This is a genomic window from Streptomyces sp. NPDC051569 (assembly GCF_044454085.1).
Classification (GTDB): domain Bacteria; phylum Actinomycetota; class Actinomycetes; order Streptomycetales; family Streptomycetaceae; genus Streptomyces.
Genome location: NZ_JBITDJ010000024.1, coordinates 1 through 100,535 on the forward strand (window position 1 = coordinate 1; position 100,535 = coordinate 100,535).

The window sequence follows — 100,535 nt, forward strand, 5'->3', positions numbered from 1 at the left end:
CTGGCGGATCCAGCCCCGCAGGGCCTCCGGATGCACGCCGAGGTCGACGGCCAGCTTCTTGATCTGCGGCTTCGGATCCGAGGTGCGATACATCCACACCGCACGCTCACGCAACTCCAGCGAGTATTTCCTGGGGGCAGCCATGGTCGATGTTCCTCTCATGAGAACCATCTGACCCTCTGTCACCATCTTCCGCATCTCGAGGGAACCTCACACCGCATGCCCGCTCCGCGCCTGGCGCTCGGTCAATGGAGCGGGGCACGAAACGCCCCGCCGTAGAGTTCGTCGGGACCGATGAGCAGCACGCCGTCCTCACCTTGTGCTCCACGTGACACCTCACGTCGCAACGAGTCGCTGAAGCCGTTTGCGCTAAAGCAGGCCAACTGACATCGACTGGTGTCCATACCCCGCGCGGTGAGAACTTCTCGTGCCCGAGCCAGCCTCTCCAGGTGGCTCAGCCCCATGACGGTGCCCCACTTCGCTTCTCCCAGCAGGTGGACCGCTTGCTTACTGCCCCCGGACCCGGGTTCCACCACGGCCACGTCGATCTGCGTCTGGCGCCTTGCCACGGGGTCCGTCACCACGCCACCGCCCACCTCCCCCAAGGAGGACCGGAGCAGGGCCCGGCCCGGCCCGAGTATGTACTCACGACACACCGTTTCGAAGTGCGGTCCGGCCACCTGCGCCGCGAAGCGTTCCGCGGACTGCGCCCACACCTCTCGCGCCTGTCCGCTTTCCAGTCGCGCCCAGGCAGGCCGCATCACCGCCTCGTAGAAATTGATCAGCGGCTCGGTGATTCTGTACTGGGACTTCCCGGCTCGAAAGACGTCCGCTTCCCGTGCCAGAAGGTGACTGTCCTCCAGAACGTGGAGGGGGTGTGAGATGTCCACCGACTTACGGCCGATGTACTCGGCGATCCCTCCCCGTGTGGAGTTCCCCTGGGCCACCGCGGCAAGGACCGAGTGGTACAAGGCCGTGTCCCGGATGTCCGCTTCCTCGGCAAGCAGGTACCGGGCTTCCCGGAAAAGAGGGCTGAAGGGCGAGAGGACCGTACGGCAGATCCAGTCGTCGAACTCCTCCAGCCTGGTGGGGACGTCGTCCGCGAGGAACTGCCGGCGGTACGCAGGTGTGCCGCCAACCACGGCATGGAGACGGGCCGCGAGCGCGGGGTCGTCGGCGACCCCCCAGAATTCAGCGGCCGCCCGGTACCCGAAGGGCCTTACGACAAGTTCCAGTTGAGCGCGCCCTCGCAAGGGTGCAGTACTCGCCAACAGTCCGCCCATGACGGACATCGCTGACCCGCACAGGAGAAGCCTCATCCGGCTCTGCTCAACCTGAAACCGGTCGACCTCCCTCTGGATTACGGACGGAAGCTCCGGAGCGGTCTTCGCCAAGTACGGAAATTCATCGATGACCACAAGCAGTGGCGCCTGAGAACTTCGCGGTGAGGCCAGCCCGAACAGGTAGGAAATTGCGTCGTCCCAGGTGGCAAAAGAGAACGGCACCGGCGAACCCACGTGGTCGGCAAGAGCCGCGGAGAACTGGCGCAGGGATTCCGTCTCCGTCGCCGCCGTGGCACCGAAATAGAAGCCCCCCTGTTGCTCTACCAGGGCGCGCAGCAAGTAGGTCTTTCCCATCCGCCGCCTGCCGCTGACGATCCCGAGCATGGCGTGCGGCAGCGGTCGGCTCACGAAGGCCGCGAGAGCATCCCACTCGACGCTCCGGTCGAAGACATGGGTCGGCTTGGCCGGGCGCTTGGAACCAGACATGAAGGCACTCCCTAGGAATGAACTCCTATGGAGTGTACTCCTAAGCATTGTCTGCGCGCACAGAGAGAAACATGCACACAGCCAGACCAAGACTGCCGATCCCGAGGAAGGTCACACCCCCGGCCGCCAGTGAAGCCGCCGCCCCCTCCCCCAGCTCCCGATAGACCGCGAACGCGACGACGGCGCCGGTGGCAGCACACAGGCCGACTAACGCCAGCCAAAGCCGTCTCACGCTCGGACTTTCACCACTCATGGAAGTACCTCTCCCTCAAGGCCCGCCAGACAGGAGGGCGCGATGCGCCCGTCGACGCACCGTCCGCCCCAGGCACACCCGCCCGCTCGCCACGCATCATCCAGCCCAGCGCGGCAACCAGTCGACCACCGCACCATGAGCCTAGAAGGTTCACCTAACACTCTCAAGTATTTACGGTGCCCTCTCGCTGGTAATCTCGCCGCAACGGGTCGGCCCCCAGGGGAACCGGCCATGGGCCGACTGAACGGGAAGCTGCCAGTGATCTCCAGCGAGCTCCTCTGCCGAGACCTGCGAGGGCTGATGGTGGGCCTGAGGAGTGATCTGCGGGAGCGCGCGCAGGAGAGCGCCGCCGCTGCCGTCCTTGAGAGCGATTACGCACGTGCCAGGAAAGAACGGACGACGTCAGCGACCTGGGACTCATGGAGGGATGAGCAGATCGGCCGGGCGGCTGCCTCCTGGCTCCTGGCCCTGACGATGATCAGGTTCTGCGAGGACAACGGAATGCTCGATGCTTCCGCTCTTCTGGCCGTTGAGGAACCGAAGGACGACTCGCCCCTCTCAGATGAACGTGCCCGGGAGGCTGTGTTCGACGTGCTCGCACGGGTTCGCTCTCTGCCCGTCATGGGGCAGGTGCTCAGCCCGCGCAGCAACCCCCTGTGGAAGATCGCACCCAGCAGCCAAGCTCTTCGAACGCTCCGGTCGTTCTGGCTCCGCAGGTCCCCTGAAGGCTCCCTTGAGCACGACTTCACGGATGCCACGCGCGATACACGATTCCTGCGGGACCTTTACGTCGCCCTCGACGAGCAGGCAACGAAGTCGTACGGACTGGTCGCGACGCCGGACTTCGTGGCCGACATGATCCTTGATCTCACAGTCGAACCGGCGGTCGCGGAGTCCGGTCTGCCAGGGTTCCGGGCTGTTGACCCCGCCTGCGGATCCGGCACCTTCCTGCTGAGCCTCTTCAGCCGCCTCTTCCACCTGTGGACCGACGCCGAGCCAGGCATGAGCCCCTGGCAGCGAGCCGCCCGGGCGCTGCGATCTGTCCACGGGGTGGACATCGACCCGTGTGCGGTGAGCGTCGCGCGGTTCCGCCTCCTGGTAGCGGCCATGAATGCCACCAGTGAACGGCGTCTGAGTACAGTCCCCGACGTACCCGTGGTCGTCGCGGTGGGAGACTCCCTCCTCCAGGGACGGGGGGCTCCGCATGTGGGGGACCTCGCCCTGGAGGAACCTTCTGGGATTTCCCCGAGGGGGGAGTTCTCCGACTACTCGCGCCGGCACGACCTGCTCGGCCGCGTTTCCTATCACGCCGTGGTGTCGAATCCCTCGTACCTCACGGTCAAGGACAAGTCGCTCTCCACCCTGTACCACGATGCCTACGTGAGTTGCAGAGGTAAGTACGCCCTCACCGCACCCTTCACCGAGCGGGCCTTCGAACTCGCGGCGACAGGCAGGAACAGCGGGTATGTGGGTCTGCTGATGGCCAACTCATTCATGAAACGAGAATTCGGTCGACCCCTCATCGAGCATGTGCTGTCGAGAGTCGAAGTCTCCCGGATCATCGACACCTCTGGCGCCTACCTCCCCGGGCACGGCACACCGACCGTCGTGCTCAGCGGCCGCAATCATGAACCGGATCCGCAGGTACCTGTGTACCTGGTGGTCAGCAAAGAGGGAGAGCCCGCACTTCCGGAAGTGCCGAGCGACGGCCTCGTGTGGCAGTCTCTGCGCGCCATGTCAGGAAGGTCCGTTGCCACCGAAGATCGCTGGGCCCGGTCCTTCTTCCAGTACCGAAGCGAGCTGGCCCACTTCCCCTGGAGCCTGACGGACCCGACCAGCAGAGATGTGCTAAGCCGGATGGAGCAGGGGGAACGGCTCGGTGAACGCGTTGCCCGGATTGGCTATCAAGCCGCTACGGGATCCGATGACATCTTCTGCGCTCCGCTCCGGTCGTTCAAACGGTCCCGGGCCGAGCAGGAAGCCTGTGTACAGGTCGTGACCGGGTCAGGCATTCGTGACTGGTCGGTACGCAGCGAATCCGCTGCGTTCTACCCCCGCGCACCCGGTGAGAACTCCATACGGCCCAAGGCCATTGATCTGTCGCGTTTCCCCGGACATCACCGACGCCTGCGACCCTACTGGTCGGTGCTGGTCGAACGTCCCGGCATCAAGAACTCCGCGCCCTGGTACGACTGGCACCAGGTTGCGTCGAACCAGAACGTACATTATTGGTCAATCGTCTTCCCCTGGGTGGCAACCCACCCTCATTTCAGTCTACTCAGAGAGCCTCTGGTCCCGCTGAACTCGGCACCCGTACTGAAGCTTTCGCCGTCAGCTTCGGAAAACGACCACCTCGAATTGCTCGGTTTGCTCAACAGCTCGGCCGCTTGTTTTTGGCTCAAGCACATGAGCCAAAGCAAGGGGGAGCCGAGAATCGGCCAGCTCCGGGGCGGCGAGGCGTGGGAAAGGATCTTTGAGTTCACCTCGACGCGGCTGCGCGACCTGCCTCTACCCGCCTGCTTCCCTCTCGAACAGGCCGCATCGCTCGATGCGATGGCGACCAGCCTTACGCAGCTGTCATCATCGATCACCGATACGCGCATTCCTCTCGATCAAGAATTCCTCGACTCCGCGGAATCCCGTTGGGCCTCGACCCGCTCCCGGATGGTGGCCGTGCAGGAGGAACTCGACTGGCGGGTGTACGAGTCCTACGGATTGCTCACCGATGACTGCGAATTGGCCTCTCCGCTGGACGAGCCACCGCCGCTCAAGGTGGGCGAGCGGGCGTTCGAGATCGTGCTGGCCCGTAAGGCCCAGGAGGGCCTGGTGTCCACGACGTGGTTCGAACGTCACGGAGCGACCCCCACGACCGAGATCCCCCTGCATTGGCCGGCCGCCTATCGAAACCTCGTACGAGGTCGCATCGAAGCCATCGAACAGCACGCCTCTCTGCGGCTGTTGGAGCAACCGGAGCACAAACGCCGTTGGTCGACCCCCGGCTGGCACCATTTCCTCCGAGTGGGCCTGCGGGACCGGATGCTCGATCGGTGCGAGAGAGCAGACCTTTGGTTCGAGACGACGGACGAAGAGCACCGCCCAGTCGCACGCACCGTGGAACAGTTGGCCAATTTCCTGGCGGCCGATGCGGAGTTCGTCATGCTCGCAGCACGTTACTCACCCGGTACGCGGGTCTTGGACGTGGTACAGAGCCTGCTCAATGACACACACGTGCCTGCGGCACCACCCCTCCGGTACAAGGAGTCCGGCCTGGCGAAGAGGAGCGACTGGGAAGCTGCGTGGGAGCGCCAATGGGCGTCGGGTCAGGGAGGGGACGGGACAACCGACCGGCAGGAGCAGACCGACCCCACCCTTTTCGTGCCGCCTCGCTACACGTCTGCAGACTTCGTCAAACCCTCCTACTGGCAACAACGCGGCAAGCACGATGTCCCCAATGAACGTTTCGCCTCCTACCTGCCGCCCTTTTCCCCTCTGTCCTCGGCCACAGTCCTGGGGTGGGCGGGTTGGGACGCCCATGAGACCGCCCAAGTGCTGCTCGATCTGGTCGAATCCGGCGCACATGCCGACGCCGGTGGACTCGAATCGATGTTTCCGCTTCTCGCAGCCCTGCAAGACATCTTGCGCCGGGTACAGCGAACCGAAGCAGATCTCGGGCCCACCGTGCCATCAGGCTCATACCAGGTGTACGAAGAGACCTTCCGTCGTCACGTGGTACGCCTCGGAACTTCGCAAGCAGAGATCGCGGGCTGGAGGCCCCCCGCTCCGAGAAGGGGACGACCACGTAAAGAATCATGACAAGGAGGCCCCATATCAGGCGTACGGGGGGTGACCGGCAGCTCGCCCGGCCAGTCAACCTCGCCGTCGGTGAGCGCGGCGGCGTGGAGGACGACATCGCTTCGCCCTCTGCGTCTGTGACGGGGAATGGTGAACTCGTACGGCTCCGGGTCGAAGTCACCGAGGCCGGTAGAAGGAGATCTCCCAGAGTTGTCCGAGTGCCTCACTGCGCATGGCACGACAGTTGCACGGGCGGACCCCAAGAATCGGTGAGGCTTCGCAACATGATCGCGCGGCATAGCGGCACTGTGGTACGACGGATGCTCCCCCGCACCAAGTACCGGCGTCGACAATCAGCACCCGGAAGTCGCGGTCGCTCAAGGCCCGTCCGCTACTGAACTTGAACTCGTGATGTCGGTTGCATCGTGGTGAGGTCCTGATGCGAGAGAGCTGGACGCCGGCGTGCCGTGATCACGGGGGTGGCTGAGCCACCGACGCGCGGCGCCCAGGTTCACTTCGATCTCGTCGTTCGATGCGCGGAATTCCGGCCACGACGGGTAGCCGCCTTGGGCGAGGACCCGGACCTCACCAGGGCACGCGCCGGTTTCGGTGAAGAGTTGTCCATCCGCGGCCACGATGGCGCCCGGGCCGGTCGCCGCGGGCACAACCTCGCCGGCCGGTATGGGGCCTGCTCACAGGTGGGCGTCCAGGAACTCCCCCAGCGCTGCCCTGGACATCGGACCGCTCCTGTCCGCCACCGGTTCGCCCCGATCGATCAGCACGAAGGAGGGCGCGCCGGTGACGCCGTACCGCCGTACGGGGCCGGGGCACCTGGCGATGTCGGCCCGCACGACGATCAGTCGGCCCTCGTAGGCGTCGGCCACCTCCCGCACCAGGGGATCCATTTCCTTGCATGCTGCCGCGGCCTTGGGCCACACCCCGTGGAAGTACGCGAGCACCGGCACGTCCACCCTCGCCAGGATGAACTCGAACTCGGCGTCCTCATGGGGTTGCTGGACCCTGTTTGCCATCGGCACTCCTTGACGCTCCACTCGATGCGAGGCAGTGGGTGCCTCCATGTGTTTCCCGACCGCGACGGCGCGTACCGCCCGTCAGTGGGCCTTGCGCGCTCGGGCGGCCTTGCGGGCCTCCGCCATCGTGCGCGCCTCCGCGGCCTTGCGGGATTCCTTCGGCGGGCGGCCCGTGCGGGTACCCAGACCCCGGAACGCCGCGTTGCCGGTCTTCGACCCGTCCTGCACCGGCGGGCGCTTCGCGCCTGTGATGCTGGTCAGCCTCTCCTCGCCGGAGCGAACCTGAGCGACCGTGGGCCGGATCCCGGCGTCCGACATCATCCGGTTCACGTCCCGGCGCTGGCCGGGCGTGACCAGCGTGACCACGCTGCCGGACTCCCCGGCACGCGCGGTGCGCCCGCCGCGGTGGAGGTAGTCCTTGGGGTCGGAGGGCGGATCCACGTTGACGACGAGGTCCAGGTGCTCGACGTGGATGCCACGGGCAGCGACGTTGGTGGCCACCAGCACCGTGATCTCGCCGTCCTTGAACTGCGCCAGCGTGTGCGTACGCTGCGGCTGCGACTTCCCGCTGTGCAGCGCACCCGCCTGTATGCCGCTGCTCCGCAAGTGGCGGGTGAACTGGTCCACACCGTGCTTGGTGTCCAGGAACATCAGCACCCGCCCGTCCCGAGCCGCGATCTCGGTGGCTGTCGCGTACTTGTCGGCGGGATGGACGTTCAGTACGTGGTGTTCCATCGTCGCGACCGAGCTCTCCGCCCGGTCGACCGTGGCGAACACCGGCTCACTCAGATATTGCCTGACCAGTTGATCGACGTTGCGGTCGAGCGTCGCGGAGAACAGCATCCGCTGCCCGTCGGGGGGCGTCCGGTCCAGGGTCTCCGAGACCTGCGGCAGGAAACCCATGTCGCACATCTGGTCCGCCTCGTCCAGCACCGCGATCCGCACCTGGTCCAGGTGGCAGTCCCGCCGGGCGACGAGATCGGCCAGCCGTCCCGGCGTCGCCACCACGACCTCGGCACCCGCCCGGAGCGCTGCCACCTGCCGGCTGATCGCGAGCCCGCCGACCACAGTCACCGAGCGTAGTCCGAGCGCCTCCGCGTAGGGAGCCAGCGCCTCGCTCACCTGCTGCGCGAGTTCCCTTGTCGGCACCAGGACCAGTGCGAGAGGGCGCTTCGGTTCGGCGCGCCGGCCCGCCGTACGGGCGAGGAGCGCAAGCCCGAAGGCGAGGGTCTTTCCCGAGCCGGTCCGCGCGCGGCCGAGGACATCCCGGCCGGCCAGCGCGCTCGGCAGGGTGGCCGCCTGGATCGGGAATGGCTCCCGTATCCCGAGCCCCGCCAGCACGCCCATCAGCTCGACCGGCAGTTCAAGCTCCGCGAAGGAGCCGGCCGGCGGGAGGCCGGGCGCCGGTGTCCCCGGCACCGAGAGCTCGCCCCGCGGGGCCCTCCCCTGGTCGGACCTGCCGGGTCCGGAGCGGCCGGAGGCCGACTGCTTCGCCTTCATGGGGGTTCCTCGTTTCGGCGCCCTGAACGGACCGGGGCCCGTACCTTGTCCGGCACGGGCCCAGGCTCTCTGCAAGCGTGGCCCAATCTTACCAGCGCGGGCCTCGCGCCGGCCGTGGCGCGGGCCGGCCGGGCACCCGCCCCGGGGATCGTCACGCGCTGAAGGCCGGTAAGCCCCTCGACATGCGGGCTGCTCCTGCCGAGCGGTACAGGGGTTCCTGCCGTAGGTGGCCGGGCGCTGGACGCGATTGCCCCGCGGCTGGAGATCATGGCGGGCACGGTCGGGGCGCGGGCGATCGGGGAATTCGGGATCGATGTCTCGCGCTTGCACGGATGCGTGAGCAGCATGTCCGTGCACGGCGCATACTCGGCCGAAGGCCAGGACGCCGATTGACGAGTGAGAGCGTGATGGGCCTCTGCTGACGTCCCTCGACGTCGCCGCGCCCGTCCCCCACCGATGAATCCGTAGATCACTTCACTCTTCCGGGAGAACTCATGACCGTGAGCAAGAACATCAACAACCCCGTGGGCATGGGTGGCGGCCAGCGCAAGAGGCTGTCCCGCGCCGAACGGCAGAACAACGGTCCGCACCGCAACCTCGACCGCAAGGGTGCCGCCGACCAGAAGGCAGAGCTGGTGCGCAAGATGCGCGAGAAGGCAGGCTCGGCCGAGGGCGCCGAGCAGACGGGCGACGGCACCGCACAGAGCTGACGCGATGCCGCCGCAGAGCGGCAGGCATCGCATCGGTCAGGTTGCGGCCGCTCCCGCTCAGCTCCCGGCCGACCACCTGCGTCAGCCGACCACCCGAGGTGTGGCGTGCCACTACGTGCCAGTCATGACGGTGAACGGCGATCAGCGGAGGCTCGGACGAAGCCACTGCGGCACGCCCCCAGGGGCACGTCTCCCCAGCTCAGAGGCGGGCGAGCCTACGCAATGCCAGGTGATTCCCCAGCTCGGAGCACGAGTTCGATTCTCGTCACCCGCTCTTCGAAGAAGGCCCCGGTCACAGACCGGGGCCTTTCTTGTCACCTGGACCATTTCAAGGTGTCCGTACCCCTACATGTACATGCCCCATCTGGCGGGGCGGCCGGCTGTTGTGGCAGCCCCAGGGCAGGGAGGCCGAAGGCAGGGAGGCCGAAGGCAGGGAGGCCGAAGGCAGGGAGGCCGAGTGCGATTGCAGCCGCAGCGAGCGCGGCCACCGCTGGTCGAACCACTTCGAAGCGTCTTGAGGACAGCCGCACTCTGCGCCCTGTCGTCACGTCCCGCTCGTCCACCCGCTCGGCCGCCAGAGCCCCGACGACTTGATGACCGGCCGGAACTCGCAGAGGTGCCGGCGGGGGACGGGAGAGGGACAGGGTGCGGAGCCAGGACCGGAAACGTGAAGCACCCGTGAATACCCTGTGGAGTCGTTGTCAGTGGGGCCGCCTATGCTGCACCGACGATCACGCGGGTTCAGGGGAGGGCGCGGCATGTTCGACAGGCTGTTCGGTAGGGGTGGGGAGAGACCGGCCGCGGATCCGCACGCCCTTCCCGCCCCACGCAGGCAGAAGAACGGGATGTACGCACTGCGCGCGCTCGGGGACAGGCGGGTGCTCGCGCTGTTGGAGTCGGCCGACGCGGGTGACTGGCAGGCGGTCAAGGCGGCGCTGACCTCCTTCGATCTCGGCCGCGACCACCACGTCCTGAGTCAGCTCGCCGACTGGTCCGGCGTGGAGGACTGGATCGGGCGGGCCGTCGAGGAGGACAAGGAGCACCGGGCGACGGCTCTGCTGATATCCGGGGCCCGCCACATCGCATGGGGCTGGGAGGCGCGCACCGCCAAGCGTGCCAAGAACGTCACGCAGGAGCAGTGGCGGGTCTTCCACGAGCGGCTCCGCATCGCCGAGGATCAGTTGTTCGAGGCCGCCGAGTTGCGGCCGGAGTGGGTTACGCCGTGGCGCCGCCTTCTCACCTCCGGCTGCGGCATGTCGCTGGGCCTCGCCGTCAACGAGACCCGGTTCGACGCTGCGCTGCGCCGGGACCCGCTGGACCTGGAGACCCACATCGGCTGGCTGTCGCAGTTGCAGCCCCGTTGGGGCGGCGAGCCAGGCCAGGCCCTGGCGTTCGCCCGCGACGCGTTCGCCCGCGCCCCGCAGGGGCACCGGCTCGGCTGCCTGATCGCCGTGGCGCACATCGAGGACTGGGTGGAGTCGGACAGTGCGGACTGCCTCGAAAACCCGGAAGTCCAGGCCGAGTTGCGGGCTGCGGCCGACCACAGCATCCTGCACCCCGCTTTCGCGCGGTACCCGGGCTGGCAGTACGACTTCAACATGTTCGCCATGGCCCTGTCGCTGGCCGATGAGCGTCACACGGTCCGGCGCGTCTTCCAGGCGGTCGACGGCGCCTACACCGGCTGGCCCTGGACCTACTTCGGGGAGCCCGAGGAGCAGTTCGCCCGCCGCCGCGTCTGAGCACACACCGCCGCGTCTGAGCACACGCCGCTCCCGTTCTGCCGCACCCGTCGCCCCTCCCACTCCGGACTGCCCATGACTCTGCCCGACACCACCGCGAACGCGGCCGGCGCCGACCACACCTTCCAGGTGGATCTGCGCGGCCTTGTCGATCTCCTCTCCCACCACCTCTACTCCAGCCCTCGCGTCTACCTGCGTGAACTTCTGCAGAACGCGGTGGACGCGCTGACCGCCCGGCACGGCCTCGAACCGACCGCCCCCTCCGACGCCTTCGGCATCCGCCTGTACGCCGACGGTTCGGTGGTGCGGGTCGAGGACGACGGCGTCGGTCTCACCGTGGACGATGTGCACGCCTTCCTCGCCACGATCGGCCGCAGCAGCAAGCGCGCCGAACGGATCGCGGAGCAACGCGGCGACTTCATAGGCCAGTTCGGAATCGGCCTGCTCTCCTGCTTCCTGGTCGCTGACGAGATCCACGTCATGAGCCGCTCCGCCCGCACTCCCGACGCACCCGCCGTGGAGTGGCGGGGGCGCGGCGACGGCAGCTACACCGTCCGCACCCTGCCCGCCTCCGCCCGCCCCCGGCCCGGTACCACCGTCACGCTGACGCCGCGCGCCGACGCGGATGAGTGGACCCGGCCGGCGCAGGTGCACGCGCTGGCCCGGCACTTCGGCTCCCTGCTGCGCCACCCGGTGACCTTCGACGACGGCACGGGCGGCCCGGGCGCATCCGTCAACCCTGATCCCGCTCCCTGGGTGCGTACCTACCCCACGCCGGGGACGCGTTCCCGCGCGTTGGCCGCGTACGGCGAGGAGGTCTTCGGGTTCACGCCGCTGGACACCATCGATCTGGACTTGCCGGCCGTGGGCCTGAAGGGCATCGCGTGCGTGCTGCCCGAGGCGGTGCCGGCCGGGCGCCGCCACGGCCACCGCGTGCACGTCAAGGGCATGCTGCTGTCCGAGCAGGCCGGAGAGATTCTGCCTGAGTGGGCGTTCTTCGTCCGCTGCGTGGTCGACGCCGAGAGTCTGCGCCCGACGGCGTCCCGCGAGGCCTTGTACGAGGACGACACCCTCGCCGCCGTCCGCGACACCCTCGCTGAGCGGCTTCGCGCGTGGATCGCCCGGGCCGCCGCCAGCGACCCGGACCTGCTCGCCCGCTTCCTCCAGGTCCACCACCTGGCCGTGAAGTCGCTCGCGGTCCACGACGACGAGATTCTGCGGATGCTGCTGCCCTGGCTGCCGTTCGAGACCACGGACGGGCACACCACCCTCGACGAGTTCGCGCGCACCCACCGCACGGTGCTCGTGACGTCGAGCGTGGAGGAGTTCCGGCAGGTCGCGGCGATCGCCTCGGCCGCCGGGCTCGGCGTCGTCAACGGCGGCTACACCTACGACCGTGAACTGGTCCACCGGCTGCCCGAGATCAGGCCCGAGGCCGGCGTCGCCGACCTCGACCCGGCGACCCTCACCGCCCACCTCGACCCCGTCGACCGCGAGACGGAACTGGCCGCGGCGGCCTATCTCGCCCTGGCCCGCGACGCCCTCGCCGTCTTCGACTGCGATGTCGCGCTGCGCACCTTCCAGCCCGCCTCAGCCCCCGCCCTCCTCGTCGACAGCCGCGATGCCCGGCACGAGCGCACCCGCTCCCAGCTCGCCCGCGAGCAGGAGGGCGGCCTGTGGGGCGACATCCTCGGCGCGCTGCGCCAGGAGGCCCCGCGGGCCCAGCTGATCCTCAACCAGCTCAACCCGCTGGTCCGCGCCGCGATCGCCATCGATGCGCCCGAACTGGCCCGCACCAGCGCCGAAGCCCTCTACGGGCAGGCCGCGCTGCTGTCCCGGCGCCCGCTCAGGCCCGCCGAATCGAGCCTCATCAACCGCTCTTTCCTCGACCTTCTCGCCCACGCCCTCCGCAAGGACAGGTGACGATGCCGACCGCACCCCAGACCACCGACGAGCTGTACCAGGCGCTCCAGGAGAACGAGCGGCGCCCCTACGGCCGCACCCGCACCATCGCCGCCGAGGACCTCGTCGAGGCAGCTGAGCTGTTCACCGAGCCCGTCCCGCTCGTCCACGCGCTCTTCGAACTCCAGGAGGCGTACACCTACGGCTCCGAACCCCGGAAGTCGCCCGTCGTCTTCGCCCGCCTGCTCACGCTCTTCGACGAGCAGCCCGATGTCTTCGACGAGCGCCTGCGCCACATGCTGTTCTGGCGGTTCAAATGGGTGGCCAACGCCCTGCGCGCGCTGCCCGAGGTTCCGCTGGCCGGCCTGCGTCAGTGGCTCACGGAGATGGGCGACCGGTACGAGAAGGCCGGTTTCGGCCTTCAGCCCTACTACGGGCAGACGTACCAGCTCGCCGCTCACCTCGGCGATGACACCACCCTCGCCTACGAGCTGTGGGCGGGACGCACCCGCACCCCGCTCAGCGACTGCGAGGCCTGCGAGATCTGCGAGCGCGCCCTCCACCACCTCACGGCAGGCGACGACGAGCGGGCGCTGCGCACCTGGGAACCCGTCCTGGCCGGGAAGGAGTCCTGCCAGGAGGAGCCGGTCCGCTCCATCTCGCACGCGCTGCTGCCCTTGCTGCGCACCGGTCGCACCGACCGGGCCCGCGAACTGCACCTCGCCGGTTATCGCGGCTGCCGCCGCAACCCCTCCATGTCCGGGGAGGTCGGCCGGCACCTGGAGTTCTGCGCGCTGACCGGCAACGAGGCACGCGGCCTGGAACTGCTCGCCGAGAACCGGAACCTGTTCGACGAGGTGGACTCGCCGCTGGACCTGTTCGACTTCTCCACCGGCGTGGAGGTCCTCCTCCAGCGCGTCGAGCTCCTCGGCCATGGCGAACTGCCCGCCGCCGGGTACGCGGGCCGCACCTGGACGGTGTCCGGGCTGCGCGCCGAGGTGCGGGGCCGCGCCGACGACCTCGCCGCCCGCTTCGACACCCGCAACGGAACCACGGCCCACACCGACCGACGCAGGGCCCGCCTCGACCGTGCCCCGCTCCGGGACGCGCTGGAACTGACCCTGCGTACCCGCAGCCTCGACAACGTTGCCCCGGTCGCGACGGCTGCCGTGCCCGCCGCCCCCGCAGCCGCCGCCGTCCCTGAGCCGCTTCCGGAACTCCTCGTCCAGGCACGGGCGCTGGACGAACAGGGGCACCCGGACGCCCATGCCTGCTGGGCGCGGCTGCGCACGCTCGTCGCCGCCCGCGACTACACCCACCCCGACGACCCGGGCCTGGGCCCGCTCGTACAACTGCGCGCGGATCTGCTGGACGAGGAGGCGAACCGGGCCGGCGAGAAGGACGAGTTCGCCGACGCCGCCGCCCTCCATGAGGAGGCGGCGGGCCTGTACGACGACGCCGGAGCGCCGGGTCACGCGGTGCTCGCGCGCGCCGGCGCCCTGCTCGCCACCGCCGAAATCCCCGCCGAGATCCCCGCCGAGGGCGCCGACGGGGGCACCGACGAGGCCGAGGCGAAGGCCGCCGCGCTGACCACCGCCCACGCGTCCATGGTCCGCCTGCACGAGGAGACCCCCGGGCTCGCCCCGTACCAGGAGGCTCGCCTGCTGCGGCTGCGGGCGACCGCGCTCGGCCTGCGCCTACAGGCCTCGCGGAGCGAGGAGCACGTCGCGTCGGCCTTCGCCGAAGTGGACCTGCTGCACGCCTTCGCCACCCGGCACGAGATCGCCGGGCAGATCTCCGGCGCCCGGTTGCTGCGGACAAGTACGTACGCCCTCTCCGGTGACCTGCCGGCCGCGGCCACCGAGATCGACGCCCTCGTCGACCTGCTGAAGGCGCAGGGCCCCGCCTGGCATCTGCCCCGCACGCTCGGACTGCGTGGCCGGATCCGGCTCGGCCTCCAGGACGCGCAGGCGGCCCACGCGGACCTGGCCGAGAGCCTGCGACTGGCTGCCGACTGGCCGGCCGACGTGGTCGACGCCGCCCGCCTCCACGGTGATCTGGCCGAGGCATGCATGCACCTGGGCCGCCCCGACGAGGCGCTGCGGCACCTGACGCGCTCGGCCGAGCTGGACCTTCGCCGCGGCAACCGGACAGACGCGTTCTGTACCTACAGCAACGCGGCCCAGCTCAGCCTCGACCTGGGCCGCTTCGAGGACTGCATCGCTCTGCTCGACTCCCTCCTGACCGACCCTGGCGTTGCCGCCGGAGAGCTGGACGACCGGCTCGTGGCTCAGTTGCGCCTGTCCCGCGCTCGCGCGCTGCACGTGGGCGAGGACCTCAAGGCCGCCACGGCGGAGTTCGTCGCCCTCGCGGCCGAGTCGGCCGGCTGGGACGACGACCCGGGGAGCCACGCCATGATCGCCGCGGAGACGGCCGTGCTCCTCGGCGAGTCCGGCGACTTCGGCCGGGCCCGCAAGGTCGCGGACCAGGCACTCGCCGCCCACGGCCGGGCCCCGCGCTACGAGCGGCTCAGCAACTGCCTGCGCGAACTCGCCCGCCTCCAGGCCCAGCAACAGGGCCCCGACGGTCTGGCCGACGCCCTCGCTCACCTCGCCGAAGCCGGCCGGATCGCCGACGAGGCCCGCGCCGCCGGGTACGAGGCCCGCGGCCGCTCCCTGGACACCGCTCTGGCCTACGAACACGGGCGGGTCAATGCCTACGCCGGTGCGTACGAGGACGCCCTGGCAGCCCTGGAAAAGGCCCTCGCTCTGCTCGGCGAGCCGGCGGAAGGGGACCCTGCCGGCGAGTGGGCCGAGTGCGTCCGTCTCGCCGGTGCCGTGGAGGGCATCTACCTGGAACGCCCCGCCCCCGCCCTCACTCGCCTCGACGCGGCGGTCTCCCGCCTGACCGCCCTGGGTCACACTGAGGAGTCCGAGCCGCTGACCTCCTTGGCGGCCGGGCTGCGCGACGAGGAGTGACGTGACGGCTCCCGGTGCGGGGCGACCGCCCGCCCCGCACCGGGAGCGCCGCCCGCCCCGGGCGGCAAGGGCGGTCGACGTGGTGGCGACAGTGCACGACACAGAGCCGGAGGCATACCGGCCGATCACCCGCCAAGTGCCGGCCGGTCTGGCTGACAGGCGTGAACGGAGTCGCGCATGCGGTTCTCTTGCACACGAGTGCTGCCCAACGTGAGCCCGTCACGCCGGAGTTGCCGCCTCCTTCCCGCAGCGAAGCCCTCGGCCACTGATGCGGTGGCCGAAGGCTCCACACCGGGCTGACTACGGGCCGGTGGTTGGCGGTGCCGGAGGAGGCGCCGTGCCCGGAATGCTGTCGGGGGGCTGCGACTCCCAGGAGCGCCCGGTGCCCGGAGGGGGCCTGACGTGCTGTTCTTCCACCGTGGGGCGGGTCGTCCACCACATCACGGCCACAAGACCAACGGCGCACGCGCCACCGACGAGCAGCCCGGCCGGGGGGCGTCGCGGTGAGCGCGCAAGGCGCAGGCCCAGCCAGCCGACGCATGCTCCCGCGAAAACCACGATCGTCGAGGTGAGGTCGCCGTTCCGGTAAGTGATCAGCAGGGCGTCATAGTTGGTGAACAACACCAAGAGCGTCGCGTAGAGCACCGCGATGACCGCGCACACTCCTTCCAGCAGGCGCAACACGCGTCGGCCTCCGCTCATACCGGTCTCCTCTCCCCGGGCCAACCGTAGGGGAATCAGCTGGCAGGCGGTACGGACGGCGGGACCTGAATGTTCTCGGTCACCCGCCCGTCCGCGTCCGTCCGCGTCCGTCTCAATGCAACGTTTCTCCCCGGGCTCTGATGCGGACCGAGGCGCGACGGGGGCCCGGACGGCTTGAACAGGCCACGCGTCTTGGCCTTCAGCACCTCACCGTTGGCGTCCTTGGCGTCCTTGGCGTCCTTACCGTCGGCGCCGATGGGACGAACGGACCACCGTGCTGGACGAGATCAAGGCGCAAGGCATCAAAGACGCGCGCTGGACTGGGACTGCCGTTCCTGTGGGGCAAGAGCCGGCGAAGGCTGCCACACGGCCGGTGGGCGGGCTCGCGCCCCACACTTTCTCAGGGCTACCGACGCGGAATTGCCGTACCACCAGGCTTACGGCATCCGCTGAAACATCCGGGCGTTGCCCGATTCTCAGGGGATGCTGACGACACGCGCCCAGGGCGGAGGTGTGTCCGGGACGTGGTCGGGGTTCTCTTCCGCGACGCGGGAGGGACGGGGGAAGAGTCCGACAACGGCGCGACAGGGCGGCGGTGCGGCGGGCCAAGGCGTTTGACCATCCGTCAGAGCAATGATCACGTCCGGGCGGGGCCTGGAGCGCAGAGCCCGGGCGAAGCCGGATCTCAGATCCGTTCCCCCGCCGCCGACCAGTTCGATCTTCTCGGCGCGGCAGAGCGGGACGGCGACCCTGGCCGCCGCGTCGCAGCAGATCAGGGCCAGGGATATCCGCTGTCCGGCGTCCGCCCGGGTCGGCGGTGTCCGCGCCACCAGCCGCAGCGGCGTGGCGCCATAACTCCCGTAACAGGCGAGGGAGATGGTCAGGCCGGGCCGGAGCCGCCCGTCGGGGGCGATCCGGGGCATATGCCAGCGGAGCAGATCCGGCGCCAGCCGACGTAGATCCGCACGGAGGCTGGTGAGGAGATCGGTGCCGTGGCGGTCGCGCACGGCGCGCAGATCGAGATCGATGTCGACCTCATGGTCGAGGTTCCACCGCCCGCCCGCAGGACCGTCGCCGTCCATGAGCAGGTCGTGCCGCTCGCGCACCCGACGGTAGAAGCTCTCCAGCCGCAGGCCCTTTCCGCTGCCGCGGCCGGCCCACTCGGCGAAGACGTCGTGGCTCACCATGAAGCCCTTCGCCGGCAGGATCTCCACGCCCTCCAGCGCACCGACGAAGTCCAGCGCCCGGCGCGAGGTGGGGTGGCAGACCGTCAGCCGGTCACCGGCGCCGCGCTCCCGTGAGGGGACCGCGCGCTCGTCATGAGCGTCCGACCTGCGGAATGCCGGGTGTCCAACGGCCTGCTCCAGGCCCTCGGCGTACGTCTCGGCCCGGACATAGGTGACCCGGTCACCGAGTTCAGCGGCACGGTGCCGCATCGCCGAAAGCACCAGATGGGCCTTGGCGCGGTGAAAACGACGCCGGCGTAGCACCGAGCGCGCCTCGATCATGACCACCGGAGCCTGGGCGTCGGGTCCGCCGTTGCGCGGGTCCACGAAATGCGGACCGAGCTGGTCCCCGAACAGCCAGTGGGGGCGTGGCGCCATGGGATTCCGCCTCTCACAGCCGTTGCCCCGCGCGATGCCGAGATGACGGCGCGACCGGGACGGGAGCGCATCGAAAGTGCCGGCACATCTGCCGGAAAGGTGGCCGACACACCGCACGGAGCTCGCGCGGTGACCATCGGGCCTCCCGCTCGGCCCATGCTGGCAGCCTCCGCTCGCCGCCCGTCCGCCGACACTCCGTCGGACCGGTGCGCGTCCGGGGCTGCCGACCAGGAGCACATCCGCGCAGAGTTTTCCCTGGTCAGGACCGTGTCTGGCGATCACGAGCGGGGTGATTTCCCCAGCTCGGTGAGCGAGTTCGATTCTCGTCACCCGGTCCACGACGAAGGCCCATCCCCCCGCGCGGCCACGACTACCTGGACGCCGTCGCCCCGGGACCCCACACCCGCCCACGCCAAACGCTCGGCTGGGATACTCCAGCCGAGCGTTTGGCTGAGCCGCTGACAACAGCCGCTTGACCAGCGGGTTGCCGCGCCCCCTTGAATTCGCCACCGGGAGGGGGTTTTGCCGCCGGCGTGGCGTCTAGGCTGCCGTCAGGTCAGATCGTCGGCGTGTCATCGACGATCTCCTTGTGCGGTTCGACAACGAACCTCCAGCCATCGCTGGGCTCCAGGAACCGCACTCGGGTCGGGTAGATGTCCAGGGCGCGGCGGTCGCGGTTCTGGTTGTTCGTGTTCTTCCGCCCCCGGGCCGGCTCCTCGTACAGGTCGACCTTGACGTCCGGCACCGCGACGGCTTCCTCGTTCCAGCGCTGAACGACCCCCGCGCCGAAAGCGTCCCGCGCGGCGGCGTAGAGCGACTCCAGGGACTCCTTGTTCCCGTGGGGCACGAAGAGCGCGAGGTTCAGGAGGACGCCGGCACTCTGGAGAACCTCGATCTCTTCCCCCGCCTCGTCGGCGATCCAGATCCCGCCCTCTTCAGCATTGTCCGGGAGAACATGAATTTCCTCGCCGAATACCGTCCTCGCGGTGAAGGACCCACCCTCAAATTTCTTACCCGGCTCCGTAAGGAAGGCCGGGGCGTAGCAGTCGAGAGGAAGGTCATCCATCTCTGCCGAGACGAAGATGCCGTCCTGGAGACCCAACTCTGAAACCTCCTCGGCCGTAAGACGTCGAGCCGTAACCTTCTCGGTATTCACGCCATTCCCCTTTTTTTCGTGGCGTCCTGTGAATTCATTTCAGACTCTACCACGAAACGATCAGTCACTTCTCGTGGCACATATCTTCGCACTCACGACAGTACTGACCATCCTCCGAATAATTTCTTCCGCGAGATCAGAAGGCGAATCCGCCCACATCGCCGGAAAAGCGCGGCATGCGTAGAGAGATGAGGCGAGACCCAAGAGGCGACAAGCAAAGTGCGCACCATCGAATCACGTACGGATGGGCTTTTACGTTCAGTGGCATGCCGGCGACTGCGATCCCTATAAGTTCTGCGATTGCTGGGGTTGACGGTGATCTCTGCCCCTGGTGCAAGCGGGTGCGGGAAAGACCGTGACCGGGAACCCGCAACGCGTGGAGGACATCGCCACCGCCGAGCGCACCGGCCTGCGGCAGTGCGGATGACGCGTACGAGCTCCGGAAGCAGACCCGTTGTCCACGCGTCTGATCGTGACGGATCCCACCAGGGATCGGCGACACGGAATTCGCCGCGTACGGACCCGCCGAGCAAGCACTCACCAGGCTGCGGCAGCGGGCACAGACATGGGCGGACGAACCGGACGCGCTGACGACGAACCCGGGTGGGCGTACTCCAGCATGCTTGCCCTCTGTCCTCCACGACTCGCGTCACTGTCACGCTCCACAGCGACCAGGTGGCGGGGCTCCGCAAGCTCACGGACAACGTCTCCGGTTACCTGGCAGAGGCGGTGGCCCGCCAGATCAGGCACCAGCTCCTGGGCAACGACCTGCGCGGGCACGAAGAGGAACACGGGGACCGCACCGACGGGGCGTTCAGCAGCGGAGCGCGGATCGTTCCGACCGTGACCGCGACCGGCCCCGACCACCGTGTGGCGACACCGGACCCGCGGGTGCCCCCCCGCCACGGACGGACGCTCCTTCGCAGAAACACTTCCTTCCGGGCGAACCAATATCTGCGACCGCGAAAGGAGAAATCAGCGCGACGCGCGGTGAGGGTATCTCACACAACAGGCCGGGTGGAATTATTCGGCGCGCAGGGCCGATCTCACCGTGCTACTGTCCGTCTCAGTTGCAGTTGTGGTTCCCAAAACTTCGAGTGCCTCCACCGGATTCTTCATCGGCGGAAGCACTTCTGTATTTCCGGTCATTTTCCGGACGGGGCAATCATCGCGGCGACGCGGAGCCCGCACAGTGCGGATTCCGGGCACTGCCCCGAAGGAGATTTGACATGGCATCTGGCACCGTGAAGTGGTTCAACGCCGAAAAGGGTTTCGGCTTCATCGAGCAGGACGGCGGCGGCGCTGACGTCTTCGCCCACTACTCGAACATCGCCGCCCAGGGCTTCCGCGAGCTGCAGGAAGGCCAGAAGGTGAACTTCGACATCGCGCAGGGCCAGAAGGGCCCGACGGCCGAGAACATCGTTCCCGCCTGACGCTGACGCGTAGAACGAGCTGGGGCCCGCACCTTGGGGTGCGGGCCCCAGCTCGTTGCGTTTCAGGGCACAGCACTCCCCGGGCACCGTGACCGTTCCACCCACGGCATGCGTCCGGGAATGCGCGGTCTCATCGCACGGCGGACATACCCCTCGGCTCCGGATACCTGTTCCGTACGAGCCCTCCGCCGCAACTCGGCCCCCGCGCCGCGCACCCTGCCTCCCGGATTGCTCCGCTCATTCCAGCGACCGGCCCGCCGCTCATTCCGCCGGCCGGATCCGATTTCGCTTTCAGTTCGGCCCGTTCTCGCTATTCTCCGTGCTGCGCATCCGCTGCGGGAATTCCTTGATACGTGCCGCATCAAGGAAGGTTCCCTATGAACCGCACACGTACGAACGACCGTTTCTCCCGCACCCGGACGAGCAGCGGCTCCACCGGCGGCTCCACCGGCGGCTCCAGCCGGGGCAGCCGCTTCGGTTCGCCGGCCGCCGGCCGCTCCGGTGGTCCGAGCCGCTCCGGCGGGTACGGGCGTCGGCCCGCCGCGCTCCAGGGTGAGTTCGCCCTTCCCCGGACGATCACCCCCGCACTGCCCGCCGTCGAGGCTTTCGCCGACCTCGACATGCCCGGGCAGCTGCTGGCCGCGCTCACCGCTCAGGGCGTGACCGTACCGTTCCCGATCCAGGGCGCGACCCTGCCCAACACCCTCGCGGGCCGCGACGTACTCGGCCGCGGACGGACCGGCTCCGGCAAGACGCTCGCCTTCGGCCTCGCCCTGCTGGCCCGTACCGCCGGTCAGCGTGCCGAGCCCCGGCAGCCGCTCGCCCTGGTCCTCGTACCCACCCGCGAGCTGGCGCAGCAGGTCACCGACGCGCTCACCCCGTACGCCCGCTCGGTCGGCCTGCGGCTGGCCACGGTCGTCGGCGGGATGTCGATCGGGCGGCAGGCGAACGCGCTGCGCGGCGGCACCGAGGTCGTCGTCGCGACGCCCGGACGGCTCAAGGACCTGATCGACCGCGGCGACTGCCGGCTGAACCAGGTGGGCATCACCGTTCTGGACGAGGCCGACCAGATGGCCGACATGGGCTTCATGCCGCAGGTCACCGCCCTGCTCGACCAGGTGCGTCCCGAGGGGCAGCGGATGCTGTTCTCCGCCACCCTGGACCGCAATGTCGACCTGCTGGTCCGCCGCTACCTGACCGATCCCGTCGTGCACTCCGTGGACCCGTCCGCAGGCGCGGTCACGACGATGGAGCACCATGTGCTGCATGTCCAGGGAGCCGACAAGCACGCCACCACGACGGAGATCGCCGCGCGCGACGGCCGGGTGATCATGTTCCTGGACACCAAGCACGCCGTCGACCGGCTGACCCAGGACCTGCTCAACAGCGGGGTACGGGCCGCCGCGCTGCACGGCGGCAAGTCCCAGCCGCAACGCACCCGCACGCTGGCGCAGTTCAAGACCGGACACGTCACCATGCTCGTCGCCACGAACGTCGCCGCACGTGGCATCCACGTCGACCATCTCGACCTGGTCGTCAACGTCGACCCGCCGAGCGACCACAAGGACTACCTGCACCGTGGCGGCCGTACCGCCCGCGCGGGCGAATCCGGCAGCGTCGTCACCCTGGTCACGCCCAACCAGCGCCGCGACATGGTCCGCCTCATGTCGGACGCCGGTATCCGCCCGCAGATCACCCAGGTCCGCTCCGGCGAGGCCGAACTGCAGCGCATCACCGGCGCGCGCACCCCCTCGGGTGTCCCGGTCGTCATCACCGCGCCGGTCGCCGAACGCCCCCAGCGCGGCGCCGCCTCACGCGGCCGGCGCAGCCGCCCCTCCCAGGCAGCGCGCCGTACCGCCCAGCGGCAGCAGTCCGCCTTCGACGCGGCGGCCTAGATGCTCTGTCCGGCGAGCTTTTGCCCGATGGGGCGAAGCTCGCCGGGAACGGCACGAGAACCTTCGTGATCCGGCGCCTGCCCGTGGTTTTCCCCTTCTCCCTGTGAGGCCTCATGCGCTGCGTCATCGCCCGCTTCCCCTTCGACCTGACCAGGAGCGGCGTGCTGGAGTCGATGAAGGGCATCAAGCCTGAGCCGGTCACCGGCGAGTCCGTGATCATCGGCCGCCGCCAGTACCCCGTCAAGCAGGTGGGCGAGGTCATCACCCGCCAGGACCGCCGTGACTTCAGCGCCGGCGAAGTCACCCGGGCCATGACCCTCCTCGGCTTCACCTGCCGCACCCTCCACCAGGCCGCACCCGCGCGCGTCCTCAGCCCGCTCCAGCGAGCCTCCACGATGCTCGGTGCTCCCGCGTCCGTCTGACCGGCCGGGCAGTCGCAAGCCGACACCTGAACGGCGATGAGAGCTCGACGGATTTGGTCGCAGCGGTCGCTCAGTGGTCGGAGTAGCTGAAATCTCCCATGGACCACGCGCTGACGTCCTCGATCGCGACGCGGTACATCCCGCCCGTCTCCGGGATCCCCACCGTCCCCTGCAGGATCCGGGCGACGTGGAAGTGCAGATGCGTGGGAGGCCCGTCCTTCCGTGTGTCGCTGGTGAAGACGGCGGAGAACTCGCCCAGCCGGGCCGAATCCGTCAGGACCTCCGACACCCGCTGTCTCCACACGGCTTCGGGAGCGAGTCGCCCGGTGATGACAGCACCACCGGCGATCACGGTCAGGGACATCTGATTGCTGTGCCCGGACTCCACCATGGCGGCGACGTCAACGAGCAGTTCGTCGGGCTTCGACATAAGAGCCGATTCTATTTCACCGGGCGATCCGGGCTGCTTCGGCGGTGGGTCAGCTTCGGCGGTGGGGCCGGCGGGCGATCCTGGGGCGCGTTGCGATAGACCCGCCGGGCCCGCGAGCGGTGTGCGGATGTCGACGTCGTCGCCCGTACGCCTGCTTCCCCGATCTGCTCGGTCAGCGCGCCGAGGTGGTCGGGGGCGCCCCGCGATACCCAGCGCCACCACCCGCCCCTGTCGGTCGGAACCGCGGCACAGCCGGCGGCGCCGTCACGGGAAATCCCATGCGCCACGCGACCGGGGCGCCCACACCGCCGGGCCCACACCGCCCCGCCCACACCGCCCCGCACCGCGCCCGCACCCCACCGCGCCCGCACCCCAGCCGCCCCGTACCGCCCCTCGGCCGTTCGAGGTGGATTACCTCATCGTCGAACACGCAGAAATCTATGACGGCCAGAGTAGACATTGGCCGTTCGCCTGGTTATGGTTTTGCCCGTAGCCAAGGTTGAAAGGCCCGGCAGAGATGACCTGCCGGGCAGCAGTACACGCAGGTCGGTGCGGTGGTGGAGTTCCGGAGCCATGGTTGTCGCAGAACGGGTGACGGGACTGACGGCCGTACCGGGTGGCCCGCGGTGATCAGGGGCCGCCGCAGCAGTGCCGCCGTACGTAGTGCGGTGAAGCACGTGCGGTATCAGCACGTGCGGTTGGCAGTACCAGTGCGGTTGGCAGTACCAGCAGTGCGGTTGACAGTGGTTTCTCGGTGAAGGCGTCGAGCTGCGGACGCGCGTGCCGAGAGGTTCGGCAGTGGGGTTCCAAGCCAGAGAGGACGCAGGACGGGCGAGGTGCCGTCTGCCGGACGGAGTGGCGTTTTCCGAGGCCACCAGCGGTTCGCATCATCACCGGTACCGGCGGTACGCGGTACCGGTTCGGCAAGCAGTTGATCCAGAGGGAAGAACGGAGGAGTTGAACGCCATCAGGATCGCCCGGGCGGAAGGACTGAGCCCGGGTACCGCAAGACCCCGGAATGGAAGGTGGTCCCCGGTCACGCATCCGCGATCCCCGCACTCCCGCCCTTCTTCAGGGCGAGGCCGCGGAAACAGAAGGTCGGCGCAGCACTAGGGCCGGCAGATGGTGTTGAATTTCCTTCGGGGCCCTGGTGCCGTACGGCACCAGGGCCCCTCGACGCGTTCCCAAGAAGAGGTGCAAATGACAGCGGACAATGCGCTCGGCGGCCGACTGGACGACGATGACTATCCCGCCTACACGATGGGCCGGGCGGCCGAGATGCTCGGGACCAACGCCGGCTTTCTCCGTGCACTCGGGGAGGCCCGCCTGATCACGCCGCTGCGCTCCGAGGGCGGCCACCGACGCTACTCCCGCTATCAACTGCGCATCGCGGCCCGCGCCCGGGAACTCGTCGACCAGGGCACTCCGGTCGAGGCGGCCTGCCGCATCGTCATCCTCGAAGACCAGCTGGAGGAAGCCCAGCGCATCAACGCCGAATTCCGCCGCGCCGCGGCACAGCCGGACGCGAGTTCCGGCTGACGCTCGTCAGCGCCCGGACCCGCCCGAGCGGCGCTCGTGGCGCCCGACCGCGTCGACTCCGACCCCGACCGGCCCGGTCCCGAGGAGTGGGCCCTGGAGTCCGGCCCGGGGAGGGCCGACGGGTTCCCGGGCCGTATCCCGCCGTGAGAGATTTCCCCGGCTCGGCGAGCGAGATCCCTTCTCGTCGCCCACCCCACCGGAAAGCCCCAGGCCGACGACCTGGGGCTCTCTCGCTGTGACGACCGACGACGGGGACCTCGTGGCAACCGCCGAGGGCCGGTGGATCTACTTGGTGAAGTTGAGGTACATCCAGGCGCCGTGGGTCGTGGAGTTCACGTTGTCGCCGGAGGACGTGTCGATGTACGACGCGCGCATCCGGGCACGGATACCGGCCTCGCCCGGTGCCTCAAGGCGGACCGTGGACTTCCCGTTGGTGGCCAGCGCGAAGTACTGCGAGCCGGTGTCGTACCACTTGCCCTGGTAGTACACCTGGAGCTGGAGCCGCTGCTTACGGCCCTTGTAGTAGCTCATCGCCGTGGTGAAGACCGGGTCCGTCTTCTTGTGGAAGTAGTAGTACTTCGTCGAGCCGATCTTGCCCGTCTTGTAGTGCTTGGCGACGGTGGTGGAGAGCTTCACCTTGGCGTACGCGGTCGACTTGACCGTCTTCGCCTCGTACCGGGCGTCGCCCGCGAAGACGGCGGTGACGGTGGTGTCGCGGGTCATGTCCACGATGACCGAGAGGTCGCCCTTGGAGTTGACCGCGGCCTTCTTGACCAGCTTCTTCGGCTTGTCGGCACCGTACGGGTCGGACCAGATCTCCACCGTCCGGTTCTTGTACGTGGCGCCGAGGTGCGCGGTGAAGGAGACGTCCGCGCCGTACGCGTAGAGGCTGCCGTTGCGGTTCAGCTTCAGCGACGTCGCCGTGCGCGAGACCTGTACCGCGTACGAGCCGGAGGTGGGGCTGTGCGTGGCGTCACCCGCGTACGACACCTTGTACGTGACCTTGCCGCCGGTCTGCGGGGTGTCCGTGAAGGAGAACGCGCCGCCGGCCAGGGTCTTCACGGCCGGCAGCGCCTGGCCGCCCGTGGCCACGATGTCCGTACGGGTCACGGTGAGGGGCGTCCCCGCCGGGAACACCGACTTCGACGTCAGCTTTCCGGTGACGGTGAGCTTCTTGGCCCGGTCGGCCTTGGCGGGTGCCGACACCTTCAGGGTCGGCAGTTCCTTGGTCGGGTCGGTCAGGGCGCGGAGGCTGTACGTGCCGTAGCTGTTCTCCGACACCGCGAACACGCGGCTGCGGTCCGGCGCCCAGGCCAGGGCGCCGTCGACGAGGGTATCGCCGCCGCTGCTGTTGCCCGTGTTGGGGAAGTCGTACTCCCGCGTCGGCGTCGTGCTGCCGGGCCGGTGGATGTGGACGTCGGGGCTGTACCAGGAGAAGGTGCCACCCGCGACGGTGCCGTCGGGCGCGACGGCCACCGCGTTGGGGTAGGCGTCGGTCGGGTAGCGGCCCACCGTCGTCAGGTCGGTGGTGGAGTACGCGGGGAAGCCGTAGCCGTACCCGCTGCCGTCCCAGGAGGTGAGGACCTGGGTGCCGTCGGGCGTCAGGTCGAGCTGCTTCACGCCGGTGTCCATGGCGCCCTGGACACGGAGCTGGGTTCCGTCGGCACCGACGTCGAACACGGCGAGCCTGCCGCCCGCCCCCGCCACCAGGACGCCGGGCGCGGCCGGGTCGGCGCCGAGCAGCAGTCGGCCGCCCACGAAGTCGAGGCCCGCGTTCTGGTCGAGCGTCACGACGGGCTCGTCGCCGGAGAGGTCGAGAGACCCGAGGTTCGACCCGTAGCCGAACCAGACGCGGCCGTCCACGACCTCCAGGGAGGCCGGGGCATCGGCACCGGCCAGGTCGTAGCTCGCCGTCGTGGTGTACGTCCGGGTCTCCACCGAGACGATCCGGTCGGTGCCCTTGACGGCGGCGTAGACCTGACCGGAGTCGGCGGACAGGGCGAGGCCGGTCACACCGGGCAGGCCGGTGAGGGACGCCTTGACCGTGCCCGAGTAGTCCGTGACGACGATCTTGCCGCCGGTCGGGTCGGAGAGGTAGACCCGCTGGTGGGCCCCGTCCACGACGAGGTCGCCGACCGACTTGACCGGCACGACCTGCACGGAGTCGGCCGCGGCCGTCCCCGCCGATCCCGCGACGAGCGCAACTGAGCTGAAGAGGACCGCGAGCGCCGCCGCGGCCGAGATGGTGGTGCGTCCAAGCACAGTGATGTGACCCCCCACAGGTGACCCGGCGATCGCCGGGTGAGCACGAGAATGCGGCGCGCCCCCCTGGCATCAACCGAACAACGGGTGCCAGTACGCGCCTGATGTGATCAGCGTATGGCATGACTGTGACAGTCGGAGGCTGAATTTCCCCCACCTCTCCAGGGCCCTTCGCTCCTCGGGCGTGCCGGGGGAGGCCGCCGCCCGTGGCCCCCATGGCTTCGGTGCTCTTCACTCGCCCGCGTGTGGAGCGAGGCGGAGGAGATCGCACGTTTTATGGTGACCCGATGCGACGTGCAGCCCAGTGGGCCTTGCTCTCGTCGGGGTGTGCTCCCGTCCTGCTGGTCGGCGGCTGGACGATCGCGCAGTTCTTGCAGGGGCCCGGCTACGACCCCGTCACCCAGACGATCAGTGTCCTGGCCGCCTACGGCGCCCCCGGGTACTGGGTGATGACCGGAATACTGATCGCCCTCGGATCCTGTTACCTGGCCACCGCCCTGGGGCTCCGCGCGGCCGCGCTCGCCGGACGTGCGGCCCTCGGATGCGGCGGGGTGGCGGCGATGCTTCTGACGGCGTTCCCGGCACCGACCCGTGGGGGCGCTTTCGGGCACGGCGCGGTGGTCACGGTGGGGTTCGCCCTCCTGGCGGTGTGGCCGATCCTGGCCGCGGATCGCCGGGGAGCGGCGCCCTGGGGGCTGCGGCCCACCGTGTCGATCGTGGCGAGTGCGCTGATGGTCGCCGGCGCGACATGGTTCCTCGTCGAATTGCAGAGCCGCGGGGCCGCCGGGATCGCCGAACGCGCCCTGACGTTCACTCAGTCCCTCTGGCCCTTGCTGGTCGTCACCTCCTGCCTGCGCCACCCCGGCCACGACGAACCCCTGTCCTGGTTCAGCCGTCGCGCCTGAGCCCGTACGTCCGCCCGGGGCCCGGGGACCTGGGGCTTGGGGTCTGGGGCTTGGGGTCTGGGGCTTGGGGTCTGGGGCTCCGCGACCCGGTCGGGGCGCTGACCTCGGCCTTCTCCGCCGTCCGGGCCGATGCCGACGCTCCCGCCCGCCGTCCGCCGCCCGGTACGCGGGCCGCCGCATCGGCGTAGCCCGGGGTCCAGGAGCGGAGCAGAGGGGCGTTCCGGCCAACCGGGTCGTCCGCCGTTCGACGGGGCCACGCGCCACACATTGGATCTTGCAAGGAAAAGTATAGATTCGACAAGGATGCGTACGGATATTGCGTCGCTATGTCGAGGAGATTACGGTCCTCCTTGCGCCGTCATCCGCCCTCAGTGTCCACACCCGCCCCCGAAATCACCTCGTCACCCGGCCGCTCACACGGCCGGCGGGGCATCTCGCTGTGCCCTGTACCGCGCCACCCCCTTACGCACCGACGCTCCACCAGCTCCTCCCTCCAACCGATCGCGGTGCCGACGGTGCAGGTCAGGCATTCCGTGTGAAAAGGAGCAATAAGTGTTCCAGTCCATGCGCGATCTGAGGCGAACGCTCGCCACGGTGGTCAGCACCACGCTGCTGACCCTCGGCGGCGTCTCCGCTCTGGCGATCCAACCGGCGTGGGCGGCCGCGGCCGCCACCGGTGGCAGCGGCGCGAGCCTGCCGTACGTCGAAGTCCAGGCGGAGAACTCCGCCACCAACGGCACGGCCATCGGCCCCAGTTACACCGCCGGCCAGCTGGCCGACGAGGCTTCGTACCGCAAGGCCGTGACCCTGTCGGGCACCGGCAAGTACGTCACGTTCACCACACCGGTGGCGACGAACTCGATCGACTTCCGGTACAGCATCCCGGACGGCGCGGGGGGCTCGGTCTACACCGCTCCGCTGTCGCTGTACGTCAACGGCACCAAGCAGGACAATTTCAGTCTGACCAACGCGTACAGCTGGTACTACGGCAGCTACCCGTTCACCAACCAGCCGGGCAGCAACCCGCACCACTTCTACGACGAGGTGCACCGTCTCTTCCCGACGACGTATCCGGCCGGTACGACCTTCAAGCTGCAGGTCGACGCGGAGGACACCGCGTCCTCGTACACGATCGACTTCGCCGACTTCGAGCAGGTGGGCGCGGCGCTGACCCAGCCCGCGGGCTCGGTCTCGGTGACCAGCAAGGGCGCCGACGCGAGCGGTGCGAGCGACGCGACCAGCGCCTTCAACGCGGCGATCAGCGCCGCCGGTCCGGGTGGCACGGTGTGGATGCCGCCGGGCACGTACAAGATCCCCGGCCACATCAGCGTCAACAACGTCACGATCGCCGGCGCCGGCATGTGGTACTCGACCGTCACCGGTACGGCTCCTGGCTTCTACGGCAACTCCGCGCCCTCGCCGAGCAGCAACGTGCACCTGCAGAACTTCGCGATCTTCGGCAACGTCCAGGAGCGCGACGACAACGCCCAGGTCAACGGCATCGGCGGCGCGATGAGCAGCTCGACCGTGTCGAGCGTCTGGATCGACCACATGAAGGTCGGCGCCTGGATGGACGGGCCGATGAACGGCCTGACCTTCAGTGGCATGCGCATCCGCGACACCACCGCGGACGGCGTCAACTTCCACGGCGGCGTCACCAACTCGGCGGTCACCAACAGCGAACTGCGCAACACCGGTGACGACGGCATCGCGACCTGGGCGGACTCCGGTCTCGGCGCCGACGCCAACGACACGATCTCCAACAACACCGTGGAACTGCAGATACTCGCCAACGCCATCGCGATCTACGGCGGCCACGACAACACCGTCAGCGGCAACCTGGTGCGCGACACCGGCATCGCCCAGGGCGGCGGCATCCACGTGGGGCAGCGCTTCACCTCCACCCCCGTCGGCACGACCACCATCTCCAACAACACCATGATCCGGGCCGGCGGTCTCGACCCGAACTGGCAGTTCGGGGTCGGCGCCCTGTGGTTCGACGGCAGCCAGGGTTCGATCACCGGTCCCATCAACGTGACGAACGCGCTGATCCAGCAGAGCCCGTACGAGGCGATCCAGTGGGTCGAGGGCACCGTCAGCGGGGTCAACCTCAGCAACGTGACCATCGACGGCACCGGAACGTTCGCACTGCAGGAACAGACGGGCGGCGCGGCGAAGTTCACCAACGTCACGGCGACCGGCGTCGGCGCCTCGTCCCCCGTGTACAGCTGCGAGGGCGGGAACTTCGCCGTCACCGACGGCGGCGGCAACTCGGGCATCAGTGGTACGCCGCTGTGCGGCGCGTGGCCGGCCCCGGTCTTCCCGCCGTACCCGCCGGAAGGCGTGACGGCCACCCCGAGCGCGCTGAACTTCGGTTCGGTCGCGACCGGTACGACGAGCACCGCGCAGACCGTGACGGTCTCCAACCCGACCGGCTCGGCCGCGTCCGTCTCGTCGATCGCCGCCGGTGGCGACTTCACCCAGACCAACACCTGCGGCTCGTCGATCGCGGCGAACGGCTCGTGCGCGGTCAGCGTCAAATTCGCCCCGACCGCGACCGGCAGCCGCAGCGGAACCCTCACGGTCAACGCGGGCGGGATCACCAACACCGTCAGCCTCTCCGGCACCGGCACCGCACCCGGCCCGGTGCTGAACGCCAACCCGGGCGGTCTGTCCTTCGCCGCCACGGTGGTCGGCTCCTCGGCCGCCACGCAGACGGTGACGGTGAGCAACGCGGGCACCACCTCGGCGACCGTCTCGGGCGTCGCGGTGACCGGTGACTTCACCCAGACCAACAACTGCTCCACCATCGCGGTCGGCGCGTCCTGCACGGTGACCGTCACGTTCAAGCCGACCACGGGAGGATCCCGTACGGGCAACCTCACCGTCACCAGCAATGCCAACAACAGCCCGACCACCGTCGGTCTGAGCGGCAGCGGCATCGACAGCTCCACGAACATCGCGGCCGGTCAGACGGCGTCGGCCAGTTCGAGCAGCAGCCCGTACGTCCCCGCCAACATCACCGACACGGACACCTCGACGTACTGGGAGAGCGGGGGCTCCTTCCCGCAGTGGGCCCAGGTCGACCTCGGCCGGAGCTACAGCGTCGGCAAGGTCGTCCTGAAGGTGCCGCCGTCGGCCGCCTGGGCCGCGCGTACGCAGACCCTCTCGGTACAGGGGTCCACGGACGGCTCCTCCTTCTCCACGATCGTCGGCTCGGCCGGGTACACCTTCGACCCGAACAGCAACAACAACACGGCCACCATCACCTTCAACGCCACCACGGCCAGGTACGTGCGGGTCAACATCACCGCCAACACGGGGTGGACCGCCGGTCAACTGTCGGACTTCGCGGTGTTCCCCGCCGGCGGCAGCGGCGGCACCACGGCGGCGACGCTCTCGGCGGGACCGGGCTCGCTGACGTTCGACAGCCAGGCACTCAACACCACCAGCGCCGCGAAGACGGTGACGGTGACCAACAGCGGCACGGCGGCCGCGGCCGTCTCCTCCATCGCCACCACGGGCGACTTCTCGCAGACCAACACCTGCGGGACGTCGATCGCGGCGAACGCCTCGTGCACGGTCAGCGTCAAATTCACCCCGACCGCGTCCGGGACCCGCGCCGGGAACCTCACCGTCACCAGCAACGCGTCCAACAGCCCGACGACCGTCGCGCTGACCGGCACCGGCGCCGGCACGGTGAGCAGCAACCTGGCGGCCGGCAAGGCCACGAGCGAGTCCAGCCACAGCGACGTGTACCCCTCGTCGAACGTGACGGACGGCAACCAGGACAGCTACTGGGAGAGCGCCAACAACGCCTTCCCGCAGTGGGTGCAGGTGGACCTCGGCTCCGCGCAGAGCGCGAGCCGCGTCGTGCTCCAGCTCCCCGCCACCTGGGGCACCCGCAACCAGACGCTGTCCCTGTCGGGCAGCACCGACGGCAGCAACTTCACCACCGTCAAGTCGTCGGCGTCCTACTCCTTCGACCCGGCCAACAGCAACAAGGTCACCATCACGTTCACCGCGACCACCCAGCGGTACTTCCGGGTGAACATCACGGCGAACAACGGCTGGCCGGCGGGACAGCTCTCGGAATTCCAGGTCTGGAACACCTGAGCTGAGGTGAACCGGCAGGAACGGAACCATCCTGATCCGACCTGATCCGACCTGGGTCGGACCGACCGGACCGACCGGACCGACCGGCTGACCCGACCCGGACCGGGCCCGGACCACAGGTGCCGTCGAGTACCCACGTACTCGACGGCACCTTCACGTTCCCGCCCGCGCCCCGCCCACTAGGAAATGCTGTCGATCACTCACGCGTTCGGGTGGGGCTGACGATCATCCTCTCGGAGCGCCCACCAGCACGCTAGCGTGGAATTCGTGCCGCCTGGCTGACAGCCTCAGATCACTGTCCGTTGCTTGGGGGAGCCCGGTATGGCAGAGCGCACGACATCCGTCTGGCTGCGCGTGCGGTACCAGTTCGACAACGTCATGGCACGCAGCACCTCCGCGCTACTGGGGTGGCTCACCCTGGTCTGCCTGGTGATCGTGGTCCCGGCGAGTGTGGGTCTGGTGTGGGCCGGACGGAACACTCCGGCCACCCTCTCCGGCCGGCTCGCGGCGGTCTGGACGAGCGTCGGCGAGACCCTCAAGATCGGGGGTGCGGTCGGCCCGCCCCTCTACGTACTCCTGTCCGTGCTGCTCGCCCTGGTGGCCCTGCTCTTCGTCTCCACGCTCGTCAGTCTGATCACCACCGGGATCAACACGAAGATCATGTCGCTGCGACTGGGGCGCTCCACGGTCGTGGAGGAACGGCACACCGTGCTGCTGGGCTGGTCCGACCAGGTGTTCCCGGTCGTCTCCGAGCTGGTGGCCGCCAACGCCAATCGGCGCAAGGCCGTCGTCGCCATCCTCTCCCCCAAGGACAAGGTGGAGATGGAGACCGAGATCAGCACCAAGGTCGGCGATACGGGCAGCACGCGGGTCATCTGCCGTAACGGCTCCGTCACCGACCCGGCCGTTCTCACCCGGGTCAGCCCGGGGACCGCCAATGCCGTCCTGGTGCTGTCGCACGGCAGTGAGGAGGACGACGCCCTGGTGGTGAAGACGCTCCTCGCGCTCAACGCGGCCACACCCGGGGACCGCCGGCCCGTCGTGGTGGCGGCGGTGCGTGATGCCCGCCACCACATGGCCGCCGCGCTGGCCGCCGGGCCCGGCGGGCGGGTCCTCAACATCGACGACATCACCGCCCGGCTCGTGGTGCAGACCTCCCGCCAGCCCGGACTCTCCCTCGTCTACCAGGAGTTGCTGGACTTCGCGGGCGACGAGTTCTACATGGTCACCGAACCGGCGCTCGTCGGCCGCACCTTCGGCGACGCCCTTCTCTCGTACGCCACGTCGTCGGTCGTCGGTCTGCTGCGCGCCGACGGCTCCGTCGACCTCAACCCCCCGCCGGCCTGCCCGATCGGCTCGGACGACCAGCTCATCGTCATCACCCGGGACGACGACATGGCGGTCCTGGCGGCTCAGCCGCCGGCCGTCGACAAGGCGGCGATCACCGCGCCCCGCCCCCGAGTACCGTCCACCGAGCGGCTGCTGCTCCTGGGCTGGAACCGCCGGGCCCGGGTGATCGTCGAGCAGCTCGACCGGTACGTGGCCCACGGCTCCAGTCTCGACATCGTGGCCCACGGCGACGAGGCGGTCGTCCGCGCGGCAGGCGCCGTCAGCGCGGAAGCGGCCCATCTCGACATCACCTTCCACCGGGGGGACATCTCGGAGTCGCTGACCCTGACCCGGCTGGACCTGCCCTCGTACGACGGGGTGATCGTCCTCGGCTACGACCGTACGGACGCCGTGGACCCCACCCCCGGCGCCGGCGCCGACACCGCCGACACCGACAACCAGACGCTGGTCACGCTGCTGCACCTGCGGGCTCTGGAGGAGACCACCGGCCGGAAGCTGTCCGTCGTCACGGAGATGTCCGACGACCGAAACCGCCTCCTCGCCCCGGTGCGGGAAGGCGCCGACTTCATAGTCAGCGGCCGGCTGATCAGTCTGCTGATGACCCAGATCTCCCAGAACCGGCACCTCGCCGATCTCTTCGACGCTCTCTTCACCGCCGACGGCAGCGAGATCTACCTCAAACCCGCCACCGACTACGTCCTGCCCGGCCGTTCCGTCACCTACGCCACGGTCGTGGAATCCGCGCGCCGACAGCACCACTGCGCCATCGGTTACCGCCTTCACACGCAGGCGGCCACCGGCCCGTTCTACGGTGTCCGGATCAACCCCGACAAACGGGAGACCGTGCGACTCGGCGAGAAGGACTGGGTGATCGTGGTCGCGGAGAGCTGAGGGCGGATCGGCCGGTGGGCCGTACGGGGACAGGCTCAGGGGTGAACGTCCTTGGTGTGGGCTGCGCTTGAGCCCCGCCGCGTCGACACACAGATTCATCGGCCATACTGCTCGACGTGGAGCAGCGCATAGGTCCGACCATCCCGCCCGTGCAAGCAGCCGGGACCGATCCCGCATTCGTGCCCGGCTTTACGCCCCCGCGCCCTGTCGAGGCGGCGCAGACGGCGGAGCCGGCCCCGGAACGGGAGGCGGAGCAGACCACGGAACAGCCGTCCGAGGACGCCGTCCCCGAGGACGCCGTTCCCCAGGATGCCGTGCCCCAGGATGGGGACGGCGTCGACGGGAAACGCGGAGAACGCGGAGAACGCGGAGAAGAGGACGGCGACACCGGTCCCGTCTTCGAGGCCTCCGACCGCCGCGGCTCCATCACGGCCGACCGCGCCGGGATCACCATGCGCCTGGACGGCGAAGAGGCCGAGTTGTTCTGGGACGAGATCGGCGCGGTGGAGATCGATACCGCCAGGTTCGCCCGCCGACTGACCGTCACGGTGTACACGACCGGACGGCGTTGGTACGAGGCCGAGATCACGACGTCGTCCCGGCAGCGGCTCAAGGAGTGGACGGCGGAGCTCGACGCCGTCCTGGACGCCCGGTTCGAGGAAGCCCAGCCTTAGGTCCTGTCCGGCGGTTCACGCCCCTCGCTGGGCGTTCCTCCGCCACACGGCCGGCAGGACCGGCGAGTCCGCCGGAGCGGGCCGCGAAGGTCATGGCGTCGGCCGTGGCCGCCAGAACTTCGCCCACCAGCACCGGGTGGCGGCCCTGGCAGGAGCCCGGCTCACCACCAGGCGATCAGCGTGCCGATTCCGACGCACGCCAGGGCGACGACGGCGAGCACGACGGCGACACATCCCCCGATGAAGAGACCGTCGCCGGTCACCGAAGGCGGGTTCGGCGGCTCTTCGAGGACCGGGTCCGCCCGGTCCCATACGACCTCTCTGCCCAAGGACTCCGACGCCGCGGCCCGTACCGCGGCGAGTTCCGCTCGGGCGAAAGCGGTTCCCGCCGCGGATTCCGGGCCGTGCCAGGCCAGCGCCCGCATACGGTCGGCCGGTGTCCGGTAGTGCGCCTCGAACGCGGCCGTCTCCCCCGGGTGACGGCCGGCGTCGAGGTAGCCCCAGCGTCCGGCCTGCGCCGGCTCGCCGAACTGACGGTAGACACCCGCGAGCCTTACTCGCAGTGTCAGGTCCGCCGGGAAGGAGGACACCAGCCCCCGCAGGCGCTGACGCGCCATCGGGAGACGGCCCGCCGCGAGGTCGTCATCTATCTTGGCCAGGGTTTTCTCGACAGTCACGGTCACTCATGATCGCTTCGGCCGGGAACAAATGCCACCGGATTGCGGCGTCGCCCCGAAGGGGCACCCTGGCCGCCGGTTCCCGCGTCTCAGGCGTGCAGGCGCAGGCGCTGTCCGGGGTAGATGTGGTCCGGGCCCTCGTCGAGGATGTCCTTGTTCAGCTCGTACAGGGCCTCGGTGCCGCCGGGTACGTCGGCGCGCTGCGCGATGACCGAGAGGCAGTCGCCCCGCTCCACGACGTAGGTGTGCCCGTCGGAACCACCCAGGGCGCCGGAGCCGCCCGACGCATGGTCGGCACTGCCGGAGTTGGAGGAGCCGGAGGAACCGGAGGAGCCGGAGGAACTGAGGCTGCCGGAAGAGCCGGCGGAGTTGTGGGGGCGCCGCGTCGGCTCATGGGCTGTCGGCGGGGGCTGGTACGGGGCACTGCCGGAGGTGGTACTTCCCGGGCGGCCGGCGGCACCACGGCGACCGCAGGTGGGCCAGGCGGAGAGACCACGGTCCTGGACGATGCGCTCGCCGACGGCGATCTGTTCGTCCCGTGAGGCGAGATCGGCTCGGGGGGCGTAACGCTGCCCGCCGTACGCACGCCAGGTCGACGGCGCGATCTGCAGGCCGCCGTGGTAGCCGTTGCCTGTGTTGATGTGCCAGCGGCCGTTGCTCTCGCAGTCGGCGACGCGTTCCCAGTCGGTACCCGACGGGCCTGACGGCCTGACGACCGCCGCGGTGCTCCGGCCGGCGAATCCGAGGACGCTCAGCAGGATCAGGAGCAGGCACAGGCCCGCTTCGACGGACCGCTTGGCGAGGGACGACGACATGAAGGAGAACGCCGTGAAGGGGGACGCCGTGGATGAGAACGGCATGGATGAGGACGGCATGACGGTATTCCTCCGCTGTGCTCCGGTGTCGCCGTGGCGCGGTGATCGCCACGGCCGGTGGGCACACACCAGGTAACCCGCCAATATGGTTTTCAGTGGGTCTGATGAGTCCGACGTGCGGCTCTTTCACCCGGGTGGGCGCCTCGGCCAGGACTTTTCGTCATGCGCCACCTCGCCGGGGTACGCGTGGCCGCCTGCGCGCCCGCCCCGCCGCAGAAATGCGGTGAGCCCCCGGCTGCCGTACGTGTTGCCGATGGTCGGACAAGCGCCGTGGCCGCCCGTGCCGAAGGGGCACCCGGCCGCCGAGGGTCCCGCGCGTTGCCGGGGCGCCGGGGTGCGGAGTGGCGGGAACTCGAAGATTCTGGATCACCAGGGCGTCGGAGGAGCCCCCGGCGGTGATGGGGCCGCTCCTGCGGCCCGGCGCCGAACGCTCGGCGTGGCACGGACATGGCCCCGGTCAGGCTCGTGGGGCGCATGTCCTCCCGTGCTGCTCCTCGGCGTGGCGGCGGGCCCGGCTCAGTGCTTGCTGAGTTCCCAGAAGCGGAAGACGGTCGAAGCGTCCAGCGTCATCTCCAGCCCGGTCACGCCCTCGTAGGCCACCGCGTACTGCTTGCCCTGCCAGAGCGGCAGGATCGGCACGTCCCGGGCGACCTGATCCTGGAGCTCGCCGAAATCCTCCTCGGTGGCGGCCCGGTTGGCCCGGGCTGCGGTCCCCGGGATGATGCGGTCCGTGATGTCGCTGTTCTCGTAACCGTTCTGCAGGACGTTGTCCTTGCCGAAGAACGGCTGCGTGAAGTTGTCCGGGTCCGGGTAGTCAGGCACCCAGCCCTTCACGTAGACGCCGTACTCGCCGGCCGCGATGGCCTCCTCGTACGGCCCCAGCGGGACCGACTTCACGGTCGCCTTGAACAGCCCGCTGTCGTTGAGCTGCTGCGCGATGGCCCTGAACTCCTCGTCGGTGGCCGGTCCGTAGCGCGTCGGCGTGGACCAGAGGGTCAGCTTCACCTTGCCCTTGATGCCCTCGGAGCGCAGCGCCTCCTCGGCCTTGTCGGGCTGCGGGCTGCCCCCGTACGCCCCGAAGAAGGCCGTGTTGTGGGCGGTGATGCCCGCCGGGACGATCGAGTACAGCGGGCTGGCCGTGGACTCGTAGACCTGGCTGACCAGGGCTTCGCGGTTGACGAGATACGCGATGGCCCGGCGCACCCCGAGCTTCCCGACGACCGGGTCCTTCATGTTGAACACGAGATGCTGGACCTCGGCGCTGGAGCCCTCGACGACGTCGATGCCCTGGTCGGCGGCCGTCGCGGAGTCCCGCAGGGTCGAGATGTCGTGGGCGGTGAGACCTCGGTAGGCGAGGTCGATCTCGCCCTTCCGCAGGGCCGACGCCAGAGCTTTCTGGTCGCCCTGGAAGAAGTTGAGGGTGATGCCGGAGTTCTTGACCCGGGCGGACCCGTGATAGTCGGAGTTGACCGAGAAGACGGCTTTGCTCTCGTTGAGCGATTCGAGTTTGTACGGTCCCGAGCCGACCGCCTTGCCGTCCGTACGCAGGCTGCGCGCGGGATACTCCCGGTGGTCCACGATCGAGCCGGCTCCCGAGGCTATCTTGCTGGGGAAGGTGGCGTCGGGCACCTTGAGGTGGAAGACGACGGTCTTCTCGTCGGGTGTGGCGATGTCGTCGATCGTCGAGAGCAGCGGCGCGGGCCCGTCAGGGTCGTTGATGCCGATGGCCCGCTCGAAGGAGAACTTGACGTCCTCCGAGGTGAGGCTGTGGCTGTTGCTGAATGTCAGGCCGTCGCGCAGCCTGCACCGGTAAGTGGCCTGCCCGTCCTCGAACGCGCACGACTTCGCCGCTTCGGGCTGGGGGGTCGAGCTTCCGCCACGGAAGCTGAGCAGGGACTGGAAGACGTTGTTGAAGACCAGCCAGGACCCCGGGTCGTAACCCGAGGCCGGATCCGTCGCCAGGACGCCGTCCGACATGCCGACGACAAGGGATTCGCCGGTGCCTCCACTGCCGAAACCGCCGCTGCTGCCGCAACCGCCCAGCAGGACCACCGCGAGCCCGGTCGCGACCGGGACGGTCGTCCACCTCACACGTGCCATCACAAATTTTCGCCTTCGCGCTTTCGGCCGGCCGCGCGGGGAAGGTCCGCGCTTCCGGAAGGGGCCAAGAAGTGCCGCTCCGCTCCCACGACCCGGCCCCGGTACGGGCTCGCGTCCGAGTACTGCTGCCCCGCCATCAGGAGAGGATTCACTCCCCGTGGACGGCGATGGGACCGGAGCTCCGCGAAGGTGTTCGACGCGGAGGCACTGGCGCCGAGATTAGCCGCAGGACACAAGGGCGTTGGAGCCGACCCGAATTGACCGGCCGACAGAGAGGCACCGGTGCGGCCGGTGCGGCTTCGGTATGCGGAGAAATGGGGACGGCCCCACCGGAAGTCCGGTGGGGCCGTCACGTGTGCCGCGTGCGGGCTCTCCCGATCACTCGCGGTGGCCCTGCCGGAGACGCCCGTACGGGGGAGGGACCGGCTGCCCCTCCCCCGTGGACGACTACCTCCTGCCGCCTGCCGCCTGTCGGCGGACGAGCGTCAGGTGAGCTTCACCTGCTTGCGGGACGAGGTGCTGGCGAGGAAGTTCCCGTTGCCCGAGTAGACAGCGGTGACCGTCGCCGTGCCCTTCTTCTTCGGCAGCGTGATGGAGAAGCTGATCACGCCCTTCTTGGCGGCCGACAGGCTGACCTTGCGGGTCGTGGTCTTCCCGCCGACCTTGGCCGTCACGGTGATCGTGCCGGTCGGGTAGGCGGCGGCGCTGTGGCCGCCGACCACGATCTTGACGGTCTCGGACTTCCCCTGGCCCAGCTTGGTCCTGGAGAGCGTGAGCGACGTCGTCGTCTTCGCCTTCACGACCGTGAGCTTCTGCGACGCGATGCCGCTGGGGGCCACGGTGTCGGTGCCTGTGAAGCGCACGGACACGGTGTGCGCGCCGACGGACAGCGACGCGGGCAGCGTGAACGTGCCCGCCCCGGTCGACCCGACCTTCGCCGTCAGCGATCCGGTCCCGTACGACACGGTCACCGTGCCGTTCTTCGCCCCGGCCACCGAGAAGACACCGGAGGCCGCGTGACCGTAGCTCGCCGACTTCGACACCAGGGCCATGGCGATGGAGCTCTGGCCCTTCGTCAGCACCAGCTGCACCGGATCCGACGTCGAGGTGTCCGAGGTCGCGGTGCCGCCGAAGGCCGCGGTGAAGCTGTGCGTCCCGTCCTTGAAGCCGGCCGCCACCTTCAGGGAGGCGGAGCCGCCGGTGACCTTGGCCGTGCCGAGGACGGCGGTGCCGTTCCGGAAGGTCACGGTCCCGCCCTCGGTGCCCTGACCGGCGACCGTCGCCGTGAAGGTGACCGCCTCGCCGATCTTCGGCGCGGTCGGGCTGAGGCCGAGCGCCGTCGCGGTGGTGGCGAGTACCTCGACACCCGCCGTCCCGGTGTAGCCGGAGCCCGCACCGGTCGCGCTGAGGGTGGCGGTCCCGTAGGGCTGTTCTGCGGGGACTGCGGCCTGGAAGGACACCGTGCCGTCGCTCGCGGCGACCGCGCTGCCGAGGACCGCCGAGCCGAGCGTGAACGCCACGCTCTCCCCGTCGCGGTAGCCGGAACCGCCGACGGTGACCGTGGCCCCCGGCTCCGGCCTGGCGTCGCTGACGCTCAGCGTGCCCGGCCGGGAGAGCGCCTCGTACTCGGCGCAGGCGTCACCCTGGACGCCTGCCGCCGGTGCGGCGACCGCCGTCCCGGTCAGACCGTCGTCCTCGCGCACCGTGATGGTGCCGAAGTCGGCTTCTCCCAGTACCGCGTTGGCGGAGTTGGAGACGCCGAGCTTGTACGCGGTGGTGGCGGCCGCTCCGGCGAGGCTGTCGCCCACCGCCGGGATGTCGACGACCTGGCAGGTCGTCCCCGGGGCGAAGGTCACCTTCCGCATGGCGAGCCCGACCTTGCCGGTCGCCGAACCGACCACCGTGAGGTACGCGGAGACCGGGGAGGTGCTGGCCTCCGACAGGTACACGGCGGCCCCGGCCGCACCCGGGCCGTTGCCCTCCTCGGTCACGGTCGACGCGACATTGACGCTCGTCCGCTTCCGCGCGCCCGGTGTGCCCAGGCCCTTGTCACCGAAGACGAGGTCGGAGAGGTACACGCCGCCGGCCGGCACACCGTCGGCGCCGACGGCCCCGGTGAAGGTGACCCGGGTGACGTGCGTCAGGTCGAGCCCGGCCGCGGCGAGCGTCGCGGTGGGGACCCGTACCTGCTGGAGCACGATCTTGCCCAGCTGCGAAGCCCCACTGGCGGGCATCCTGGTGACGCCCCACGGGTTGAGCCCGGACACCGGAGCGCTCCAGGTGCGACCGGCGGAGTCGGCCACGCTCAGCGTCATGTCCGTGCCGGTGGTGACGCTCTCGTCCGGCGACATGCTGACGGTCATCTCGTCGTAGCCCGACACGTTCTGCTGGGCGGCCGGCAGCGTCACGCCGAGCGAGCCGGTCGTGGCAGTCCAGGTCAGGTGCGTCATGACGTTCAGCGGCACGTTCGGCGCGAACGACGCCGGAGTCCAGTACGGCAGCTGCTGGTTGGTGAGGGTGCTGCCCGGGTTGGTGCAGAGCGGATACGGCTGCGGCACGGTGCGCCCGGACTTGTTGGCGCAGATCGTCGCCGCCGCCGTCGCCGAGGTGCCGATCAGCGGGCTCGTGGTCATGAAGGAGGTGACGTCGCGGCGCGTGGAGGACGGCTGCTGCGCCACCGTACGGACATCGGCGAAGCCGGCCACCGAGGGCGGCAGCAGTTGCGAGCCGTCGAAGAGCGCCCGGAACTGGCTCCGGCCGCCGAGGGTCGCCTCGAAGAACCCGGAGATGTACGCGGCGCCCACCTGGTACTGCTGCTCCGCGGTGAGGCGGATGTTCTTGCCGGAGGCCAGGGCCGTGGCGTTCGTCCCGCACACGGCGTCACCGGCGCTCGACCAGTCGTCGGAGCCGCCCGGGGACGGCGGGGTCCACCAGGAGTTGAAGAAGTTGTGGTCGGCGCCCATGACCCAGACGTCGGAGCGCAGCACGTTGTCGGAGAACGCGTTCCGCGAGTCCGCGTAGAAGTGCTGCCCCTGCTGGTCGGACACGTCGCCGTCGCAGTAGGGCAGCATCGTGGTGGTGGCCACGTCGGGCAGGGTGGTGCGGGTGAAGTCGACCGGCGCCAGCGGCAGGACGGACGTGATGTTCCAGGGCTGCGGCAGAGCCGCGTTGAGCGCCCCGGCGGCCACGACGCCTTCGCCGCCGCGCGAGTGTCCCATCAGCCCGATCGAGCCGAAGTCCATGGAGCCGACGAGCCGCGCCGGTGTCACCGTACCGCCCGGGTAGGTGGCGTCCCCGGCGGTCAGCGCCTGCTCCAGGGAGACGTCCTGGCCGCTCGCCGCGTCGCGGTACGAGATGGCCTCGCCCGCGTTGGCCTTCTTCAGCATGGTCAGCGTGTCGAGGACGAGCTGCCCGCGAGCCCGCGCACCGTTGTCCGGCGCGAGCTGGTTGTCGTTGGAGTTGATCGCGTTCGCCGAAATCGACACCACGGTGACGCCGTCCGCCGCCAGTGCCTCGGCGGCGCCGTCGTACCCGGCGTAACTGAGGATCGGGGCCGTGCCCGCCGCGCAGGGCCAGCCGCTCGCGCCCCGGAGGGTGGTGGTGTTGTAGCAGGAGCTGTGGCGGCCGTGCATGAAGATCGCCACCGGGTGCGGTTTGCCGTCGGTGGGCAGGTAGATACGGCCCTCGAACTCGCCGCGGATCCCGCCGATGCCCGCGAGCGGGATCGACTGGGCGCCGAAGTTGTAGTCGGCGATCGTGTAGGACCCGGTGCCGATGGTCGTCGGATCGTCGGCTGTCGTCCCCGAACCGCCGATACCGCTCGCGCTCCCGTTCACCCTCGCGCCGGCGCCGGCCTGGGCCGTGGCCTCGGTCAGCTTCCGCGCCTTCGCCTGGGCCGAGGCCGACAGCAGCGTGGTGGGGCCGGTGGCGGTGCTGTTGCCGCCGGTGGACCAGCGCCAGGTGATCTTCTTGGCCTCGGCCACCGAGGCGTCGGCCGTCGTGACCGTCAGGGTGTGCCCGTCGACGGACTCCACGGCCGGACCGAGGTCCGTGCCGTCGGCCACCAGTTCGGGCAGGTCGCTCTTGACGGGAAGAGCCGTGTCCAGTTCCAGCGACACGACGTATCCGCCGGCGGCCCGGGTCACCGTCCATCCGTCGCCCGAGCGCACCACGGACGCGTCGGGTCCGGTCGAGGCGGAAGCCACCGGAGCCCCGAGCACCGACAGCGTACTCAGCGCCACCAGTCCCGCGACTCCTCCGGCGAGCGGACGCAGACGCGTCCGCATGGGTCTTGATATCTCCACGAGTGCCTGACCTCACTTTCGAGTGCGCAAGCGATAGCCGCGCAATTGATCGACAGCCGGGCAAACGTTCACATCTCAACTACCGGGAGGGAAGGAGGAAACCCAGATGTTCCCTGTTTTTGATCGTCACGTCATGTAAACAGCCCTGAATCAGCCTTTGCCGGGATATCTCGGACACAGGCTCTGAGCTGCGGTTTTGCGAAACGTGTTACATAGCGCGGTCCGGGGTGGCGGCGGACCGGTCGACCGGACGACTCAGTGGCTGAGCGCGTTCGCCCCCACGATGACCAGCCCGAGCAGCAGGTCCACCCCTCCGGCCCGGCACGATGCCGGCCAGCCCCGGCCCGCCACCCGCGCCGCCCACAAACCCCAGCCGAACAGCGCCACGGTGTTCAGGGTCAGGGCGAAATTGATCGCGGCGTTCTCCCCCCACCACCCCACGTACGCGCCGAGCAGCGCCGCCGCGGTGGGCAGCACGGCGACCACCAGCGGCCACTCGGTCAGCATGGAACGCACGGCGTTGGCCGTGATCGGCGCGTGGTCGGCCACCTGGTGGGCGATGGCATGGGCGTAACCGTGTGCCATCGCCGACGTCAGCGCCCCCAACAGCACCCAGACCACGTCGTATCCAGGATCCGCCGGCCCGCTGTCGTGCCCCAGGGCGGACGCGAGAGTGCTGGCGAGCACGGTCCCGTACACGCCGCCGAACAGCAGCCGCTGCAGCGGCTCGGAGCGACGGCGGGGAGGTACGCGACGGAGAGAAGCACCACCGGAAGGGACGCCGCCGGAGGGGACGCCGCCGGAAGAAGCACCCCCGGAAGGCACGGGATCGCTGGGGCTGTCGGGCAAGGCGCCACCTCCCGAGGCGAGGGAAACATTCCGCTTCGGGAGATGTAACAGCACGCGCGACGGATCGGGCGTCCTTGGCACCAGCGTGCCTCCGCGCGGTTTACGCACCGGCGGCGAACGTCCCACCTCACAGGTCGAGAACCACGCTCCCGGCAGGCCGCGAGCAGCAGATCAGCGCATCGCCCGTGGCCGGCTCGTCGATCGGTTCCGGGGAGTAGTCGACGTCGCCCGACAGCAGCGCCGTCTCGCAGGTGTGGCAGATCCCCGTACGGCAGGCCCACCGGGTGGGTACGTCGCACGCCTCGGCGAGTTCGAGAAGGCTCTCCCGGTCCGGGCTCCAGGGGACGGTGAGGCCGGTGCGGGCGAAGGACACCTCCGGGCCCGTGCCCGGGTGATCGTCGGGCTGGTGCGGCGCGCGCGTGGCCCCGGCCCCGGAGACCACCCCGGGCGTCAGACCCGCTTCCGCGCCGAAGGCCTCCGTGTGGATCCGGCCGCCGTCCAGCCCCGCCGAGCCGAGCGCGGCCGTCAGGTCGCTCATGAACGCCGTGGGGCCGCACAGATACGCGTCGGCGTCCGCCGGCAGCCCGAGCCCGCCGACGAGTCCGGCGGATAGCCGCCCCCGGGCGGTGTAGTCGAGGCCCGCCCGGTCGTCGTCCGAGGGACGGCTGTAACAGACGAAGAAGTGACTGTCCGTCAGCCGGTCGAGCAGCGCGCGGCTCTCCCGGGCGAAGGGGTGCTCCGTACCGTCGCGCGCGCCGTGCAGCCACCACACCTGCCGCGCCGACCGCGCGTCGGCCAGCGCGTGCAGCATCGCCATGACGGGCGTGGCGCCGACCCCGGCGGACAGCAGCAGCACCGGCCCCTCGCCGTCCCTGAGGAAGAACGTGCCGCGTGGCGCCCCGACGTCGAGGGTGTCGCCGACGCTCACCCGCGTATGGAGGAGCCCGCTGGCCGCTCCGTGCGGTTCCCGCTTCACGCTGATCCGGTACCGGGCGGCGCCGGGCCGGCCGGAGAGCGAGTAGTTACGGATCAGCGGCGCCCCGTCCCCAGCCCCCTCTCCGTCCCCCGTCCCCTCTCCGTTCCGGGGCGGCAGCCGCAGCGTGAGGGCCTGACCGGGCAGCGGGGGTGGCAGGGGCGAGCCGTCGGCGGCGGCCAGCCACAGGGAGACGACGCTGCGGCTCTCCGCGCGGATCCGGGTGACGGTGAGCGGCCGGAATCCGGCCCAGGCAGGCGGCGGACCGCTCGCGGCCTGCGCCAGCCCCGCGTTGCCGGCCCCGGCACCGCTCGTCCCGGCGGGCTGGTGGTCCGCCTGTTCGCGAAGGGCCTCCAGCGAAGTCCGCCAGCCGGGGCTCAGGGCCGGGACGCGCAGCGCGCGGTCGACGCCGTCCCGGGGGTGCCCGGGCAGGTAGAGCAGCGCGTCGATCTCGGCGACCGTCATCCCGGCGGGATCGGAGTGGACCTTGACGATCTCCTGCCCGGCCTCCACCTCCCCCTCGGTGACCACCCGGAGATAGAAGCCGGGCCGCCGGTGGGACACGAGCAGGGCGGCCATCCGGGGCTCGCCCATCCGCAGGCCCACCCGGTAACACGTCACGCGCGGCTGGCTGACCTCAAGGACGGCACCGCCGACGCGGTACCGGTCACCGATGCGGACCTCGTCGTCCGGCAAACCGTCGACCGTGAAGTTCTCCCCGAACTGTCCGGGCACGAAGTCGTCGCGGCCCAGTTCCTTCGCCCAGTACCGGTACGAGTCGGTCTGGTAGACCAGCACGGCCCGCGACTCCCCGCCGTGTCCGGCGAGATCCCCCTGGCCGTCTCCGTCGATATTGAGCCGCCGCACCATCCGGGGCCCGGTGACGGCCCGCTTCCACACCCCGGTACGCACGGTCCGCCCGCTCCAGGCGACGTCCTGCGGCATTCCCACGTTCACTGAGGTCAGCTTGGCCAATGGTCTCGCCTCGCGTCGGATCGGGTACTTCCACGCTAACAACGCGGGCCGGGGTACGCGGCCTGAGCGCGGTCCAGGTGCGGCCTGAGCGAAGCCGGGGGCACCACGGGGGCGTCGACGGCCCATGAGGCACGACAATCTGTACCGAGGTGCGAGCGCGCCGCACGTGAGAAGGGGCAGGGATGGCCGCACGTGAGAAGGGGCAGGGATGACAGGGCACGGGCAGCGGATACCCGAGGAGTATCTGAAGGGATATCCCCGCATCCTCACGGCCGTCGCCGCCACCGGGCGGCGCCTCACCCGGGAGGAGATCCGGGGGCGGCGGGCGCTCGGGGAGCGGGCGGCCGAGGCGGGGTACGGGTTGCGGGGGCTCGTCGGGGCGCATCTCGCCGCCGCGCGGGCGCACTGGCCCGAGATGAACGCGACGAGCGGCACGGACGCCACGAGCACCATGGCCGCCATGAACACGTTCGACAGCGTGCTGGCCGCCGTGGAGCAGGCCGTGGACGCGTTCGCCGAGGGGTACGAGCGGGCGCAGCGGCTGGCGGTGCGGCAGGAGGTGACGGCGCGGCGGGAGTTCATCGACGACCTGTTGTACGGGCGCAGCGATCTGACGCGGCTGGCGGAGCGGGCCGAGCGGTTCGGGCTGCGGTTCGCGCACGCGCACACCGTGGCGGTCGCCGAGGGACCTGAGGCGTACGACGAAGGGCACGAGGTGCCCCGGGCCGTGGAGCGGGCCCTCATCGGGCGGTTCGGTGACCGCAGCATTCTCCTGACCACCAAGGCCGGCCGGCTGGTGTGTGTCGCGCCGGGGGACCAGGACGAGGTGCTCCGGTACTTCGCCAAGCGGGCGTACGCGGCCACCGAGGGCGGCCGGGTCGCCATCGGGCGCCCGCAGCCCGGGGTGGGAGGGGTGGTGCACTCGTACGAGGAGGCGCTGAACGTCCTCGACCTCGCCGAGCGTCTCGACCTGGAGGACCCCGTGCTGCACGCCGCCGACCTGCTCGTCTATCCGGTCCTCGCCCGCGACCGGCAGGCCCTGACGGAGCTGGTCGTCAGCGCGCTCGGCCCGCTGGAGGCCGCGCGGGGCGGCGCCCAGCCGCTCATCGACACGCTCACCGCCTACTTCGACGCGGGGTGTGTGGCCGCCGAGGCGGCGCGGCGGCTGTCGTTGAGCGTAAGGGCGCTGACGTACCGCCTGGAGCGGATTCACCAGCTGACGGGCGCGGACCCGGCCGATCCCGTGCATCGCTACACCTTGCAGACGGCGGTGATCGGGGCCAGGCTGCTGAACTGGCCCGCGGAGACGTTCGTGGAGTCGGCATCAAGAACGCGTTAAGACTGCCGGGTTCCGGCAATGTCCTCGACTGCCCGGGGATGAGAAGATCGTTGCGGTCAAGGGGAACCCGCAGCAATGGGGGAGGTGGGTCCGATGACATTTTTTCTTGGTCTCGGCATCGCGGGGATCGTGCTTCTCGCCCTGTCGCTCGTCTTCGACGGGGTACTGGAAGGTCTCTTCGACGGGGTCGGCGCGCTGGACGGGATCTTCGACGGTCTGCTGTCGCTGCCCGTCATCGCCGGTTTCGTCTCGATGCTCGGCTTCGGCGGCGCGATCGTGCTGGGCACCACCGATCTCGGTCCCGGGCCCGCCGTCGTCACGGGGGCGGTGGCGGGTCTCGGGGCCGCCTGGCTGACCTGGAAGTTCAGCCGGGCGTTGATGCGCGATCAGACCACCGCCACGCCTCGGGGCGACGATCTGGTGGGCACCACCGGGACGGTGGTCACCGCGATTCCGGTCTCGGGATACGGCGAAGTGATGCTGCGGCTCGGCGGACAGCCCGTCAAGTTCAGCGCGAAGTGCGCACAGCCCGTGGAGTACGGCGCCGAGGTGTGGGTGGAGTCGACGCTGTCCGCGACATCGGTCTCCGTACGGCTCGTTCAGCGCTGACCGCCTCCCGCCGGGCCGTAGCCGGAACCTGTCGGCCGAAAAGCCGTGGCCGGAACCGTCGGCCGCCCCGTCGAACGCCGGACGCTGATCGTCTCGAACGCCGGACGCCGACACCGATCGTCACCGCACCATCTCGCGGGACCTCCCGCGAACCGAAGGGGAGAGAGCCATGAGTCCAGTCGTCATCGCCGTGCTGGGGGTCGTCGTACTCGTCGTCCTGCTGGCACTGGTCGTCATCACGCGTTACAAGGTCGCCGGGCCCAGCGAGGCGTTCATCGTCACCGGGCGCCGCGGCAAGCAGGCCACCGACCCGTCCACCGGACGGGTGTTCACCGATGTCAGCGGCCAGAAGGTCGTGGTGGGCGGCGGCGTCTTCGTCGTCCCGTTCGTGCAGCAGAAGTTCACGCTCGACCTGTCCAGCCGGCACATCCCGGTCGCCGTGCGCGGCGCGGTCACCCTGCGCGGCGTCAAGGCCCACCTCGAAGGCGTCGCCATCGTCAAGGTCGGTGGTACGGAGGACTCCATCCGGGCCGCCGCGCAGCGGTTCCTCCAGCAGCAGGGCGGCATCGTCGGCTTCACCCAGGAAGTGCTGTCCGGCGCGCTGCGCTCCATCGTCGGCCGTATGTCGGTCGAGGACATCATCCGCGACCGGGCCGCGTTCGCCGGGCAGGTCGCGGAGGAGGCGGAGGCGAGCCTGTCCGGGCAGGGGCTCGTCCTGGACGCGTTCCAGATCCAGGACATCACCACCGAGGGCTCGTATCTGGAGGACCTCGGCCGCCCCGAGGCCGCGCGGGCCAAGCAGGAGGCCGACATCGCCGAGGCGGTGGCGCGCCGCGCCGCCGAACAGGCCCGGCTCAAGGCCGAGGAAGAGATCGCGATCGCCCAGCGGACCTTCTACCTGAAGCAGGCCGAGATCAAGGCGGAGACGGACGAGGCGGCCGCGCGCGCGGCCGCCGCCGGCCCGCTGGCGCAGGCGGCGCGGGAGCAGGAGGTGCTCAGCGAGCAGGAGAAGGTCGCCGAGCGCCAGGCCGCGCTGACCGACCGCGTCCTGGACACCCAGGTGCGTAAGCCCGCCGACGCGGCCCGCTACCAGGCCGAGCAGGAGGCCGAGGCCCGGCGAATCGCCCAGGTCAAGCAGGCCGAGGCCGACGCCGAACGGTCGCGGCTGACCGGTGAGGGTGAGAAGGCGCACCGCGCGGCGCTCGCGGCCGCCGTACGGATCGAGGGCGAGTCGGAGGCCGCCGCGATCGGCGCCAAGGGTGCGGCCGAGGCGGAGGCGATGCACAAGAAGGCGGACGCGTTCGCGCGGTACGGCGACGCGGCTGTCCTCCAGATGCTCGTCGAGGTGCTGCCGCAGGTGGTGGCGAAGGCGTCCGAGCCGCTCAGCGCGGTGGACAAGATGACGGTGATCTCGACGGACGGCGCCGGGCAGCTGGCGCGTACCGTCGCGGACAACGTCGCTCAGGGCGTCGAACTCCTCAGCTCCACCACGGGGGTCGACCTCGCGGAGCTGCTCAAGGGCATGACGGCGGGCCGGACGGCGGGCAAGGCCGTCGTACCGGCGCCGGCGACGGGGGCCGTGCCCGCGACGGAGGCGAACGGGAGCGCGGCCAACGGCCGTATCGAGGTGACGGACTGACCGCCTGCCAGGCGTGAGGTGCGAGGTGTGACGTGTCACGCGAGGTGTCGCGTGAGGTGTCGCCTGAGGTGTCACGCGAGGTGTCGCCTGAGGTGTACGGCGCCGGTTGACGGGCGTACGGCACCGGCGAGGGGCCCGGTCGGCGAGCTGTCGACCGGGCCCCTCGCCGTACGACCCCGTAAAGTGCCCGGATGCCGTCGTACAGCATTGGCCAGGCAGCGGGGCTGCTCGGGGTGAGTCCGGAGACCGTCCGCCGGTGGGCCGACAGCGGGCAGCTGGTCATGGAGCGGGACGGCTCGGGCAGCCGCGTGATCGACGGCGCGAGCCTCGCCGCGTTCGCCAAGGACCGTGCGGCGGGGCCGCGTCCGGTGCCGGACGAGGTGCTCACCTCGGTCCGCAACTCCTTCGCCGGGATCGTGACCGCCGTCGTGGTCGATGACGTGGTCGCCCAGGTGGAGATCCAGTCCGGGCCGCACCGGGTGGTGTCGCTGGTGACCCGGGAGGCCGTCGAGGAACTGGACATCCAGGTCGGTACGACGGTCACCGCGCGGGTGAAGGCGACCGACGTGCACATCGACCGCCAGGGCGTGTTGCCGCGACCGTAAGGCCCCCGACGGTGAAGTCCCGCCTGTGAGGACCCTGTTCGGGGGGAACGCCTCACATGAGCGAGGCGGAACAAGGGCCTTGGCTGGTATATGAGGTTCCGCCGACCGGCGGCCGGGCATCACCTGGATACGGCCGTCACGCGCACGCGGCGCGGGCGGCCCTTCCGAGGGGGAATCCGATGAGCCCGCTCCGCAGCTCCTGCCTTCTCCTGCGAGGCGAGGTCGCGTACCCGGCCTCCCTGTCCGTCGCGGACCTGCGGGATCGGTGGGAACAGCACCGCGCCGACGTGGTCTTCGACTGCGCCACGGACGGGCCCCGGCACCACATCTTCGAAGGGCCGCTGCTCCGGGACGTCGTCGGCGCGGCGCGGCCCGCGTTCGACGCCCGGCGGCGCAAGGACCGCTCCCGCTTCCTGCTCGCCGTCACCGGCGGGGACGGCCACCATACGGTGCTGTCCTGGGCGGAGATCGACGCCGACTTCGGCGACGTGCCGATCCTGCTGGCCACGGCCCTGGACGGGCGGAGCCTGGAGTCGGCGGGCAGTCAGCTGGTGGTGCCCTCGGACCGCTGCGGGGCGCGGTACATCAGCGCGATCACCAGCGTGTGGGTGGGCGCCTGCGGCGTCCCCGAGCGGTCATCCGCCCGGCAGGCCCGCCGGGCGGATGACCGGCCCGTGCGAAACGGGTGATGGCCCCGCGGAATCGTCCGCGGGGCCATCACCCCGAATCTCTGCACGCCCGGCCCCCACTGCCGAAGGGGCGGTACGGGGCGGTCATCGCCTGAACGCGTCCTTGGCCTTCTCGCCGGCCTGGCGCATATCGCCCGTGGCGCGCTCGGTCCGGCCCTCGGCGGTCAGGCGTTCATTGCCGACCGCGCGGCCGGCCGTCTCCTTGACGGCGCCCTTGGCCTGCTGGGCCTTCGCGGAAGTCTTCTTCTCGGTGGTCATGGTCGCGCTCCTTCGCTGTTGCTTTCGCTGCGAGCCGTTTCCTTGACGGGAGTTCGCCTGCCCGGGTGTTCGGCGGCCAAACCCGGTCTCATGTGACGGCCCTTCCGATCTGTGACGGCCCTTCCGATCACGGAGCGCGTTTACGGCCCGCCGCCGAGGTAACACTCTGTAACAGAAGCCTCGCGTGAGGGCACGTGAGGGAGGCTCTGCGAAAGGCGGGACCCATGTCCGTGATCACGCTCGCCATCCTCGGTGCGGCGGTGGCCATCATCACCGCGCTGCTGCTCGCCCGGCCGGCGAGGCAGGCCGGCACCCGCGAGCTACGGCGTCGCTTCGGCCCGGAGTTCGACCGGGTCAGCGCCCTCCACGGCGGGGACGCCAGGGCGGCCGGGCGGGAGCTGGGCGAGCGGCTGCGGCGCTTCCACGGCCTGCGCATACAGACACTGCCCGTGGCGCGGCGCGAGCAGTACGCGGCCCAATGGGACGGCCTCCAGGAGCAGTTCATCGACTGCCCGGGCGCGGTCGCGACGCGCGCCGATCAGCTGCTGAGCCGGCTGGCGACGGACCTCGGCTTTCCCGCCGATCCCCGCGACCTGCAGTTCGCAGCCCTGTCCGTGCACCATCCCGAGCGGGTGGAGGACGGCCGGCTGCTGCACGCGGCGGCCCGGAGGGCTGAGGCGGGCGAGGCGGACGCCGAGGCGATGCGGACCGCCATGGTCGCCGGCCGCGCGCTCTTCGACAGGCTCGTCGGACCCGTCGGCACCACCCCGATCATCACCACCCCGGCCACCACCACTACCCCGGCCATCACCACTACCCCGGCCACCACACCGGTCACCACGACGCCGGCCACCCCGGCTTCACAGGTCACCGGAGACGGCCGGGCCGTGGACCCTGTCGGCGGCCGCCGGTCCACGCACGACTGAGGAGCGGCCCGGGAAACCGCCGACGAGAGGCCCCGGACCGGATCACCCGGTCCAGGACCTCTCGTCCGGATCCCGCCAGGGCTCGCGAGCCCCGGCACCGTGCCCTGGTCCGGCCCGGTTCGAGCGGAAGACCAGTGCCGTTCCCGGCGACGTCCAGGCGTGGAACTAGGCGTGGAGCTAGGCGTGGAGCGCCGGCTCCTTCGCCGGTGCCGTGGTTCCGGCGTGGTCGGTGTCGACGTCGCTTCCTTCGACGTCGACCGAGGGCAGGATGCGGTCCAGCCAGCGGGGGAGGTACCAGGCCCGGTCGCCGAGCAGTTTGAGGACGGCGGGTACCAGGGTCATGCGGACGGCGAAGGCGTCGACCAGCACGCCGAAGCCGAGTGCGAGCGCGATGGGCATGCTGTTCGGGTCCCGCTTGAACATGAAGCTCGCGAAGACCGCGATCATGATGAGGCCCGCGGTGGTGACGACCCGGGCGGAGTGACGGGCGCCGGTGACGATGGCGTCGTGGCTGTCGCGGGTCTTCACGTAGCGCTCGCGCATGGAGGAGACGAGGAACACCTCGTAGTCCATGGCCAGTCCGAAGAGCACGGCCATCACCAGGATCGGGACGAAGCTGGCGATCGGTCCGGTGCTGGGCACCCCGAGCGCATCGGACAGCCACCCCCACTGGAAGACCGCGACGATCGACCCGAAGGACGCGCCGACCGAGAGCAGGAAGCCGAGCGTGGCCTTGATGGGGATGGCGATGGAGCGGAAGGCCACCATGAGCAGCAGGAGCGACATACCCACGACGACGATGGTGAAGGGGAGAAGCGCGCCGCTCAGTTTCGTCGCGATGTCGACGCTGATCGCCGTGATGCCCGTGACCGCGACCGTGGTGCCGCTGTCGTTCTGGGCCTTCTCCGTGAGATCGCGCAGCTGCCCGACGAGATGGCTCGTCTGCGAGGTGCGCGGTCCTGTGGTCGGGATGACCTGGATGCGGGCGGCCTGGCCGTCGGGCGAGGGCTGGGCGGGGCTGGCGAAGGCGACGCCCTTGGTGCCGTCGAGTTCCTTGACCAGCCGGTCGGCGGTCGGCATGACCTTGCTCTCGCCGCCCGGAGCGCCCTCGACGAGGACGATGAGCGGTCCGTTGGCGCCCGGCCCGAAGGCATGGGACACCGTGTCGTAGGCCTGCCGGGTGGCGGTCGCCTTCGGTTCCGAGCCGTTGTCGTTGAGGGCGAGCCTCAGTTGCAGGGCCGGTATCGCGAGGACCAGGAGGCCGAGGACGACGGTGACGACGGCCACCTTGGGGCGGCGGGTGACGGCGGTGACCCAGCGGGTGCCCATGGTGGGGGCTTCGGTGCGGGTTTCCCGGCGGGCGGCGCGTGATCCCGGCTTCGGTATGAGCCGGTCGCCGGCCATGGAGAGCAGCGCGGGGAGCAGGGTGAGCGCGAGCAGTACGGAGACGGTGACCGCTCCCGCCGCCGTGAGGCCCATCGAGGTCAGCATGGGGACCCGGGCGACCGTGAGTCCGACGAGCGCGACCACGACGGTCGTCCCGGCGAAGACGACGGCGCTGCCCGCGGTCGCGGTGGCCTTGGCGATCGATTTCTGCACCGGCATGCCCTGCGCGAGCTGGGAGCGGTGGCGCGACACGATGAACAGCGCGTAGTCGATGCCGACGGCCAGGCCGAGCATCATCGCCATGACCGGGGCGGTGCTGGAGATGCCGACGACGGAGGAGAGGCCGATCATGGCCATCATGGTCCCGGCGACGCCGAGGATGGCGGTCAGCAGCGGCAGTCCGGCCGCGAGCATCGATCCGAAGGTGATCACCAGGATCACCAGCGTCACGAGCACACCGATGATCTCGGTCATGTTGATGGCGGACGGGGATTCCTTGAAGGCGTCACCGCCGAAGATCACGGACGCTCCGGCCCGCTCGGCCTGGGCTCCGGTCTGCTTGAGCCCGTCCAGCGTCCGCGCCGGGACCGTCCCGTCCTTCGGCGTCGAGAAGATCACCTGCACGACGGAGGTACGGCCGTCGGGCGAGGTCTGGGCCGCCGGGCTGCTGACCGAGGTCACCCCGGGCACGTGTGCGGCGGATGCCAGCCCCGCGTTGACGGGGGTCCGCAGGTCAGGTTCGTCGAGGACATGCCCTCGCGGCGCCTGGAGGACGATCTCGGCGCTCTGGTTGTCCGAGCCGGGGAAGTGGCGGTCCATGGTGTTCAGCGCGACCTGGGCGGGTGAGCCCGGGATCGACCGGGCGGACACCATGGTCCCGCCGAAGAGGACGCCGAGTGCGGCGACGGCGGCAACAGCGACCAGCCAGCCGGCAAGCACCCGGTACTTGTTGCGACTGCTGAGGGCTCCAAGACGGTAGAGCAGCATGGCCATGGAGACTCCCTTCTGAGCAATGGTGGGGTGCTTCGGTAAGGCCGACACAGGGCCTGCGGAGCAAGATCTGCCGTTCGCCGCGTGGCGGGCCCGGCATGAATAAGCATCGGGCAAATAGCCCCGCTTGCTTATGAATGTACCTTTTACACCGCTACGGCCGGGGATGTAAATGCTTTTGACTCACTCATGAACCGCGCGGAAAATCGGCACGTGGAAGAGCCGTGAAACCACCCGTGAGCTGCGACGATGGACGCATTGCGAGCGATTCATCACCCTGTGTCAGGGAAAGGGCGATATCCCGACGCCGTCTGTTCAGGTGTGCGTCCGGTCCCGGCGTGCGTCCGGCCTGCGCGTATGTCCGGTCTACGCGTGCGTCGCCGACCGGGATCCGGTCGGCGAGAACGTGGTCAAGGACACGCCTTCCACGAATTCCACGAACCGACCCCCGGGGCCGGTGAAGCCACCGCTCGCCAGGAGGCGACGCCTCCGGTTGGCTCCTGGCGGCCGCCCCTCACCCGGGGCGCCGGGAAGGCACCTCAGCCCGGTCTCTCGCACGCAGATCGCGCACTCCACCTCGGAGAGTGCTCCGATGCCGGACGTGACCTCGGTGAACGGCCATGCCGGGCCGCGCGCGCGGCGACGGCCGTTCAGAGTCCCTTACGGAACTCGGAGAGGATCTCCCTGGTCCTGCGGGCGGATTCGGCGTGGGCGACCATGCGGTCCATCGCCTCCATGTGCTCCATGACCTCGCGCGCGTTGTCGAGGTAGAGCGCGCCCGTCAGGTACTCGACGTAGACCATGTCGGGCAGTTCGGGGACGGCGAAGCGGAAGAGGACGAACGGGCTGTACGTGCCGGGGTGGTGGCCGGCGGCGAACTCGGCGATCTGGAGCGTCACGTTCGGCAGCTCGGTCACGGCCAGCAGACGGTCGATCTGGCCGCGCATGATGTCGGGCGGGCCGACCGGGCGGCGCAGTACGGTCTCGTCCAGCACGGCCCAGAAGACCGGGGCGCCGTCCCGGGTCAGGAGCGACTGGCGTTCCAGCCGGAGCGCGACCTGGCGCTCCGTCCGCGCGGGATCCGGCCGGCCAACCCCGCCGCAGGTCAGGACCGCGCGGGCGTACTCCTCGGTCTGGAGCAGTCCCGGCACGAAGTGCGGCTCGTAGGAACGGATCGTCTTGGCGGCCTCTTCGAGGCTGACATGGCCGCCGAACCAGCTCGGCAGAACGTCGTGGAACCGCTGCCACCAACCGGGCCTGGCGGCCTCGTCGGCCATCTGGAGGAAGGTGGCGATCTCGTCGTCCGACGCGCCGTACGCGGGCAGCAGCATCTGTATGTACGGGATCTTCAGCCCGACTTCGGCCATCTCCATCCGGCGGATGGTGGCCGCCGTCACCCGCAGCAGCTTTCCGGCCTGGTCCCGGGTCAGACCCGCGCGTTCGCGGCGGGCCTGGAGCTGTCTGCTCAGGACGAGTTGACCGATCGTCGGAGCGGAACGCGGCTCACTCACTCGCGACCCCTGTGCTCCGGCATACGGGCAGTCTGCCACAAGGCTTCTGGCGTGCACATGGCGCTTACTGCCGTCCGGCGGCCTCGCCCGGGGAGCGGCCGCCAGGGCGCGGGCGGCCGCCAAGGCGCGGGCGGCCGCCAAGGCGCGGGCGGCCGAAGTGAACTCCCGGCATCGGCAGGCGCACGTCGCCGTAGCCGCGACATGGCGGTGGCCGGTTAGCATCGGCGTTCTGTCGTCTGACCAGGGCTGGAGTGAGCTGGACGTGTCCCGACCGCGTGTGGGTGTGGCCGTGCTGACCATGGGGACCCGGCCCGTTGAACTGCGGGCCCTGCTGGACTCCGTCGCCAAGCAGCGCGAGGCCCCCGCGCGGATCGTCGTCGTCGGCAACGGCACACCGCTGCCGGCCCTGCCCGACGGCGTCACCGGGGTGGAGCTGGAGAAGAACCTCGGGGTCTCCGGCGGGCGCAATGTCGCGATGGAGGTCCTCCGTGCCGCCGGTGACGTGGACGTCCTGGTGGACCTGGACGACGACGGCCTGCTCATCGAGGCCGACGTCATCACCCGCGTCGCCGACCTGTACGAGGCCGATCCCCGGCTCGGCATCGTGAGCTTCCGCATCGCGGACGAGACCGGGTACACCGCGCGGCGGCACGTGCCCCGGCTGCGGGTCGACGATCCGATGCGCGGCGGAGAGGTGACCACCTTCCTCGGCGGCGGCCACGCGCTGTCCATGGCGATGCTCGCGGAGACCGGCGGCTGGCCCGAGGAGTTCTTCTTCACGCACGAGGAGACCGACCTCGCCTGGCGTGCCCTGGACGCGGGCTGGACGATCCGTTACGAACCGGAGCTGGTCCTCCAGCATCCGCGCACCTCACCGGCCCGGCACGCCGAGTTCTACCGGATGACCGCCCGCAACCGCGTGTGGCTGGCCCGCCGTCATCTGCCCGCGCCGCTCGTGCCGGTCTACCTCGGCACGTGGATCCTGCTCACCGTGGCCCGTACGCGTTCGGTGAGCGGGCTGCGGGCGTGGTTCGGCGGCTTCTTCGAAGGCGTGCGGACGGCGTGCGGCACACGGCGGCCGATGCGGTGGAGCACCGTACGGCGCATGACCGCGCTGGGCCGGCCACCGATCATCTGAGGTCTGCCGTCGACCCGTCGGTCAGCCGTTTCCCACGGCCGGCAGGGCAGCGCCGCCGACAGGGGTGGGCATCGCCGCCATCGGACTCTCCGACGGCGACGGTGTCAGGAGCGGCCGGTCACTGGGCGACACCGTGGGGGCCGGTGGTCCTGCGGGCTCCACCCGCTGCCGCTCCGCCGGGACCAGCAGTACGCACACCAGCGCGGCGGCCAGGCCGAACAGCACCAGCACGGCCGAGCGCACCGGGAAGCGCCGGACCGTACCGGCGGACGGCGGTGACGCGCGCCGCAGATCGCGGGGGTGGACCGTGAGGGACCGGGCCTCCAGGGCCGCTCGCAGGCGCTGTTCCAGCACGTCCGTCCCTGGTCGCGGCTCGCTCATCGGAATACCTCCAGGTGTCGGCCCAGGGCTTTCAGCGCCCGGCTCGCGGTGGACTTCACCGTTCCGCACGACACCCCGAGGGTGTCGGCGATCTGCGCCTCGGTGAGGTGCGACCAGTAGCGCAGGACCAGCACCTCGCGCTGGCGGCGGGAGAGGTGGCGCAGCGCGTCGAGCACCTCCCGGTGCTCCTCGCGGATCAGGACGTGCTCCTCGGCCGGCGGGGCGTGGCCCTCGCGTTCGGGCGCGTGCGCGCGTACGGTCCGGCGCCGCCGCAGTACGGACCGGGCGCCGTTGACCACGCTCGTACGGACGTAGGCTTCCGGGTCGTCCAGGCCGGTCAGCCGGTCGCCGTGTCTGCGGAACAGCGCGGCGAAGGCGTCCTGCACCACGTCCTCGGCCGTCGGCAGATCGTCGACGAGCAACAGCGCCAGGCGGACGAGACCCAGCCGGCGATGGTGGTAGAGGTCGTCGATGGTGGTCCCGGTCGCCGAAGGCCCGCCGCGCGCCGGGGGGTCGATGACCTTCGGCAGGCCTACGGGGCCCGGCAGATCCGCGGGCCCCGGCCGGTCGACGGGCGCCTGCCGGTCACGTCTCTCGGAGAGGCTGCGGAGCAGCTGTCCCCACGCGCGTCGCGGCGCGCCCGGGGCGGCACCGACCGGGACTGCGCTGACCGGGACTGCACCGACCGGGACGACCGGGAACCCCGGGTACGTCGCTGTCCTCATGGGTCTCCTGGACTGGCGGAATGACGGAACCGCTGAACGGCTGAACGGCTGAACGGCTGACGGAACGACGGAACGGCTGAACGGGGCTGCCGGCCGGTAGCCGTCCGGCAGCCCCGACAGCCTGACGAGGCTGACTACTTGGCCGTGACCGACGGAGCCTCCGGGCCGGGGACCACCGACGCGTGGACCTCGTCGGACGCGTCGGGCTTCGTCGGCGCCGTTCCCGGAGCGGACGCCGCCGGGGCCGGGTGGGCGTACTCGCTCGACGCGTAGATCTCTTCGGAAGCGGTGGGCTTCGCCGGAGCGGGAGCCGGCGTGGCCGGGGTGGCATGACCGTCAGGCTCCGAGGTGGCGGGCGTGGCGGGGGCCGGGGTGGCGGGCGCGGCGGGGGCCGGGGTCCGGGCCGTCACGAGCGGGGACGGCTTCGCGGTCGGCTTCGACGAGTCGGCGTGCGCCGCCATCGCTCCGCCGACGGCCAGCGCGGCCACGGCCACGGATGCCCCCAGGACCAGACGGACCCGGCCCGTGAGCCCACTGCGTCCGGCACGGTGTCCGGCGGTGGTGGGACGTGCTTCTGACATACCGTTCCTCGAATCATTTCGTCGATGGCTGGGTAGTCCGCACCGGTGGGACGGACTGAACGATCGGAGGCGCCTCCACCCCGACAGACGTGCGGCCCCTGCCCGGGTTGCGGGGCGCTCGCGTGACCTGCGTCACCCGAAAGCACCCCGTGCCACGGCCGTGCGCGCGACCGCCGACGGATGTCCCCATGTCCCGTGACGGGACCGTGACTTGTCCCCTCGGCGCACTAAGGTTAGGTTTGCCTTACTTACGTCCGGGAAGACTCCGGGCAGCCGTCAGGGAGGCATCCCCACCGTGTCCAGAACCTTCACCCGCCGCATCTCCGTGGCCGCCGCCGCCACCGCGTTCGCCCTCTCCCTCAGCGCGTGCGGCGGCGACAGCGAGAGCGACGAGCCTGCGGCCGAGGCGTCCGCCGGGGGTGCCTCGACGCACACGGTCACGACGGTCATGGGTGACGTGAAGGTCCAGGACGTCCCGAAGCGCGTCGTCGTGCTCGACACCGACGCGCTCGACTCGGCCGTCACGCTGGGCATAACGCCGGTCGGTGCCACGACCGTTGTCGACGACGCGCCCTTCTCCACCTACCTGCCCGCCGACAAGCTCAAGGGCATCAAGCCCGTCGGCCTCATCGCCGAGCCGAACCTCGAAGCGATCGCCGCGCTGAAGCCGGACCTGATCCTCAGCAGCAAGGTCCGCGACGAGAAGAGCTACGCGTCGCTCTCCAAGATCGCCCCGACCGTCTTCTCCGACACCACCGGCCCGACCTGGCGCAAGAACTTCGACCTGCACGCCGACGCCCTCGGCAGGAAGAACGAGGCCGCGAAGGTCGTCGCCGACTACGACGCGCACGTCAAGCGGCTGACCGACGCGATGGGCGGGGCCGCCGAGGCGCAGAAGACCAAGGTCGGCTTCGTACGGTTCGTGGAGGGCGCGGACACCCGCCTCTACCTGAACGACACGTTCGTCGGGTCCATCTTCAAGGACCTCCAGGTCGGCCGCCCCGCCAACCAGGACACGACCGGCTTCTCCCTCGACATCAGCCCGGAGCAGATCGACAAGGCCAACGCCGATGTCATCTTCTACTCCACCTACGGTGACGCGAAGAAGTCCAAGGAGACCGACACCACCGGCGGTCCGCTGTGGAAGAACCTGGACGCGGTGAAGAAGGGCATGTCCTTCAAGGTCGACGACAACCTGTGGATGCTGGGCATCGGGTACACCGGCGCCGGCCAGGTGCTGGACGCGATGGAGAAGGACTACGTCTCCGCCGCGCGGCGATAACGCGCGGCGATAACGCGCGGCAATAACGCGCGGCAATAACGCGCGGCAATCAGGCGACAGACCGGGCGGCCACCCCGTACGTCAGCGATCGCGTCAGCAACGGAGCCAGCGAGAGACCCCGCACGGATCACCGTGCGGGGTCTCTCGCGTATCGGGCGGCCCCGGCCCGGACGAATGTCCCGGCCCCCCGGCGGCCCAGGTCAGAGGCGCTCGAAGCCCCGCATCCGCTCCCAGTCCGTCACCGACGTCTCGAACGAGGCCAGTTCCGTGCGCGCCGCCTGCGCGTAGTGCGTCACCACCGCCTCACCGAAGACCTTCGCCGCGATCTCGCTGGTCTCCCAGCGGTGCAGCGCCTCCGTCAGGGTCGCCGGCAGCCTCGGTACGGAGGGGTCGGCCAGGGCGTTCTCCCGGTGCGGGGCGGGGAGTTCCAGGCGCTGTTCGATGCCGTGGAGACCGGCCGCGACCGCCGCCGCCGTCACGAGATACGGGTTGGCGTCGCCGCCCGGCACCCGGTGCTCGATGCGCAGCGAGGACCCGGCCCCCACCACCCGTACCGGGCATGTCCGGTTGTCGCGGCCCCAGGTGATGCCGGTCGGGGCGAACGCGCCCGGCTGGAGCCGCTTGTACGAGTTGATGTTCGGCGCCATCAGCAGCGCGAAGTCCGGCAGGCAGGCGAGCTGCCCCGCGACGAAGTGCCGCATCAGCTCGGACATGCCGTCGTCGGCCGCCTCGTCCGCCAGCACCGGCGTGCCGTCCGTGGCGCGCAGGGAGAGGTGGATGTGGCAGGAGTTGCCCTCTCCCTCGTCGAACTTCGGCATGAAGGTGAGCGCCACGCCCTCCTGGGCGGCGATCTGCTTGGCGGCGTTCTTGAAGAAGACGTGGTTGTCGCAGGTGCTCATCGCCTCCGCGTACCGGAAGACGATCTCGTACTGCCCGGGGTGGCACTCCCCGCGCGCGGTCTCCATCGCCAGCCCGGCGCGGCCCATCTCGCGGCGGATCCTGCGCACGACCGGCTCGATCTCGCCGAGCCCCTGGAGGGAGTAGTCGACGTTGTACGCCGTCCCGGTGGACAGGCCCTGGTAGCGGGACTCCCAGGCGCTGCGGTACGAGCCCTGGAAGATGAGGAATTCGAGCTCCGTACCGGCGAAGGCGGTCAGTCCGCGCTCGGCCAGCCGGTCGAGCTGGGAGCGCAGGACGTGGCGCGGCGCCACCTCCACCGGGCCGCCGCCCGGCCAGTGCGCGTCGGCGATGACCAGGGCCGTGCCGTCGTCCCAGGGCAGTACGGTCCGCAGGGTCGACGCGTCGGGGCGCAGGACGAAGTCGCCGAAGCCGCTCTTCCAGGCGTCGATCGCGTAGCCGGGGCCGGTGTCCATCTCCACGTCGGAGGCGAGGAGGTAGACGCAGGCGCCGAAGCCGTCACCGGCGACCTCGTCGAGGAAGTACGGCACCGAGAGGCGGCTGCCCTGGAGCCGGCCCTGGAGGTCGGGGACGGCGACGATCACCTCTTCGATCCTTCCGGCGGCGGCGTCGGCGCGCAGCCGCTCGTACCCCGTCAGCTCCCCCGCCGTGCCGCGTGTCGTCGCGGCATCCGCCGTGCCGTGCGTCGTCGTGGTGTTCATATCCGCTCCTCAGGTACGGACGTGGCGGTGGCCAGCGGGTTCGTGACCGTGCCGTGCACCACGTCGAAGCCCTCGTCGCGCTCGGAGCGGTCGTGGAAGCCGCCGCCGAGCAGCTGCTCGCGGTTGAGCGCGACGCGGTCGTACTCCGGGGCGAAGAGCCCGAACGAGTCGCAGCGGTCGGCCAGTTCCGGGAAGCGGGCGTGGTAGCGCTCGATCTCGGCCCGTACCAGCGCCCAGAAGTCCTCCTCCGGGACGCCGAGTTGGTCGGCGGCCAGTGGTGCGAAGAACCGGAAGTGCCCGGCGAAGACGGCGCTCAGCAGCGAGTGCGCCAGCTCGTGCGCCGGCCAGCGCAGCAGCACGCGGTCCGCGCGCTCCGACAGGTCCTGGTACTCGGGCAGGGCGCCCGGCAGCAGGTTCACGTCCTCGGCGAAGTCCTTCACGGCGATGCCGATCGGGATGTCGTGGCCGTCGAAGAGGACGACGGTGTTCTCGCCGTGCGGGCAGAAGGCGACGCCGTACCGGTAGAGGTAGTGCAGCAGCCCCGGCAGCAGCGCGCCGAAGAACCGCTCCAGCCAGTCGTGGGACGACAGCTTGGAGCGGGCCACCAGCTCACCGGTGAGCGTCCGCCCGTCGGAGCCGACCTTGAGGAGCGACGCCATCGTGCGGGCGCGTTCGCGCTTGCCGAGCAGCGCGGCGACGGGCTCGCGCCAGACCGCGCCGAGCAGCTCGTGGTAGCGGTACGGGGCGTCCTTGACGGACTCGTACAGCGGGTGGCCGACGGCCACGGCGGCGACTTCGCCGAGCGGGTGGAAGCGCAGCTCGTCGCGGAGGTACGGGTCGTTGTCCCGCACCGAGTGCAGCCAGGCGCTGACGTCGGGGGCGGCCTCGGTCGGCTCGGTGGACAGCCCGCGCCACACGAGGGTGTTGCGGATGAGGAGCGGCACCTTCACGTTGCGGCGCTTCGGGTGGTCGAGGTTGGCGAGCGTACGGATCGACTGGAGCGGGCGGTACCGGTCGGCACTGCGGCCCAGTTCCACGACGCGGCCGTCCGCGAGGTACGGCGCGAAGAGGGTGGCGACGGCCTCGTCCCAGTGGAAGGGGTGCACGGGCAGCCAGGTGAAGTCGGCGGCGGCCAGGCCGCTCGTGGCGCACGCCTCGTCCAGCGCGGCGGCGAACGCGTCCCGTGTCCGGGGGTCCAGCTCCTGCGACAGCAGCGTCTCGGCGTCGAGCCCGGGAACACCCGCGTAGGTGGCGAGCGTGCGGTGCACGGCGGCCCAGGTCAGCCGTACGGAACGGGCCGCCTCGGGCGCGTACGCGGCGGCGTCCGACGCGGCGAAGCCGAGCCGGCCCTTGTTGAGCAGCATGCAGGGGTGGCCGTCCTGGTACGCCTCCAGGTCGAGGTGGCCCAGGCCGGCGAGAACGGCGGCGGGCAGCGCCCGGCCGAGTGCCTCGGCGTCCGCGCGCCGGGTCGCGGTCAGCTCGCGCAGCACCTCGGCGGTGGTCGGCCCGTCCCAGCCGAGGACCGTCCGCGCGTCCAGCAGCAGCCGCTCGGGGCCGGTCTCCTCGCCGTCCGGCACGGCGGGGTGGCGCTGGAGGGAACCGGGCTCGACGCGCCAGGTCGCGAAGGTCCCGCGAACGGCTCGGAAGGACCAGTGCACCCCGTCCCCGAAGTCGAGCCGGTACGCACCGGGCTCCCGCGCGCCGGGCTTCAGCGCACCGGGCTTCAGCGCACCGGGCGCGGCGTCCGGGGCGCTGTCGGGCGCGCTGTCCGGCACGCTGACGGGCACCGGTACGAGCAGCTCCTCGTACGCGAACTCCTCAACGGCCTTGACCAGCAGGCGCCGGCCCGCCTGCGCCCAGGCATCGCGGGTGGGGTGGTTCATCGGGGGTTCTCCTCGGAGTACACGGGGATGGGGACGGCGGAGTGCGGGGACGGAGCCGTGGGGGCGGCGCGCGACGGGGACGGGACGCCGGGGGCCGCGCCCGCCGGAGCGACTCGCGCGCGGCGCGGCCCGGCGGCGGACGCCTGCGCGGGGCGCGGCCCGGCGGCGGACGCCTGCGCGGGGCGCGGCCCGGCGGCGGACGCGGCCGTCCCGGCCGGAGCGTCGCCCGCCGGGCCCGCCCCGATCGGCTGCGGCTCGGCGGCCCGGGGGCCGGTCGCCGGGGAGTCGGCCTGGCGAATCGGGGCGGCCGGGGCAGCCGGGGCGCGGCCCGTGGGGCCGCCGCCGCGCATGCCCCGTACCGACAGCAGCGTCCCGACCACCTGGAGCGCCGCCGCTACCAGCAGCGGGAGGGCCAGGTCGGTGGAGACGGCCGCCGTGGCCACCAGGGGCGCCGCCAGCAGGCCCGCCGAGCGGGTGGTTTCGACGGCGGTGAAGGCCGGTCCGGCGGTACCGGTGGCGCGGAACATCCGCAGTTCCACCGCGACCTGTCCCAGGCCCAGGCCCACGCCGAAGAGCACCCGCCCGCCGATCAGGCCGGGGAGGTCGGTGGCGAGCGCCTGCCAGAGGTAGCCCGCCGCGCCGGCCAGCAGCGCCAGCGGGAGGAGCCGGTCGCCGAGCGCGGCGTGGCAGCTGCGGACGGCGGGGAGGACCGCCAGTGCGGCGACGCTCGGCAGGAAGAAGAGCGCAGCCGTGCCCACCGAGCCACTGCCGAACGTCTCGGCGAATTCGGTGAAGAACGGCCGCGCCACATTCACCGCGAAGTCGAAGGTCAGCCCGATCAGGGCGACTTGGGCGAGGAGGAGCAGGCGCGGGCCGCGCGGCCCGGACGGCCGGGCGGGCGCCGTGGCGACCGGCTCCACCGCGGCCCCGGCGCCGAGCACGGCACCGGCGGCCGGCGCCGCCCCGGCCCCGGTGTCCAGCACGGCCCCGGCGTCCAGCACGGCCCCGGCGGCCGGCACGGCCCCGGTGTCCAGCACGGCCCCGGCGGCCGGCACGGCCCCGGCGGCCGGCACGGCCCCGGTGTCCAGCACGGCCCCGGCGGCCGGCACGGCCCCGGCGGCCGGCACCGCCCCGGCCTCAGCCTCGGCGGCCGGCCGCCGCCCCAGCACCCGGTACGCCAGTACCGCCAGCGCCACATCCATCACGGCGAACGCCGAGATCCCGACGCGCGGCTGCGGCAGCGCCAGCACGCCCGTACCCACCAGCGTCGACACGACCACCGACAGGTGGAAGACGATCACCAGGGAGACGACTCCGGCGAGCCGGGCCCGCTCGCCGTCGCCCGGCTCGTCCGGATGCTCGGCGATGAAGGCCGGATACGCCAGCAGCAGCGCGCTGTTGGTCGCGACGACGGCCGTGGAGAGCACGGTGTACGCGGCGAAACTCGGCGCCATGCCGAGCAGCAGGTCCAGCACCGCCGAGCCGCACAGCCCCGCCAGCACCAGCCGGTGCAGCGGCCAGCGGCGGGCGGCCAGGCCCCACAGCGGGAGCGCGGCCAGGCCGACGATCCGGCAGACCCAGAGGTACAGGCCGGTGGCGCCCGGGTCGTCGATCCCGTACAGCCGGTCGAAGAGCTGCGGCAGGAACGGCGTCAGCGCCGTCTCCGCCACCAGGTGCAGCCCGATGATGGAGATCAGCACCGCCTTGGCGCGCGCGGGCTTGGCGCGCGCGGGCCCGCCCGGCACCGGCCCCGCACCGCCCCGCACCGGCCCGGCGCGCTCGGGTGCCCCCGCGCGTACCCCGTCGCCACCCTTCGCGCTCACGGCCGCACGACCGCCGACACCGCTCCGGAGGCACCTGTCACGCCCGTGTCTCCCGTACGCCCCGGCGCCCCGAACGTCGTCCAGGCCGCGCGCTCCGGCACCCGCAGCACCGTCCGCCCGGCGACCGCGTTGAGGATCGTCGCCGCGCGCCACGCGCCCAGCGTGAGGTCGGGGGCGCCGACGCCGTGGGTGTGCAGCTCGGCGTTCTGTACGTACAGCGCGCCGGAGACGCGCGGGTCGAGCGCCACCCGGTAGTCGCCGTCGATCTGGTAGCGGCCCTTCTCGTCCCAGTCGACCAGCTCGGCCATGGTGTCCAGGAAGGCCGGGCGTCCCGCCGCGTACCCGGTGGCGGAGACGACCGCCGACGTACGGACCTCGAACACCGTGTCCTGCTGGCTGTGCCGGCAGGTCAGCAGGTATCCGTCGCCGTCCGCCTCGGCGGCCACGATCGCCACGCCCGGATGCAGCGCGGCGCGCGGCCGCGTCCCGCCGATGGTCCGCTCGTACAGCTCGTCGTGGATCTCGCCGAGGGTCTCCTCGCTGACCCCCTTGTAGAGCTGCCACTGCTCGCGGACGAGCTGTTCGCGCCGCTCCTCGGGCAGGGCGCGGAAGTAGCGGATGTAGTCCGGGGTGAAGTGCTCCAGCCCGAGCTTGGAGTACTCCATCGGCGCGAACGCGGGGGTGCGGGCCAGCCAGCGGACGTACGGGCCGCCCGCGCCCTCGCCGTCCTGGTGGCGCAGCAGGTCGAGCGCGACCTCGGCACCGGACTGCCCGGCCCCGACGACCGTGACATCGTCGAGGCCGGCCAGCCGCGCCCGGTGGGTGCGGTAGTCGGCACTGTGCAGGACGCGGCCCGCGTGCGCGGAGGTCAGCAGGGGGCGCAGCGGCTCGGGGACGACGGGCAGCGTGCCGACGCCGAGCACGATCTTCCGCGCCAGCACCCGCGAGGTGGTGCCGTCCGCCGAGCCGTGGGTGACGGCGAACGCGTCGGCGCTCTCGTCCCACGCGATCCCAATGACGCGCGCGTCGAAGCGGCAGGAGGGCAGGCGTTCGGCGACCCAGCGGCAGTAGTGGTCGTACTCCCGGCGCGGTATGTGGAAGCGCTCCGAGAAGAAGAACGGGAACATCCGGTCATGTTCGCGCAGGTAGTTGAGGTAGGACCAGGGGCTGGTCGGGTCCACCATCGTGACCAGGTCGGCGAGGAAGGGGACCTGGAGGACCGTCCCTTCCATGAGCAGGCCGGGGTGCCAGGAGAAGGCCGGCTTCGCGTCGAGGAAGAGTGTGCGCAGTTCGCGCGCGCCGTCCGAGAGCGCGGCGAGCGAGAGGTTGAACGGGCCGATGCCGACGCCGACCAGGTCGTAGACGCCGGAGGCGCCGGGCGCCCCGGCCTCGTCGGGCTTGCTGAGCTGCTCGGTCACCGCTGGGCCTCCGCGAGGGGGTTGGGAAGGTCGATGTAGACGGACTGGGTGTGGACGTCTCCGATGAGCTCGTCGAGCCCGTCCACGCAGGTGAGGTAGTTGCCCTTGCAGCGCAGCACGGGCGCGTCGAGCAGCAGGTCGAGCAGGCCCTTGGCGCCCGGCTCGGTGGCGCGCAGCGCTTCCAGCCTGGCACGCAGGACGCGCAGCAGTGCCTCCTCGTCGGCGAGGCCGAGCGCCCCGAACGCGCCCACCAGCCCGAGCAGGTTGTTGATGCCGAGGTAGTACGCGACGCGCTCGTCGACGAACGCGTCGTCGAAGACCAGCTCCAGGCCGTCGGCGGCGCCGGGAAGCAGCCGTTCGACGTCGTCGGCGCGCGAGGAGGCCACGTAGTAGCCCTGGCTGTCGCGGTACCACCCGGCGCACGGCAGGCCGTCCGCGCCGAGCGCGACGAGGGTGTTCTGGTGGTGCGGTTCCAGGGCGATCCCGTACCAGGCCTGGAGGCGGATCAGCGGTACGGCGAGGACGTCGAGGTACGCGGACAGCCAGCGGGCGGACGCCTCGGCGGTGGAGAGCGTGTGCGCGCGGGCCGTGCGGGCGACGGCCTCGGACAGCAGCGCGCGGTGGCGCGGCGCGGTGCCGTCGCCGGGTCCGGTGCGCTCGGCGAGGAGCCCGGCCACGCACAGGCCCTCCAGGCCCGCGCCGGTGAACGGGTTGTCGCGGATGGCGGTCTCCAGACCCGTCTCACCGTCCCCGGCTCCGGCGGACACCCAGGCGAAGTCCCGCAGGATGCCGAATTCGGGGTGTTCGGCGCGCAGTCGCTCCGCCGGTCCGGTGGCCAGCAGCCGGGCGGCCCGTACGCCGAGTCGCATCTCCGAACGGAGGTTGTTGCGGCGGGAGTTGGTGATCCGCATGCCGAGGGACAGCTTCAGCATGACGTCCGCGTCGGGCCGGTGCACGGTCCGTACGGAGGAGGTGGGGTGCCACGCGGGACCGGCCGGGCCCAGCGGCCGCAGCAGCCCGGCGTCCAGCAGGCCCGCGACCTCGGGACGGCCGAGGATGTCGCGCGCCTGCCAGGGGTGCGCGGGTACGGCGACCATGCCGGTCGGCAGGTCGAGCCCGGCAACGGCGACGAGCGGGCGCAGCACTTCGGCGGGGGTCCGGCCGTCGGCGCTCTCCCCGACGACGATCTCCGGGTGCGCGGCGAACCAGTGCAGTGGGAAGGACCCGCGCAATTCGGGCGAGTACGCGTCCAGTTCGCGGTCGCTGGCCTCTTCGCGGCTCTTGGGCGCGGGGTGGAAGGGATGCCCGAGCAGCAGGGCCTGCTCGGCGCCGAGGAAGGGCGTGGGACCGGTGAGATCCGGGTCCTCCTCCCGGCGCCGGGCGAGGTGTACGGCGGTGCGCGCGGCGGAGTTCAGCACCCGGCCGACGGCGTCCCCGCCCAGATGCGCCGGGGCGCCGCGTCCGACGGTGGACTCCCGGATGAGCGCGGCGGCGACGAGCGCGGTGTCGGCGGCGTGGCTGCCGCCCCCGTCCGTAACACCGACATCCGACGTGGCGCCGACGTCCGACGTGACCACCCGGGCCTTGCCGAACCGGTGCCAGCCGGTGGCGGACCGGTGCAGCACCCGGACGCGCAGGGCCATCCGGCTGACGGGCAGCGTCAGCTTCAACAACTCCCCGGTCGGCGGGACTTCGGTGCCGGTCTCGCGGACGTACGCGCGCAGCAGTGTCTCGGTGGCGGCCGCGTCCCCGGCCCGCAGCGCGTCCGGGTGGTCGAGCGGGTCGGGCGAGCGGGGAGCCTCGGGTGCCGGGACGGAGGGGTTCACAGCGCGTCCTCCTCGGCGCGTCCGGCCGCCGCGACGGCGTGCAGCAGGCGTTCGACCTCGACGTCCGTGGTGTGCGGGTTGAGCAGGGTGAGCTTGAGACGGACGCGGCCGGGTCCCTCGCCGGGCAGTTCGGTGCGGCCGACGACCGCCCGGCCCTCGCGCAGCAGCCGGCGGCGCAGCCCGGCGTTGATCTCGTCGGCGCGGGACGCGTCGGCGGGCAGGTAGCGGAACAGGAAGGCGGTGAGGACCGGTTCGGAGTGCAGCTCCAGCTGGGGGTGGTCCCGCACGGTCCGTGCTCCGGCCAGCGACAGCTCGTGGCAGGCGTCGACCAGCCGGCCGAGGCCCTCCCGGCCCAGCGTCCGCAGCGTGACCGCGATCTTGAAGGCGTCGGCGCGGCGCGTGGTGCGCAGCGAGAGGCCGAGCAGGCTCGGGTAGCCGGCCTCCTCGTCGTCCTGCGGATTCAGGTAGACGGCCCGGCGCGCGAGGGAGGCGTACGTCTCCGACCGCCGGACCAGGAAGATCCCGGCGGCGACCGGCTGCCAGCCGAGCTTGTGCCAGTCGAGCGAGACGGAGTCGGCGAGGCCGAGGCCGTCCAGCAGCGGCGCGAGCCGGTCGGAGAGCAGGGCGCCACCGCCGTACGCGGCGTCGACGTGCAGCCAGGCGCCGTACCGGGCGGCGAGGGCGGCGCACTCGCGCAGCGGGTCGACGGCGCCGGTGTCGGTGGTGCCCGCCGTCGCGACGACGGCGATGGGCAGTTCACCGCGCCGGGCGCAGCCGTCGAGCGCCTCGGTCAGCGCGACCGGGTCCATCCGGAGCTCGCGGTCGACCGCCACCGGCAGCACCGCGTCCTCGCCGAGACCGAGGAGGGCGGCGGAGCGCTGTACGGAGAAGTGCGCGGTGGCGGAGGCGAGGATGCGCGGGCGCGGCCCGCTTCCGGGCACCCCGCTCAGCTCGACCTGCCGGCCGGTGGAGGCTCCCAGGACGCGGTCCCTGGCGAGCATCAGGCCCATCAGGTTGGACTCCGTACCGCCCGAGGTGACGACCCCGGCGGCCTGCTCGGAGTCGTATCCCACCATCCGCGCCAGTTCCTGGAGCAGCAGTGTCTCCAGGGCGGTCGCGGCGGGCGCCTGGTCCCAGGAGTCCTGGGAGGGGTTGAGGGCGGTGACCGCCAGGTCGGCGGCGACCGCGACGGCGAGCGGCGGGCAGTGCAGGTGGGCGGCGCAGGCCGGGTCCGCCGGGTCGGCGCTGCCGTGCGCGAGGAGTTCGGTGAGCCGGTCGAGCGCGGCCGTGCCGGTGACGGCGGACGGACCGCCGAACACCTCGGCGACGGCTGCGGCGGCGTCACCGGGGAGGCCGGGCGCGAGGGGCCCGCCCCGGCGCCGGGCGCCCTCGGTGAGGGCGCTCAGCACGGTGGAAATGAGGGGTTCGAGGGCGGCGGGACCGCTGACGCCACCGGAGAGCGCGGTCGCCCGCGCGTCAGGAGTGCCGGAAGCCGGCCGAGCACCCACGGCACCGGAAGCCACCGCAGCACCCGCAGCACCCGCAGCCACCGGAGCCCCCAAGGAACCCACAGCACCCGCAGCACCCGCAGCACCCGCAGCACCCAAGCCACCCGCAGCACCCGCATCTCCCAAGGAACCCACAGCACCCGCAGCACCCGCAGTGCCGAAGCCACCCGCAGCACCCGCATCTCCCAAGGCACCCGCAGCACCCGCATCTCCCAGGGCACCCGCAAGGCCCGCAGTGCCCAGGGCACCCGAAGCCGGCGGCGCACCCGGAGCCACCGGCGCACCCGGGCCCCCGGACATCCCCGGGCCCCCCGTGGCTCCCCGGTCCGCGCCGGTCCCGGCGGGAGCGGCCTCCCCCGGTATCTCGTCCACCGCCACCACCAGTGCTCGGGCTTCCGTCGTCATGAACGCCGTCCGGGCTTCGACGCCTCGGCGATCGCGTCCGTCAGCCGGTCCAGGACCGCTTCCGTCTCCTCGTCCGTGATCACCAGCGGCGGGAGCAGCCGGACCGTGGAGCCGAAGCGGCCGCCGAGTTCGACGATCAGCCCGCGCGCCAGGCACGCCGAGCGGACCCGGTCGGCCAGCTCCGGGGCGACCGGGTGGGCACCGACGGAGTCCAGCGGGCCCTCGGGGTCGACCAGTTCGACACCGATCATCAGGCCACGGCCCCGGACGTCACCGATCACCGGCAGTTCGGGGCGCAGGCCCTCCAGCCGCGCCGTCATCCGCGCGCCGACCGTCGCCGCGCGCTCGACGAGGCCCTGCTCGGTCACGTACCGCAGGGTCGCCGCGCCGGTGGCCATCGCCAGGGTGTTGCCCCGGAAGGTGCCGGTGTGGGCGCCGGGCAGCCAGCCGTCGTAGTCCTGGTCGTAGACGATCACGGCCAGCGGCAGGCCGCCGCCGATCGCCTTCGACATCACCATCGCGTCCGGGGTGATCCCGCTGTGCTCGACGGCCCAGAAGGCGCCCGTCCGCCCGACTCCCGACTGCACCTCGTCCACGATCAGCGGGATGTCCCGCTCGCTCGTGATCCGCCGCATCTCGCGCAGCCAGGCGTCCGGCGCGGGCACCGCGCCACCCTCGCCCTGCACCGCTTCGAGGATCATCGCGGCGGGCCGTACGACACCGCCCGAGGGGTCGTCGAGCAGCCGCTCGGCGTAGGTGGCGGACAGCTCGGCGCCGCGCTCGCCGCCGACCCCGAACGGGCAGCGGTAGGAGTACGGGTACGGCAGCCGGGTCACCTCGGACGCGCTGCCCGCGACGGACTCCCGCACCGAGACGTTGCCGGTGGCGGCCAGCGCCCCGGCGGTCATGCCGTGGTACGCCCCGGTGAACGCGAGCGTGCCGCGCCGCCCGGTGGCGGTCTGCATCAGCTTCAGCGCCGCCTCCACCGCGTCCGTACCGGCCGGACCGCAGAAGTGGATCCGGGCGCGGTCGGCGAACTTCGCGGGCAGGGTCGCGAAGAGCGCGTCCGTGAAGTCGTCCTTCTCCGGGGTCGCCAGGTCGAGGACGTGCAGCGGTGCGCCGCTGTCCATCGTGCGGCGGATGGCCTCCATCGCCACGGGGTGGTTGTGGCCGAGGGCGAGCGTGCCCGCGCCGGAGAGGCAGTCGAGGTAGCGGCGGCCGTCCGTGCCCTCGATCGTCATGCCGAGCGCGCGGGCCGGGACGATCGGGAAGGAACGGGCGTACGTGCGTGCCGAGGACTCCCTGGCGCGCTGGCGGCCGAGGATGGCGTTCGCGGTGGCGGCGGCGTCCGGGGCGGCGTCCCGCGCCGGGCCGGCGGAACGCCCGTTCGCGGGCAGGGTGATGGGGGGCACGGTCATGGGATGGCTCCGGAGGATGAGGAGGGGCTCAGAGCAGGTGGCGCTCGGCGACGGGGTGGCCGAGGAAGGAGTGCATGGCGAACTCCCAGCCGTAGGAGCCCGCGTAGGGGAAGACGATGAGGTCGCCGGCGCGTACCCGGTCGATGTGGACGTCCCGCAGCAGGGTGTCCTCGGGGGTGCACAGCTCACCGACGACGGTGACGCGCGTGTTCTCGGCCGTGGGGCGCGGACAGTCCTCGGTCCAGCGCTCGACGGGGAGCACCGCCACGTTGTGGACGATGTCCCAGGAGGTGGGCAGCTGGAAGTGGTTGATGCCGCCGCGCAGCACCGCGAACGACTCGCCGTACGACGTTTTGACGTCGGTGACCTCGGCCGCGTACCAACCGCAGTCCGCGACGATGAACCGGCCGGGTTCGAGGACGACCTTCACCCCGGCCGGGGGCCGTATCTCCGCAGCCAGTTCACCGAACCGGGCGACGTCGAAGGGCGCTTCGCCCTCGAAGGCGACCCCGATGCCCCCGCCGATGTCCACATGGCGCAGGTCGATGCCGGTCTCCCGGGCGGTCCGCACGCTCCACTCGACGGCCCAGCGCAGGTACGCGGCGTGCGTCTCGGCGTCGAGATTGCCGGACGCGGCGTGGATGTGGAAGCCGACGAGGTCCAGGCCCGGCAGCTTCATCGCCTGGGAGAGCACTTCGGGGACGTCGGGTTCGGCGACACCGAACTGCGAGGCGGCGCCGCCCATGAGCAGCGCCCCGGTGATGGGGATCTCGGCGGGGTTGACGCGGAGCGCGACCCGGGCGGTGACGCCCTCGGCGACGGCGATCCGGCTGACGCGGTGGAGTTCGAGGAGGGACTCGGCGTTGATCGCCTCGACGCCGGCCCGTACGAGGGCGGTCAGGACGGGGACGGACTTGGCGGGCCCGGCGGCGACGACCGGCACCGCACCGGCACCGGGCCTGATGCCGGACCCGGTGTCGAACTCACCTGCCGAGAGGGCTAGTTCCAATTCCGAGACCGACGCGACCTCGAAGCCGTCGACGTACGGGGCGAGGGAGCGTACGACGCCGGGGAACGCGTTCGCCTTGACCGCGTAGTACACCGCCGCCCACTCCGGCAGGACCGCGCGCAGCTCGCGAGCGCGCCCGGCGGCGACCGTCCCGTCGTACAGGTACGCCGCCAACGGCTCACCGCTGGAAGCCAGTTCCAGCAGTCGGTGGCGAACCGGGGCGGGCAGTACGTCCACCGGGTAGGCGGACCGGGGCGCGGCGGAGGGCGGGAACTGGACGGACACGGCTGGCTCTACCTCGGGGTGGGGGGCGGGGTGGACGGGGGCGCGGTGCCGGAATGGCTCCCCTTACATGGACAGACCGGCCGACACGTCACACACACGGCCAGACACTTAGGTGAGGCTAACCTAATGCCTCGTTCGGCAGATGCCAAGGTCGCCCGAACGGCGGCATCACATTTCCGGACAACGGAAAGTGCCGGTCGAAGGACCGGACAAGACGACCCGTCACCGGTTCTCGCGCCGATCCGGCGCGCCGGTCCAGCGCCGGTCCGGAGCCGGTCCAGCGCCGGTCCGGAGCGCCGGTTCCGCGATCCGGTCCGGAGCGCCGGTTCCGCGATCCGGTCCGGAGCGCCGGTTCCGCGATCCGGTGCGGCGCGCCGTTTCAGCGCACCGGTTCAGCGCGGTCCGCGCCTCACGAGATGAGCCTGCGACCCCAGATGTCCGTCGGCGTACCGGCACCGACCCCCGGGACCGGGTGCCCCTCGGCGCTCACGGCACCGAGCCGCGTCCAGCCCCAGGACCGGAGCGCGCCGAGGGCGGCCTCGTTCGCCGGATCGACCCGCGTCGTGACCAGTGCGGCGTTCGCGCGGACCAGCAGCTGGTCCACCAGCCGCGTGGCCAGCCCGACCCGCCGGTGCTCCGGCAGCACCATCAGCTCGGCGAGGGCGAAGACCTGTCCCGAGACCGTCAGTTCCTCGATGTCCCACGGAACGCCGTCGCCCAGCGCGCGCCACCACTGCCCGGCCCGGTCCAGCAGGAACCCGTACGCGTAAGCGCCCGGCTTGCGACCACTGGCCACCATCATGTCGAAACCGGCCCGCTGCACGTCCTCGGCGAAGACCCGCAGGAACTCCTGGCGGTCGTCGAACTCCTCACCACGGACGCGGCGGTACGCCTCGACGTACACATCCGCGACGGCTTCCCGCTGCGCCTCGGCCTGCCATCGGCTCAGGCGCCGGATAAACACCTCTGCCATGTGCCCTCCCCCGCGCGTTTCTCACGTCCCGTGCCCATGGTCGCAGTGCGGACACACCCACGGGAATAGCGCATCCCGGGTTCCGTATCCCGCCGTCCGCACATTCCCCCGCTCATTCCCGCGCACATTCCCGCGCCGCTGCCCGCGCCCGCCGAACCCGCGCCCGCCCACCGCCACCGGAGTAGGCTGGGAGCACCGAGGGCACACCGCACACCTGCTCCTACGCGGGTGTCGTTCCCGGAGAACCACGACACCGGGAAGACGGCAACGCACCCGGAGGCGGGTCAGTCGTATGACGACCACGTTCGACCCCAGCGCGTCACAGAAAATCACGTCACGGAAGACGATCGAGAAGATCCCGTCGCAGCCGACGGATTCCGTTCCCCCCTCTTCCGATTCCTCGGCCTCGGGCTCGGCCTCGGCCTCGGTGGAGCCGGTCCGTCTGGCCTTCGCACCGGGCGGCCACGGCACGGGGGCGCTCGACGGCGCCTGGTGGCCCCGCTCCCGCGACCTGGAGCACGAGCTTCCCGGCCTGGCCGAGGCCATGGACGCGCCCTTCGGACGCATCACGCGCGTGCTCGTGAACCCGGCCCACTGGCTGACCATCCCGCGCAGGGTGCGACTGCCGGAGCGGCTGCTGCACGTGGGCTGGTTCGCTGCCGAGCAGGACCCGCACAAGGTGATCGTGCGCTCGTACACCGTGGGCCGCTGGGATCTGCTGGTGATCCCGCCGGAGACGACCCCGGACACGGCGGCCCGGCTGATGGCGGCGGCGGCCGACCCGGAGAACCGGCTGACGGCGAGCGCCCTGATGGCGGTGGAAACCGACCGGACAACGGAGGAGGAGGCGATCGCCGCATGACAGGTGACTGGATCAGCGTGGTGGTCATCCTGGGCCTGATCGTGATCGGCGTCACGCTGATCCATCTGGTCAACGGCCAGCACCGGAACCGTATCGCCGTGTACAGCTTCGGCCGCAACCTCTGGTCGCCGGGGCTCCGTGCCAAGCGCGAGCAGGGCGGCGCGCACCCCGTGGGCGGCCGGCCGCACCGGCGCCTGCTCCCAGGAAGCTCAGGGACACCAGGGACCGCAAGGACCCGGCGCCACGCCCGGCGCGCGAACGCCGAGGCCGGTACCGAGCCGCGCTCTCCCGGACCGGGCGGGCCCGGCGAGCGCCCGTGACCCGAGTACGCCCAGCCATCCGCCCCCTGGCCGACGACAGGCTGTCCGTCCGCACCCTGCCCGCACCCGGCCTGGCGGAGATACGGGTCATCGCGGCGTCACCGGATACGGCTCAGCTGATCGCGGAGGTCCTGCGCAAGGCGTTCGACGCCACCGAACCGCGTAGTTACCCCGCCGACCGCATACGCGGCGGCACCAGGCTGCACCTCACCGTGGACACGGAGACGGGCCGCACCCACGAGGGCCCGGACCAGCCGCACGAGGACGAGATCGCCTGACCGCCAGGACCGCTTGCGCGGCCGGCTCTCCGGGCTACTTCTGGGCGTTCTCGCCCACATAGAAGAGCAGCCATACGAACCCGGCGAACAGGTGCGTCGCGAAGACGTAGACGAACACCCGGAGCGCGACGCCGCGCTCCTTCCATCTCTCGCTCTCGCTCACGCGCGCCTCCTGTCACTTTGGCACGCGTCGATCGCATGTCCGCCCATCCCGATCCAGCGTACGTCGCCCCGCCGGACCGGCCCGGAGCGTGAAAGCCCCGAGTGGATCAAGCGGCCCCGGACGCGTACAGCGCCCCTTCACCCGCCCCTGCGTCCGGCCCTTCGTCCGGCCCTGCGTCAGGTCCTTCGCCCGGCCCTTCGCCCGGTCGGCATTCCCGGCACGCGCCTGGTTCGGGGGCGCGGAAGGCGCGGTCGCAGCGATCGCAGTTCTGCAGGGGATCGGGCCGCACCGCGCGCGGCGGGGCGGCGGCCAGGGCCGGTAGCGGCGGCGGCATCATCTCGGTGAGCCGGTGACCGAGGAACCCCGCCGGGTGGCGGATGGCGTCCAGCGGCAGCGCCGCCGTCAGGGAGCGGTGTACGGCGGCGGCCCCGACGCCCCGCTCCAGCCAGGCCGACACGGCGGGCGCGAGCCGGACGACGTCCCGCTCGGACAGCACCAGGCGCTCGTCACCGCGCCGGAGCCCGGCCAGGATCTCGGCGGCGGTGCGGTGACGGCTGAGATCGGGATGACCGGGCTCGGGCAACGGCACCGGCACCGGCGGGGCGGCGACGGCGACGGCGACCGGTTCTGCCGGGAGGACCGGCACCTCGGGCACCGGCTGCGACTGCGGCCGCACAGCGGAAACAGCCACCGGAGCCGGAACAGCCACCGCCACAGAAGCCGGTACGGACACGGGTACGGCCACCGACACCGGCCCCGGCACCGGCCCCGGCCCCGCCTCCACCCGCCGGTCCGACGGCATGTCGTACGCGATCGTCCTGGTCATCCACCGCCCGCCGGGGCCCGGCCGCCGCTCCCGCGACAGATAGGCGTACGTCTCCAACTCCCGCAGCGCGGCGGCGATGACGACCTCGCCCTCGGGGAACTTCTCCGCGAGGGCCTTGATGCCGACCTTGGCGCCATCGGCGAGCGACTGGATGTGCACGGCGAGACCGATCGCGGTCAGCGAGAGGCGGCGGTGCTGGGCGAGGTGATTACCGACCACGGTGAACCGCTCGGTGTGCCGGTGCCGGACGTGTCTGACCCCGGACGGGGGAACAGTCGCCGGAACGCCGGACCGGGCGCGCGAAGGCGCGTTAAGCTGCCGAACAGCCATCGGGAAGCTCTTCTCTTCCTGGGTGGTGAGGCCCCCGATCGGGATTGCGAGTCCCGGCCGGGGGCCATTACGTGTGTGAGGTTGTGTCGCAGAGCGTAACCACACCCCTGAGTCTCCGATGACCAGATGCCGCCTCTTTCACCCGTCCGGGTGACGGCGGTGGGGGGTTTGGTTGGGAGGGGTAGTTTTCCCCGATTTTTTAAAAGCTCTTCAGTCCTTTCAGGCCTTCGGTCCTTAAAGCCTTGGTGCCTTTTCCCGTGTCTTTATCGGTGCCTTTACTTCTTGGGTCGCCCCCCACCGGAACCCGGCCGACCAGGTCCCGGCCCACCAGGTCCCGGCGTACCGGACCCCGGCCCACCGAGTCCCGGAAACCCACGACTCGGTGCGACCTGGGGGGACAGGGCGGTCCGCACTACTTCGTCGCGACCACGTAAGCGCTGCCCCACCGGCGTTTCGGGTTCGCCAGGGACGGATCGAACGTCCACGGTTCGACTGTCGTGAAGCCCGCTTCACCGAAGAGCTGAACGAGCTTCTCGTGGTCGTAGGCCCAGTAATGAGCGTGGTAGACGGGGTCGTCGTCCTGGTCGCGGAAGACGTAGTTGATGAGGTCGAGGTACGTGTTGATGTCACCGCGACAATCCCGCTTGGCGTACCACCGGTCGATCATTTCGGCAGAGTGCTCCGGCGGCGCCGGGTACTGGCCCAGGACGAACCCCGCGTCGGGTACTCCGGTGATGAGACGACCGCCGGGCATCAGTACCCGGAACGCCTCGCGGGCGTAGTGCTTGGCGGATCGCGGATAGTCGATGTGCTCCAGGAAGTGCTCCGAGAAGAGCAGTTCGACCCCGGCGTCACGCAAAGGGATGCCTTCCCGGACATCCCAGAGCAGGTCGGCCGGCGGGACAGCGTCGATGTTGAAGAACCCGTCGATGCGGTGCGTTCCCCCGCCGATCTGCACCCGCGTGGGTGCGTCGTCGATACGGCCGGTGGGACAGGCACTTCTGCCTGCGCGGTGGTGCTGGTGGAGCTCGATCTCCTTCGCCGCCGCACGCAGGCTGCGCGCAAGGCCGTGGGTAGTACCTGGTTCGGCCAGCACGGCCGCGATCTGCTCGGCGAGGCCATTGATGGACGCCGGTCCGGAAGAGGCGTGATGCGTCACGGTGATCTCCTACGCGGGGAGGGTCGGTGGGGTGCGACGGCCTGTCCGCCGTATACCGATGCCGTTCACGCGGCACCGGGCGTCGGCTCGGCCCACTGGTTGTTGCGCATGAGGGTGTGTTTGATGTCCACCAGGCGTGGGGCGACGGTCAGCGCCAACCGCTCCGTCCGGTGGAGACATCCGGCACCGTCCGGTTCGGCGCGCCAGACGCGGTAGTCAAGGTTGGGGTAGGCGGGATTGATGCCGATCTCACCCTTGGGCATCGTGCCGTTGAACGGCGTGACGATGTCCATGTGGTTCCAGTAGTTCCACGCCTGAAGAGCCTTGTGCTGGTCGAAGTAGAAGTAGAAGTCGGGGTAGCGGCCGAAACTGCGGAGCTCCCGGTGGATGAGGTGCCCCAGCAGCGGGCCGAGCTGAGTGGTGAGACTGTCGAACTCCCAGCGCGTACGGTGCCAGGCTTCCGGCACCTGTCCGGGGGTGAAGAGCCGGGCGGCGACGAGATAGCTGATCCGTTCGACCAGGTAGGTGCGGGCGTGGTCGGCGTCGATGGTGGGATCGACGCGGCCGAGGAGTGTCGCCAACTGCCGGGGCTGAGGACGGAATTTCGCGAGATCGAACTTGCCGGCCATGGCGGGGAAGGATGCGAACAGCATCTCCTTGTAGAGCCAGTTGTTGAACTCGCCGAGTTCGGCCAGCCGACGAGTCTGGCGCGATGTCGAATGAAGCATCAGGTACTCGGCGAGCACCTCGAAGTAGAGGTAGCCGAGGATCGGCAGCCGGGGAATGGTGTCGTCGAGAAGCCGCAGAAACGGCTCGTCGGCCACCGCGACGCCACGGTAGGCGATGGCCGCTGCCAGAGCCAGGAAGGCGCTCGCGTTCTTGGCCCGTCCGACCACGGTCTCGCGGAGCTGATGCCGCTCGGCCTTGCTCAGCAGGTATTCGAGATGGCTGTAGATCCGCAGATGGATCGATCCCAGACGCAGGTAGTCCACGCCGGCCAGCCCTCGGTAGACCCCCGGCGGCGCGGTGATCTCGAAGATCAGCGGCGTGGGAGCCCGGTCCGTCACTCCCGCTCCGGCTCCAGCTCCAGCTCCAGCTCCAGCTCCAGCTCCAGCTCCAGCGAGGAACGCCGGGGCTTCCTTGGTGAGGATGTAGGAGGCCAGGTTGTGCATGCGAAAGCCACGGTCGGTCGGTGTGAGCGGCGCGCAGTAGATGCTCCCGACGAGACAGCCGCCCGAGGGATACAGGACCCCCCGCCGGCTGATCTCCTCCAACGCGTGAGTGACGTGAAGCAGGTACGTCTTGCCGCCGCCGTCACCGTTCAGGGCGTCGAAGAGCGCGTTCCGGCGCATCAGCGTCCCGTTCGGTGTTCCGTCGGCCAGACGTCTCTCCCAAGCGATGGCCTGGGCAGCGAGCGGACCGCTCTCGCCGGCGGAATCCGGCAGCGGAGAGGCATGGAAGAAAGCATGCGCGTCGGCCCACAGGTGGTAGGTCTCCAGGACGTCCACGGCTAGACCATTCCCTTCTCGGCGAGTGCGTACAGAACGGCCTCGGCGCTACCGGCACCAGCCAGGCAGGCACTCTCCGAAGTCACCACGAGGTCGAAAGCGACTTCTCGCAACTGGTCGAAGGCGGGCTCCCGGACATGGCGGGCGTCCGGCCACCAGCGGAGCTTCGGCAGCCGGTAGCGGTCGAGTGCGTCAGCTGCCTTGACGAGGTCGCAGATGCGCTCGGCCCGTGCGTGGTCACGCTGATCGTCGGCGTCGAAGTCGCCGTACGGCACGTCGTGCAGTCGTACGGCGATGGCCGCCCGGGTGATCGGGCACGGCGTCGCCGCCAAGCCGAAGTGATCCCGGACCGGTCCCCCGTTGGCGGCCAACCAGATCGCGGCCCGCGCGCCATGGCCTTGGTCATCCTTGTCGTGCAGGCGCCGGCAGTCGTGGACGGCGGCGGCCAGTATCGCGGTGACGGTATCGGTGTCGTCCTGGCCGTGCATCTCGGAGAGCAGCGCGGCCAGAGCAGCCGTGCGCATGCTGTGCCTGACGCCGTGGATCGAGTCGTGGATCTTCGGCTCGGCCAGCCATCCGATCGGAAGAGCCGACCGGCCGAGGAGGCGCTTCGACGCTGCTCGCAGTGGCGGCAGCCACGCCTGCCCGTGAGCCGGCCGGTTGGCACTGATCCACTGAACCGTTGCCCGGTCCATGTACTGGTGGTCCGGAAGCTGCCTCCGGGCAGCCAGTGCGACCAGGCTCGCGGTCGCCGGGGTCGTGCTCATCTGTCCCCACCCCCCTGGTGGTTCACCGCGCCGAAGGACTCCTACCGGATCGGCGCGTCCTGCCGTTGTCGGTCCTTGCGCTCCCGCTCGCCGGCCTCGAAAGCGGCGGTGAAGTCGGCCAGCTCCCGCTCGGTCATCAACGTCACGCCGAGCTCGGTGGCCACGTCCACGATCCGGGCCACGGCATCGGCCCGGGCGGCGTCCGAGGCCGCGTCGTCCAGGAGTACCTCGAACTCGGCGTGATGGCCCCACGCGTCGCTCCACTTGACCGCGATCTCGACGTCGCGGAAACGGTAGTTGTGGCGAAGGTTGAATGCCTCGTGCATCACGGGCTCGAAGCCAAGGGCGTTGAACACCTTCACGGCCGCCGGGACGTCCGCGCGGGCGATGGCGAACTCGGTCTCGGGGAAGGCAGCGCCCTGGCCGATCCTGCTTCCCTTGAGGGTGATCTTGGCGGTGCCCGCGGCCGTGTTGTCGGTGACCTTGAGCAGCTGGTCAGGGAGCACGTAGAAGTAGATGTGCTTGTCGTCGGGCCCCAGGTCTGCGGAGTCCTGCCGCAGCAGACGGGCGATGAGCCGGTCATGGGCGTCCTTGTCGAAGCGGGCGCGCATTTCGATCTCGACAGCCAACGGTCGTGCCTCCTCGTTTCAGGCATGCCGGATCCAGCCGACACGGCGGAGAGTCCCGCCGGGATCGGTGGCCGGTAGGGAACGGGCGATCAAGTGGCGGGCGACGCGGCCGCCGTGGCAGGGGCGGCCGCATCGCCCGTGACGGGTCACACGGGCGTCAGGCGAGTTCGCCGAAGCGTTCCCGGACCACACCCGTGTGCAGGTAATTCGGCAGTGGGACACCACCGACCGCGACGCGGCCGGTCGCCACCTGGTCCTCCGTCTCGCTGGAGAAACCGTCCAGGAGCTGGAGGCACCGCTGCACCCACTCGCGCGACGCGGGCCAGTCGCCCGTGTCCCGGTGTCGCACCGCCAGCGCGTACGCGGTCTCGGTGGCCGCCCACCGGTCGGTGGCCAGCTCGCGCTGGAAGATGGACTCCAGCTCCTCGACGGAGGCCAGGCGGCTCTGGTTGGTCATGGTGCCCTCTCAGGTAAACGGTCGTACGCCATCAGAGATCAACGCGGCGACGTCTCCGTGGTGACGCTGGGACCTGCGGCCGGCGCCGTTCCCGGCACTAATAAGTGAAGATCTCCGCCAGCGTGCGGTAGTCCTGCAGCTCGTCCTTGGTGAACCACAGCTCCACCTCCTGCTCGGCCTCCTCCTTGTTGCCGGAGGCGTGCACGAGGTTGGCCACCGCCTTGCCCGATGCCACGCTGGCGGCCGCGCTGTAATGCGAGAAGTCACCACGGACCGTCCCAGCCGGCGCCTGGTTCGGGTAGGTGCTCCCGACGATCTTCCTGACGGTGGCGATGGCGTCGAAGCCCTCGAACACGAGGGCGATGACCGGTCCCCGCTGCATGAATGTGGCCGTGAAGTTGTAGACCTCGGCGCCCAGCCGCTCTTCGAGATCGAAGTAGTGGCGCCGGGTGAACTCCTCGTCCATCCGCTTCATCTTCACGCCGACGATCTTCAGGGCCGCCTCTTCGAAGCGCGTGATCACCCTCCCCGCCAGGCCGCGCACCAGCGCGTCGGGCTTGAGCAGGACGAGCGTTCGCTCGACCGTATGTACCTGCTCCTCAGTCATCTGTTCCCTTTCAACTTCCGATATGTCGAGATGACGGGCTATCAGTTCTACGAAACGAGGCTACCCGCGATGACGGGACGATTCCGATGGACGGTCGGGCCGGCCGACAACATGCCGGCGTCATGCCGGTTAGGCATATTCAGGGAATCAATTCCTCAACTTGCGTATCCGCCACCCCTGCAATTCGCACAGATGCGCGCGGCTTGGCTGGGACCGGCCTTGGTCAAGCCTGACGACAAGTTTTACGCTGTTCTCGTCGCAGGACCATGAAAAGCCAGTGCAGCAGGCGTGCATCTTCGAAGCATGATCCTTGCATTCTGAGCGGTCGCGACTGGAAAGGGGGGCCGGTTATGGATGTGATCGAGATCTGGAGTGGTCGTTATGCCTGCCTGCTTCAGTCGGCCCTCCGCCTGACCAACGAAGCCTTCGCCACCCGCCTCGGCATCGCCGTCCGGACCGTTGCCACCTGGCACGCGGACCCCACCGTCGTACCAAGGGCCGAGATCCAGCAGCTCCTGGACACCTCGTTCGAGGGAGCTCCGGCGGCGGCTCGGCACCGCTTCGCACTCCTCGCCGCCGGGGACCGGACGGGACACGGGGAGGCTACGGCCGACACCAGGACGGCCCAGGCGCTTCGCGTCGCGATCGCCGTCGTCATTCGGGAGAACGACGTGCTGTTGGTCTGCCGCCGCGACGGCGACGCGTCAGGGATCACCTGGCAGTTCCCAGCCGGGGTGATCAAGCCCGGCGTGAAGGCGGAGACGGCGACCGTACGGGAGACACTGGACGAAACCGGCGTGCACTGCGCGATCCGGCAGAAACTCGGTAGCCGGCTCCACCCCACGACAGGTGTGCTGTGTGAATACTTCCTCTGCGAATATCTCGCCGGCGAAGCCACGAACAGCGATGTCGTCGAGAATGTCGACGTGATGTGGGTACCCCGAAATCGGGTGACCCGCTTCATTGCGATCGGTACGATTTTCCCACCCGCCCTGGCCACCCTGGAGGAGCAGACGTGACACATCAGACTGCCGAAAAGCGGCCAGGAATTTCCGCCGCGATCGTGGTCCACGGGAACCGCGTCCTGATGGTGCGACGCCGCATCAGCGAAGGTCAGCTCTCCTGGCAATTCCCGGCCGGAGAGATCGAACCCGGCGAATCACCCGAAGAAGCGGCGGTCCGCGAGACGCTGGAGGAGACGGGACTCGGGGTGACCGCACTCAAACCCCTCGGCGAGCGGGTCCACCCGAAGACGGGGCGCCTCATGTCGTACACGGCCTGCGAGTTCGTGACCGGGACGGCCGAAGTCCTCGACACCGAGGAACTGGCCGAGCTTGCCTGGATCACCCACGCCGAGATTCCGGCATACGTGCCCTACGGACTCTTCGAGCCGGTACAGACCTACCTGGACGCCGTACTGCTCACCTGATCCGGCGCCTTTTCTCCTGGCGGGATCAGCAGAGCTACCGACGACGACTCAGAGCCCGTCCGGCACCGTGGACGCGGCGCTCTCCCGGACGATCAGCTCGGGAGTCAGCATCACGCGCTCCGGATCGCGCTGGGGTTCCCTGATCCGGCTCAGTAACAACCGGGCGCAGACCCCGGCCGACTTCGTCCATCGGCTGACGGAGACTGCTCAGGTTGGGCGAGAGCAGCGCTGCGGCGGCGGAGTCGTCGAAGCCGACAACAGCGACGTCCCGCCCCGGCTCCCGCCCACTGTCCCGCAGCGCCCGGTAGCAGCCGAGGGCGAGCGTGTCGCTGGCCGCCACCACGGCGGTGACGCCTGCCTCGATGAGCCCTCCCACCGCCTCCCGCGCGGCGTCGACGTCATCCGCCGCACTGACCCGGAGACCCCGCGCGGACAGCCCGTGCCGCAGCATCCCCTCGCGCCAGCCCCGCGCCCGGTCGTCACCCACCCGCAGCCCCCGACGCCAGCCGAGAAAGGCGATCCGGCGATGTCCGAGGGAGACGAGATGATCGACGGCGGCCCCGGTGCCATGAGCGCCGTCCACATCCACCCAGTCCTCGGTGTCCCGGGCCGCCCAACGGCCGAACGCGACGAAGGGGATGCCCCGTTGCCGTAACCAGCCGGGTCGGCGGTCACCCCGGTAGGTATTGGTCAGCACGAAGGCGTCCACCGATCGCTCGCGCGACAGTTCGGCGTAACAGTCGGATTCGTCTTCCCCGTCAGCGGGCGCGGCGAAGACCAGGACGCGGTAGCCCGCCTGGCTGGCCGAATCCGACATCGCGTGCAGGAAACGCTCCATGCCGAGCCCGGAAGTACCCTCGATCGGCGACCGGACCCCGAATCCGATCAGCCGACTGGACCGGGTACGCAGCGAACGCGCGGCCTGATGAGGACGGTAATCCAGCTCGTCGATGGACCTACGGACCCGCTCCAGGGTGGCCGGGGCAAGCAGATCGGGAGAATGGATCGCGTTGGAAACGGTCTGAGGCGAAACACCCGAACGCTGGGCGACCAAGGCCAAGGTGGCCGGTCTGTAGCCGCTCCCACCTGGAGAGGGCAGACGAGCCATCGATCGCCTCCATTTTCCGCCACGTCCCACGGGGGTGACGACACACATCGCCCATGGCACGCGAAGATCATTGATTTGATGATGTAGACGCCTTGTGATTGCGTCAACTGAGTTATGGGATAAGGCCTGTTGTCGCCGTACAGGCCCTCGATTCCCCTGGGCGACGTCTCACTGTCCGGCCCGACGGCCACGCCGGTCGGCGTGATGGCGAGCGGCCCCGCCGACACAGCCCACCCGGCGCCGGCCACGGCCTCACAAGCCCCCTCTCCCACTCCTCCGATTACGCTCGGCCAGGCGCCTGCTGAGCGCGTCGGCCGGCGACTCGGGCTCGTAGTCGGGGCACAACGAATGCCCGCACTCGCACTTGGGCCACCGCAGCGCGGCGCCGGGAACGAGATCCTCGATATCCGCGCCTTCCACGCGGGGGTCCGACTTCTGGACAGCCAGAATGCCGTTCGTGCCGAACTCCTCCGTCAGTCGTGACAGGAAACGCCGCGCCTTGCTACTGGTCATTCCGCCACTCGCCTCAGTCCGTGGAGCACCCGCTCCATGAGTTCCGTCGTTACCGGGTCGTACATCCGGGGAACGCACTCGGGCACCAGGCGCCAGAAGCCTCCGGCATGGACCGTCGCCTCAAGTTCGGCCGTACGGACCGCTGCTTCGGGGGCTTGCTCGCACATGTGGGGGTGTGCCTTCCGTCATCGCACTGTCACCGTCTGTGCTTCAAGGATCGGCATTCCTGCGTACTCTCAACAGAGGGGAGCGCTTTACCATCGGAACCGTAAAATCGGGAAGTGAAGCCATGGCCAAGGAAGTTGACACGGCGTCCTCTATGGCGGCGTTCTACGGAGGCCGACTGCGCCGCCTCCGCCAAGGCAAGGGCTGGACTCAGCGAGCCTTGGGCTCCAGAGTCAGCGTCGAGCACTCACGTATTGCTCAGATCGAGCTCGCCAAGGGCAGCAAACCCACTCTGGACCTCTCTCGTGCGCTGGATGATGCCCTCGACTCCGATGGCCTGCTGCAAGAGCTGTGGCCACACGTCTACCGCGAGACGTACCCGGACTGGTCACGTGCCTACATGGACGCCGAAGCTCGCGCCGTCGAGATCTGGGCGTACATGGGCCACGCCGTGCACGGACTGCTGCAGACTCCGGACTATGCGCGGGCCATGCTCAGGGTCGGGCGCTCACTCAAGACTCAGGAGCAGCTGGAGGAACGCGTGTCCGCCCGCTTGGCCCGACAGGAGCGACTCAGATCCTGCACTCCGCCCCAGCTGTGGGTCGTCCTCGACGAAGCTGTCCTACTGCGCCCGGTCGGTGGCGTGGCGATCATGCGGCAGCAACTGGAACATCTTTTGAAGGCCGCCCAGGAAGCCCACGTGACAATCCAGGTGCTTCCCTTCAGCCACGGTGAACACGTAGCCATGGGTGGCTCGCTCAACATCGTGACCAGTGGAGACGGGTCCACGGTGGCCTACAGCGAAGGCGCCGACTCCGGCCATCTCATCGAGGACCCGGAAGAGGTCAAGCCGTACATCGTCTCTTACGATCACCTGCGGGCCGAAGCCCTACCGTCAACAACCTCACTGGACATGGTCCGTTCCGTTATGGAGGGCAGCTACCTTGACGCGCGTGTCCCATCTCGATCTCAGCGCCGCCGTTTGGCGCAAGTCCAGCTACAGCAATCAGGAGGGCGGGGCGTGCGTGGAAGTCGCGAAGGAAGTGGCAAGCGTCGTCCCCGTACGTGACAGCAAAGAGCCCCACGGCCCGGTACTCCTGCTCACCCCCGCTGCCTGGTCCGGCTTCGTCGCGTTCGCCGCGAAGCGGGCGGGCTGAACCCTGCGGGCCGGTGCACCTGAGGGACGGCACAGCCCTCAGCGGGTCAGCGTCTCGAAGCCGACATCTCCGCAGTACCGCACGACACGCGCCACCGCATAGCCGTCACCGTCCCTCATCGCCAACACCGTCTCCTCCCCCAAGGTGCGACCTCCGCCGACTGCCTCATCCCGGAGCGGTCCCATCGCGAGGATGACGTCCTGAGCGACGGCCCCGACCGGCCGTAGCGCGTTTCCGCCGTACCCGGCCGGAGCGCGCGCGGCACGCCCCGCCCCGGGGGCGCGCACGCTCCAGCCCCACGCCGGCTCTGAACTGAGAGAATGCGTACCGTGAGCGACGACGACCTGGCAGACACTCTCGGCACCAGCGAGACCATGACGCTGGAGTTCAAGCGCACCGCGAAGCGAGAAGGCAAGCGCGGGGACGCCATCGGCAACGCCGTCTGCGCCATGGCCAACGATCTCTGCGGCCGAGGCGGTGGCGACATCCTCATCGGGGTGGACGACACGGGTGAACCCGTGGACGGGGTCGACACCGGCGATCGCGCCCTGCTGGCCCTGACGGACCTCCGCGACGACGGGCGCATCCTCGACCGGCCGTCGCTCACCGTGCGTGCCGCCCTCTTCAAGGGCAAACCGGTCGTACACCTGCGGGTCGAGGCGTCCGCCGCTCCACCCGTGCGTTTCGAAGGGGTGATCTGGGTACGGCCCGGCCCCACCACACGCCGGGCCGGCCGCGAGGACGAGCGCGTCCTGTCCGAACGCCGACGAGCCAACGACGGCCCGTTCGACACCAAGGCGGTGGCACGGGCGACGCGCGACGATCTGGACCTGGAATTGTTCCAGCGTTCCTATCTTCCCTCGATGGTCGATCCCGAGGTGATCGAGGAGAACGGCCGCCCACTCGACGTCCAGTTGTCCTCGTGTCACCTGGCCACGCCGGAAGGCGTACCCACCGCGCTCGGACTGCTGGCGGTGGGGCTCGACCCGTCCAGCGGCATCCCCGGGGCGTACGTCCAGTTCGTACGCTACGAGGGAGACGATCTCGACGGTCCCATCGCCGATGAACAGGAACTCCGGCAGAACCTCATCGGCACGGCTGCCAGGCTGGAGCCCCTGCTGCGGAGCAATCTGCGGACCCGGCTCGTCGGCGACGGCTTCCGCGAGACCGCGCACCCGGACTATCCGCTGGAAGCCCTCCGCGAGATCTGCATGAACGCGTTGATGCACCGGAACTACGAGACCTCGTACGCGCCCACCCGCATTGTCTGGTTCGACGACCGCATCGAGGTGACGAACCCGGGTGGACCCTTCGGCCAGGTACGGGAGGACAACTTCGACCGGGTCACGGACTACCGCAATCCGTCCCTCGCCGCCGCGCTGAAGGGGCTCGGCTACGTCAACCGTTTCGGCCGGGGCATCGGCCGGGTACGGGCCGCGCTGGAGCGCAACGGCAATCCGCCCGCCGAGTTCCAGGTGGACGACTCGTCCTGGGCCGTAACCCTTCGGAGAGCCCCATGACCGCCACATCGATCGCGCTCTTCAACAACAAGGGGGGGGTGGGCAAGACGACGCTCGCCTACCACCTCGCCCACATGATGAGCCGCCTCGGCCAGAACGTCCTGGCCGTGGATCTCGATCCCCAGGCCAACCTCACGTCGGTGTGTCTGGACGAGAGTGAGATCGAGGATCTGTGGTCAAGCTCCTCCGAGCTCATCGCGCAGGGGGTGATCGCGGCGAGACTGCCCGGAGGGGGACGCGTACGTGGCGACCGGACCGTCGCTGACGCTGTGCGGCCGATCCTGGAAGGGACGGGTGATGTCGCGCTCGTGGAGCCGGTCGAACTGAAATCCGGGCTCTGGCTGCTTCCGGGAAGTCTCGATCTCAGCCGCTTCGAGGACAAGCTCTCGAACGAATGGTTCAAGTCGTTCGCCGGCGACATCGCCGCGATCCGCACCACCACCGCCTTCCACCGCATGATCAAGCACGCCGCCGCGTCCGTGGACGCTGACATCGTGCTGATCGACGTCGGTCCCAACCTCGGAGCCATCAACCGGGCCGCGCTGATCGCCGCCGACAGCGTGCTGATGCCGCTCGCCGCCGATCTCTTCTCGCTGAAGGGGCTCAGCAACCTGGGTCCCACACTGCGGGAGTGGCGGCACAACTGGCGTCAGGTCGTGCTACCCCAGGTCCCGTCCGGGATCTCGGCGCCGCCCGCCGACATGACGCCGCTGGGATACGTCATCATGCAGCCGGAGATGCGCCTGGACCGGCCCGTCAAGGCGTACGAGCGCTGGCTGGAGCGCATCCCGGTGGTCTACTCGTCAGCCGTGCTCGACGACCCGAGCCCGTCGCCGGACGACCGCCACCACATCGCGACCCTGCGCAACTACCGCAGCCTGATGCCTCTCGCGCACGACGCCCGTAAGCCGATGTTCGAACTCAAGGCCGCGGACGGGGCGCTCGGCAGCACGCAGAAGTACGTACACACCTGCTTCAAGGAGTTCCGGGGGCTGGCGGAGAACGTACTCCAGCGCGCCCTCGACCGGTAGCCGGACGGTGCGGTGACCGAACCGGCCCGCGCGGGTCGGCTGTCCCAGGCCCTCGCGGCGCTCGGCCGCGCGGCGGCACCCGGTCGCCTTGGCCGCCATGCCCACCATGCCCGCCCCGGCCGCCTTCGCCGCTCCTCGGGCCGGGCGCGCGGACGTGCCCCGACCGTGTCGGGAGGGCCCTTCGGAGGCCCGGCGGAGGCCCCGGCGGAGGCCGGCGGCCCACGGAAGACCCGCGGGCCCGAGTCTGGAATAGAGACCGGGGACACACCGTTACAGCGGACAGTTCAATTTTCAACTAAACGAGAGGGTGAACCGCGATGCAGTTCGGGATCTTCACCGTCGGCGATGTCACCACCGACCCGACCACCGGACGGACACCGACCGAGAACGAGCGGATCAAGGCGATGGTCGCCATCGCCCGGAAGGCCGAGGAGGTCGGGCTGGACGTCTTCGCCACCGGCGAGCACCACAACCCGCCCTTCGTGCCCTCGTCGCCCACCACGATGCTCGGCTACATCGCGGCCACCACCGAGCGGCTCATCCTCTCCACCTCCACCACCCTGATCACCACCAACGACCCGGTGAAGATCGCCGAGGACTACGCGATGCTCCAGCACCTGGCCGACGGGCGCGTCGACCTGATGATGGGGCGCGGCAACACCGGGCCGGTCTATCCGTGGTTCGGTGAGGACATCCGCCAGGGCATCCCGCTCGCCATCGAGAAGTACGCCCTGCTGCACAAGCTGTGGCGCGAGGACGTCGTCGACTGGGAAGGCAAGTTCCGTACGCCGCTCCAGGGCTTCACCTCGACGCCCCGGCCGCTGGACGGCACCCCGCCGTTCGTCTGGCACGGCTCGATCCGGTCTCCCGAGATCGCCGAACAGGCCGCTTACTACGGGGACGGCTTCTTCGCCAACAACATCTTCTGGCCCAAGGGGCACTTCCAGAAGCTGATCCGCCTCTACAGGCAGCGCTACGCGCACTACGGCCACGGCACCCCGGAACAGGCGATGGTCGGTCTGGGCGGCCAGGCGTTCATCGCCAGGAACTCGCAGGACGCGGTACGGCGCTTCCGCCCGTACTTCGACAACGCGCCGGTCTACGGCCACGGGCCCTCGCTGGAGGATTTCACCGAGCAAACCCCGCTGACCGTGGGCAGTCCGCAAGAGGTGATCGAGAAGACACTGACGTTCCGGGAATCTTTCGGCGACTACCAGCGTCAACTCTTCCTGATGGACCACGCGGGACTGCCTCTCAAGACCGTGCTTGAGCAGCTGGACCTGCTCGGCGAGGAAGTGGTGCCGGTGCTCCGCAAGGAGTTCGCGAGCCTGCGCCCCGCCGGTGTCCCGGACGGTCCCGTCCACCCGGCCGCCGCCGACGCGGTGAAGAAAGAGGTCCGACCATGACCAGGGAACCGCTGAAGCTGATAGCCGTCTCGGCCGGGCTGAGCAAGCCGTCGTCGACCCGCCTGCTGGCGGACCGGCTGGCGGAGGCGACCGCACAGGAGCTGAGTCTCGGGGAACGCCCGGTGGAGGTCACGGTCGTCGAACTGCGCGATCTGGCCGTCGACATCGCGAACCACCTGGTCACCGGTTTCCCGGCGCCCGCTCTGCGCGAGGCGCTGGACCTGGTGACCGGGGCGGACGGTCTGATCGTCGTCACGCCGGTCTTCGCCGCCTCGTACAGCGGTCTGTTCAAGTCCTTCTTCGACCTGATCGAGAAGGACGCGCTCACCGGCACACCCGTCCTGCTCGCGGCGACCGGCGGCACCCCCCGCCACTCGCTCGTGCTGGACCACGCACTGCGCCCGCTCTTCAGCCACCTGCACGCCTTCGCTCTCCCGACCGGGGTCTTCGCGGCCACCGGCGACTGGGGAGCGGGCGTGGAGGGTGACAGCGACGAGGGGACGCTACCGGCCCGGATCAGCCGAGCCGGCGCTGAACTGGCCCGGATCCTGACGTCGGCGACCGTGCGCACAAGCGAATCAGCGAACGGATCCGGGGCAGCCGAAGAAGCGGAGGAAGTGATTCCGTTCGAAAAGCTCCTCGTCAACCTCGCGTGAGTCGTCACGCGGGTCATCGCGTCAGTCAGCACGTACGTCGTCACGTACGTCATCGGTATTGAGCAGAGCGGTACAAGACCAAGCGGAGGCCGTCATGAGCGGCAGCAGGATCGTAGTCGGCGTAGATGGCTCGGAGCCTTCCCTGAAGGCCCTGCGCTGGGCGGCACGGCAGGCGAAATTGACAGGTTCCACCGTGCACGCCGTGATCGCCTGGGAGCTGCCGCACAGCAGCTGGGGCGGCATGGCCCTCAGCGCGGGCGACAACCCGAAGGAAACCGCCGAGAAGGTCCTCGAAGAGGCGGTGGCGAAGGCCCTGCCCGCCGAGGCCGCCGCGACGGTGGAACGCCACACCGGCGAGGGACACGCCGCGCAGGTGCTGCTCGACCACGCCGAGGGATCGTCTCTCCTCGTGGTCGGCGACCGTGGTCACAGCACCTTCGGCGCGACCCTGATGGGCTCCACGAGCCTCCAGGTCACCCAGCACGCGAAGCGCCCGGTGGTCGTGGTGCGCGGCGAGGTCGTCGAGGACCAGGACTGAGCGCCGGGGGCCGGGCTCCGTTACAGCGGCGCCACATCCAGGCATGCGCGCGGCCCGCCGGAACGGATCCGGCGGGCCGCGCGCGTGCCTGGATGGTCCGGGTTTCCCCGGTGTGATCAGGGTGATCAGGGTTCTCGCGTGTGGAGCACGTAGAAGACCGAGAGGACCGTGCCCACCCCGAGCCCGAGGCCGATCGCCGCGGACAGCAGAACGCTGTGCCCGGTGAGGCTGTAGAGGAAGCCGATGGACCCGCCGACCAGCACCCCCCAGGCAGCGGCCCTCGGCTCGCGGGGCAGTACGTGCTGGAAACGGTGGAGGCCGAAGATCAGCAGGGCCATCGCCGCCCCGGAGATCAGTGCCAGGGCGAGCTGGCCGTACGAGGCCGCGCCGCCGCTACGGGCGATGAACTGCGCGTACGAGCCGTAGGCGATGCCCAGCACGAGGGGCACCCCCACAGCGGCCGGGGAGACCCGTCGGCCCCCCGGGGAGGTCTGGCGCCGCGACGAGGCGGTCCGCTGCCTCGTGGGTACCGCTGCGTGTGCGGCCATGGCAGAAAGCTCCTTCCGTCACACCCCCACACCCCCCACAACCATCTCTCCAGAGCACACCCGCCCGTCGCGGCCGTCAAACCGAGACCCACCGCACTCACCAGGTCGGCGGCGCACCGCTCGCGCCCGCCGTCCGCGCCACGTTCCCTTGAGAGGTGCGGACCTACCTCTCCATGGCGCTGATCGTCCTGCTGGCGGTCCTCACTCCGCTGAGCGCGATCGCGGCCTGGACCGATCTGGAGATCGGGAACACCGACCGCTTCGTCTCCGACCTGGCACCGCTCGCCTCCGACCCGGAAGTACGGGACGCGGTCTCGGAGCGCATCACCGACGAGGTCATCGCGCACGTGGACGTCGGTCCGCTCCAGGAGGGCGTCCGGGGTCTGCTGCGCGAGGCCGTACGGTCCTTCACCACCACCGACACCTTCAAGGCCGCCTGGACGATGGCGAGCCGGGCCGCGCACGGCGCCGTCGAACAGGTCCTGGACACCGGCGACGGGCGTCCCGTGACCATCGACCTGGCACACGCCACACAACAGGTGAAGAAGCAGCTGACGGACGACGGGGTGCCGTTCGCCGCGCGCATCCCCGTGCGGCACACCGACGTCGTCATCCTGGAACCGAACGCGCTCGGGGTCTGGCGGGAGGTCACCCAGGGGCTGCGGACGGCCGGGATCTGGCCGGCCGTGGGGGCGGTCGCCGTCACGGCACTGGCCCTGCTGGTCGCCGTCCGGCGGCGCCGGGCGCTGATCGGCGTCGGGGTCGCGTACGCGGCCGGCGCGGTGCTGCTGATCATCGCCGTCGTGGTGGGCCGCACGAGCGTCCTCAACGGTCTGCCGGACGACGGTGACCGGGCGGCGGCCGGGGCGGTCTACGACGCGCTGACCGACTCCCTCCGGGCGACGGGCTGGTCCGTCCTGGTCGCCGGGGTGGTCCTGGCCATGGCCGCCTGGCTCGCGGGCCGGCCACGGCGGCGCGGGTGGTCTCCGCACCCGGCCGGCGACGGTCCGGGAACGCGTCCGGCCCCGACCGGTCACCGGCCAGGCACCGGTTAGGCACCGGCGCACCGCAGGCGGTCACCGCAGGCACCGGTCACGGGTCACCGCAGGCACCGGCCACCGGTCACCGGTCACCGGTCACCGGTCACCGACCAGGCATCGGTGGGCGAGTTGGTCCTGTCAGCGGCCGGGCGAGTTGGCGTCGTCACCGGCCCGGCGAGTTGGCCCTGTCAGCGGCCCACGCCGGACTTTACCGATTCTTTATTCCAATCTCACCTGACTGAATGTCGCTTTTGTACCGTTTGGAGCACCATGGGGATATGAGCCAGAACACAACACATCGACCTCGCAGCAATGGCATGAGCACGGGCGCGGGAGCAGGCACCGGCGCGGGAATGGACATGGGGACCGGGACGGGCGCAGGCACAGGCGCCCATGCCGGACGCAAGTCCACCTGGGCCGTGGGCGGGAGCTTCTTCGCCGGGATCCTCATGCTGGTAGTCGGCGCCACGGACATCCTCCAGGGCGTCGCCGGAATCAGGAAGGACGCGTTCCTCCACAGCTCGAACGCCTACGCGTACAACTTCAACCTCACCTCATGGGGCTGGATCCATCTGGGCATAGGAGTGCTCATCGCACTCGTCGGCATCGGGATCCTCGCCCGCGTCCCCATGGCCCGGTACCTCGGTATCGGCATCGCGGCGCTCAATCTCGTCGCACAGTTCATGTACCTGCCCTACCAGCCGGTTTGGGCGGTCGTGGGCATGGCGCTCTCCGCCTTCATCATCTGGGCGCTGGCCACCGACCGGGATCGCGTAACGCCAAGAGCGTCACGCTACTGACGGCCCGACAGCGTTGAACGCCCCACCTCGAAAACGAACGACGGCCCCGAACCATCGTCATACGCGCATACGGAGACAGCGGAAACCATCGCTGTCGCCGTATGCGCGTACGTACGGTACGTCCGCCGTCAGCCCCCGGACCGCGCAGCCGTTTCCCCGCCGTCCCCCAGCTGTGTCCCAGCGATTTCCAGCCGTCCCCGCCCGCAAGGAGGCCGCGGCAGCCATGAACGCCCCCCGCAAGAACGACGAGATCCTCGCGAACATCAACTCCCTCGTCGCCGAGGAGCGCACCCTGCGCGACCGTTCGCTCCAGCGCCTCGGCCTCGCCTCCGAGGAGCGGGCGAGGCTGCGCTCCGTCGAGATCCAGCTCGACCAGTGCTGGGACCTGCTGCGCCAGCGCCGCGCCAAGTCGGAGTACGGCGAGAACCCGGACGAGGCGGCGGTCCGCCCGGCGAACGAGGTCGAGGGCTACCAGGGCTGAGCACCCCGCCCCGAACACCCCACCCCGAGCTTCCCGGGTGAGCCCGTGAACCGCACCGTGAAACCACACCGCGAACCACACCACGCGGCTCCTGAGCCCCATCAGGCTCATGAGTCAGAGTGGTGGACATGGGAGAACCTGAGGTCCCGAGCGCCGCCGCCCGGCTGTCCCCGCCCGCCTGGCTGACCGCGGGCCTGCGCCCGCAGCCCGCCCCCATCCCCTGGGCCGCCGTCGCCCGCGCCGCCGTCGCCCTGTCCGTTCCCGTGGCGGTCGGCCTCGCCCTCGACCGGCCGGACTACGGCGCCATCGTCGCCATCGGCGCCCTCTCGGGCGTCATCAGCGACACCGCCGACGCGTACCGGATGCGGATCCTCAACATCGCGGTCCCCCAGCTCTTCGGCGCTCTCGGCGTCACGCTCGGCACCCTCGTCTTCGGGCAGGGCTGGTTCGCGGTCGGGACCCTGACCCTGATCGCGCTCGTCTCCGGGATGATCTCCTCGATCGGCGCGGTCGCCTCGGTCTCCGGGCTGGTCCTCCTGATCAACGCGGTACTGGGCGCGGGGCTCCCGCTGCCCGACCCGTGGTGGAAGGCCCCGCTGCTGCTGACCGTCGGCGGGCTGTTCGTCCTCGTCCTGACGCTGCTCGCCTGGCCACTGCGCGCCCGGGCGCCGGAACGGATCGCCGTCGCCGGGACGTACCGCGCGCTCGCCGATCTGCTGGAGGCGGCCGGCGGTACGGAGTACGACAGCAGACGTCAGGCCGTCACCCGCTCGCTCAACCAGGCGTACGACCTCGTCCTCGCCCGCCGCGCCCGCGACCACGGCCGGAGCGGCCCGCTCGTACAGCTGATCGCCCAGCTCAATGTGATCATCCCGCTGGTCGAGGCCGCACCCGCCGCCCACCAGCACGGGCGGCCACTGCCCGCCGCGATCCCGGCGGCGGTAAGGGACTTGGCAGACGCGGTCGAGACGGGACGTAAGGGCGATCCGGCCCTGGAACTCCCCGCGCCCGCATCCTCCTCGGACCGCGCCGTCGACCTCGCGCTGCGGCACGCCGCCACCGTGGTCCGGTCGGCCGACCCCGATCCGTACAACATCGACGACCGGCTGGGCCGGCCCGCCGCGCTCGGCGTCCGGGCCCGCCGCACCGCGCGCGCCGTGCTGTTCTCCGAGAACTCCTGGCGCTACGGACTGCGCCTCGCCCTCTGCATCGGGCTGGCGCAGACGCTGGTGTCGGTGGTCCCGGTGCAGCATTCGTACTGGGTCGCGCTGTCGGTGACCTTCGTCCTCAAACCCGACTTCGGGTCGGTCTTCTCGCGGGCGGTGCTGCGCGCGCTGGGCACGGCTCTCGGGCTCGTCGTCGCGGCCGTCGTGCTGACGGCCGTCCCGCGCGGCTGGTGGGACGTGCCGGTCGTGCTGGTCCTCGCGGCCCTGATCCCGGCGGTGTCGGCGAAGGGGTACGTGTTCCAGACGGCCGCCATCACACCGGTGATCCTGCTGCTCTCCGACGTCCTGAACCACCAGGGTTTCAGCCTGGTGGTCCCCCGCTTCACCGACAGTCTGATCGGCTGTGGGATCGCGCTGATCGCCGGCTATCTGCTCTGGCCGGAGAGCTGGCACACCCGGATCGGGGACCGGCTCGCGGACACGGTGGAGGACACCGCCGGGTACGTCCGGTGCGCGTTCGGATCCGAATCCGGCGGTACGGAGGCGCAACAGGCCGAGCGGGTGCGCAGACGCCGCCGTCTCTACCGGGACCTGTCGGTCGTACGGACCGAGTTCCAGCGGGCCCTGACCGAGCCTCCCCCTATGGGTACCCGGGCCGCGGCCTGGTGGCCGCTGCTCGTCTCCGTGGAACGTATCGTCGACGCGACGACGGCGGCCCGCGTCCGCGTCAACCACGGCACCCCGCCGCCCGTCCCGGCCGAGGCGGCCTCCATCGAGCGCCAGCTGCGGGAGTTGGCGGACGGTCTGCGGTCGAGCGAGGTCCTGGTGGAGGTACGGGCGGACCTGGCGGGCGACGAAGAAGGGGTCCTGGCGCCGCTGCGCCAGGAGGTGACGGCGGCGCGGGCGATCGCCTCACCCCAGCGACGGACCGGTCTCGGTGGCCCCACCGGCCCCACCGGCCGGAGCGGCCTCACCGGCCGGAGCGATCGGACAGGGCCGTCCCATCGGACGGATCCGCCCGATGGGACGGGGGGTCCGACGCCTCCTGGCCGGACAGAGGATCCGACGCCTCCTGGCCGGACAGAGGACCCGACACCTCCGGATCGGCCGGGGGGTCCGACACCTTGAGCGTCACCCAGACCCGCTTCCCCGGGCCCTGCCGGGGCGCCACCCCCCAGTCGTCGGCGAGCGCGGCGATCAGCGCCAGCCCGCGCCCGCACTCGTCGTCCAGCCCGGGGGTACGCGGGTGCGGCAGCAGCTCACCCGCGTCCTCGACCTCCAGTCTCAGCAACCCGTCGGCGCGGTCCAGGGTGACGGCGATCTCCCGGCCGGGCGGACTCCCATGCCGCAGGGCGTTGGTGACGAGTTCCGACAGAAGCAGGGCGGCGATCTCGCCCGATTCCCCGGGCAGGCCCATGTTCACTCGCAACGCCGCCCGCGCCCGCCCCACACTGCGCGGATTGCTCGGCAGCCGGAGCGTCACCCGCCGGCTGTCGTGACCTTGCTGGTCGGGCCGGTCGTACTGATCGGACCGGTCGGACCGTTCACCGTCATGGTTCATGGGAGTGCTCTTCCCATTGGCGCGGGTTTTACTTTCCGTACGCCAAGAGTGACGGTATGAAGCTAGGCTCGACAGTTGGCCGGACCCGACAACCCGGGCCCGGCGACCGGCGGGACCGGGCCGGCCTCACTCGCCCTGCCGCCTGTCCTGCAGACGTTCCAGCTCCCGGCGGTCGCGCTTCGTCGGACGGCCGGCCCCCCGGTCGCGCAGGGCGAGCGGGGCCGCGAATTCGCGCGGCGGGGGCGGCGGGCTGTTGTCGACGTAGCACTCCACCGCCACCGGGGCGCCCACCCGTTTGCGTACGATCCGCGAGACCACCACGATCCTGTCCCGGCCCGCGTGGCGCAGCCGGACCTCGTCGCCCTGCTTGATCGCCTGCGCGGGCTTCACCCGGTCGCCGTTGACGCGGACGTGACCCGCGCGGGCGGCGGCGGCCGCCTGGGAGCGCGTCTTGGTGAGCCGTACGGACCAGATCCAGGTGTCGACCCGCGCCGTCCCACCGCCGGAAACCTCAGCCTCAGAAGCCATACACCGAGAGTAGACGCGGCACGGGCCCGGCCGGGCCGTACGGCACCTCACGGCACCGCGTCGCGCGCCGTACCCAGACGAAACAACTCGGCAACGTATCCGTGGTGCCGCACCGCACACTCACGACTACGATGCGCTCGATCTTCCTTTACGGAGACATGCCTCCGCACGGGGAATCGTTTCTGACATGTCGACAGATGTCGTGCCACCAAAGGGCATCAAAGAAGGACATCGGAGGGCTCCCACCGGCGGCACGACGCACTTCCGGAAGCAGTGAAGCCATGCGCAGCAATTCCGGCAGAGGGCTCCAGCCCAATGTCCTCGGTACGTTCGACACCGTCGTGATGGCCGTCGCGGGCAGCGCGCCGGCCTATTCGCTCGCCGCCACCACCGCTGTCCTCGTCGGGGCCGTCGGGCTGGCCAGCCCCGCCGCGCTGCTCTACTGCGCGATACCCATGCTGGGCATCGTGCTCGCCTACAGCCGGCTGGGCCGCCTCGACGCCAACGCGGGAGCCGCCTACTCCTGGGTCGGCCGTACGCTGCACCCCGCACTCGGCTTCATCTCCGGCTGGGCGCTGGTCGTCTCCACGACGATCTTCATGGTGGCCGGTTCGCTGCCCGCCGGTGCCATGACGCTCGCGGTCTTCGACAGCGGACTCGCCGACAACACCGCGGCGGCGCTGCTCGTCGGATCCGGCTGGTTCCTGATCATGCTGCTGGTGGTGCTGGGCGGCGCCCGGCTGACGGTCCGGGCGCAGTTCCTGCTCTCCGGCGTGGAGCTGGTCCTCCTCCTGCTCTTCGTCGTCGCGGCCTTCGCCCACAACGGCGCCGCCCAGATCTTCGACTGGTCCTGGCTCGGCTTCCACCACTTCGAGGGCCGGTCGGGCTTCGCCGCAGGCGCGCTCGTCGCCGCCTTCTACTACTGGGGATGGGACGTGACCAGCAACCTCAGCGAGGAGACCCGCAACAGCCGCAGGACCGCCGGACTCGCGGCCCTCATCGGCATGGGCATCGTCTTCCTGCTCTTCGAGACGTACACGATCGCTGTGAACATCATCCTGACCGATGAGCAGATCAAGGCGGGCAGCGCCAACGTGCTCGGCGTGCTGGGCGACGTGATCTGGCCCGGCATCGGCGGCAAACTGCTGATCGTGGCGGTGATGCTGTCCACCGTCGCGACGCTGGAGACGACGCTCATCCAGGTGACGCGTTCGCTGTTCGCGATGGGCCGCGACCGTACGATGCCCGCCGCACTCGGCAAGGTCCACCGCACCTGGAACACCCCCTGGGTGGCGATCGGCGTGGTCGGCGTCGTCGCGCTCGGCCTGCTCGCGGCGGCCTCCGCCCTGGGCTCGGTCACCGAGATCATCTCCGACGCCGTCAACGCCATCTCGCTCCAGATCTGCGTCTACTACGGACTGGCGGGCATCGCGGCCGTCGTCGCGTACCGCAAGGTGCTGTTCCGCTCGCTAGCGGAATTCTTCCTCGGCGGGGTCTGGCCGCTGCTCGGCGCGCTGTTCATGTTCTGGATGTTCTACGAGTCGCTGAGCGAACTGAGCACGGCGGCGATCACGATCGGCGTCGGCGGCCTGGCCATCGGCCTGGTGCCGATGTGCTGGTACTGGCGCAAAGGCAGTTCGTACTACCGCCCCGCGAAGCTCGACGCCACCCGGGCCGTGGCCGACGACACGTCCTACAGCGACTCGGCGGCAGCGGCCCGTACCACCCACACCGACGAGTCACTGGCAACCGACTTCTGACGCAGACCTGAGGGGAGCTCCATGGCGGAACGCCGTCACCGGGCGCCCGGGGGCCGCCCCCCGGGCAGGAACGGTGCGCCCGACTTCGACCCGGACTTCGGCGACCGGCCGCTCACCGAGGCACGGCACGACATCGTCATAGGGCGCTGGCAGGGCGTCCGCGATCTGCTGCACGTCACCGGCGACGACTGGCCGCGCCGCGCCCACCGGGTGCGGATCCTCTCGCACGCGGCGGCCAACAGCTCGGCCGTGGAGAACTGGCGGGCGGCGGAGCCGGAGAATCCCGACGCGGCGGTCCTGCGCGCGGCGACGGAGGTCGTACGGGTCTTCAGCCGGGCCATAGCGGCCGGGCGCGGGGTCGGCCTGGAGCGGGCCCGGCTCGACGCGGCGGTCCTGGCGTGCCTGACGGCGGCCGACGCCCGGCCCGCCGACCCGATGCCCTGGGTCTCGCTGCTCACGGTCGCCCGGCTGTACGAGGACGGGGTGAGCCGGGGCGAGATAAGGCGCTGGTGGGACGAGTTGCGCCGGCGCGACCCGTACAACATGGAGGGCCACGTCCAGCTGCTGCGCTACTTCTCGGCGCGGTGGCACGGCACGCACGGCCGGATGTACGACTTCGCGCGCGACGCGGCGGGCGCCGCCCCGCCGGGATCCCCGCTGCCGGTGCTCGTGCAGATCGCCCGCGTGGAGGAGTTCCGCTATGTCGCGGAGGCGGCGAAGGGGCGGCGGGCCGTCAGGGACTTCGGGCAGCACTGGCACCACGAGCTGGCGGTGACGGAGGTGGTCCGCACCTTCGACCGGTGGATCGGCGGCAGATCGTACGGCCCGGCCGTCCCCGAGGAGATCGGCGAGCTGAACTACCTGACGCACGCGGCGTGTTACGCGGGCCTGAACGATCTCGCCGCGCGGCTGTTCGGACTGCTGGGGTGGCGGGCGGCGCGGGTGCCGTGGTCGTACACGGGCGATCCGGCGGAGCAGTTCACGGCGTTCCGGCGGGCGCGGCTGGACGGCTGAGACACGACGGTGGTGGGGGGGGGGCCGGGGCCCGGGCCCCCCCCCCCCCCCCCCCCCCCCCCCCCCCCCCCCCCCCCCACACCCCCCCCCACCCCCCCCCCCCCCCCCCCACAACCCACCCCCCCCCCCCCCCACCATAGACCCGCGTAACCAACCCCACACAAAAAACAAGCCCA

83 protein-coding genes and 1 pseudogene are annotated in these 100,535 nt (G+C 70.5%); 39 read left to right on the top strand and 45 right to left on the bottom strand.

Going from position 1 to position 100,535, the window contains the following annotated elements; translation table 11 throughout:
- Both ACIBAE_RS25915 and ACIBAE_RS25920 read right to left on the bottom strand, forming a co-directional pair.
- Window positions 1-198, bottom strand: a 198-nt coding sequence (locus tag ACIBAE_RS25915; RefSeq protein ID WP_399289862.1) for a transposase, incomplete at its 3' end; no start/stop codon positions are given.
- Between the two features lie 47 nt (window positions 199-245).
- Window positions 246-1,769, bottom strand: coding sequence for an ATP-binding protein (locus ACIBAE_RS25920; protein WP_399289865.1), 1,524 nt, complete (start codon window positions 1,767-1,769; stop codon window positions 246-248).
- 484 nt (window positions 1,770-2,253) lie between these two features.
- On the opposite strand from ACIBAE_RS25920, the gene pglX reads away from it, so the two are divergent.
- Entirely contained in the window at window positions 2,254-5,835 is a 3,582-nt protein-coding gene (pglX, locus tag ACIBAE_RS25925) for a BREX-2 system adenine-specific DNA-methyltransferase PglX (protein ID WP_399289867.1), read from the top strand.
- 671 nt (window positions 5,836-6,506) lie between these two features.
- Here the strand turns inward: pglX and ACIBAE_RS25930 are convergent.
- Both ACIBAE_RS25930 and ACIBAE_RS25935 read right to left on the bottom strand, forming a co-directional pair.
- Complete coding sequence (locus tag ACIBAE_RS25930; protein ID WP_399289869.1) at window positions 6,507-6,845, bottom strand: thioredoxin family protein; 339 nt, start codon at window positions 6,843-6,845, stop codon at window positions 6,507-6,509.
- An 81-nt stretch (window positions 6,846-6,926) separates the two neighbouring features.
- The gene (locus ACIBAE_RS25935) at window positions 6,927-8,345 is read right to left on the bottom strand and encodes a DEAD/DEAH box helicase (RefSeq protein ID WP_399289871.1); all 1,419 of its coding nucleotides are present in this window, start codon (window positions 8,343-8,345) and stop codon (window positions 6,927-6,929) included.
- A 494-nt stretch (window positions 8,346-8,839) separates the two neighbouring features.
- On the opposite strand from ACIBAE_RS25935, the gene ACIBAE_RS25940 reads away from it, so the two are divergent.
- The 4 genes from ACIBAE_RS25940 (at window position 8,840) to ACIBAE_RS25955 (ending at window position 15,674) form a co-directional block, all read left to right on the top strand.
- The gene (locus tag ACIBAE_RS25940) at window positions 8,840-9,055 is read left to right on the top strand and encodes a DUF6243 family protein (protein ID WP_399289872.1); all 216 of its coding nucleotides are present in this window, start codon (window positions 8,840-8,842) and stop codon (window positions 9,053-9,055) included.
- Between the two features lie 758 nt (window positions 9,056-9,813).
- Window positions 9,814-10,794, top strand: a complete 981-nt coding sequence (locus ACIBAE_RS25945) for a hypothetical protein (protein WP_399289874.1) — start codon at window positions 9,814-9,816, stop codon at window positions 10,792-10,794.
- Between the two features lie 75 nt (window positions 10,795-10,869).
- Complete coding sequence (locus tag ACIBAE_RS25950) at window positions 10,870-12,717, top strand: HSP90 family protein (protein WP_399289876.1); 1,848 nt, start codon at window positions 10,870-10,872, stop codon at window positions 12,715-12,717.
- Between the two features lie 2 nt (window positions 12,718-12,719).
- Window positions 12,720-15,674, top strand: coding sequence for a hypothetical protein (locus tag ACIBAE_RS25955; RefSeq protein ID WP_399289878.1), 2,955 nt, complete (start codon window positions 12,720-12,722; stop codon window positions 15,672-15,674).
- Between the two features lie 300 nt (window positions 15,675-15,974).
- Here the strand turns inward: ACIBAE_RS25955 and ACIBAE_RS25960 are convergent, their stop codons facing one another.
- From ACIBAE_RS25960 to ACIBAE_RS25970, 3 genes are all read right to left on the bottom strand, one after another.
- Window positions 15,975-16,358 (bottom strand): hypothetical protein, encoded by a 384-nt coding sequence (locus tag ACIBAE_RS25960; protein WP_399289880.1) that lies wholly within the window; start codon window positions 16,356-16,358, stop codon window positions 15,975-15,977.
- A gap of 494 nt (window positions 16,359-16,852) precedes the next feature.
- Complete coding sequence (locus ACIBAE_RS25965) at window positions 16,853-17,980, bottom strand: cryptochrome/photolyase family protein (RefSeq protein ID WP_399289882.1); 1,128 nt, start codon at window positions 17,978-17,980, stop codon at window positions 16,853-16,855.
- A gap of 556 nt (window positions 17,981-18,536) precedes the next feature.
- Entirely contained in the window at window positions 18,537-19,136 is a 600-nt protein-coding gene (locus ACIBAE_RS25970) for a hypothetical protein (RefSeq protein ID WP_399289884.1), read from the bottom strand.
- A gap of 1,229 nt (window positions 19,137-20,365) precedes the next feature.
- Here ACIBAE_RS25970 and ACIBAE_RS25975 point away from each other — a divergent pair.
- The 3 genes from ACIBAE_RS25975 to ACIBAE_RS25985 all read left to right on the top strand — a co-directional run bounded on the left by ACIBAE_RS25975 (window position 20,366) and on the right by ACIBAE_RS25985 (window position 22,886).
- A complete protein-coding gene (locus ACIBAE_RS25975; protein WP_014047008.1) occupies window positions 20,366-20,569 on the top strand; it encodes a cold-shock protein in 204 nt (67 codons plus the stop codon).
- Window positions 20,570-20,946: 377 nt separating this feature from the next.
- Window positions 20,947-22,464, top strand: a complete 1,518-nt coding sequence (locus ACIBAE_RS25980; protein ID WP_399289886.1) for a DEAD/DEAH box helicase — start codon at window positions 20,947-20,949, stop codon at window positions 22,462-22,464.
- Window positions 22,465-22,577: 113 nt separating this feature from the next.
- Entirely contained in the window at window positions 22,578-22,886 is a 309-nt protein-coding gene (locus ACIBAE_RS25985; protein WP_399289888.1) for an SCO5918 family protein, read from the top strand.
- Window positions 22,887-22,956: 70 nt separating this feature from the next.
- Here ACIBAE_RS25985 and ACIBAE_RS25990 read toward each other — a convergent pair whose 3' ends face one another.
- Entirely contained in the window at window positions 22,957-23,316 is a 360-nt protein-coding gene (locus ACIBAE_RS25990) for a hypothetical protein (protein WP_399289890.1), read from the bottom strand.
- Between the two features lie 1,200 nt (window positions 23,317-24,516).
- Between ACIBAE_RS25990 and ACIBAE_RS25995 the strand changes: the two genes are divergently transcribed.
- Window positions 24,517-24,855 carry a MerR family transcriptional regulator gene (locus ACIBAE_RS25995; protein WP_399289892.1) on the top strand — a complete coding sequence of 113 codons (339 nt, stop codon included), beginning with the start codon at window positions 24,517-24,519 and terminating at the stop codon, window positions 24,853-24,855.
- 285 nt (window positions 24,856-25,140) lie between these two features.
- On the opposite strand, the gene ACIBAE_RS26000 is transcribed toward ACIBAE_RS25995, so the two are convergent.
- The gene (locus ACIBAE_RS26000; protein WP_399289894.1) at window positions 25,141-27,117 is read right to left on the bottom strand and encodes a YncE family protein; all 1,977 of its coding nucleotides are present in this window, start codon (window positions 27,115-27,117) and stop codon (window positions 25,141-25,143) included.
- A gap of 287 nt (window positions 27,118-27,404) precedes the next feature.
- Between ACIBAE_RS26000 and ACIBAE_RS26005 the strand changes: the two genes are divergently transcribed.
- The 4 genes from ACIBAE_RS26005 (at window position 27,405) to ACIBAE_RS26020 (ending at window position 35,053) form a co-directional block, all read left to right on the top strand.
- A complete protein-coding gene (locus tag ACIBAE_RS26005; protein WP_399289896.1) occupies window positions 27,405-28,022 on the top strand; it encodes a DUF998 domain-containing protein in 618 nt (205 codons plus the stop codon).
- A 552-nt stretch (window positions 28,023-28,574) separates the two neighbouring features.
- The gene (locus ACIBAE_RS26010) at window positions 28,575-32,138 is read left to right on the top strand and encodes a choice-of-anchor D domain-containing protein (protein WP_399289898.1); all 3,564 of its coding nucleotides are present in this window, start codon (window positions 28,575-28,577) and stop codon (window positions 32,136-32,138) included.
- A gap of 321 nt (window positions 32,139-32,459) precedes the next feature.
- On the top strand, window positions 32,460-34,379 hold the full coding sequence (locus tag ACIBAE_RS26015; RefSeq protein WP_399289900.1) for an NAD-binding lipoprotein: 1,920 nt from the start codon (window positions 32,460-32,462) through the stop codon (window positions 34,377-34,379).
- 116 nt (window positions 34,380-34,495) lie between these two features.
- Entirely contained in the window at window positions 34,496-35,053 is a 558-nt protein-coding gene (locus ACIBAE_RS26020) for a hypothetical protein (protein ID WP_399289902.1), read from the top strand.
- 161 nt (window positions 35,054-35,214) lie between these two features.
- Here the strand turns inward: ACIBAE_RS26020 and ACIBAE_RS26025 are convergent, their stop codons facing one another.
- From ACIBAE_RS26025 to ACIBAE_RS26050, 6 genes are all read right to left on the bottom strand, one after another.
- On the bottom strand, window positions 35,215-35,730 hold the full coding sequence (locus tag ACIBAE_RS26025; protein ID WP_399289904.1) for a DUF6584 family protein: 516 nt from the start codon (window positions 35,728-35,730) through the stop codon (window positions 35,215-35,217).
- A gap of 89 nt (window positions 35,731-35,819) precedes the next feature.
- Window positions 35,820-36,605 carry a transglycosylase family protein gene (locus ACIBAE_RS26030; protein ID WP_399289906.1) on the bottom strand — a complete coding sequence of 262 codons (786 nt, stop codon included), beginning with the start codon at window positions 36,603-36,605 and terminating at the stop codon, window positions 35,820-35,822.
- Between the two features lie 516 nt (window positions 36,606-37,121).
- On the bottom strand, window positions 37,122-38,705 hold the full coding sequence (locus tag ACIBAE_RS26035) for an ABC transporter substrate-binding protein (protein WP_399289908.1): 1,584 nt from the start codon (window positions 38,703-38,705) through the stop codon (window positions 37,122-37,124).
- A gap of 485 nt (window positions 38,706-39,190) precedes the next feature.
- Entirely contained in the window at window positions 39,191-42,946 is a 3,756-nt protein-coding gene (locus tag ACIBAE_RS26040; RefSeq protein ID WP_399289910.1) for an Ig-like domain repeat protein, read from the bottom strand.
- Window positions 42,947-43,264: 318 nt separating this feature from the next.
- Window positions 43,265-43,696 (bottom strand): hypothetical protein, encoded by a 432-nt coding sequence (locus ACIBAE_RS26045; protein WP_399289912.1) that lies wholly within the window; start codon window positions 43,694-43,696, stop codon window positions 43,265-43,267.
- A 289-nt stretch (window positions 43,697-43,985) separates the two neighbouring features.
- Entirely contained in the window at window positions 43,986-45,788 is a 1,803-nt protein-coding gene (locus ACIBAE_RS26050; RefSeq protein ID WP_399289914.1) for an MOSC domain-containing protein, read from the bottom strand.
- A gap of 226 nt (window positions 45,789-46,014) precedes the next feature.
- Between ACIBAE_RS26050 and ACIBAE_RS26055 the strand changes: the two genes are divergently transcribed.
- The 5 genes from ACIBAE_RS26055 to ACIBAE_RS26075 all read left to right on the top strand — a co-directional run bounded on the left by ACIBAE_RS26055 (window position 46,015) and on the right by ACIBAE_RS26075 (window position 50,687).
- Window positions 46,015-47,145 carry a PucR family transcriptional regulator gene (locus ACIBAE_RS26055; RefSeq protein WP_399289916.1) on the top strand — a complete coding sequence of 377 codons (1,131 nt, stop codon included), beginning with the start codon at window positions 46,015-46,017 and terminating at the stop codon, window positions 47,143-47,145.
- Window positions 47,146-47,238: 93 nt separating this feature from the next.
- Entirely contained in the window at window positions 47,239-47,754 is a 516-nt protein-coding gene (locus ACIBAE_RS26060; protein ID WP_399289918.1) for a hypothetical protein, read from the top strand.
- Window positions 47,755-47,923: 169 nt separating this feature from the next.
- The gene (locus tag ACIBAE_RS26065) at window positions 47,924-49,393 is read left to right on the top strand and encodes a flotillin family protein (protein ID WP_399289920.1); all 1,470 of its coding nucleotides are present in this window, start codon (window positions 47,924-47,926) and stop codon (window positions 49,391-49,393) included.
- A 191-nt stretch (window positions 49,394-49,584) separates the two neighbouring features.
- A complete protein-coding gene (locus tag ACIBAE_RS26070) occupies window positions 49,585-49,998 on the top strand; it encodes a molybdopterin-binding protein (RefSeq protein WP_399289922.1) in 414 nt (137 codons plus the stop codon).
- A gap of 179 nt (window positions 49,999-50,177) precedes the next feature.
- Complete coding sequence (locus ACIBAE_RS26075; protein ID WP_399289924.1) at window positions 50,178-50,687, top strand: molybdopterin-dependent oxidoreductase; 510 nt, start codon at window positions 50,178-50,180, stop codon at window positions 50,685-50,687.
- 84 nt (window positions 50,688-50,771) lie between these two features.
- Here ACIBAE_RS26075 and ACIBAE_RS26080 read toward each other — a convergent pair whose 3' ends face one another.
- The gene (locus ACIBAE_RS26080) at window positions 50,772-50,945 is read right to left on the bottom strand and encodes a CsbD family protein (RefSeq protein WP_399289926.1); all 174 of its coding nucleotides are present in this window, start codon (window positions 50,943-50,945) and stop codon (window positions 50,772-50,774) included.
- A 224-nt stretch (window positions 50,946-51,169) separates the two neighbouring features.
- Between ACIBAE_RS26080 and ACIBAE_RS26085 the strand changes: the two genes are divergently transcribed.
- Window positions 51,170-51,871, top strand: coding sequence for a hypothetical protein (locus ACIBAE_RS26085; protein WP_399289928.1), 702 nt, complete (start codon window positions 51,170-51,172; stop codon window positions 51,869-51,871).
- Between the two features lie 177 nt (window positions 51,872-52,048).
- On the opposite strand, the gene ACIBAE_RS26090 is transcribed toward ACIBAE_RS26085, so the two are convergent.
- Window positions 52,049-54,250, bottom strand: a complete 2,202-nt coding sequence (locus tag ACIBAE_RS26090; RefSeq protein ID WP_399289930.1) for an MMPL family transporter — start codon at window positions 54,248-54,250, stop codon at window positions 52,049-52,051.
- 647 nt (window positions 54,251-54,897) lie between these two features.
- The gene (locus ACIBAE_RS26095) at window positions 54,898-55,758 is read right to left on the bottom strand and encodes a helix-turn-helix domain-containing protein (protein WP_399289932.1); all 861 of its coding nucleotides are present in this window, start codon (window positions 55,756-55,758) and stop codon (window positions 54,898-54,900) included.
- A gap of 262 nt (window positions 55,759-56,020) precedes the next feature.
- Here ACIBAE_RS26095 and ACIBAE_RS26100 point away from each other — a divergent pair, with 262 nt between their 5' ends.
- Window positions 56,021-56,896 carry a glycosyltransferase family 2 protein gene (locus ACIBAE_RS26100; RefSeq protein WP_399289934.1) on the top strand — a complete coding sequence of 292 codons (876 nt, stop codon included), beginning with the start codon at window positions 56,021-56,023 and terminating at the stop codon, window positions 56,894-56,896.
- Between the two features lie 21 nt (window positions 56,897-56,917).
- Here the strand turns inward: ACIBAE_RS26100 and ACIBAE_RS26105 are convergent, their stop codons facing one another.
- From ACIBAE_RS26105 to ACIBAE_RS26115, 3 genes are all read right to left on the bottom strand, one after another.
- Entirely contained in the window at window positions 56,918-57,277 is a 360-nt protein-coding gene (locus tag ACIBAE_RS26105) for a hypothetical protein (protein ID WP_399289936.1), read from the bottom strand.
- Window positions 57,274-58,002 (bottom strand): SigE family RNA polymerase sigma factor, encoded by a 729-nt coding sequence (locus tag ACIBAE_RS26110; protein WP_399289938.1) that lies wholly within the window; start codon window positions 58,000-58,002, stop codon window positions 57,274-57,276. The genes ACIBAE_RS26105 and ACIBAE_RS26110 overlap by 4 nt, the downstream gene beginning before the upstream one ends.
- Window positions 58,003-58,136: 134 nt before the next feature.
- Window positions 58,137-58,583 carry a hypothetical protein gene (locus ACIBAE_RS26115; protein WP_399289939.1) on the bottom strand — a complete coding sequence of 149 codons (447 nt, stop codon included), beginning with the start codon at window positions 58,581-58,583 and terminating at the stop codon, window positions 58,137-58,139.
- 295 nt (window positions 58,584-58,878) lie between these two features.
- On the opposite strand from ACIBAE_RS26115, the gene ACIBAE_RS26120 reads away from it, so the two are divergent.
- On the top strand, window positions 58,879-59,865 hold the full coding sequence (locus ACIBAE_RS26120) for an ABC transporter substrate-binding protein (RefSeq protein ID WP_399289941.1): 987 nt from the start codon (window positions 58,879-58,881) through the stop codon (window positions 59,863-59,865).
- Between the two features lie 200 nt (window positions 59,866-60,065).
- Here the strand turns inward: ACIBAE_RS26120 and ACIBAE_RS26125 are convergent, their stop codons facing one another.
- From ACIBAE_RS26125 to ACIBAE_RS26170, 10 genes are all read right to left on the bottom strand, one after another.
- Window positions 60,066-61,484, bottom strand: coding sequence for a glutamine synthetase family protein (locus tag ACIBAE_RS26125; RefSeq protein ID WP_399289943.1), 1,419 nt, complete (start codon window positions 61,482-61,484; stop codon window positions 60,066-60,068).
- A complete protein-coding gene (locus ACIBAE_RS26130; RefSeq protein ID WP_399289945.1) occupies window positions 61,481-63,367 on the bottom strand; it encodes an IucA/IucC family protein in 1,887 nt (628 codons plus the stop codon). Before ACIBAE_RS26130 ends, ACIBAE_RS26125 begins: the two co-directional genes overlap by 4 nt.
- Entirely contained in the window at window positions 63,364-65,190 is a 1,827-nt protein-coding gene (locus tag ACIBAE_RS26135; protein ID WP_399289947.1) for a hypothetical protein, read from the bottom strand. The genes ACIBAE_RS26130 and ACIBAE_RS26135 overlap by 4 nt, the downstream gene beginning before the upstream one ends.
- Window positions 65,187-66,608 carry a lysine N(6)-hydroxylase/L-ornithine N(5)-oxygenase family protein gene (locus tag ACIBAE_RS26140; protein ID WP_399289949.1) on the bottom strand — a complete coding sequence of 474 codons (1,422 nt, stop codon included), beginning with the start codon at window positions 66,606-66,608 and terminating at the stop codon, window positions 65,187-65,189. Before ACIBAE_RS26140 ends, ACIBAE_RS26135 begins: the two co-directional genes overlap by 4 nt.
- Window positions 66,605-68,434: an IucA/IucC family protein gene (locus ACIBAE_RS26145; RefSeq protein WP_399289951.1), complete on the bottom strand. Its 1,830-nt coding sequence runs from the start codon at window positions 68,432-68,434 to the stop codon at window positions 66,605-66,607. Before ACIBAE_RS26145 ends, ACIBAE_RS26140 begins: the two co-directional genes overlap by 4 nt.
- Complete coding sequence (locus ACIBAE_RS26150; RefSeq protein ID WP_399289953.1) at window positions 68,431-69,843, bottom strand: pyridoxal phosphate-dependent decarboxylase family protein; 1,413 nt, start codon at window positions 69,841-69,843, stop codon at window positions 68,431-68,433. Before ACIBAE_RS26150 ends, ACIBAE_RS26145 begins: the two co-directional genes overlap by 4 nt.
- Complete coding sequence (locus ACIBAE_RS26155) at window positions 69,837-70,208, bottom strand: hypothetical protein (RefSeq protein WP_399289955.1); 372 nt, start codon at window positions 70,206-70,208, stop codon at window positions 69,837-69,839. Before ACIBAE_RS26155 ends, ACIBAE_RS26150 begins: the two co-directional genes overlap by 7 nt.
- A 135-nt stretch (window positions 70,209-70,343) precedes the next feature.
- Entirely contained in the window at window positions 70,344-71,765 is a 1,422-nt protein-coding gene (locus ACIBAE_RS26160; RefSeq protein ID WP_399289957.1) for a diaminobutyrate--2-oxoglutarate transaminase, read from the bottom strand.
- 28 nt (window positions 71,766-71,793) lie between these two features.
- A complete protein-coding gene (locus ACIBAE_RS26165; protein WP_399289959.1) occupies window positions 71,794-73,059 on the bottom strand; it encodes an alanine racemase in 1,266 nt (421 codons plus the stop codon).
- Window positions 73,060-73,468: 409 nt separating this feature from the next.
- Window positions 73,469-74,032 carry a GNAT family N-acetyltransferase gene (locus ACIBAE_RS26170; protein WP_399289961.1) on the bottom strand — a complete coding sequence of 188 codons (564 nt, stop codon included), beginning with the start codon at window positions 74,030-74,032 and terminating at the stop codon, window positions 73,469-73,471.
- A gap of 292 nt (window positions 74,033-74,324) precedes the next feature.
- Here ACIBAE_RS26170 and ACIBAE_RS26175 point away from each other — a divergent pair, with 292 nt between their 5' ends.
- The 3 genes from ACIBAE_RS26175 to ACIBAE_RS26185 are packed head-to-tail and all read left to right on the top strand — an operon-like array spanning window position 74,325 to window position 75,492.
- The gene (locus ACIBAE_RS26175) at window positions 74,325-74,894 is read left to right on the top strand and encodes a DUF5994 family protein (protein ID WP_399289963.1); all 570 of its coding nucleotides are present in this window, start codon (window positions 74,325-74,327) and stop codon (window positions 74,892-74,894) included.
- Complete coding sequence (locus ACIBAE_RS26180; protein ID WP_399289965.1) at window positions 74,891-75,214, top strand: hypothetical protein; 324 nt, start codon at window positions 74,891-74,893, stop codon at window positions 75,212-75,214. The genes ACIBAE_RS26175 and ACIBAE_RS26180 overlap by 4 nt, the downstream gene beginning before the upstream one ends.
- Entirely contained in the window at window positions 75,211-75,492 is a 282-nt protein-coding gene (locus tag ACIBAE_RS26185; protein ID WP_399289967.1) for a hypothetical protein, read from the top strand. The genes ACIBAE_RS26180 and ACIBAE_RS26185 overlap by 4 nt, the downstream gene beginning before the upstream one ends.
- Window positions 75,493-75,526: 34 nt before the next feature.
- On the opposite strand, the gene ACIBAE_RS26190 is transcribed toward ACIBAE_RS26185, so the two are convergent.
- The 8 genes from ACIBAE_RS26190 to ACIBAE_RS26225 all read right to left on the bottom strand — a co-directional run bounded on the left by ACIBAE_RS26190 (window position 75,527) and on the right by ACIBAE_RS26225 (window position 81,938).
- The gene (locus tag ACIBAE_RS26190; protein ID WP_399289969.1) at window positions 75,527-75,655 is read right to left on the bottom strand and encodes a DUF6126 family protein; all 129 of its coding nucleotides are present in this window, start codon (window positions 75,653-75,655) and stop codon (window positions 75,527-75,529) included.
- A 106-nt stretch (window positions 75,656-75,761) separates the two neighbouring features.
- A complete protein-coding gene (locus tag ACIBAE_RS26195) occupies window positions 75,762-76,700 on the bottom strand; it encodes a helix-turn-helix domain-containing protein (protein ID WP_399289971.1) in 939 nt (312 codons plus the stop codon).
- A gap of 523 nt (window positions 76,701-77,223) precedes the next feature.
- Window positions 77,224-77,970, bottom strand: coding sequence for a class I SAM-dependent methyltransferase (locus tag ACIBAE_RS26200; protein ID WP_399289973.1), 747 nt, complete (start codon window positions 77,968-77,970; stop codon window positions 77,224-77,226).
- A gap of 65 nt (window positions 77,971-78,035) precedes the next feature.
- Entirely contained in the window at window positions 78,036-79,478 is a 1,443-nt protein-coding gene (locus ACIBAE_RS26205; protein WP_399289975.1) for a hypothetical protein, read from the bottom strand.
- A gap of 2 nt (window positions 79,479-79,480) precedes the next feature.
- The gene (locus ACIBAE_RS26210) at window positions 79,481-80,245 is read right to left on the bottom strand and encodes a hypothetical protein (protein WP_399289977.1); all 765 of its coding nucleotides are present in this window, start codon (window positions 80,243-80,245) and stop codon (window positions 79,481-79,483) included.
- Between the two features lie 41 nt (window positions 80,246-80,286).
- On the bottom strand, window positions 80,287-80,874 hold the full coding sequence (locus tag ACIBAE_RS26215) for a CYTH domain-containing protein (protein WP_399289979.1): 588 nt from the start codon (window positions 80,872-80,874) through the stop codon (window positions 80,287-80,289).
- 157 nt (window positions 80,875-81,031) lie between these two features.
- Complete coding sequence (locus ACIBAE_RS26220; RefSeq protein ID WP_399289981.1) at window positions 81,032-81,331, bottom strand: hypothetical protein; 300 nt, start codon at window positions 81,329-81,331, stop codon at window positions 81,032-81,034.
- 97 nt (window positions 81,332-81,428) lie between these two features.
- Window positions 81,429-81,938 (bottom strand): nucleoside-diphosphate kinase, encoded by a 510-nt coding sequence (locus ACIBAE_RS26225; protein ID WP_399289983.1) that lies wholly within the window; start codon window positions 81,936-81,938, stop codon window positions 81,429-81,431.
- Window positions 81,939-82,288: 350 nt separating this feature from the next.
- Here ACIBAE_RS26225 and ACIBAE_RS26230 point away from each other — a divergent pair, with 350 nt between their 5' ends.
- Both ACIBAE_RS26230 and ACIBAE_RS26235 read left to right on the top strand, forming a co-directional pair.
- Window positions 82,289-82,957, top strand: coding sequence for an NUDIX hydrolase (locus ACIBAE_RS26230; protein ID WP_399289985.1), 669 nt, complete (start codon window positions 82,289-82,291; stop codon window positions 82,955-82,957).
- A complete protein-coding gene (locus ACIBAE_RS26235; protein WP_399289987.1) occupies window positions 82,954-83,367 on the top strand; it encodes an NUDIX hydrolase in 414 nt (137 codons plus the stop codon). The genes ACIBAE_RS26230 and ACIBAE_RS26235 overlap by 4 nt, the downstream gene beginning before the upstream one ends.
- A 34-nt stretch (window positions 83,368-83,401) precedes the next feature.
- On the opposite strand, the gene ACIBAE_RS26240 is transcribed toward ACIBAE_RS26235, so the two are convergent.
- From ACIBAE_RS26240 to ACIBAE_RS26250, 3 genes are all read right to left on the bottom strand, one after another.
- Window positions 83,402-84,427, bottom strand: a complete 1,026-nt coding sequence (locus ACIBAE_RS26240; protein WP_399289989.1) for a LacI family DNA-binding transcriptional regulator — start codon at window positions 84,425-84,427, stop codon at window positions 83,402-83,404.
- 300 nt (window positions 84,428-84,727) lie between these two features.
- A complete protein-coding gene (locus ACIBAE_RS26245; protein WP_399289991.1) occupies window positions 84,728-84,988 on the bottom strand; it encodes a hypothetical protein in 261 nt (86 codons plus the stop codon).
- On the bottom strand, window positions 84,985-85,155 hold the full coding sequence (locus ACIBAE_RS26250) for a hypothetical protein (RefSeq protein WP_399289993.1): 171 nt from the start codon (window positions 85,153-85,155) through the stop codon (window positions 84,985-84,987). The genes ACIBAE_RS26245 and ACIBAE_RS26250 overlap by 4 nt, the downstream gene beginning before the upstream one ends.
- Window positions 85,156-85,277: 122 nt before the next feature.
- On the opposite strand from ACIBAE_RS26250, the gene ACIBAE_RS26255 reads away from it, so the two are divergent.
- The 7 genes from ACIBAE_RS26255 to ACIBAE_RS26285 all read left to right on the top strand — a co-directional run bounded on the left by ACIBAE_RS26255 (window position 85,278) and on the right by ACIBAE_RS26285 (window position 91,461).
- The gene (locus tag ACIBAE_RS26255) at window positions 85,278-86,222 is read left to right on the top strand and encodes a Scr1 family TA system antitoxin-like transcriptional regulator (RefSeq protein WP_399289995.1); all 945 of its coding nucleotides are present in this window, start codon (window positions 85,278-85,280) and stop codon (window positions 86,220-86,222) included.
- Complete coding sequence (locus ACIBAE_RS26260) at window positions 86,179-86,310, top strand: DUF397 domain-containing protein (RefSeq protein WP_399289997.1); 132 nt, start codon at window positions 86,179-86,181, stop codon at window positions 86,308-86,310. Before ACIBAE_RS26255 ends, ACIBAE_RS26260 begins: the two co-directional genes overlap by 44 nt.
- A 320-nt stretch (window positions 86,311-86,630) precedes the next feature.
- Entirely contained in the window at window positions 86,631-87,830 is a 1,200-nt protein-coding gene (locus ACIBAE_RS26265; protein WP_399289999.1) for an ATP-binding protein, read from the top strand.
- Window positions 87,827-88,861 (top strand): ParA family protein, encoded by a 1,035-nt coding sequence (locus ACIBAE_RS26270; RefSeq protein ID WP_399290001.1) that lies wholly within the window; start codon window positions 87,827-87,829, stop codon window positions 88,859-88,861. Before ACIBAE_RS26265 ends, ACIBAE_RS26270 begins: the two co-directional genes overlap by 4 nt.
- Window positions 88,862-89,178: 317 nt before the next feature.
- Entirely contained in the window at window positions 89,179-90,267 is a 1,089-nt protein-coding gene (locus ACIBAE_RS26275) for an LLM class flavin-dependent oxidoreductase (protein WP_399290003.1), read from the top strand.
- Window positions 90,264-90,923, top strand: coding sequence for an FMN reductase (locus ACIBAE_RS26280; protein WP_399290005.1), 660 nt, complete (start codon window positions 90,264-90,266; stop codon window positions 90,921-90,923). The genes ACIBAE_RS26275 and ACIBAE_RS26280 overlap by 4 nt, the downstream gene beginning before the upstream one ends.
- Before the next feature lie 94 nt (window positions 90,924-91,017).
- Complete coding sequence (locus ACIBAE_RS26285) at window positions 91,018-91,461, top strand: universal stress protein (protein WP_399290007.1); 444 nt, start codon at window positions 91,018-91,020, stop codon at window positions 91,459-91,461.
- Window positions 91,462-91,586: 125 nt separating this feature from the next.
- Here ACIBAE_RS26285 and ACIBAE_RS26290 read toward each other — a convergent pair whose 3' ends face one another.
- Window positions 91,587-92,009, bottom strand: coding sequence for a hypothetical protein (locus ACIBAE_RS26290; protein ID WP_399290009.1), 423 nt, complete (start codon window positions 92,007-92,009; stop codon window positions 91,587-91,589).
- Window positions 92,010-92,164: 155 nt separating this feature from the next.
- Here ACIBAE_RS26290 and ACIBAE_RS26295 point away from each other — a divergent pair, with 155 nt between their 5' ends.
- From ACIBAE_RS26295 to ACIBAE_RS26310, 4 genes are all read left to right on the top strand, one after another.
- Entirely contained in the window at window positions 92,165-93,064 is a 900-nt protein-coding gene (locus ACIBAE_RS26295; protein ID WP_399290011.1) for a hypothetical protein, read from the top strand.
- Window positions 93,065-93,408: 344 nt separating this feature from the next.
- On the top strand, window positions 93,409-93,849 hold the full coding sequence (locus ACIBAE_RS26300) for a hypothetical protein (RefSeq protein WP_399290013.1): 441 nt from the start codon (window positions 93,409-93,411) through the stop codon (window positions 93,847-93,849).
- A 223-nt stretch (window positions 93,850-94,072) separates the two neighbouring features.
- Window positions 94,073-94,330, top strand: coding sequence for a DUF2630 family protein (locus tag ACIBAE_RS26305; RefSeq protein WP_399290015.1), 258 nt, complete (start codon window positions 94,073-94,075; stop codon window positions 94,328-94,330).
- 128 nt (window positions 94,331-94,458) lie between these two features.
- Window positions 94,459-96,624: an FUSC family protein gene (locus tag ACIBAE_RS26310; protein ID WP_399290017.1), complete on the top strand. Its 2,166-nt coding sequence runs from the start codon at window positions 94,459-94,461 to the stop codon at window positions 96,622-96,624.
- 52 nt (window positions 96,625-96,676) lie between these two features.
- Here ACIBAE_RS26310 and ACIBAE_RS26315 read toward each other — a convergent pair.
- Window positions 96,677-97,057 (bottom strand): annotated as a pseudogene (locus ACIBAE_RS26315) (ATP-binding protein); the annotation flags it as partial.
- 126 nt (window positions 97,058-97,183) lie between these two features.
- Window positions 97,184-97,585, bottom strand: a complete 402-nt coding sequence (locus ACIBAE_RS26320; protein ID WP_399290019.1) for an RNA-binding S4 domain-containing protein — start codon at window positions 97,583-97,585, stop codon at window positions 97,184-97,186.
- A 281-nt stretch (window positions 97,586-97,866) separates the two neighbouring features.
- On the opposite strand from ACIBAE_RS26320, the gene ACIBAE_RS26325 reads away from it, so the two are divergent.
- A complete protein-coding gene (locus ACIBAE_RS26325; RefSeq protein WP_399290021.1) occupies window positions 97,867-99,345 on the top strand; it encodes an APC family permease in 1,479 nt (492 codons plus the stop codon).
- Window positions 99,346-99,366: 21 nt separating this feature from the next.
- A complete protein-coding gene (locus ACIBAE_RS26330) occupies window positions 99,367-100,359 on the top strand; it encodes a hypothetical protein (protein WP_399290023.1) in 993 nt (330 codons plus the stop codon).
- The last annotated feature ends 176 nt before the right edge of the window (window positions 100,360-100,535 follow it).

Coding starts and splice junctions, on each gene's coding strand:
- ACIBAE_RS25920 (WP_399289865.1), bottom strand. CDS start 1,769: ATGTCTGGTTCCAAGCGCCCGGCCAAGCCGACCCATGTCTTCGACCGG.
- pglX (WP_399289867.1), top strand. CDS start 2,254: ATGGGCCGACTGAACGGGAAGCTGCCAGTGATCTCCAGCGAGCTCCTC.
- ACIBAE_RS25930 (WP_399289869.1), bottom strand. CDS start 6,845: ATGGCAAACAGGGTCCAGCAACCCCATGAGGACGCCGAGTTCGAGTTC.
- ACIBAE_RS25935 (WP_399289871.1), bottom strand. CDS start 8,345: ATGAAGGCGAAGCAGTCGGCCTCCGGCCGCTCCGGACCCGGCAGGTCC.
- ACIBAE_RS25940 (WP_399289872.1), top strand. CDS start 8,840: ATGACCGTGAGCAAGAACATCAACAACCCCGTGGGCATGGGTGGCGGC.
- ACIBAE_RS25945 (WP_399289874.1), top strand. CDS start 9,814: ATGTTCGACAGGCTGTTCGGTAGGGGTGGGGAGAGACCGGCCGCGGAT.
- ACIBAE_RS25950 (WP_399289876.1), top strand. CDS start 10,870: ATGACTCTGCCCGACACCACCGCGAACGCGGCCGGCGCCGACCACACC.
- ACIBAE_RS25955 (WP_399289878.1), top strand. CDS start 12,720: ATGCCGACCGCACCCCAGACCACCGACGAGCTGTACCAGGCGCTCCAG.
- ACIBAE_RS25965 (WP_399289882.1), bottom strand. CDS start 17,980: ATGGCGCCACGCCCCCACTGGCTGTTCGGGGACCAGCTCGGTCCGCAT.
- ACIBAE_RS25975 (WP_014047008.1), top strand. CDS start 20,366: ATGGCATCTGGCACCGTGAAGTGGTTCAACGCCGAAAAGGGTTTCGGC.
- ACIBAE_RS25980 (WP_399289886.1), top strand. CDS start 20,947: ATGAACCGCACACGTACGAACGACCGTTTCTCCCGCACCCGGACGAGC.
- ACIBAE_RS25985 (WP_399289888.1), top strand. CDS start 22,578: ATGCGCTGCGTCATCGCCCGCTTCCCCTTCGACCTGACCAGGAGCGGC.
- ACIBAE_RS25990 (WP_399289890.1), bottom strand. CDS start 23,316: ATGTCGAAGCCCGACGAACTGCTCGTTGACGTCGCCGCCATGGTGGAG.
- ACIBAE_RS25995 (WP_399289892.1), top strand. CDS start 24,517: ATGACAGCGGACAATGCGCTCGGCGGCCGACTGGACGACGATGACTAT.
- ACIBAE_RS26005 (WP_399289896.1), top strand. CDS start 27,405: ATGCGACGTGCAGCCCAGTGGGCCTTGCTCTCGTCGGGGTGTGCTCCC.
- ACIBAE_RS26015 (WP_399289900.1), top strand. CDS start 32,460: ATGGCAGAGCGCACGACATCCGTCTGGCTGCGCGTGCGGTACCAGTTC.
- ACIBAE_RS26030 (WP_399289906.1), bottom strand. CDS start 36,605: ATGCCGTCCTCATCCATGCCGTTCTCATCCACGGCGTCCCCCTTCACG.
- ACIBAE_RS26035 (WP_399289908.1), bottom strand. CDS start 38,705: ATGGCACGTGTGAGGTGGACGACCGTCCCGGTCGCGACCGGGCTCGCG.
- ACIBAE_RS26055 (WP_399289916.1), top strand. CDS start 46,015: ATGACAGGGCACGGGCAGCGGATACCCGAGGAGTATCTGAAGGGATAT.
- ACIBAE_RS26060 (WP_399289918.1), top strand. CDS start 47,239: ATGACATTTTTTCTTGGTCTCGGCATCGCGGGGATCGTGCTTCTCGCC.
- ACIBAE_RS26065 (WP_399289920.1), top strand. CDS start 47,924: ATGAGTCCAGTCGTCATCGCCGTGCTGGGGGTCGTCGTACTCGTCGTC.
- ACIBAE_RS26070 (WP_399289922.1), top strand. CDS start 49,585: ATGCCGTCGTACAGCATTGGCCAGGCAGCGGGGCTGCTCGGGGTGAGT.
- ACIBAE_RS26075 (WP_399289924.1), top strand. CDS start 50,178: ATGAGCCCGCTCCGCAGCTCCTGCCTTCTCCTGCGAGGCGAGGTCGCG.
- ACIBAE_RS26080 (WP_399289926.1), bottom strand. CDS start 50,945: ATGACCACCGAGAAGAAGACTTCCGCGAAGGCCCAGCAGGCCAAGGGC.
- ACIBAE_RS26085 (WP_399289928.1), top strand. CDS start 51,170: ATGTCCGTGATCACGCTCGCCATCCTCGGTGCGGCGGTGGCCATCATC.
- ACIBAE_RS26090 (WP_399289930.1), bottom strand. CDS start 54,250: ATGGCCATGCTGCTCTACCGTCTTGGAGCCCTCAGCAGTCGCAACAAG.
- ACIBAE_RS26105 (WP_399289936.1), bottom strand. CDS start 57,277: ATGAGCGAGCCGCGACCAGGGACGGACGTGCTGGAACAGCGCCTGCGA.
- ACIBAE_RS26110 (WP_399289938.1), bottom strand. CDS start 58,002: ATGAGGACAGCGACGTACCCGGGGTTCCCGGTCGTCCCGGTCGGTGCA.
- ACIBAE_RS26115 (WP_399289939.1), bottom strand. CDS start 58,583: ATGTCAGAAGCACGTCCCACCACCGCCGGACACCGTGCCGGACGCAGT.
- ACIBAE_RS26125 (WP_399289943.1), bottom strand. CDS start 61,484: ATGAACACCACGACGACGCACGGCACGGCGGATGCCGCGACGACACGC.
- ACIBAE_RS26130 (WP_399289945.1), bottom strand. CDS start 63,367: ATGAACCACCCCACCCGCGATGCCTGGGCGCAGGCGGGCCGGCGCCTG.
- ACIBAE_RS26160 (WP_399289957.1), bottom strand. CDS start 71,765: ATGACCGTGCCCCCCATCACCCTGCCCGCGAACGGGCGTTCCGCCGGC.
- ACIBAE_RS26170 (WP_399289961.1), bottom strand. CDS start 74,032: ATGGCAGAGGTGTTTATCCGGCGCCTGAGCCGATGGCAGGCCGAGGCG.
- ACIBAE_RS26175 (WP_399289963.1), top strand. CDS start 74,325: ATGACGACCACGTTCGACCCCAGCGCGTCACAGAAAATCACGTCACGG.
- ACIBAE_RS26180 (WP_399289965.1), top strand. CDS start 74,891: ATGACAGGTGACTGGATCAGCGTGGTGGTCATCCTGGGCCTGATCGTG.
- ACIBAE_RS26210 (WP_399289977.1), bottom strand. CDS start 80,245: ATGAGCACGACCCCGGCGACCGCGAGCCTGGTCGCACTGGCTGCCCGG.
- ACIBAE_RS26220 (WP_399289981.1), bottom strand. CDS start 81,331: ATGACCAACCAGAGCCGCCTGGCCTCCGTCGAGGAGCTGGAGTCCATC.
- ACIBAE_RS26225 (WP_399289983.1), bottom strand. CDS start 81,938: ATGACTGAGGAGCAGGTACATACGGTCGAGCGAACGCTCGTCCTGCTC.
- ACIBAE_RS26230 (WP_399289985.1), top strand. CDS start 82,289: ATGGATGTGATCGAGATCTGGAGTGGTCGTTATGCCTGCCTGCTTCAG.
- ACIBAE_RS26245 (WP_399289991.1), bottom strand. CDS start 84,988: ATGACCAGTAGCAAGGCGCGGCGTTTCCTGTCACGACTGACGGAGGAG.
- ACIBAE_RS26250 (WP_399289993.1), bottom strand. CDS start 85,155: ATGTGCGAGCAAGCCCCCGAAGCAGCGGTCCGTACGGCCGAACTTGAG.
- ACIBAE_RS26255 (WP_399289995.1), top strand. CDS start 85,278: ATGGCCAAGGAAGTTGACACGGCGTCCTCTATGGCGGCGTTCTACGGA.
- ACIBAE_RS26265 (WP_399289999.1), top strand. CDS start 86,631: ATGCGTACCGTGAGCGACGACGACCTGGCAGACACTCTCGGCACCAGC.
- ACIBAE_RS26270 (WP_399290001.1), top strand. CDS start 87,827: ATGACCGCCACATCGATCGCGCTCTTCAACAACAAGGGGGGGGTGGGC.
- ACIBAE_RS26275 (WP_399290003.1), top strand. CDS start 89,179: ATGCAGTTCGGGATCTTCACCGTCGGCGATGTCACCACCGACCCGACC.
- ACIBAE_RS26280 (WP_399290005.1), top strand. CDS start 90,264: ATGACCAGGGAACCGCTGAAGCTGATAGCCGTCTCGGCCGGGCTGAGC.
- ACIBAE_RS26285 (WP_399290007.1), top strand. CDS start 91,018: ATGAGCGGCAGCAGGATCGTAGTCGGCGTAGATGGCTCGGAGCCTTCC.
- ACIBAE_RS26290 (WP_399290009.1), bottom strand. CDS start 92,009: ATGGCCGCACACGCAGCGGTACCCACGAGGCAGCGGACCGCCTCGTCG.
- ACIBAE_RS26300 (WP_399290013.1), top strand. CDS start 93,409: ATGGGGACCGGGACGGGCGCAGGCACAGGCGCCCATGCCGGACGCAAG.
- ACIBAE_RS26305 (WP_399290015.1), top strand. CDS start 94,073: ATGAACGCCCCCCGCAAGAACGACGAGATCCTCGCGAACATCAACTCC.
- ACIBAE_RS26310 (WP_399290017.1), top strand. CDS start 94,459: ATGGGAGAACCTGAGGTCCCGAGCGCCGCCGCCCGGCTGTCCCCGCCC.
- ACIBAE_RS26320 (WP_399290019.1), bottom strand. CDS start 97,585: ATGGCTTCTGAGGCTGAGGTTTCCGGCGGTGGGACGGCGCGGGTCGAC.
- ACIBAE_RS26325 (WP_399290021.1), top strand. CDS start 97,867: ATGCGCAGCAATTCCGGCAGAGGGCTCCAGCCCAATGTCCTCGGTACG.
- ACIBAE_RS26330 (WP_399290023.1), top strand. CDS start 99,367: ATGGCGGAACGCCGTCACCGGGCGCCCGGGGGCCGCCCCCCGGGCAGG.